This is a genomic window from Embleya scabrispora DSM 41855 (genome assembly GCF_000372745.1).
Classification (GTDB): domain Bacteria; phylum Actinomycetota; class Actinomycetes; order Streptomycetales; family Streptomycetaceae; genus Embleya; species Embleya scabrispora.
The window spans coordinates 341,452-430,801 of the sequence record NZ_KB889664.1 but is presented as its reverse complement, the minus strand read 5'-3'; the positions used below and the strand labels follow the sequence as shown (position 1 = coordinate 430,801).

The window sequence follows — 89,350 nt, the reverse complement described above, 5'->3', positions numbered from 1 at the left end:
GATCTCGGCTCGGCGTTCCTGTTGCCGCTGGGCACCCACGAGCGCATCCGGGGTGTGCTCCAGGTCGCCAACCGGGCGGGGCGCCCGCAGTTGTCGGACGCGGTGGTGCGCATGGTCACCGGCTTCGCCGACCACGCGGCGCTGGCCCTGGAGATCGCGGAGCGCCGCCGCGACGCCGAACTGTTGACCGTGTTGCAGGACCGCGACCGGATCGCCCGGGACCTGCACGACCTGGCCATCCAACGCCTGTTCGCCACGGGTATGACGCTGCAGAGCGCGACGCGCTTCATCGAGCACCCCGAGGCCCTGGAGCGGGTCGAATCCGCGGTGGACGCGTTGGACGACACGATCAAGGTGATCCGGTCGACGATCTTCTCCCTCAAGGCCCGGGGGCGCGACGCCGGTACGGGACTTCGTTCGCGTTGTCTGCGCGAGGTGGACGCGGTCACCGAAATGCTGGGCTTCGCCCCGACGTTGCGCGTGGACGGCCTGTTGGACACCCGGGTGTCCGAGCCGATCGCCGCCCAGGTGATCGCGGTGCTGCGCGAAGCACTGGCGAACGCCGCCCGGCACGCCCACGCGAGCCGCGTGGAGGTGCATGTCGAGGCGGACGACAAGTACGTGCGGATACAGGTGCGCGACGACGGCGTGGGCCCGCCCACCTCCCCGACCCGTGACAGCGGCCTGGGGAACATCCGAGAGCGGGCCGAATCCCTCGGTGGCACCTGCTCGTTCGGACCAGCTCCCGAGGCCGGCGCACTCCTGGAATGGCGCGTGCCGCTGGGTTGACGGCGGCAACCGGCCGCCGGTCCCTCTCGACCTTCGCGACGCGGGGCCGACGTGTGGCTCGGATCTGCGCCGGCCTCCGGGTTCAGCGCAGTCGCCGCAGGTACGGATCCTGTCCGTGTCGCGGGGCGAGGCGGATCCTGGCGTCGACGACGGTGACCCCGTCGGGGCGGGCGACCAGCGGGTTCAGGTCGGCTTCCGCGAGTTGCGGCACGTCGTCCGCGAGCCTGGACAGTCGGTGCAGGACGTTCTCGATCCCGGCCGTGTCGGTGGGTGCCCCGCCCCGGTGGCCGTAGAGCAGCGGTGCCCCGCGCGAACCGGCCAGCAGCGAGTGTGCGTCCAGGTCGGTCAGCGGGGTCAGCCGCGCGCCGTGGTCGCCGAGCACGTCGGTGGTCACGCCGCCGAGTCCGAACACCACCAGCGGGCCCAGTACCTCGTCCTGGGTCACCCCGGCGATCAGTTCGACGCCGGAGGCGGCCATGGGTTGCACGACCACGCTCTCCATCAGGGCCCCGATCCGATGGGCGAGGTCGGTGAACGCCGCACGCACCGCGTCGTCACCGACCAGCCGCAACCTGACCCCACCCACATCGCTCTTGTGCACGATGTGCGGGCCGTACGCCTTGAGCACGACCGCGCCGTCGACGCCCAGCGGCGCGAGTTCGCGGGCCATCGCCACGGCCTCCTCGGCGTCGAAGGCCTGCCGCCAGGGGCTCACCTCGATGCCGTACGCGCCCAGCATGCGTGCGCACTCGCGCGGCGGCAGCCAGCCGCCGTCGGGCTCGCGCAGCAGGAACTCGGCGGCGAGCGAGCGGGCCGCCCCGCGATCGACGTCGGTCAACGCCGGCACCGTTCCGCGCGGTCGGGTCAGCCACATCGCGCGCTCGTAGGCGTGCGCGAGCGCGACGGCCGCGGTGCGCGCGTCGCCGTACACCGGGACCTTCCCGCCCACGGCGGGCAACAGTTCGACCGCGGCGGCGCGTTCGGGGGCAATCACCAGGACGGGCCGCCCACGGTCCGCGGGGCCCGCGAGGATCTCGCCGAGCGGGTCACCGAGCGCGGTCGGGGCCAGGGCCAAAACGACGGCGTCCACGTGGCCGGCCGCCAACACCCGGTCCACGCACCGTCGTAGGGTCTCGCCGTCGACGGTGGCGGTGGTGTCCACCGGGTTGGCGCACGCGGCGCCGGCGGGCAGCAGGGCGCGGAGGTCGGCTTCGAGGTCGGGGCCGAAGCGCGGAACGGCCAAGCCCGCGTCCACGCAGGCGTCCGCGGCGAGCACCCCGGCGCCGCCCGCGTTGCCGATCACCGCCACCGCGGCACCGTCGGGCAGCGGCTGGGCGTGCAACAGCGCGGCGACCGCGACCAGGTCGCCGAGGGTCTGTGCGGCGGTCACTCCGGCCTGGCGAAACAGCGCCCCGCGCGCCACGGTCGGGGTGACCGCGGCGGCGGTGTGCGATCCGGCGGCGCGGCGTCCGGCGGCGGAGCGTCCGGCGTCGACGGTCAGCACCGGCTTGGTGCGGCCGACGGTGCGTGCGATCCGGGAGAACTTGCGCGGATTGCCGAAGGACTCCAGGTGCAGGATCGCCATCGAGGTCCGGGTGTCGGCCTGCCACCACTGAAGCATGTCGTTGCCGCTGACGTCGTACTTGTCACCGAGCGACGCGAAGGTCGACACCCCGATCCCGAGCCGGTTCAACTGCTCCGTCAACGCGATCCCGACACCGCCCGACTGCACCGCCACCCCGGCGCTGCCGGGCCCGGGCACGACCCAGCCGAAGGTCGCGTTCAACGCCGTGGTGGGATCGGTCTGCGCGATGCCCAGGCAGTTGGGGCCGACCATCCGCATGCCGTGTCGGCGGACGGAGTCGTGCACGCGCGCGGCCTGCTCCGGCGTACCCCCCGAGGTGACCACGACCAGGGCGCGCACGCCGGCGCGTCCGCAGTCCTCGACCAGCGCGGGGACCGCCTCGGCGGGGACGGCCACCACCACCAGATCGGGCACCTCCGGGAGCTGATCCGGCGTCGGAAACGCCGGCACTCCGTCCACCTCGGTCGCGGTGGGGTGCAGCACGGCCAGAGTCCCGGTGTAGTGCGCCGCCTTGACGTTGCGCAGCAGGGCTCGGCCGACGGAGTCCGCCCGACGCCCGGCGCCCGCCACCGCGACCGATCGGGGTGCGAACAGCGGCACCAGACTGGCCACGTCCGCGAGAGCCTCCCGCCGCGCCAGGGCGGTCAGGTATCGCTCGGTGGAGGGAATGTCGCCGTCCAACGGGATCACACAGCTCATCACACCCGCCACGAGCCGGTTGCGCACCGGCAGCCCCATGTCCTCCAGGACCCGCAGCATCGGCCGATTCCACGGCAGCGTGTCCGCGACCAGCGTGTGCACCTTGTCCACGCGGGCCATCGTGACCGCGTGCTCGATCAGCAGGGTGCCGATTCCCCGGCCGTGCCATGTGTCCGTCACGGCCAAGGCGAGTTCGGCCTCGCCGGTGCCGGCGTCGCCGTTGTACTCGACCACCCCGATGACCTCGCCCCCGTCGTGGGTGAGCGCGATCAGCGCGCCGTACCCGGCCCGACCCGGCCTGCACACCCGCTCGGCGGTCTCGCGCACCGACGACGGCGAGGCGCCGAAGAACCGCAGGTACAGGTTCTCCGCCGACATGGCGTGGTGCATCGCCAGCACCCGATCCCGATCCTCGGGCCCCGGCGGCCGCAGCAGTACCGTCTCGCCGTCCGCAGCCAATGCCCAGACCTCGTGCGGTGTGCCGAACTCGTTCATGGACCGTTCCCTTCGGCCGTGGCGCACCCGCGCCGCTCACCGCCAGCCTCGCGCCGATCACCGGCGCCAGGCAGGGCCGACCGGTCCCCACGCCCGGGTCCAACGGCCCTGTCCGGACCCGTCGGCACCGAGCAGTGTTCACCACAGGGGCCGACAGGCAATCGGCCCCGGGAAAGGAGTCGACCGTGACCACGCACGAGAAGACGACGCCGATCGTCGTGGGAGTCGAACACACCGACGCGGGTCGGCTCGCGATGGTGTGGGCAGCCGACGAGGCGGCCCGGCGCGCCCTGCCGCTGCGCCTGGTGCACGCGCTCGACTGGCCGGCCGACGCCGACCGCAACCCCGAGCTGAACCCGCACCGGCAGACCTGGAGCGAACGCTTCCGCGACGCCGGCCTCCGCGCGCTCGACGAGGCCCGGGACCTCGTGGTGACCCGCCACCCCGGGCTGAGCGTGAACGCGGTCCTGGCCGACGGGACGCCGGTGGCCGCCCTGCGCGAGCAGAGCCGGGACGCGGCGATGATCGTGCTCGGCTCCCGCCGACTGTCCACGGCGACCGAGCTGCTGACCACCGGCGGTATCGCGGTACCCGTCACCGCGCACGCGAGGTGCCCGGTGGTCGTCGTCCGCGAACCCGAACACACCGGCGCCGAGCCCCCGACCATCGTGGTCGCGGTGGACGGCGCACGGCGCTCCGAACCCGCGGTGGCGTACGCCTTCGACGAGGCCGCCCGCCGCGGCGCCACGATCGTGGCGGTCAATGTCCGGCAACTGTCCGGCGGGCTCGTGGCCGGGCTGCGGATGCGCGAGGAGATGCAGGAGGGCCGACTCGCGCTCGCCGAGACCCTCGCCGGTTGGACCGAGAAGTACCCGAGCGTGCCGGTACACCGCGAAGTCGCCGTCGGACACCCCGTCGAGGTTCTGCGCGAGGCCGCCGAGCACGCCCTGTGCCTGGTCGTCGGCACCCGCGGTCGAGGCGGCTTCGCGGGCCTGCTGCTGGGCTCGGTCAGCCAAGGGCTGATCCGCCACGCCCGCTGCCCCCTCGTGGTCGTGCCGACCCCGTACGACGAGACCTCGGGCGACCACGACTGAGGTGTGCCGGCCCCGGGCACCCGAAGCACGGGCAGGCGACCGGCCCCCGATCATCGCCCGAAAGGAACGCGCCATGAGCCAGCCGTCGACCTCCGCGACCGGATCGCCCTCCCCTCCGACTCCGGTCCTCGGCCACGTCGTCGTCGGATTCGACGGCTCGCCCGGTGCCGAACGCGCCGTGGACCTGGCCGCCGACGAGGCGGTGCTCCGACACAGCACCCTCGAAGTGCTGCACGCGCTGGAATGGGTCGAAGTCGCCGGCGCCGACGACCGCTTCGGTCGACAACTGCGCGAGAACGCCCGCACCATCGTCGACCGCGGCGCCGCCCGTGCCCGTGCCCGCCATGGCGACCTGTCGGTGCTCGCCACGGTCGAACTCGCCAACGCCATCGACGCGCTGGAGGCCGCGAGCGATCGCGCCGCGCTTCTGGTCGTCGGCAGCCGAGGGATGGGCGGCTTCGCCGGCCTCCTGATGGGCTCGGTCAGCCTCCCCGCAGCCGCGGCGGCCAGGTGCCCGCTCCTGGTCGTCCATCCCGACCACGCGACCGCCGCCGATCGCACCCCGAAGTCGATCGTGGTCGGCGTCTCCGAAGACGACTGCACCCCCGCCCTGGAAGCCGCGTTCGCCCAGGCCCAGGCCCGACACCTGCCCCTGCGCGCCATCCATGCCTGGCGTTACCCCGCCGCGACGATGGCCGGCCGCGTCGGGTTTGCCCCGGCCGTGTCGGTCATGGACGACCGGCGGGCGGCTGCACGGGCCACCCTGGCCGCCGCACTCGAGCCCCTCGGCGAGAAGTACCCATACGTCACCGTCACCGAGGACGTCGTCCTGGACACTCCCGCACACGCCCTGATCACCGCGAGCGCCGACGCCGAGCTGATCGTGCTCACCGCCCACCGCGACACCGGCCGCTTCGGCCCCAACCTCGGCCGCATCACCCACACCGTCCTCCACCACGCCAAGTCCCCGACCCTCCTCGTCCCGATCCACGCCCGACCCGACCAGGGTCGAGCCGGCCGCTGACGGCTGCGTCCATCGGCCGCTCACGCGCCCGTATGGAGACGGGCGGCTCGCTGCCGGAGTACGATCGCGGCTTTCGCGTGGCTGCTCCCGGCGGGATCGCGCTCGGACCGGGCTCGGACACCGACATGGGCTCGGAGCCCGACCCGGACGGGATTGTCGAAGTCGGCATGAGCCGGGCCGGGGCGAAAACCCGTCACGCATTGACGGGGCGAGCAGGCCGGGGCGTTCGGTGTGTGGGCCGCGATCTCCTCGCTCGCGCTGCCGACGGGCCCGTACTCGCCGCTCATGACGAGGACCCCGGTGCCGTGGCACCGGGGTCCGGGATTTCGGGTTGTCTCACCATCCACCGGCTACGAAGCCCGGTGTCGTATCCGCAGCACTGCCGCACGCGGCAGTGGGGTGTGCGGGGATCGCTTGTGCGTGACCGAAGACCACCTTCCGTTCGGATGGACCGCGGTGCCCGCTCGGCCATGTCGCCGATGGCGGGCTATCCGATGGCGTCTGGAACCCTTCCCTTCTTCCTCTGGCCTGCGAATGCTGGGTGGATCTGTTGCCGCTGTTGCACTCTGTGTTCTGTGCTGTGTGCTGTGTGCTGTGTGCTGTGCGATGTACTTCGCTTGCCTTGCTCCTTGCCTCGCCGTCGGCCGAAACCCTCTTCTTCCTGGTCTCGACCTGTCCGACGATCCTGTGTACATCCGCCGCCGGAGCCCTTCGCACACACCGGCCCCGACGAACTCTCGACATTCTCCGCCGCGCTGGCAAGCCATCCGGCACGCCCGCTCGACGTTTCCTTCGGTTCCTACACTTGGAACGTTAGCCACGTTGAACGCGAATGTCTATCTCCGACATGACAGATTTTCGCTCGTGTCGATGTCTCGCCACCGGGGCGTCACCACATGCCCGGTCGGTACCCACGCCGGCGACGCGGATCGCGCGACAGGGGCGTGGAATGACCGTTGTCGCGCGTTCGGCGGTCCGGTCCGGCCGCCCGAGCCCTGAGGGCGCGCGCCTGTCGGGAACGCCGCGCCCGAGCATCCTCGGTGGGTCGGCGCTCGTTCGGTGGGTCAGCTCTCGTCCGGCTGGGTCTGGGTCGCCTTGCGCAATTCGGCGTTCAGGCGCAGGGCTTCTTCCAGTTGGTCCTCGAGGATGACGATGCGGCAGGCGGCGTCGACGGCGGTGCCCTGGTCGACGAGTTCGCGGGCGCGCTGGGCGATACGCAACTGATAGCGGGAGTAACGGCGGTGGCCGCCCTCGGAGCGCAATGGGGTGATCAAACCGTAGTCGCCGATGGCGCGCAGGAAACCCTGCGAGGCGCCGATCAATGCGGCCGCGCGGCCCATCGTGTAGGCGGGGTAGTCGTCGTCGTCGAGCCTGTCGGCCTTGGGCGGGGTCGAACCGGATTCGGGAGCCATCGGCGCCTTTCTTGAGTTCACATCCATCGAGTTCACATTCGTCACAGCTGTTCGTAAACGCGTCGAGGGTCCCTGGTGCCGTGCGGCACCAGGGACCCGAAAGAAATCCACACCATCCACCGACACCGACGTGTCGGCCTACTTGTTCCGCGTCCACCCCAGATGGCGGGGGCGCGGGGATCGCAATTGCGTGACCGTGGACCACCTTTCGTACCGGCGTCTCTACGGATCCCACTCGGCCGAGCAACCTCTACCGCGCCGAGCGGGCGATCCGGATGGCGTTCACTCCTTCCTCTCCTGCCTTCGTGGTGCAACGAGTACTGCCACTGCGGATACAACCGAAGTGCAGGTACTGCCGGTTGCTGCCCGTCCTGCACGGCGACCCCGTGGACCGCCCTCGGTTCTCCTCGACTCCCCTCGGCCCGACAACCAGCCTCCGGAACCCTTGCCGAACAATTCACGGCCCCGGGACTCCGCCGTCGAACCCTGGACAACGCGCGCCGCTTCGTCTCCGCCGCGCCTCACTGACTTGCTTGGCTACGACAGAAAACATACTCATCGAATCTGGCGATGTCTACTGCGCCCGCACTAGATTTTCGAGCTCCGTCACATGCGGAAACGGCCCCGGTCCGCTCAGTACTTGCTCGAAGCCACCTGGTGCCCGGCAGCACGGGCCGACCGCTTCGCAGTCCGCTCCGTCGGGAAGTCGGCGAGCCAACGGGGCAACGAGCCGACAGCGCAACGGACACCCCGCCCGGCGAAGGCGCGTGGAATCATCGTCGAATGAAAACAGGTCGGCGTATGCGGTGGGCGTGGACCGGCGGGCTGCTTGTGGCCGCGGTCGTGGTGGGTGGGAGCGGGTGCGCGGACGAGTCGACCGCGCGCAACGCCGGCGGCGGGGGCGGGTCGACGTCCGTACCGACGTCCCGCGGGGAGCACGGAGCGTCGTCCCTACCGAACGACCGCGACGTCGTGACGACGCCGAACGCCTCGGCTCGGCCCGTCGGTTGCCCGGAGTCCGGGCTTCGGATCACGGCAGAGGAACCCGACGCGGCGATGGGGCTGCGGGCGACAAGCCTGACGATGGTCAACTGCGGCGATACGACCCGCACCGTGACCGGATATCCCGGTATCCGGGTCCTGGACGCCGAGCAGGCCGCACTCGACGTCGAAATCGAGCCGGGGGCGGCCTCGATCCTCACCATGGAGAACTTCCAGGCCGAGCCGCGACCGGTGACCCTGCGTCCCGGCGAGCGGGCGATCTCCGCGGTCGCGTGGCGCAACACCGTCACGGACGGGGCGGGGGCCGCTCGGAACGGGCGCTACCTCGATGTCGCGCCGCTTCCGGGACAGTCCCGGCAACAGATAGCGATCCCGGGCGGGATCGACCTCGGCAACACGCGGCGCCTGGGCATGGGCCCCTGGCACACGGCCGGTTGACCGGTCGGGGCCCTGACGTCGCCGATCCTCGCCTGAACGATCCGCGCGATCAAAACGCCCAAAGTCTCCGGACCGCCTTCCGCTCCTTGCCCAACCCGTCGGCGAGGCAGCGCAGTTCGGATCGATCGCGGTGCTGCCGGGCCGGTCCGTCTGCCGCAGCGCGGCGAAGACGCGCAGATGAGGCGCAGCCGGGACGCCAGGCGGGCGGCGAACAGCCGGGGCCCGGTGATCGCCCCTCGACCGTGCGGAGGCCGAGGAGCGCATCGCGTCCGCGGGCGCGAGTCCGGCCGGCTACGAAGCCACGTCGACACGCAGCCGGACGACCGTTCCCGTTTCGGTCGATCGGATCTGGACCAGGTCGCAGATCTGGTTGGCGATCCACAATCCGCGGCCGCCGTCCTGGTCCGGCGTGGGCCGATGGCGCCCGGCGAGCGGGTCGACCACCCGGCCCGCGTCCCGGATCTCGCAGACGAGGTACGAATCCTGCCGCCACAGGCTGATCGTGCCCGCGCCCCCGCCGTGCGCCACGCTGTTGCCGGCGATCTCGCTGATCGCCAGGAGGGCGTGGTTGGTCTGCGCACGGGCCACATCCGACAGGACCCTACGTACCAGCGCTCGCACACCGGCGAGTTCGCCCGAACGGAACGCCAGGTGCTCGGCGTGGTCGGGCGCGGGCGGTAGGGCGGGGCCGAGCAGGGTGGCCGCGAAGTGGTCGGGCTCCGGGTGTGGGTGATCGATGCGGGCCGCACCGTGCAAGACCTGAGGATGGGAATGGCGAACCGCGTCGATGGTGCCCGCATCGAGGGTGGTGGTGTCGTAGGGGCACAGGAGTTGCCAGGGCACGCCGTCGAAAGCCAGGTTGAGCAGGGTCTCGTGATGGCGACACTCGACGAGTTCGGCGTCGTCGCGGCCGGCCCAGATCGGCTCGCCGATACCGCGAAAGACGCGCGTGCCCTGCTCCTGGGTCCACTGCGCCCAGGCGGGAATGATGCGGGCCGGATTGCGACCGACCCGTTCCATGTCGATCCAGGTGACGTGAGCGGCGTCGGCGGCGAGTTCTTCGCGCAGGGCGCCCGCGCGAGGTTGGATCACCGCGACGGCCACAGCCTCGTCGGCGACCAGACCCTCGCGGACGAAGCCTGCGGTGCGCTTGACGAAGTCGTCCAAGCCCGCATAAAGGAGGGCGTCGTGGCGGAACGTCGTTGCCGTGTTCATCCGGTTGTCACCCTCTCCACTGTCAGGCCGGGCACCCGATCCCATCCTGCCATTTCCACCAGATCGCACAGGTCCTCGGAGGCCCGACGCAGGACCAGGCGTCGCCCCTGTTCCATTCCGCGAGCCGTCTCCACAAGAATCCGCACGCCGGCGACGTCGATGAACCCCAGCGACGACACGTCGACCAGGAGATCCCCCGGCCCGGCATCGGACTGCGAGTCCAACGCGGAACGCACGTGCGCGCAGTTGTCGAGATCGACCTCACCGGTCAGCCGGATCCCGGGCGGGGGCGAGATCCGTTCGACGCGGAGCACACCGTCGTCGTAGTCAACGCTCATCTCTGTGTCCTTCGTTCGTCGGACGCACCTGCCGAAAATATCGGATCCCGGGAGCAACGGTTGCCGGTGGGCGACATCAGTGCGCGTACGGGGGCGGCAGGGTCGACGAAGCGGTGTGCCTGGTGCGGTCGGGCCGAGGGGTGCGCCAGGGGTTCGGGCCACGGAATCGAGCCGGTTTTCTCTACCCCCCATCGGGCAGACGCACCCTACGGGGCAGTGCGCGGCGGCCATCGGTTGTCCGCCGCAGACAGGTCGGAGGTACCACTGATGTTCAAGGCAATAGCCGATGTCTTGCGGAGCGTGGGCAGCGCCATCGCCACCGTGGTCACCCTCCCCTTCCGCGCTGTTGCCCGACTCTTCGGCGGGGCATCGGACAGCGCCCACGGCCGCCACTGACCCGCTCGTACCGCCCGCCCGGAGGGGCAGCCTGCCGGGTCGCGGTCGGCGCGGTCGACCAGGTTCCGGAACGTCTCGGCAACCTCGTACGGAGTCTCCCCCAGGTGATGGGTGGCCGAGCGCTCGGCAGTCCACGCTGCCCACCGCTGGAACGCCGGCTCCGTCTCCGAGCCCCAGACCTGGATCATTCCGCGCCACATGCGCTTGGGATCGACCGCGCTGTCCAGCACGAACCGGTCGGCGCGGGTGGGGAACATCTGCGTGTAGACCGCGCCGAGTGCGGTTCCGTACGACAGGCCCAGATAGGAGATCTTGCGCTCGCCCAGGATCGTGCGCACCACGTCCATGTCCCGGGCGGTGTTGTGGGTGGTGATGTGCGGGAGCAGATCGCCCGTGTGCGCACGGCACTTGTCGGCGACCGTCCGGGCCCAGACGACGTTGGCGTCGAAGGTACGGGCGCGGGCCGGAACGCGCGCTGTTCCTCGCGGGTGAGGTCGCAGTTCACCGGGGTGCTGCGGCCGACGCCGCGCGGATCGAAGCCGATGCGGTCGTAGCGATCCTTCACGTCCTGCGGCAACTGGGCTTCCAGTTCCCACGGCAGGCCGAGCCCGGGACCGCCCGGACCGCCGGGGTTGAGCAGCAGGACGCCGTGCCGCTTGGCGGGGTTCGCCGCCTTGATCCGGGAGATCGCCACGTCGATGCCGCGACCGGCGGGATCGCGGTAGTCCAGCGGCACCTCGACGGTGGCGCACTCGAAGGAGGCCGGCGTGTCGGCGCCGCAGCGTTGCCAGTTCGGGTGCTGTCGCGCATAGGAGTCGAGGTCGGCCGGGGCGGGGCGGCGGTGCACGCAGGTCGTGGCCGAAGCCCGCAGGCGCCCGACAGTCCAGGCGGGCCGAGGGCGCCCGGCTGTCCGCGTCGGTACTCATCAGCCACAGGTCCTCGGGGGCGCCCCGATCCTCGGCCAACACCGCGGGCCGCCCGGGCCGCGCCCACGGCGCCCGCGTCCGATTCGACCACCCGGGCACCGAAGGCGCGGGCGATCTCGGCGGTACGGTCCTGACACCGATCGGCGGTGACCACGACGGTCGCGGCCACCCCCCGGGTCGCCAGGCGCACCCGCGCGACGCGCAACGCGGCCAGGCAGCCAAGGAGTTCAGCCTCCTCGTCGCGCGCCGGTACGACCACGGCCACCGCGCGCACCGGTCGACCCGTCCGGCGGGCGCTCAACGCAGTCCCTCGCGAGCCGCGGGCGACAGCGCGGCGGCGGGGCCGTCCGCGCGGATGAGGACGTCCAACAGAACTGCTCCACGGCGACCGACACCAGGTCGCAGGCGAGCAAGCGGTCGCAGCGCGGCGCCGGTGCCGCGGTCAACACCCCGACCGAGCAGGCGGGTTCGAATGCGCTGCGATAGCGCTCCTGGGACAGGGAGGCCGGCGTGAACGCGTACTTGCGGCGGTCGTAGGCGCGTTCGCCCAACTGCCAAGGGTCCGCGGAGTGCGCGTACATGTCCTCGAAGCGGCGGTGCGAGGGCAGTAAGCGACTCACCGGAACAGCACCTCGAAGGATCTTTGACCTCGGCGATGATCGCGAGCGCGTCCGCGTGCCCCTCGGCCAGTCGGCCGAGCGCGAGGTCCTCCTCGGCGAGCGCGGCCAGTGCCCGCCATCGCACGCCGGTGGCACCGGCGCCCGGCAGCGCGAGATCCCGTCCGGGGCCGACCGCGAACCGGGCGAATCGACGCTCCACCAAGGCCGTGTGCCCCTCCGAGGCACCGTCGACCGCTCCTGCCCCCCTGCGTGTCACCGGTGCGTCGGACGTCCCTTGGTTTCTCATCCACCTCGGCTGAACCCGCCCGGTGCGCCCCGTCCCGACCGGGTTTCAGCCTCGGTGGTGAATCATCGACATCAGCAGCGCGTGGGTTTCGGCGTCGGCGGCCACGACCAGTCCGCGGGCCGACCCTCCGATCGGGGCGCCGTCGATCCCGGTGAGCACACAACCGGCCGCCCGGCACAGGGCGATCCCGGCGGCGAAGTGCACGCTCCCCGAAAGGTCGCCGCCGTCGGTCACGTACGCGGCGCGCCTGCCGGCCGCGACCCAGGCCAACGCCAGCGTCGAGGACACCACCCGCGGCCGGAACCGCTCGACGAAACCGGGATGGGCCAGCAGGTCCACGGCCCGCACGCCCGGCGCGCTCGGGAACGGCGGATCCAGGTTGACATCCACCAGCCGTGTGGCGGACGTGGGTACCAGCGGCGCGTCCACGCCGTCGCGCCGCACCCACGCGGTCTCGCCGTCGGTGCAGAAGACCTCGCCGGCGAACGGGTCGGCCACCGCCGCCGCCCCCTCGCGCAACGCCACGTTCACGGCCACCACCATGTTGCCGACGGCGTAGTTCAGCGTCCCGCACAGGGGATCCACCAGCCACTGGCGCGCGGCCCCGGTGGCACCCCGCCGGCCGCCCTCCTCGCCGAGCACCGCGTCTTCGGGTCGGGCCGCGCCGATGACACCGAGGATCGTCTTCTCCGCCTCGACGTCGGCGGCGGTCGCGAAGTCCCCTCCGCCCTTGTCGATACGGGCCAATCGTCGCCCGTACATCTCGCGTACCACGTCCGCGCCGGCGCTCGCCGCGGCTATCGCGACTTCGGCATCGTCTCGTCCTGCAGGTGAGTTGATCATGTGACGCACGATATCGACGACGCTCGCCGGTGCTCACCGGCACTCGGTGGCGCGACGTCCGCACGGACCGCGGGGGTCTCACACCGCCATATCGCCGAGTTCATCGCCGGCTCTCGCCGTCGGACGACCGATGGGAGCCGGTGCGCACGTGCGCACGTATCCCCTGCAGGCCGAACAGAATGAGAAGTTCGACCGCGCCGCCGTCGGCGCTGCCCAGCCAGTGCGGCACGGACGTGTCGAACTCGGCCGCCTCACCGGGCGACAACGTCAGGTCGCGCTCGCCGAGCACCAGCCGCAGGCGGCCGTTGAGCACGTACAGCCATTCGAAGCCCTCGTGCGTCTGCGGGGTCGGTTCGAGCGGTTTCGGCCGAGCGGGGATGACCATCTTGAACGACTGGGTACCGCCCGGCCGCCGGGACAGCGGAACGAAGACCATCCCGAACCGCCGAATCGGCTTCAGGTGGATCCGGGGATCGCCGGTGCGCGGGGCACCGACGAGGTCGTCCAACGGAACGTCGTAGGTCCGGGCCAGCGGCAGCAACAACTCCAGGGTCGCCCGGCGCTGCCCGCTCTCCAGCCGGGACAGGGTGCTCTCCGACACCCCGGTCGTCGCCGCGAGATCGGCGAGGGTGATGCCGCGGTCGCGGCGCAGCGCACGCAGCCGCGGTCCCACCGCGTCGAGCACGTCTTCCGTTTCGATATCCACGAGCCGATCTTGCCAGAACCGCAAGTTTTCGTGCCAGGTCGTGGGGCGTCCGCGAAGACTGAGCGCATTCCCACGGAAGGAGTTTCGATGCATACCAACGATGCGTTCGCGTTCTGGGACGGCGTCTACGCGGCCCGACCGGCAGCCACCGACCCGCGGCCGAACGACCGCCTCACCGAGACGGTCGCGAGCCTGCCGCCCGGCGAGGTGCTCGACCTCGGATGCGGTGACGGCGGCGACGCGCTGTGGCTCGCCCGCCGGGGGTGGCACGTCACCGCCGTCGACGTCTCGGCCGTGGCGGTCGAGCGCCTCGCCGACCTTGCCCGTTCACGCGGCCTGGGCGACCGGGTCGGTGCCCGGCGGCACGACCTGTGGGAATCGTTCCCGCCGGGCCGGTTCGACCTGATCTGCGCCCACTACCTGCACACCCCCGTCGAGTCGGACAGGTCGACCATCCTGCGCGTCGCCGCGTACGCGCTGCGCCTGGGCGGGCGGCTGCTGGTCGTCGACCACGGCTCGACCGCGCCGTGGTCGTGGAACCAGGATCCGGGCGTCCGGTACCCGACCCCGCTGGAGGTCGCCGCGGAGATCGACCTGGATCCGGCGGCGTGGACGGTCGAGCGGGCCGACGCACCCCGCCGGATCGCGACCGGACCGGGCGGGCGCACCGCCGAGGTCACCGACCACGTCCTGCTCATCCGCCGCACCGCCTGACACGCGAGCGGATCGTCGGCGCGACCCGGCGCCGGCTCCCCCACCTTCTCCAGGAACAGGAACAGATGATCCCCGCACCACGGCCGTCGCCACGCCGCTCCCTGCGATCCGCACGGACGGTGGTGGCCGTCACGCTCACCCTCCTGCTGACCGTCTGCGCCGCCGCCTGCGGCACACCGGCCGCCGAGGACGCGCCCGCCTACACCGCCGCCACCCGGGACGACCCGAAGTTCAAGAACACCTTCCGGCACGAGTTCAAAAACGTCGACGGCGTGCGAATGCACTACGTGACCGGCGGAAGCGGGCCGCCGGTGGTGCTGATCCACGGCTGGCCGCAGACCTGGTTCGGCTGGTGGCCGATCATGCCGGCCCTGGCCGAGCACCACACCGTGTACGCGGTCGACCTCCCCGGGCTGGGCGACAGCTCCGGCTCCCCGACCGGTTACGACAAAGCCACCCTGGCGCGGTACGTGCACACCCTGATCGCCGATCGACTCGGGCTGCGCGACGCCCGCGTCGTCGGGCACGACTTCGGCGCCGCGGTGGCGTTCCAATACGCCACCCGGTTCCCCGCGGACACCGCGCGCCTGGGCTACCTCGACCTGCCGTTGCCCGGACCCGCGATCGACGCACCCACCTACCGCTCGCTCAGCTGGCACATCGCCTTCCACTCCCAGCGCCGGGTCCCCGAGACGGTGGTCGGTGACGACGTTCGCGACTACCTGGCACTGTTCTATCCGCAAGTCTCGTTCGGCGGCCCGGCGTTCGGCGGCACGTCGGAGCGATCCCCGTTCACCGACGCGGAGATCGACGAGTACACCCGGACCTACCGCCGGCCCGAGGTCCTGTCCGGCGGCTTCGAGCTCTACCGCGCCCTCGACAAGGACGTCCGCGACACCGTGGCGGCAGCGCCGACACGTGTCCCGACCCTGCTCCTGACCGCCCAGGGGCAGCTCGACCCGATCCGGGCCACCGCGGCCCCGCGGATGACCAACATCGTGCGCGCGGTGGACGTGCCGAACGCGGGGCACTGGCTGGTCGAGGAGAACCCCGGGTTCGTCACCGCGGAGTTGCTGCGCTTCCTCGACGGATGAACCTCCCCGGCATGGCGCGGGGTGCCGTTTCGGCACCCCGCGCCCGGTGCGTTTGGGTGGCATCGGACCGAACTCGGTGACCGATCGCACGCCGGCGCCACCACTCCCGGCAGCGTCCGCGCCCCGCGCGCCGGTCGCCATGCGGTGCCACGGGCCCTATCGTCGGCCGTGTCCGGCACCGGGCACGACGCGGCTCCCGCTTCCGTGCCTCGGCACGGGGGTAGGCCCCGGACACCCCCGCGGTCGGGCACGGCCCCGGACCGACACCGACCCGGACAAGGAACCCGCCGATGCCCACCACCCGTCACGAGGAACTGCGCGCGGCGGTCACGGCCGCCCGCCGGGCACTCGCCGACCATCCCGACGCCGCGACCTCACCGGCCCTGGCCGACCTGATCGCCGCCGCCGAACCCTTCGCCAACTTCGCTCCCGCCGTCCTGCCTCCCCCGCCGCGAGCGAACGCCGGACCGCAACAACCGACGGGGGCGCGTTCGGAAGAGGGGGACGCCGACGCCGCGGGGGCGGGCGCGGTGACCGACACGGTCGACGACGAAGCCGGCGATCCGGTCCCCCGCTCGCAGCCGGCGCACCCGGGCAGCGGTGACCCTCTCGAAGTCCGCGCCGGCACCGTCCGTCCATAGCCGTGCCCGCCGCAATGGTGTGCGCGGGGCGGCAGGGCGAGCGATCGGTGGCCGCCGTTGCGTACGCCGGGATCTGCGTACGAACCTGCCCCTTGGTGATTCGCCCGCTGCGGGTGACACGGGTTCACCCGTAGGCTTTCCGTTCGAAGTGCCGATACGGCGCCGTGTCGGCAGCGGTCGGTGGATCGGAGATGCGCAGGAATGACTTGTCAACTGTTCGCGGTCTGCTTCGATGCGATTCGGCCCCTGGATGTCGCGCGGTTCTGGTCCGGGCTCCTGGGTTGGGAATTGGTCGATGATCCAGACGACGGGGTCGCGCTCCTGCCCGGTGACGACACCGGGTTCCGCATCCGTTTTCTTCCGACCCGGGAGCGAAGGGTCGGCCGGAACCGGATGCACTTCGATCTAACGAGTACATCCCTGGAGGACCAACAGCAAACGGTGGCCAGGGCGTTGGAACTCGGTGCACGGCACATCGACGTCGGCCAACGCCCGGAGGAGAGTCATGTGGTGCTGGCCGACCCCGAGGGCAACGAGTTGTGCGTCATCGGGCCGGGCAACACCTTCCTCGCCGACTGCGGCTTCATCGGAGCGTTGGCGTGCGACGGCTCACAGGAAGTCGGCTACTTCTGGAGCAAGGCGATGGAGTGGCCGTTGGTTTGGGATCAGGACCAGGAGACCGCGATCCGCTCTCCGCGCGGCGGCCCGAAGTTCACCTGGGGTGGTCCACCGCTGATGCCGAGGACCGGGAAGGAGCGGCTGCATTTCGACCTCGCTCCGTCCGTCCCTGGTGATTGGCAGGCAGAGGTGGACCGTCTGCTTTCCCTTGGGGCGACTCGAATCGACACCGGCCGGGGTGAGGTCGGCCGGGTGCTGCTGGCCGATCCCGACGGCAACGAATTCTGTGTGTTGACGCCCCGATAGCGCGGCCGGGGCCCGGGCGAAAATCTCCCGGACCGCAGCCGTCGGACGAGTCGGGCCCGGCCCGGGCAGGGGGCCGCCTGCCCGGCGCGCCGGGTCCCCGTCGGTCACGGCCGGGCGGGCCGGTGGTGATCGGTGAACAAGCGGGCGACCAGGACGCCCCGGCTCGAGACGCCGGCCTTGGTGAAGATCGTCTTGAGATGGTCGCGGACCGTGTGCGGCGAGATGAACAGCTCCGAGGCGATCTCGGCGGTGGTCAGCCCACGTGCGACGAGCCGAGTGATCTGCAGTTCGCGCGAGGTCAGGCCGTACGTCTCCCCGACCAGCACCGCCATGTCGGCGGGTGTCGCGGGCTCGATGACCAGGGCCACCGGGCCGGGCCTGCCGCCGGGTCCGGTGAGGCACGAGGCGTGGCAGGTCAATTGGCCGCCGTCGGTGGTGCGGATGCGTACGCGGGCGCTGCCGCGGCACCGGCCGTCGGCGATGGCGCGTGCCTGAAGCGCCGTGCCGATCACCCAGATCGGCAGCTCCAGTCCCAGCGGTGTGGGGAACGACGGCCCGTTGGGCAGTCGCGCGAGGTGATGCCGCGCCTCGTCGTTGGCCGACATGGCTTCGCCGGATTCGTCGAAGAGGATCAGGCCGGGCGCCGGGGAATCCGTGCCGCGCGCGGACGCGGCCGGCCGGGCGAACGTCCGCAGCCGCTCGGCCAATGGACGCGACAGGTCGGCGAGCAGCGCGGTCTCCTGCGGGTGGAAGGCGTCGGTGGTGCGGAACAGGCTCACCAATCCCCACGGTCGGTCCCCGATCCGGAGCACCGCGCGCAGCTCGTCGTGCACGCCCTGGTCCAGCAGCAGGTGCCGGAACCGGGCGCTGCGGGCGGGCAGATCGCCGGTGGCCGCGCGCAGCCCGGCCGCCGGTACGAGCGCGCGGGCCAGGTCGCGGAACGGCAGGACGTTCTCCTCCAGCAGTTCGCTTTGCCAGTAGGCGGCGCAGCCCCCGCCGGAGCCCAGGTTCTCCACCAGCATCGGTGCGGTGATCAGGCCGGTCTCCGGGTCCGCGGCGGTCCACACGGCCGAGTGGAACGGCACCAGCCGCCGCAGCCGAGCCGAGACGCGGCTGAACAATTCCCGGGCGTCGGCGGCCTGTTCGGCGGCCGCGAGCACCGGTCGGCGTCGATCGCTCATGCACGTCCCCTCGACTGACCGGCCCGCCGGTCCCGCGCGCCTTCCGGTCCCCGCACCATCCGGTCCGGTCCCTCACCCTGCCCTGTCGCCCACACCGCACGAAACCCCTCGTTCGAGGGGGTCGTCGCCCGCCGATCTCCCGAACACGAGGGATGGGGGCACCCCGGCGAGGACCGGCAGGGTCGGTGCCACACACGGGCACCGGAGACAGATCAGGGGAATCATGGACATCGCGATCGTCGGGGGAGGCGCGGCAGCCGTCGGCCTGTTGGACGCGCTTGCCGCCACCGAGGCCGGCGCCGCAGGAGGCGACACCGGCACCATCACGGTCTTCGAGCCGTCACCGCACCTGTGGCGGGGGCGACCGTACGGTCCGGACCTGGACGCGGTGCTGGTCAACACGCCACCGGCCCTCATGTCGGTCCGGGGCGGCGACTTCGGCCACTTCGCCGCCTGGCTGGGCGAACGCGGCGTCGATCACATCGACCCGCTCCTCGGCCAACCACTGGTCCCGCGCGCGCTCTACGGCGGCTATCTGGTCCACACCGCGGAGAAGGCCGTGGCGGCACTGGGCGAACGGGGTTGGCCCGTGCGGGTCGTGGCCGCGCGGGTGACGCACGCCTGCCTCCGATCCGGCACGCGTCTCAGCCTGCGCACCGACGACGGGCAGGAGCACCGGGCCGACCGGGTGGCACTGTGCCTGGGTGGGGGAACTCTCCCTGATCTGTACGGACTTGCCGGTGAGACGGGCTTCACCGGCGATCCCTATCCGCTCGCCGCCACGCTCGACCGCATCGCCGCCGGCGACGACGTGGCGGTCATCGGCAGCGGCCTGACCGCCGTCGACGTCGTGGTGGCGCTCGCGGCGCACCGGTATTCGGGGCGAATCACCCTCCTGTCGCGCAGCGGGGTGCTCCCGTACGTCTGGCAACGCCCGGACGGCCGGCGGCCGACACACATGACCGTCGAGCGGGTGGCAGGGCTGCACAGCGCCCGGGGACACCTCACGCTCGACGACCTCGTCGGCCTGCTGCGCAAGGAACTGACCGATGCGGGTGAGGACTTCGACGAGTTCACCGACCAACTGCGCGGCGCCGGCGGCGACGGTCCGGTCCGACGCCTGCGGCGGCAGCTCGCCGCGGTCGACGATCCCCGGATCGGCCGCCGCGTGTTGCAGGAGACGTCACACACCGTCGGGCCCTACGCCTGGCGCCTGTTGCGCGAAACCGACCGGGCGTGGCTGCGCCGCCACGTCCGCACGGCCACGAGCGTCGCCTCGCCCATGGTCCCGGTGAACGCGTCCGTTCTGATGCGACTCCTGGACTCCGGTCAGCTCACCGTCTCTTCCGGCGTGCAGGCGATCGAGCCGACGAACGGGCGGTTCCGGATCCGCGATGCCGGCGGCCGACGCACCGCGCAGGTCGTCGTGAACGCCGTCAACGCGCCCGCGCAGGCGGTCCCGTACGCGGCCCGGGACCTGATCCGATCGTTGTCGGCCACCGGCCTGGCGGTCCGCCACCCGTCCGGTGGGGTGGTCCCCGCCGACCCGCGCGTACACGTGGTCGGCGACCTGGCCGGTGGCTCGTTCATCACGTCGAGCATCGCGGGCGTCGCCGCACAGGCGTCCCGCACCGCCGTGGCGCTGCGGACACACTGACCTTCGGAGGGCGGCGGCGCGCCAGGCGGCGTCTTCGTGACCCCCTTCGGCGCGGTGGTCCAGGATGCCTTCACCGCCAAGGCCGGTACCGACCACGGCACCCCCAATGGCGCGACGCGGCGTGCGTGGCGGCGTTGCGGGAGGCGGGCGCTGCTGGGCTTCCCCGCCCTCGCGGTCCCGACCGGCGTCGCCGACGGACTGCCCTCGGGCGTGCAGCTGATCGGCAGGCGCTTTCGCGAGGACCTCCTGCTCGACGCCGCGGCCGCGATCGAGGCCCGGACGCCGCGGGCGCGTCCGACGATCCTGTCCACCTGAAGCCGGAACTCGTCGGCCTCGTCCTGGTTCCTCCGGTCGAACGGGACTCGCCCGCGCGGGCCGGCCTCTCCGGGAGGCGCCGGGACCGGCTCCCGGGCTACTGTGCCGGACCGCCCGCGAGGGCGGTCCGGGCGCGGTTGAGGTAGTCGCGGAACGCCCGGCGCTCGGCGTCCGAGAGGCCGTCGAGCATGCGTTCCTCCAGCGCGCCGACCTCGTCCCGGGTCTGCGCGAGGAGCGCCTGCCCGGCCGGGGTGAGGGCGATGAGCAGGCGGCGCCGGTGCGCGGGGTCGTGGCGGCGGGCGATCAGATCGCGCTTCTCCAGGGCTGTCACCAGGTCCCGCATCGCCTGCGGCGTCACGAACGAGTTGCGCGCGAGTTCGGCGCTGGTCAGGCCGTCGCGGCGGTCGAGCACGGTGAGCGCGGTGTACTGCAGGGCGGTGATGCCCGCCGGGCGCAGCAGTTCGTCCAGGTGCGCGCGCACCGCGAGTTCGACCTGCTTGACCGCGTACAGGAGCAACGGAGCGGCCTCGCCCGGTGCGTCGTTCCCCGTGGCCCGCGCCGCCATACGCCCCACTCCTGACTCCTCGTCCGGTGATCCCGCCCGTGTGCGCCCCGAGTCTCGCATGCCGGGACGTGTGTCCCGGACGAGTGACCATTGAACGGAATCTTGATATAAGGAATCCTGTCATTGCCTCGACGCGGAGGACCCATCCATGAACACCGCAGCTGAGGGCACCCACGCGAACTTCGGGCTCGGTACGTGGCCGGCCCGCCGCGCCCGGATCTCCCCGGAGCGCACGGCACTCGTCGAGGGCGGCCTCGCCCTCACGTACGCCGCCCTCGCCGACCGCACCGCACGCCTGGCCGGACACCTGGCCGAGCGCGGAGTGCGCTCCGGGGACCGCGTGGCCTACCTCGGCGTCAACGCCGCGAGCACGTTCGAGACGTTCTTCGCGACGTGGCTGCTCGGCGCCATCGCCGTCCCGCTCAACTACCGGCTCTCCGGCGCGGAGATCCGCTACATGCTGGCGGATTCGGGGGCGGCGGTACTCGTGCACAGCCCGGACGCCGACCCGCTCCTGGCCGCGGCGGCGCCGTTGCCGGACACGTTGCGCATTCTCATCGCGGCGGGACCGGCAGGACCGGCGGACCGGGTGCACGCGGCAGACCCCGCGCGCCCGGCGACCTTTGATCGCGACCGGTCGACGGGCCCGGCCGGTGACGACCGTTCGCCGGCCCCGGGCGAGCGCCCGCCCTCCGGTGCCCCGGGCCCCGCCGGTTCGCCCGACCTCGCTGCGGCGATCGCCGCCGGGCCCGCGCTGGAGGTGCCGCCGGCCGTCGACCCCGACGACCCGGCCGTGCTGCTCTACACCTCCGGCACGACCGGCCGACCCAAGGCCGCCGTGCTCAGCCACGCCAACCTGACCTGGAACACCATCAACCAGCTCGCGCACATCGACATCGGACAGGACGAACGCGCCCTGTGCGTCTCGCCGCTGTTCCACGCCACCGGGCTCGGCCAGGTCACCTTGCCGACGTTCTTCAAGGGCGGCAGCGTGGAACCGGTCGCCCGGTTCGACGCGGGGGCGATCCTCGACCGCATCGAGCAGGCCCGGATCACCAGCTTCTCCGCGGTGCCCACGATGCTGAGCATGATGTGCGAACACCCGCGGTGGGCGGACGTCGAACTCGGATCGCTGACCAGCGTCGTGTACGGCGGCTCGCCCGTGCAGGAGCGCGTCGCCCGCGCGTGGCTCGACCGCGGCGTGCGCCTCCAGCAGGGCTACGGCATGACCGAAGCGTCGCCGGGCGTCTACATGGCACCCGCCTCCGGCGCCGCCGACCGCCCCGTTTCGGTCGGTGTCCCGCACTTCTTCACCGACGTCGCCATGCTCCGTGCCGGCCGCCCCGCCGCCGTCGCCGCCGCCCCCGGCGAGTTGCTCGTCCGCGGCCCGCACGTCTTCTCCGGCTACTGGAACCGGCCCGCGGACTCCGCCGATTCGTTCGTCGACGGATGGTTCCGCACCGGCGATCTGCTCAGCGTCGGCCCCGACGGCTGGGCATCGGTCACCGACCGGGTCAAGGACCTGATCATCTCCGGCGGCGAGAACGTGTACCCCGCCGAGGTCGAGGCCGTGCTGCTACGGCTCGACGCGGTCGCCACCGCCGCCGTCGTCGGCGTGCCCGACGCCCGCTGGGGCGAGGTCGGCGCCGCCTACATCCAGCCGCGCGAGGGTATCGCCCTCGACGAATCCGGCGTGCGCTCCCATCTGGAAGCGCACCTGGCCCGCTACAAGATCCCCAAGTACGTCGTCTTCGTGACCGCGCTCCCCGCCAACGCCACCGGCAAGATCCGCCGCGTCGAGCTGCGCGCCCGGGCGGCCACGGACTTCGCCGACGTGGAAGGAACCTCCGCATGACCCGCCCCGCCGCCCACCCGGCCCCCGCCCCCGAGAGTGTTTCGGCCGCGACCGTCCCCACATCCGCCGAGGCGTCGGGGGCCGCCGCGCCCCCGTCCCCGCTGCCCGCGCTGCCGCCGTCGCTGCGCGTCGAGCGGCACGGCGCCGTCGCGGTCCTGCGCCTGGCGCGCCCGAGCAAGCGCAACGCCCTCGACGATGCGACGGTCCTCGGCCTGGAGGCGTTCTTCGCGGCGCCCCCGCCGGACGTGCGCGCCGTCGTCCTCGACGCCGAGGGCGACCACTTCTGCGCCGGACTCGACCTGTCCGAACTCACCGAGAGCGACACCTTCGCAGGACTCCGGCATTCGCGCATGTGGCACCGGGCCTTCGCCCGCATCGAACGCGGCGACGTGCCGGTCGTCGCCGTCCTCAAGGGCGCGGTCGTCGGCGGCGGTCTCGAACTCGCGTGCGCCGCGCACATCCGGGTCGCCGAACCGAGTACCTTCTACGCACTGCCCGAAGGGCAACGCGGCCTGTTCGTCGGCGGCGGCGCCTCGGTCCGCGTGCCGCGTCTGATCGGCGTGCACCGCATGGCCGACATGATGCTCACCGGCCGCGTCGTCGACGCCGCCGACGGCCAGGCACTGGGACTGTCGCAATACCTGACCGGCGCCGGAGAGGGCCTCGCCCACGCACTCGAACTCGCCGGGCGCATCGCCGACAACGCGGCCATCACCAACTTCGCCGTCCTGCAGGCACTCCCTCGGATCGCGGAAGCCAACCCCGACGAGGGCTACCTGCTCGAATCGCTCATGGCCGCCGTCGCCTCCGGCAGCGACGAAGCCAAGACCCGCATGCGCGCCTTCCTCGACGGCCGCGCCGAAAGGGTCGGCCGCCCGTGACCACCCCCGCGCACCCACGCACCCCTGCCACCGCCACCGGGAACGACGCGCCCGAACTGCTGCGCGCTCCCGCCGCCGACGTGCTCGACACCACCGAACTGGGCCGCTTCGTCCGACACGTCGAGGCCGCCCGGGGCGAAGCGTTCGCCGACTACCGCGAACTGCACCAATGGTCGATCACCCGGCCCGAGCACTTCTGGACGTCGGTCCGGGACTTCTTCCAGGTCCGGTTCGCCACTCCCGAGGAGGCCGTGCTCCCCGAGCGCACCATGCCCGGCGCCCGCTGGTTCCCCGGCGCCACCCTCAACTACGCCGGGCACGCCCTGCACGGCGCCGGCGCCGCCGACTCCGCGCCCGCGCTCATCGCGTACTCGCAGACCCGTGACCGCGTCGACCTGACCTGGGCCGACCTGCGTGACCGGGTCGGCCGCGCCCGCGCCGGGCTGCGCCGCCTCGGCGTCGGCCGGGGCGACCGGGTCGCGGCATACCTGCCCAACATCCCCGAGACCGTCGTCGCGTTCCTCGCCACCGCGAGCCTGGGCGCCGTATGGGCGAGCTGCGCACCGGAGTTCGGGGCGCGCAGCGTCGTCGACCGGTTCGCCCAGATCGAGCCCGCGGTGCTGCTGGCGGTGCCCGGCTACCGGTACAGCGACAAGGACGTCGACCGCCGCGCGACCGTCGAGGAAATCCGCGCCGCACTGCCGACCCTGCGCGCGGTGGTATCCGTCCCCTACGGCCCGGGCGCCCTGACCGACGCCGTCGGGTGGGACGACCTGCTCGCCGAGCCCGGCAGCCCGGACACCGACCCCGTACCGTTCGACCATCCGCTGTACGTGCTCTTCTCGTCCGGCACCACCGGCCGGCCCAAGGCGATCGTCCACGGCCACGGCGGCATCCTGCTCGAACACCTCAAGAACCACGCGCTGAGCTGGGATCTGGCCCCGGGCGACCGGATGATGTGGTTCACCACCACCGCGTGGATGATGTGGAACGCGCTGGTGTCCGGCCTGCTGGTCGGCGCCTGCCCGGTGCTGCTCGACGGCAATCCGCTGTACCCCGACCTCGACGCGCAATGGCGTCTCGCCGCCGAGACGGGGGCGACGCTGATGGGTGCGAGCCCCGGCTACCTCATGGCCTGCCGCCGCGCCGGGCTGAACCCCGGACGCGATCACGACCTCGCCGCGCTGCGCCAGATCGGTGCCGCCGGAAGCCCGCTGCCGGCGGAGGGCTACCGCTGGGTCCAGGAGCAGTTCGGCGACCGGGTGCTGCTCAACGTGGGCAGCGGCGGCACGGACGTGTGCGGCGGCATCGTCCAGGGCGGCCCGTGGCAGCCGGTGTCGGCCGGCGAGATCGCCGGACCGGCCCTCGGTGTCGCGGCGGCCGCGTTCGACACCGACGGCAGGGAAGTCGTCGGCGAACTCGGCGAACTCGTCATCACCGTCCCGATGCCGTCGATGCCCGTCGGCTTCTGGGGCGACACCGACGGTTCCCGCTACCGCGCGGCCTACTTCGACACCTACCCGGGCGTGTGGCGACACGGGGACTGGGCGCGCTTCACCGAGACCGGGAGCTGCGTGATCGCCGGACGCTCGGACGCCACACTCAACCGCGGCGGAGTGCGCCTGGGGACCGCCGAGTTCTACCGCGTCGTCGAGGAGATCCCCGAGGTCACGGACAGCCTTGTCGTGCACCTGGAGGACGCGGCGGGCGGCAACGGGGAGTTGCTGCTGTTCGTCGTCCCCGCGGCGGAGGACGGGCTCACCGCCGAACTGCACGAGCGCATCGTCCGCGAACTGCGCGGCGCACTCTCGCCGCGGCACGTTCCGGACGCCGTCATCGCGGTCGCGGCCGTACCGCGCAACCGCACCGGCAAGAAGCTCGAACTGCCGGTCAAGCGCATCCTGCTCGGCGCGGAGGTCGCCGACGTCATCGGGCCGGACACCCTCGCCGACCCGACCTCGCTCGACGCCTTCCTCGCCCTCGCGGCAGAACGGAGGAACCCTTGAGCACGGACAACGCCGCGCATTCGGTCCCGGGTACGGGCGCGGACCCCGTCGCGGGCGCGGGCCCCGCCGCGAGCCCGGGCGGCGACGCCGTCGCGGGTGCCGTGCCGGCGCCCGCCGGTATCGCCCGCGTCGCGATCGTCGGCACCGGCGTCATCGGGGCGAGTTGGGCCGCGCACTTCTTGGCCCGCGGGCTCGACGTGGTCGCCGCCGACCCGGCCCCGGGCGCCGAGGAGCGGCTGCGCGCCGACGTCGCCGCGCTCTGGCCGACCCTGGCCGGCATCGGCTCGGTCCACGCCGGCTCGCCCGACCGGTTGACGTTCACGGCGGACGCCGCCGAGGCCGCCGCCGACGCCGACTTCGTCCAGGAGAACGGTCCCGAACGCGAGGACGTCAAGCGCGCGCTGTTCGCCCGCCTCGACGCGGCGGCACGCCCCGGTGTCGTCCTGGCCAGCAGTTCGTCCGGCATGGCGGCCACCGCGATCGCCCGCGACTGCACCGCCCATCCCGAACGCGTGCTCGTCGGCCATCCGTTCAACCCGCCGCACCTGATCCCGCTCGTCGAGGTCGTGCCCGGGAAACACACCAGCGAGCAGGCGGTCCGCACCGCGCTCGCCTTCTACACCGCGGTCGGCAAAAAACCGATCCGGGTCCGCCGCGAGCTGCCCGGCCACCTGGCCAACCGACTCCAGGCGGCACTGTGGCGGGAGGCGTACTCGCTGGTCGACCGGGGCGCGGCGACGGTAGCCGACATCGACACCGCGATCGCGTACGGTCCCGGCCTGCGCTGGGCGATCCTGGGGCCCTTCGCCAACCAGCACCTGTCCGGCGGATCGGGCGGCATCGCGCACGTCCTCGAACACCTCGGGCCGCCGACCGAGGCGTGGTGGCGCGACCTCGGAGACCCGTCGCTGACCCCCGAACTGGCCGCCAAGCTCGTGGCCGGCGTGGACGAAGCACTCGCCGGGATCGACCACACCGCGCTGGCCGCCCGCCGCGACGCGCTGGTGCGCCTACTGCTCGCCGCGAAGGCCGACACCGACCTGCCCTGATGCCCGATCGCCGCCGGCCGCGCCCGGCGGCGCATCCCGTGCCACATCCCGCCCGTCCGGAGAACCCACCATGGACCTGACCACCATCGACGCCGTCGACATGCACGTGCACGTCGAACAGGACGGCCACGGCTGCTTCGCCCTCGACCGCGAACTGCTCGACGCCTCCGCCGCCTACTTCAAGGCCGACCAGGACCGCACCCCCACCCTGGAGCGCATCGCCGCGCACTATCGCGCCCGCCGCACCGCCGCCGTCGTCTTCACCGTCGACGCGGGTGCCGCGACCGGCCACCCGGCGCTGTCCAGCGAGGAGATCGCCGACGCCGCCGCGGCGCACGCCGACATCCTCGTCCCGTTCGGCTCGGTCGACCCGCACGGCGGCAGGGTCGCCGTCGCCCGCGCCCGCCGCCTCGTCGCGCAACACGGCGTCCGGGGCTTCAAGTTCCACCCCAGCCTCCAGGGCTTCGACCCCAACGACACGCGCTTCTACCCGTTGTACGAGGCACTCGCCGAAGCCGGCGTGCCCGCGCTCTTCCACACCGGGCAAACCGGAATCGGCGCGGGTCTGCCGGGCGGCCGCGGCATCAAGCTGCGGCATTCGAACCCGATGCTGATCGACGACGTCGCGGCCGACTTCCCCGAGTTGACGATCATCCTCGCCCATCCCTCCGTGCCGTGGCAGGACGAGGCGATCTCGATCGCGACGCACAAGGCCAACGTGTACATCGACCTGTCCGGCTGGTCGCCGAAGTACTTCCCGCCGCAACTGGTGCGCGCGGCGAACTCGATGTTGCGCCACAAGGTGCTGTTCGGTTCCGACTATCCGGTGATCACGCCGGAACGCTGGCTCGCCGACTTCGCGCGGCTGGACATCAAGGACGAGGTTCGCCCGCTGATCCTCAAGGAGAACGCGGTCCGTGTCCTGGGCCTGGCCCCCGCCGCCGACGCCACGAACAGCAGTCGCGCATAGGGGTGTTCACCCCCGCCCGGCCGTGGTCCGTCCACCGATGCGGACCCGCGGGATCGGACCCCGTACGCGCTGCGTGTACGGGGTCGGCGCGTTCGCCGAACCGGTCGGTCCGTAGCAAGCCATCAATTCGCCAGGCGATCAATTCGCCAGGCGATCGATTCGCCCAAGACATCGAATCAGCAAGGAATCGTCATGACCTTCACGCCCGCCCTCGAATTCGCCTTCGAGATCCGCGCGCACGTCGCCGAGACGCTGCACATCGGCCACGGCGACGGTGAGAAGACCGAGTTCACTCCGATCGTCGGCGGCACGGTCGCCGGACCCTGGTTCAACGGCACCGTGTCGGCCGGTGGCGGCGACTGGAGCAATACACGCGGCGAAGTCTGCGAACTGGAGGCGCGCTACCTGATCCTCGCCGACGACGGCGCGGTCGTCGACATCGTCAACCGCGGCTACTACCGGCCCGCGCCGGACGGCCCCGACCAGTACGACGGCGATCTTCGAGTCACCGAAAAGGGTCACTACTACCGCACGTCGCCGATCTTCCGTACCGACGCCCCGGCCCACCGGCGCCTCGCCGAGACCACATTCGTCGGCCTGGCCAGGCCGGACGGCGACGATGTCGTGGTGATCAGGATGTACGCGGTTCGCTAGCGAATCCCCGACGGTCGAATTGCCGGCCGATGCCGGGCGGGCGCACGTCCCGTCCCGAACCCCTCGACAGAACAAGGGGGTTCGGTCGGTAGCGGGCCCGCCCGGTTCTCACCGGAGCCTGGTGGCGCGGTTCCTCAGGCGCGGGCACCGAGATGCCCGGCGATCCCACGAGGCGATGATCGCCGTCAGTAGGTCAGCCCGCCCTCTTCCTCGGCATGCCGACGGCCCCGAGAGGCGGCGGCTCGACGAGCCGACCGCTTTTTTCGGGCCCCGGTGTATGCCGCACGCGCGATGTACACCGGCATGGTCGTATGCCGGTGTACATCGCGCGGCGGCGCGTGTGCGGCGCGGACCGCTCAGTCGGTTCCGGACTCCATGGCCGCGTGATCGAGTACGTCCGATGCCACCGCCGCGGCTTCGGCCTCCTCGCTGCTCGCGGCGATGGCCGTCGCGCCGCCGGGGGTCAGCTCGCCGATGAGCCGGCTCCACGGGTTGAGTCCACCGTGGGCGGCGTACTGCTCGAGCTTGTTCCGGGAGTCGGCGATGTCCAGGTTGCGCATGGTGAGTTGCCCGATCCGGTCAGCCGGGACGAACGTCTGGTCGAGGCTGCGCTCCATGGACAACTTTTCCGGGTGGTAGCTGAGGTTCGGGCCCTGCGTGTCGAGCACCGAGTAGTCCTGGCCGCGCCGGAGCCGCACCGTGACACTGCCGGTGATCGGGTACCCGATCCAACGCTGCAAGCCGTCGCGGAGCATGAGTGCCTGCGGGTCGAACCAGCGACCCTCGTAGAGCAGTCGCCCGAGCCGGCGCCCCTCGACGTGGTACATCGAGATGGTGTCCTCGTTGTGGATGGCGTTCAGCAGCCGCTCGTAACACACGTGCAGCAGCGCCATGCCGGGAGCCTCGTACACGCCACGACTCTTGGCCTCGATGATGCGGTTCTCGATCTGGTCCGACATCCCGAGCCCGTGGCGGCCCCCGATGTCGTTGGCCTCCAGCACCAGTTCCGCCGCGTCGGCGAATTCGCGTCCGTTGATCCGCACCGGCCGGCCGTGCTCGAACTCCACGGTGACGTCCTCGGTCGGGATCGCCACCTCGGGGTCCCAGTAGGCGACGCCCATGATCGGATTCACCATCTCGAGCGAGGTGTCCAGGTATTCGAGGCGCTTGGCCTCGTGCGTGGCCCCCCAGATGTTCGCGTCGGTGGAGTACGCCTTCTCGGCCGAATCGCGGTAGGGCAGGTCGCGTTCCGCGAGCCAGGAGGACATCTCCTGTCGGCCGCCGAGCTCCGCCACGAACTCCCCGTCGAGCCAGGGCTTGTAGATCCGCAACTCGGGGTTGGCGAGCAGACCGTAGCGGTAGAACCGCTCGATGTCGTTGCCCTTGTAGGTCGACCCGTCGCCCCAGATGGAGACGCCGTCCTCGTGCATGGCTCGCACCAGGAGCGTGCCCACCACGGCACGACCGAGCGGGGTGGTGTTGAAGTAGGTCTGCGCACCCGAGCGAATGTGGAAGGCACCGCATGCCAGTGCGGCGAGGCCCTCCTCGACCAGGGCGGCCCGGCAGTCCACGAGTCGCGCCTGCTCCGCACCGTAGGCGCGGCCACGCTGCGGCACGTCGCCCAGATCCGGCTCGTCGTACTGACCGATGTCGGCCGTGTAGGCGTACGGGATCGCGCCGCGTCCACGCATCCACGCCACCGCGACCGAGGTGTCCAGCCCGCCGGAGAAGGCGATACCGATCCGTTCGCCGACCGGCAGCTTGCTCAAGACCTTCGACATGTGTGCACCCCCGGCGGCCCGATCGCGCGTGGCCCCGAATCGTAACGAGTGAGCGGCTCGGGAACACCCGAGACCGACAGCATGGCATACATTTGCGCCGCCAGGCAAAAGTATGCACTCGATCGCGACGTCGGCGCCCCCGCGACGGCCGGCGGCGAGCCGACCGAGGGCATGCGCCGACGGCCCGCGTGCGATGACGCGTGTCGTTCACGCTCCCGTCGCGGAACCCGGCACTCGTTCCGGGCGGTGGTAGCGCCCCGGGGACGCGCGACCCGGGCCCTCGGGCGGGCCCGGTTCGGCGCCCCCGGGCCCGTCGGCGTCCTTGGTCGGGCGCCCGGCCGCAACGGCCCGACCCTCACCCGGCCGGGCGTCGTGTCACGTAGGCAAGAGGTCGCGAGCGAGGGCGTAGGCGTAGGCGGCAAGGGTGTAGGCGTCGGTGATTTCGCCTTTCAGGATCATCGTCCGGAACTCGTCGGGGGTCACGATCCGAATCTGATCGATGCCTTCCTCGGTGCCGCCGGCCGGGAGGTCGGCCGGTAGGGCGCCCGCGGCGATTCGGGCCAGGTGGATGACGTCCTGACCGCCGGACATGCCGCTGTCGGGGTTGATCGCCCCGAGCCATAGCAGTTCCGCGGCGGAACAGCCCAGTTCCTCCTGGATCTCCCGTGCGGCGGTGACCTCGCCGGACGCGTCGTCGGGGTCGCCGAAGCCCCGCGGGATCTCCCAGTGCCGGCTACGGTCGGCGTGGCGGAAGTGGTTGATCAGTACGATCCGACCGTCGTCGAGGACCGGGAGGACGGCGGCCCCCGGAGCCACGCGATCGGGCAGGAGGCGGATGTACGTCCCGAGTTGGCCCGATCGAAAGCGCACGGCGTCGCGGACCACCATGAGATAGGGATCCCGGTAGACGACGCCGATGTCACCGCACGAGCCGGGGAGCCCGGCTGCGATCGAGTGTCGCGCGACCTCGTCCGCGATGGCGTCCTGGGTGGGGCGGTCGAGGACGATCTCGAAGGCGGCCCCGGGTGGGTTGGCGAAGAGCTCGGGTCGTTCCTCTCCCAGTTCTCCGTACGCCGCCAGTGCGGCCTCCCGGCGGATGCGAATGTCGTCCAAGACGGGCCCCTGAGTCTCGCGGCGGATCGGACGGAAGTGTCCGTGTGTCGAGTCTCGTCACAAATACAGAGCCAAGGGAAGATTGCCGACTCTTTCGGCGAACGATTCATACGGCCGGTTCATGACTTCGCGATAGTGGCTGTGCAGCGTGTCGACGACGTCGAAGACCCCACCCCCGGTTTCGACTGCCTCCCGGGACGCGCGCAGCAGCCGACCCACCGTGGCGACCATGGCGCTGTCCTGGACATTCCACAGCGGAACGGCGACCGCTCCGGCGCCCGACGCGATGAACGATCGCACGAACCCCAGGACGTCCCCGCCCGGACTCTGCATGCCTCGGCCCGCCACACACGCGGCCAGCGCCGTCAGCTTGTTCCGCGGCAGACGCAGGCGAAGAGCCACGTCGAACTGGGTGAGGAAATGGTCTCCGAACATCAGCCCCGGGCCCAGGTCCCGGGCCTTCGGGTCGTACACGCCGTGACCGACGAACAGGAAGAACTCCGGCTTGCAGTCGACCAGGGCGCGGACACCCAACCAGTCTCCCGGGTGGCGGGTGACCGCGTCGACGATCGCGTCGGGCGGTTCGCCGGCGACGACGAAGTGCTCCTTGGGCCACCGCAAACCGACCAACTCGCCCCCGGTGGCGCTCGGATCGATACCCATCAGGACGGCGAGATCGTCGTCGGCGGCCACCGCCTGGCGCTTGAGCAGGTGTCGTCCCCGTCCCACGAAGGTGGTCGCGCTCGCGGACAGGGACATCGGCAACAGGGCGCCGAGCGGAACGGCCCCGGGCTCGTCCGACAGGGCGACCTGGAGCGGGATCGCGAAGATCTCGTCCGTCGGGACGAACACGAGATGCGCCGGCGGGCCGTCCGCGGTGATGAGATCCCAGATCGGCGCGATCAACAGCCGCCAGATGTCCTTGGCGTCGGCTTCGGTGGGCACGAGATCGTCGTTCGATGCGATGGTCCGCGCCAGCTCGCGCACTTCGAGATAGGAGAGCCCGCGCCGCGACGTCAAGGCCGTGCCTCGACTCACGAAGGCTCCCAACCCGGTCGGGACACCGTCATCCTCGTCCCAGCCCTGGACGAAGTAGCGAACCAGGCATGTGTCGGGATGGTTGACCGCGAACGATGTCAGGCGATGGGCGATATCCGGATCGTGCGGGGCCAGTTGGAGCGGGTGTCGGGCGAACAGCTCCTCGAACTCGGTGGAACTGTCGTTCACGGCTCGCCGGAACGATCCCGCCTCCGATGCCCGGACCAGCCCGGTCCGCGTTCCCGTTGTCGGGGCCGGCAGCGGATCGGGTTCCTCCACCTGCGACGACACGATCTCGTGCCGGCCCTCCGGAGGCGGTAGCAGGGGCAACTCGGTGTTGGCCATCAGATCGAGGAGCTCACGAGCCGAAGCCTCCTCCACCAACCCGAACGCCTGCTCGTACCTGGGTGGTTCCCGATCCAGTTCGTACTGGATCCGCTTGAGGTACACCGGACGCACCGTCTTCGCGTAGATGCGTTTGTAGGCCGGGAGCGTGACCACCCGTCGCACGGAACTGGCCATCTCCAACGACCGTTCGCGCAGATCGTGCTCCAAGCGCTCGCTGAACTCGTCCGACGCGTCCGGCAGGAGGGCCTCGATCGTCCGGCTGTAGGCGCGAACGGTGTATGCGTAGTAGTCGACGTCCACACCGCTGATCAGCGCTTCGCCGAGACCGTCTCCTCGGATGTTCTCCAGGATCCTGTCCAGCATCCGCAGTCCGTCGCGATCGAGTCGAGCCGCCGCGAGGTTCTGTTCGGCGATCAACTTGCCCCGCTTCCAGGGCAGTTCGTGAACCCAGGCAAAGTGTTGGGGAGCGATGTCCCGCTGGATGAAGGCACGATTGAGCGTCGACTGAGCGATCCGGTACTGGTCCCCCAACGCTTCCGAGATGGCGATCGACTCGGCCGTGCGCTCCAGGGACTCCGACGGCTTGCCCACCTCACGGAGCACCGTCGCGAGGTTGTGCAGTACGTTCGAGTATCCGCGCAGGAATTCGCGCCCCCGGACGTCGGTGGCACTGCCCGGACGGGCGGGGTCGATCCCGTGCTCGTTCGCGACGAGGCGAAAATCCTTGTGCAGTTTCGTCAGGGCGTCCAGGAGCTTCCCTCGATCGTCGAATCCGATCACCTTGTTCGCGGTCTGGGTCTCGAGTTCGAACTGCGCGCGAGCGAAATTGCTGCTCAGGTCGGGCAGGCACCACCACAGGTTCGCCGCTTGCGCGAGTTCCTTGGCGGTCTTGAACGACTGGGCGGCGAGTCCGTGCGCTCCCAGGCGGTAGTGAATACGGCCCGCGCCGTCATGCCAACGTGCCGCAGCGTAGGACGCGAACGTGTCCCCGCCGTTCGGGCTCTTCCCACAGCTTTCGGTCAACTGCGCCGCCGACGCCGCCGATTCGGTGATCAGCCGCCGGCCGAGCAGCAGGTCGTACTCGACGTCGGCCTGCACGATCCGGCACCAGTACGCCCCCACCCGAATCGCGGTCTGCGCCATGCCCGCCGCCGCCGGCGGGTCGAACGCACCGAGCATCTGCAACAGACCGACGGGGAATGCATGATCGAGAGGAGTATCGTATTCCGTATCGAAGTTGAGCACCAGTAATCGAGGATCGACATTCGACAGCTCGCGTCGAATATAGCTGCCCACGGCACGCATCTCGTCGTCCATCGTGCACCTCCCAGCGTGGACATCAGGCTACCCGTCCGACACCCGGTACGGACGAAGCAACGCGTTTTCCTTTTCTCCCGGAGATTCGCACCGGATCCGCACCGCCTGGCTACAATCCACCTCCAGGGGGTGACGCACCATGGCGAAAGCGGCCATCATCATCGGCGTGGGTAGATACCAGGAACTCACTCACCTGGAAGGTGCCCTCAACAGCGCGCGCGAGATGGCTCGCTGGTTCGACGGCGAAGGCTACGAGGTTCATCGATTCATCGATCAGCCCGTGCCCGAGGCGCCGGTCGAATCCATCGAGGCCGAGGCGCTCAGGAAGTGCGTGCGGAGTCTGACCCTGCGTGGGGATGTCGAACAGCTCGTGATCTTCTTCGCGGGACACGGAGTGGTCCTCAATCCGCAGAAAGGGTCCGATCTCTGGCTGCTGTCGAATTGTGTCGACAATCCCAACGAGGCAGTCGAGGTGGATTACTACCAGGGATGGGCACAGTACTGCGGAATCCAACACGTCGTACTGATCTCCGATGCCTGCCGCGTCCTCCCGGACGGACGCTTTCGTAACGGCCTCAACGGCTTCAATATCTTCCCGAAGGGAACGGAAGGACAGGGCGGATCTGCTGCCGTGGACCGGTTCTACGCCGTCATGCTCGGCAAGGTCGCGTACGAAATACCGGCACGGGGCGGCGAACCGGCCTTCGGTATATTCTCCCGAGCCTTCCTGGACGCCCTGAACGGCAGACTCACCGACGCTCTCGAATTCGGCGAGAACGGCGAGGCAGACGATCTCTTCATCACCACGCACGGCGTGCGGCGCGCCATCGGGGAGCGGATGGAAAGCCTGTCCGCCGAGCTCCACATCAATTCCCAGACACCGTGGTGCGAGGTCACCTCCATCTTCCCGCCCTGCCGGCTCGCCCGCCTGCCCTCTCCTGCCCGGGTAAAGGTCACGATCAAAGTCGCCCGCATACCCTCGTCACCGGGAGCGTTTCTCGTCAGGAATGCCGGGGAGCAGGAGATCGCCCGCGTCGACGCCGAAACACCATCGCAGACCGTGCAATTGCCCCGGAAGGCCAGGTTCACTCTGGATGACGACGGTGAATGGAAACTACGCTCGGCGGACAAGGAAAAGGTGCACACCGCCAAGCTGGATACCGAGATCCGGGTGAACCACCTGAGCGGGATCCGCGGACCGCATCCGCTCGCCTCACGGAACGTCGTCACCCGATTCGCGCCACCGCACCGCGGTACACCCACCGCGCCCTACGACGGGGAGTTCGTGGTCGAGACCATGGACCTCGAGACCGGCCTGTCGGTAGCCGACCTGATCCGGCTGACCGCGGGTTCACCACCACCGCCGGTGAACAAGAAGATACCCGCGCGGCGCCGGGACGAGTGGGACATCCCCGCGATCCTGAATCCGGCTCGCGACGGACTCGCCGAGCGCACAGGTTTGTGCGTCAAGTACGGCCCAGGGAAACGACCCGCCGAGGTGGAGGCGTACCTGCCGGGCGGCGCCCGTCCTGCCAGGATCTCCGGCTCGGGACCGGCGCGATGGGAAACCCCGGCGGAGCCCACGGCGGCAATCATTCGAACCGGTTCGGGTCCCGAAGCCGCCTGGCTGTTGTCCGCGGTCTTCCCCGACTACGTGACGCTGCATCTCGTGAACGACCAGGGCTGCGACATGGTGCTCCACCTTCCCCTCGGCGACGAGTCCGCCAAACCCTGGGTCACGGAAGAAACCCGGATCCTCACGGAATACGCCGTGGGTGTCTTCAACGGATGGGAACAGGTGGCCACCGACCCGGATTCCCCGGTGGCGCGTTTCCTGCAGGACGAGGCGATACCACCGAACCCGACGCTGGCCGTCTCCGCCGCCTACGCACTGTCCCGCGCGCGCGAGCGGACCGCCATCCGCCGCCTGGTCGATCGTTGCGCCGAACAGGGCTGGGTTCCGTACGACTTGGTACTGCTCGCAGACCATCCGCCCCTCGCCGACCACGTGTCGGTCACCCCGGCGTACCCGCTGATGCGGGCCGGCTGGCTGAACCACGCAACGACGAGCGGTCCGCCCCCGGGGCCCGGTCTGCCGGAGGCACTGCGGTGGGTCACCTGGAGCTCCGCGTCCTGCGCGGCCACACCGCCCGACCTTCCCGAACTCCTGTGGGGGATCACGCCATGACCCGACTCGTCTTCGTGCACGGACGCGCCCAGCAGGGAAAGAACCGTGACGAACTGCTGCGACTGTGGGTGGACGCGCTGGCCGAGGGGCTGGGCGCACCGATCGTGCCGCCCTTCGTGGGGACGGCGACGATGCCCTACTACGGGGACGCCCTGGCGGACTGGGTCACCCGCGAGTCGCCCAAGCTCGTGACGTACGGCGGGGCCGCGGCTGACGGCGGAGCACCGGGCGAACGCGCTCGCGGCCAGGAATTCTCCGCGCTCGCCGAGGGGTTGATCCGCGAGATGGGGACCGACTACCCCCTCACCTACCAGGAGGTGGCCGCCGAACTCCCCGACGGGGAGGTTGTGCCCAAGGGCCCCGCCAACTGGGCCTGGGTACAGGCGACGCTGGCCGCGCTGGACCGGAAAGTACCTGCCGCCGGTCGGACGGCGCTGTGTTTCGTCGCCGACGTCGAGGCATACCTCAAGGCCCCCCATGTGGGCCGGGACATCCGGCAGATCGTCTCGGAGCCCCTGCGGCAAGCCGTGACGGACCGGGAACGGGTCGTCGTGGTCGCACATTCCCTCGGATCCGTGGTGGCCTACGAGGTGCTGCGCGATCTGGGCACGACCATCGAGGTGCCGCTGTTCGTCACGGTCGGCTCGGCCCTCGGTTTCGCAACCGTCCAACGCCACATACGACCACCCGCGCTCGCCCGGCCGGCCGGGGTCGCCCATTGGGTCAACGTGTACGACCCGCGGGATCCGGTGACGCTGCGTCCGCCGGATCGATCCACCGGGTTCCCCGGGGTCGACCGGCACGTGGGGATCGTGAATCCGGAGCGGGATCCACATGACATCGTCGGATACCTGGGACATCCCGGAGTCGCTTTGATCGTCGGCCGACACCTCGGGGAAGAGGCATGACGGCAGGGCCGCGCAATGGCGCCTGCGGATCCGGCGAGCATCGGCCCCCCGACCGCACCGTGGCGGGCCGGGAGGGGCCGCGTCGGGGCTACTTCGCCGGGTCGACCGCGAACGTGCGGGCCAGGTCGTCACCGTCACCGCGTCAGGCGAAGTCGGCGCGGTGGTCGGCGACCCACTCGGCGTACGTGCGGGCGGGGCGTCCGGTGAGTTGCTCGACCGTGTCGTTCACCTGGGCGGGCCTGCCGACGGTGGCTGCCATCAGGTCGAACAGGGCGTTGACGAACGGAGCGTCGAGGAATCGGCTCATCTGCTCGCGTACCGGGGCGTCGTCGAGTTCCTCGAAAACCAGCAGGCGGCCCAGCACCTCGCCGAGTATGCGCACCTGCTCGGCCTGAGTGAGGGATGCGGGGCCGGTGACGTCGTGGATCCGTCCGCTGTGACCGTCTCCGGTCAGCACGGCCGCGGCCGCGTCGGCGACGTCGCGCTCGTGGATCACGGAGGCGGCGGCACCGGCGTACGGGGCACGGACGACATCGGAATCCTTGAGCTGCATGGCGAAGCTCAGCGTGTTGACGGCCGGGAACAACAGGCGCAGGAACGTCCATTCGAGGCCGCTCGCGACGGCGGCCCGCTCGACGCCCGCGTGGTACGCGGCGATCACATCGGGTTGCGCATCCGCGCCGTCGACCACCGCCCCGGAGGACAGGAACACGACGCGCCCGACCCCGGCGTCGACCGCTTCGGCGAGCAGGGCACGTGGATCCATCCCGTACGGCAGGACGAGGAAGATCGTCGCCACCCCGTCGAGGGCCCGCCGCAGCGATGCGGCGTCGGTGAGGTCACCTCGCACGACATCGACCCCGGCCGGCAGGCCGGCGTTCTCCGGGGTCCGGGACAACGCCCGGACCTTGGCACCGGTGGCCGCGAGCGCCTCCACGGTTTCCCGCCCGAAATGCGCGGTTGCTCCAACGGTCAGGATCATGACGTCTCCTACTGAAACTCGCTTGCTCGGTCGAAACCACCGTAGGCACGCATGCGGAACGTGGCGTTCCTATATCGCATCCTTCAGGAAGCCTCGGTGGGCAACACGCCGGGGGCGCGTCCGGTGGGCAACATGCGCACCGCACGATCGAAAGCCGAATCCCGGTGGTTGGCGAACTCGTCCTCGGTGAAGACCGGTTCGAGCACGTTCGGCGGGATGCCGGTGCCGTCGAAGGTGCGGCCGTCACGGGTGCGGAACACCTCGTTGGGCACACCCGCCTGCCATCCGTTGGGCAGTCGGCGCTGCATGACGTCGGAGAAGACGCCCTGGGTGGCCTCACCGATGCGGATCGTCGAACCGGCCCGGCCCATCATCGCCTGCACGAAGGTCTCGCCCGCGCTGACCGTGGAGCCACCGGTCAGGATGGCGACGGGCCCGGTGTAGCGGGTGGTTTCGGGGTTGGGACGCACCTCGATCGGCTGCGGGCGAGTGAATCTGCTCGGGTCGCGCGGGTCGTTGCGGGCCTGTTTCACGTAGGCGAGGTACGGGCGGTCGCTCAGCCGGGCGGCCAGTCGCAGCCCGAGGTTGTCCATTCCACCGTCGTTGACCCGTACGTCGATGATCAACCCGCGCAGCCGGTCCAGTCGATCCGGCGTCAGGAAGGCGTCCAGGGCGCGGTCGAGTTCGGCGCTGTCGGTGAGGTAGCTCGGCGGGCGGTCGGGCAGATAGGCCATGAACGCGTTGATCCGCAGATAGCCCTGCCCGTCGGGCAGATCGGCGTAGGCGACACGGCCGTTCGCGTACTGGGTCAGCGGCCGCCCGCCGAGGTCGCGTTCGACGATGTAGGCCCGGACCCGCCGGTCGAAATCGGCGGTGGGTGCGGTGGTGCCGGGACGCGTCTCGGTGAAGTATCGGTCCGGTCCGGCCGTGAGATCCACGTGCGCGTCGTCGAGCGGATCGATCATGTCCCGCATGATCGCGAAGAGTTGGTCCTCCGTGGTGTTCGGCCCCACCCGTGGACGATACCGATCGCGCATCGCGTGCCAGTCGACACCCTTGGCCGCGAAGAACGGATAGTTCTCTTGGTACGACTGCCAGAAGGTGTCGAAGGCGGCCACGGGTCCGGATGCGGGTGGGCGGGTACAGGTCCGCGGCAGAGCGCTGATCCGGTGCAACTCCCGGTGTCCGGGAGCGTGCGTGAAACGGAGTTCGGCCCGGTTCGGACGCCGGGCCGGCCGAACACCGACGACCATGCCGTCCGTCGAGTCGTACATCGTCTCCCCCCGCTCGGTACCGGAGCGCCGCGCACTGGGTCCGGGCAGGCAACCGACCGAAGTGGTCTGATATTGGCGCAGCGTGCCGTCCCGGATCGCCACGATCATGCCGTATCCGTCGGCGCGCCACACGTCGTCCGGAGCGGACGATCGGGCCGCGCCGCTCTCGGCGGACGCGGTGGCCCCGGCGGTTGCCACCAGCAACGAGGCCACCGCCAACGTCGTACCCACACTGCGAAGCCTGCTCATCTCGGTCGGTCCCCTTTCACCGGCCGGCACTCGGCGCTCGGCCGAGCCGCCACCGGCAAGTCTCGCGTCGACAACGGACGCGACCACGATCGCGCCCGCGACCGGTCGCGGGGCATCCGGGCACCACCAGGATCGAGGGTGGGCTTATCCCCACGCTCGGGCGCCGAGTTCGACCGGGCTCATGGGAACTCGGCCGAGACATACGGACGGCAAGGACGCCTGTTCGTCTACCGCGCCACCGGATCCGGGGTCGCGTCGTGACGATTCAGGACGCCTTTCGTTTCCCCCGGGGGCGTGCGGTGTCGCCTGCGTCGCGGACGGCGTCCTCAAGTTGGTCGCGGGTCATCCGGGACCGGCCGGGAACGTCGAGATCGGCGGCTCTGCGGGCCAGTTCGGTCTTGGTGAGCGCGGACAGGTCCTCGGTCCGCCTCGCCGCCGAGCCGCCCTTCCGACTCTTCTCCCCCGTCCCGGGCCGGGACTTCCCGCCGGCCGGAGTGTCCTTCTTCCCGCGTGGCCGGATCGTCCCAGCGCGACGCCCGGAGGTGCTCGCGGCGTCGCTCTTGCGCTTCCCCGTTCCGGTGCGACCACCGCGTTTCCCGCCGGCGGAGTCGACGCTGCGGCGCAGGGCCTCCATGAGGTCGACCACGTTGGTCGGTTCGGGGGCCTCCTCGGCGGCGACCATCTCGCGGCCTTGGCGTTTGCTTTCCAGGAGTTCCTCGACGCGTTCGCGGTAGGTGTCGTGGTATTCGTCGGGGCGCCACGGCGCGGCCATCGCCTCGACGAGTTGTTCGGCCATCGCGAGTTCGCGGTCCTTGAACGCGGTCTTCTTCGGAAGGTGGTCGAGTTCGGTGGCGGGGTCGCGGATCTCGTCGGCGAAGTGGAGTGTCTCCAGGGTCAGGACCCGGCCCTGGGCGCGCAGCGCGGTCAGGTACTGGCGGCCGCGCATCACGAACAGGGCGATGCCGGCACGGTTCGTACGTTCGAGGGTTTGCAGGAGCAGGGCGTAGACGCGTTCGTACTCGGGTTTGGTGGGGGCGAGGTAGTAGGTCTTGTCGAAGTGGATGGGATCGATGTCGGCGAGGTCGACGAAGGCGGTGACGTCGATGGTGCGGGAGCGGCCCGGGGCGATGTCGGCGAGTTCGTCCGGCTCGACGGTGAGGTAGTGGCCGTCGCCGGTGTCGTAGCCCTTGACGATGTCGGCGTAGTCGACCTCCTTGCCGGTGCGCTCGTTCACCCGCTGGTTGCGGACCCGGTCGGCGGTGCCGCGCTGAAGCTGATGGAAATGGATCGTGTGGTCCTCGGTCGCGGAGAACAACCCGACCGGGACGGTGACCAACCCGAAGTTGATCACCCCCGTCCACATCGCACGCGCCATGTCCGTACCTCCTGTCGCCGAACGGGTCGGCGGACGCCGACCGGCCGAAACGGCGGGACCACCGGCCATCGGCACGGCCGACCGATCGCCCGACCGACCAGTCGCGTGACGACGCATGCCCCGATGCGATCGACCCGTCCGACCACCCGCACTGGCCCCACTTACCCCTTTTATTAGTTTTTGTCGCACTCAGGAGTCGACACTTCCGCCCTGGCGTCCGCTGCCGTCAAGGCCGCGCCGGGGTCGCGCGTGTCGCCGGGACTCGGGGACGTCGGGGCCGCCGGGCAGGCCGGAGGCAGATCGCACAGGCCGCGTTGTCCGCGCTCGCCGTGGAGATCCACCCGTGTCACGCGAGAGGACGAGGCCACGCCCGGCAAAAGCCGCGTGAACACCGGGACGGCAGCGCGTGTTCGGCTGGTACCCGTGTTCGGGGCGCTGCTCCACCGGTGCCACCGGCTCGGCCGCGCGGGCCTCGAACCGCCGGCGCGCGGCCATGATGCCGTGCACGTGCGCGATCGACCAGTCGGTGATCGCCGTGGTCAACACGCCTGCGGCGGCGCCGACTTCGGTCAGCGAGTACTCGACGCGGTCGCGGCGTACCGGATGGGATCGGCGTACGACTCGACGGGCCACGAGGCGCGGGCTCTGAGACCGCCGACCCGGGTCCCCAGGGGCGACGGGAGGCCCGTCGGATCGCCGCGAAGGTTCGCTCGGCGGGCGCAGAGGTCGGCAACACCCGCAAGGCCGTCACCGTCGCCTTCGCCGTCGCCGAGGACGCCGTCGTCGTTGCTCGGAGTGCTCGGGCGTACGGCAAGAGCCATGACGAGGCCGCACCCGGCCCCGGACCGGGACTGCTCCGGCACCCGGAGACCGATGGCGCGGTGGACGGGCCACCGGCGGCCGCGTCACCCTTCTCCCCCCGGGCTCCCGCATCGGGGTACGCCGCGTCTCGCATGGGCGACACCTCACGGGGTAGACGCTGGTCCCCTGGTTGTGAAGGAGTCACGATGCCCGACTTCGCTTCCCTGCGCGGACGGGTCGGGGCCCGCCCACCGTCCCCAACCCCCGTTCCGGCCCGGCCGGCGGGCGCGGGGCGCTCGCAGGTGATCACACTCGGGGTCGAAGAGGAATATCTGCTGCTGAACCCCGCCGACGGGGAGCCGGTCGCCCGGGCGGAGGCGGTTCGTGCGGCGAGCGATCTTCAGCCCGCGCTTCGCGACGGCGAGGTACAGCCGGAGATGCTTCAGGTCCAGGTGGAGGTCGCGACCCCGGTATGCGAGAGCCTGGACGAGGTCGGCGAGCACCTGCTGCGGATGCGTCGGGCGGTGTCCGCCGCCGCCGAGCAGAACGGGTGCATGCTCGCGGCCTGCGGCGCGGCGCCGTTCGCCTGCGACGGGCAGGTCTCGGTGACGGCACGGCCGCGATATCGATCCCTGTACGTCGATGCCCCGCAATTGGTCGACGAGCAGTTGATCAACGGCATGCACGTCCACGTGCGCATCCCCGACCGCGGTGCGGGGGTCGCCGTGATCAATCGGCTGCGGCCGTGGTTGCCGCTCCTGGTCGCGATGTCCGCGAACTCCCCCCTGTGGCACGGCGACGACACCGGCTTCGCCAGTTGGCGCACCGTCGTCTTCGGCCGCTGGTCCGTCAGCGGCATCCCACCGTTGTTCGCCGACGCCACCGACTACGACCACCGCGTGGATGACCTCCTGGACGTCGGGGCATTGCGGGATCGCGCCGCGATCTACTGGCAGGCCCGCCTCTCGGAGCGGTATCCCACCGTCGAGATCCGAGCGATGGACGTCCAGCTACGGGTGGACGACGCGGTGCTGCTCGCCGGGATCGTACGCGCGTTGATCACGACGGCCATCGCCGAGGACCGAGCCGGCGCCGCTCTGTCCTCCCCCGCCCCCGAATTGCTGGCCTCGGCCCAATGGCACGCGGCGCGATACGGCCTGGGCGACAGGCTCATCGATCCGCGGATCCCCCGTAGTGTGCGAGCCGCCGACCTGGTCGGCCGGCTGATGGACCATGTCGGGGCGGCTCTCGAGGCCGCCGGCGACGGACCGCGCGTAACCGCCTTGGTGGACCGACTGCTCACCGAGGGAACCGGCGCCGCACGACAACGCGCTGCCATGCACCGCGGCGGCCCCGAAGCCCTTCTGGGCATGCTCGCCACCGAAACGACCGCGGCCCCACGAAGCGAGCGACAGGGACAACCGCCCCGGCGAAACGCGCAGCCGCGCCTTGGACGAGGCGGCTCGGGCGGACGGTGAAGCGAATCCACGGCTCGCATCATTCGCTCAGGGCGCGTGTGCCGCAGCCGCCTTCGGGCGTCCGGGCAGCCGTCTCGCCCCGGTCCGGCGTTCGGGTCGCCACGTGGCCACCAGCGCGACGGCGAGCAGGAGTTCGGCGATGTCCCCGCCGTAGTACATGATCTCCGCGCCCTGCCGCACCCGGTCGATGGGCGCGTGGATGTCCACGAGGAATCCGCCGTACATGGCTTGTGCGATCGAGGCGTGCACCGCGATCGCTATGCCCAGGTACACCAGCCGGGCCCGCACTCCGGGCCGCGCGGGCGCGGGATCGGGGCCGGCGATGGCGTAGGCGAACAGGCATCCGGAGGCCAGAAAGTGGGCGTTCATCAGCCAGTGCCCCGCGGGGTGGCCCATGGCGGTGTTGTACAGCGGCGTGAAGTACAGCAGCCCCAGCGTGCCGGTGCTCAGCAGCAGGGCGACCGCCGGGTGGGCCGGCACCCGGGCGGGCCGGCTGTGCAGCAGGGCCGTCACCCGCCGGGCGTGGGTGGGTGGTAGGGCGCGCAGCGCGAGCGTGATCGGCGCGGCCAGTACCAGTGCGATCGGCGCGTACATACCGATGAGCATGTGCTGAGCCATGTGCCCGCGAAAATCGGTGTGCGCGGCGGGCCCCAGCGGTGGCAGCAGTGCGACGGCGACCAGGGCGATCCCGGCGAGGAACGAGACCGTCCGCCAGGGGTGCCGACCCTGGGCCGGGTTGCGGCGCCGGGCGCGGCGCGCGGCGAGCAGATAACCGCCCGCGACGGCGAGCAGGACCACGGCGATCGGCACCTCCGAGGGCAGGCCGCCGCCACCGCCGCCACCGTGATGATGCATGGGGTGTGTGCCGTCCATCAGGTGCGGCCTCCGGCCCGTTCGGCGCTGCGGGAAGCCTCGGGGTCGAACGGCCGGCCGCTGCGCCGGAGGAGGTGACCGCCGATCACCATGAGCCCGCCCAGGGCGAGAAACCCGGCGTCCCACCATGCCTGGTGGGGACCGCCGTGGACGTGGTGGATGCCCAGGATCTGGTGATCCAGGATGCCCTCGACCAGGTTGAACAGGCCCCAGCCGACGATGATCCAGCCCCACAGGACGCGCGAGGCCCACACCGCCCGCCGGTTGTGCGTGACTCGCGAGTAGAGGATGGCCAGCCCCAGCAGGACGGCGATCCAGCACACGGTGTGGAAGATCCCGTCCCACACCGTGTTCATCTCCAGCCCGGACACCGTTCTCGGGTTGTAGTACTTCACCCCGATGCGGTCGTGGTCGGTACTGGTGAGCATGTGATGCCACTGGAGGAGTTGATGGAGCGCGATGCCGTCGACGAACCCGCCGAGGCCGACCCCGAGGACGATTCCCGGCAACTGGAGACTGTTCGACGCCGTGTTGCTCGCCCGGGTGTTGCCCGCCGTGCCGGCCATCATCCGTTCTCCCCACCTGTCGACTGTGCGAACGGCCTGCCTCCCGCGTCGCCCCTTGCTCCCGCGACGCGGTTCCCGCCTGCTCCACCGCGAACACGTGTCCGCCGTATCCTCGGAGCGGACGCCGTGGGAGGCCATGTCGCAAGCGTCCGTCTCTCCCGTGGATTCGAGGAGTAGCGCCTCGGTGGCCGACCGTTCCCAGCGTTACCCGCCGAACCGCCCGGCAAGCATCAGCTATGGAATGGCACGCCGTCGGTAGGACGATCGCAGTTCGCGGCCGGCCGACCTGCCTTGGATATCGCGGATGCGGCGAATACCGCCTGGAAACCGAAGGCCCGCACCCCGTCGTCGGCCTGTGCACAACCTGACCGGACGCGAACAGTCGGCCTCGCGCCCCGCGAGGCGACGAGCCGACTGTTCGCGTCCCGCGCCCGTCGGCCCGACCGACGACCGGCCGCCATGGGCGTGGGCGTGAACGGGTTCAGGCCGGCGGCGGGCCCTGAATACGAATCAGCGAGACGAGCCGGGCGTCCTCGTCGACGTGGTAGGCGGCGATGCAGCCGGCGAGGAGCACGTGGCGGAAGTCGCCTCCGGTGATCGGGATCGAGTCCAGGCGGTACGGATCCTCGGCAAGCCGCCCCAGTTCCGCGTCGAAGCGTCTGCGTGTCTCGGACGGCAGGGCATGCAGGCTGGACTGTGCGTCCTCGGCGAACCACATCCGAAAGCTCATCCTCGGGCCTCCTTGCCGGGTTCGTGCAGCCCCACGAAGCCCGACCCGTTGCCGGTTTCGAGTCCTGCGAGCAACGCCTCGTCCTCCCGGACCGCCTCCGCCGGCAGACCCCATCGCGCCGCCACCAGCGGTACGTGCGCAAGCGGTACCGATCCCACGGCGCGGTCGAATTCCTCGCGCCGGTCCTCGGGCAATGCCTCCCGGATACCGTCGAGCGTCCCGGGAAGGTCCACGAACCGCCCGCCGACGCGTGTGTGCAACAGCCTCGCGTCCTCCGCCTGCATGTCCACTTCCTCGATCGATCGACGTGCTGTCGTCCACCCGATTCCCGGTCGGCCATCCGGCTCCCTCAGCCGCGTGATGGCGTGCTCACGGTGTCGGATTCGCCCGCTACCCGGCGCCCGCCGACGAGGGTGCAACCGCACACCTTTTCCCATCCTCAGCCCTGCCCAATCTGTGATCGTGGTCATATCCGACCTTCGCAATATCTACATAAATCGGACAATTTTTGCTCTCTGTGTTCGAAGAGGAGATTTGCGTCCGTGAGTGCTCTTCCCCCTTTTGCCAGACTGACCGGGCACCTCGGCGGAGTGGCTCGGCGTTCACCGTCCGGGCGGCGCCACCGCCGTCAGAAACCGAGGATCCCCGACCGACGCGGTCCGCCCCGGTCGGGCCACGCCCCGACCGGACCGGCCGCGTAGCCCCCGGCCACCACTTCCGCCGGATCGGAAGCCGCATTCCGACGTCGGCCCCTCGCACGATCGATCAGGGCTCCTCCTTTGCTCGTCCGCGACCCCGACATCACCCCACCCGCCACCCCCGCGACCGGGGCCACCGACACCGCCCAACCCCGGGTCGGTCGACGCGAATACCTCATCCGCCGCGTCCGCCCGACGCCGACCGGCAAAGCCCGGCCCGACCGCGGTGACCGCTCCCCGTGGCGCTGCCTCCGTCACGCCGGCATGCGCTGGTGGTCCCTGGGAAACCTGGTTTCCAACCTCGGGACCTGGATGCAGTTGACCGTGCAGAACCTGCTCGCGTGCCGGCCCTGCTGGTGCTCGCGGCGCTCACCGGTCTGATCGCCACGGTGGACGGACCCGCCTGCGCCCTGCTCGGCAACGACCTGGTGCCGCGCGAGGACGTCCCGTCCGCGATCGCCCTCGGCGCCGTCGTACACAGCGTGGGTCGTCTGGCCGGCACCGCGCTCGCGGGCATCGCCGTCGCCTTCTTCGGCATCGGCGCCGCCTACGCCGCCAACGGAGTGTCCTTCCTGTTCGTGGCCGCCATCGTCCCGTGCCTCAAGCCGATCAACGACCCGCCGAGGCCGTCCGGTCACCGGCCCGGTCCGGAGCCCGGCCGGCAATCCGCCCCGGATCCCATCTCGGATCCCGTCTCGGAGCCCATCTCGGAGCCCACCCGGCAGGCCGCCCGCGAGTCCGCCGAGCCGGAGGCGGGCCGAAAGCCCGCCGCCGGCTCGGCCCGCGAGGGACTGGCCTTCTTCGCCCGCCGTCCGCGCCTGGTCGCGCCGGCCGCGATCGCCGCGCTCAGCTCGACCTTCGGTCGCAACTACAGCCTGACGCCGGCGGTCCTGGTCACCGGCCCACTCGCGGGCGGGACCGGCGCCTTCGGCATGGTCTCCACCATGTTGGCCGTCGGCGGCATCCTCGGGGCGCTCGTGGCGGGTCGCCTGCGCCGACCCTCGGTGCGGACGATCGCGATCACCGCGGCGGCCGGCGGCGTGCTTCAGATCGCGGCCGGACTCACCCCGACGTTGTTCGTCCGGGGGTAGCGAAACTTGCCGGGGTAGCGAAACGCGGCCGCGGCCCCGTCGGGGGCGGATGACGGGAGGGTGGAATCACGGGTCGCGATCACGGAGGTATTGCGCACGCAGGCAATCCCGCGGGACCTGCCGGACGCGGGCCCGATCGTCGTGGTGGACACGTACGTCGGCCGGCCGCACCCGCCCGGCGCGCGTTCGGGTCGCCGGCGCCGCTACGCACCCGTTCCGGTCGCGCATGCGGACCGCGATTGCGGGGTAGCCGATTCCGGTTATCGAAGGGCGGGCCGCGTCGCACGATGCGCAAGCCGTCGAACCGGCCGAGTCGGTAACGAAAAAAGCGATGGCTCGACGTCAGGAATCAGTTCATGGGACTCACCATCCATCACAGCGCCGATCGACTCGTGGTCGAGTTGCCGGCGCGCGTGGATCGCCACAACGCGTCCGCCGTCCTGAACGGCCTGATGCGGATCCTCAACGTCCCGCTCGGCGAGGGTTGTTCCGAAGTGGTGTTGGACCTGAGGGACACCACGTTCACGGACGAGAGCGGTCCATCGGTTCTGGCCGCCGTGCGGCGCGGCGCGGAACTCCTGCACCTGCAGGTGCTCTACCGGACATCGGACCCCGACACCCGACGAATCGCGACCGGTGCGGGACTGACGCCGACTCCTGAGCCGAGCCGTTTCGACCGGACCATGGCCACCCGTTGACACCGGACCTGCCGACGAGCCCGAGCAGAACTCGCGCTCGTCCGGGCGCACGCGCGGCACCGGGTCACGCGCCCGCCGGGTCGCGACCCGGCGGGCCGGTCCCGCGCGCGATATGTCGGTACGGCGAATGCGGGCAGCGGTTTCTCGTCCTGTCGACCGACCGTTCACGACAGCGGCGCCTGGCGCGGCGGAGTGTGAACGCGAGCGGGTAGGACGATTCGCCGGGTCGGCCCGCGACGGTCACGAAGGGATTGCAGGAACGTCGAGAACACCGAAGGCGCCCAAGTCCTCGCAAGTGCCGAGACCATCGGCGCCGGGCAGCCGACCGACCGCGCCGAGCATCCTCGCGTCGCGATCGTGACCGGTTCCGAATCGGGCATCGGACGGGCCACCGCCGTCGCCCCGGCCCGGGCCGGCTTCGACATCGGCGGCCGCCCGTGAGCACCCGCCGGAAGTCGTCACACGGATCGGCTCGAACACGGGTTTGAGCGGTCCGGACACTGCGGTAGAGGTGATCTTGGGTGAGCCGAACGGCGTTGACAGGCCCACCCACCCACGGACGACGGATTCCGCCGTTTCGTGAAAGGCGCACCGGCGACCTGCGCTCAACGAGCGGTCGCGCACTTCGTCGGTGTGCCCTGCCGTACCCCGCCGGCACTCAGGTGCGATGGTCCTCGGTGCCCAGCCCCAAGGCCCTGGCGAGTTGCTGCACGCTCTCGTAGTCGAAGCCGTCCGTCGGCAGCCCGGCGACGAGGTCCACCAGGTGGTCGGGCGCCGCCTCCTCGCGCAACCGCGCCAAGAGTGCCTCACGATCGGCCGGATAGACGTCGCGCCCCAGATGCCGGGCCAGTTCGCTCCGGGTCCGCACGTCGCTCGCGCTCATTCCGGGTGGTGTTCCGCCCACGCTCGAGGCGCGTTCGACGAGGTCCTCGGTCCCGTTTTCGTTCTCGTTGGTGGTCACGGTGCGCACCCCATTCGTGTCGGGCCGGAGAGGATCAGGTGACCAGGATCTGAGTGCAGGATTCCTTGAGTTTCGCGTTGGCCCAGCGGACCTGCCGCAGGGTGTCGGGGTGGCAGCGTCGGGCGAGGGCCGGCAGTTCGGCGTCCTTGAGTCCCTGGGCGGCCTGGGCGATCATCACCCAGTCGACCGAGACCCCGGATGCCTTGACGTAGACCTCGCGCAGGTCGCGCAGCATCAGCAGGCTCGCGTCGGGACGGCGGCCGATCAGCTCGCCCGCCTTCTCGCGCAGGCGATGTGCGACGCCCGTCTCCTCGACCGGCTCGGCGTCGAGGTGGAGGTCGAAACGCTTGCCGAGGTCCGCGATGTCGCGTGCGTGACGTTGTGACCAGCGAGCCAGGTCGCCGCCGAGGTGGTGGATCTCGTGGTCGACCCGGTGGCGTTCGGCCACCCGCAGCAGTTCGCGGGCCAGGTCCAGCTCGTCGTGATGCAGTTCGTGGAGGGCGAGGGCGATCTTCACGGGAGCTTCCCTTCGCACGCCGGCCCGAGATCCTCGTCGGCTTCGGCCTCGCGTCCGCCCCGGGTGCCGTCGATGTCCGGGGCGACCGGGGCACTGGCGCCGATCGTGGGCGCGGGGGCGGGCCCGGGGCCGATCCGGTGCAGCGCGGCGGCGGCGGTCTTGAAGATCGGCTGTTTGGAGGCGGGGTCCCAGTCGGTCAGCGTCAGTTCGTTGGCCGCCCGGCCGCCGTCGAAGCCCGGCTCCGATCCGGTTTCGGTGTCCCAGTAGCCGTAGTGGAAGGGGAGCCCGGCTGGCCGTCGCAGCCGAAGGATTCCTTGAGCGCGGTGGCGGCCGTGGCCGTGCACAGCCGGGTGTTGCCGTCCAGGTGATTGGTGCCCAGGCCGGCGTGGGCGATCACGCTCAGCGTGTAGTACTCCTCGGCGAAGAGTTGGCCGGTGGTGTAGAAGCCCAGCGCGCTGGGGCCCTGTTCGTCCAGGAGTTCGCGGGTTCGCCGTACGATCCGGTCCATCGCGGTGTCCCAGTCGGTCTCCACCAACCGGCCGCCCTCACGTACCAACGGGCGGGTCAGCCGGTCGGCCGAGCCGTTGGCCTGCCGGCCGAAGAGGTCCTTGGGCCCCAGCCGACCGTGGTTGACCCGGTCGTCGGCCCGCCCGCGCACCCCCACCATGCGGCCGTCCTTGACGGCGATGTCCATCCCGTCACCACTGGAGTGCAGGATCGACGCGGTCGGCACCCAGCGGTCCACGTCCCCCGGAGTGACGCCCTGCGCCAGGTGGGTGTCCACCCTGACCGGCCACGGCTGTCCGGGTCCGTACGGCGTGCGTGTCCCCCACGGCTCGGCGATACGGTCCTTGCGTCTCACGTGCGGCCCTTCCTCCGGCGCCATGTCGGCGAGGGCTACCCGAACGGGCACGCCGCAAACTGCGTCGGGCCCCGGCCGGGGATCCACGGATCGAGCCGCAGGGCGATCCCGGCAGCGGGGCGCCGATGGTGTCAACGTGTGGTTCGCGCGGGCTTGAGCGTGGTCGAAGGCGCCGCCCGGAGGCGGCGCCTTCGCGCTTCCGTGATCGTCACCGTCGCGAAGGGTCCGGCCCGTCCGCGCCGGAGGGCATCCGGCGATCGCCGTCGGCGGGCGCGGAACGCCGATACGCGTCCGACAACCACAGCAGGGCCCGGGCCATCGCCTCACCTTCCGAGTCCGCCACCCCGCGCTCCGCCAAACGATCCGATGTGACCCTGTTCATCCCCATTGCCCACACTCCCTCCCGTGGCCGCCCATCCGGACGCCTCCACCAAGGCTGTCCACATCGGCCGCGGACATGCACGGCGAACCGCCCGAATTCGGGGCCCCACCGAACCCGCTCGACGGGGGGCGGCTTCACCCGGGACGCCGGCGGGCGAACGTACGCACCGGCCCACCTCCCGGCGGCTACGAGGCCCCGCCGGCCAGGAGCCTGCGGGTCACCGTCGCCAGGCGTGCGCCCTGGTAGCGGGCGGCCTCCAGGATGTTGTCGCCGGGCTCGCCACCGCCGGACGCGTGCGCGGTGCCGTACGGGTTGCCGTTGGCGCCGTAGACGACCGGGTCGGTGTAGCCCGGCGAGACGATCAGCGAACCCCAGTGATGCAGCGTGTTGTACAGCGCCAACAGCGTGGACTCGTTGCCGCCGTGCAGATTCGCGGCGCTGACGAAACCGGTCGCCGGCTTGTCGACGAACACGCCCTGCTGCCACAGCCCGCTGGTCGTGTCGATGAACTGCTTGAGCTGCGACGAGATGTTGCCGAACCGCGTCGGCGAGCCGAACGCGTAGGCGTCGGCCCACACCAGGTCGTCCAGCGTTGCGACCGCCATGTCCCGAGTGGCATCGAGATGCGCCCGCCAGGCCGGTACCGAGTCGACGACCTCGTCGGGCGCGAGCTCGGGCACCCGGCGCAGGCGCACCTCGGCCCCGGCCTTCTCGGCGCCTTCCGCGACGGCGCGGGCGAGTTGGTGCACGTTGCCCGTGGACGAGTAGTAGATGACGGCGATCTTGGCGGTCATGACGGAACCTCCGGCAGCGACTAATCGGATTGCTATCCGCTTCGCTCGAGAGTCAAGCGGATAGCCATCCGTTTGGCAAGCCGAAAGCGGATGGCTATCCGCTAAGCTGCGATCATGAACCCCCCGCCCCGTATCGATCTGCCGATGGCCGAAGGACCCCCGCCGGAACGGGCCGACGCGGCCCGCAACCGTCGCCGGATCCTCGATGCCGCAGGCAGGATCGTCGCCGAGCAGGGCCCCGAAGCACTCACCATGAACGCGGTCGCGCATGCCACCGGCATCGGCGTCGGCACGGTCTATCGCCGCTTCGGCGACGTCGCGAGCCTGCTGTTCGCCCTGCTCGACGAGCGCGAACAGACCTTCCAGGCGGCCTTCCTCACCGGCCCGCCTCCGCTGGGGCCGGGCGCGCCCGCCGCCGAGCGCCTGCGCGCGTTCCTGCACGCGCTCGTCGACCGGGTCGCGGAGCAGCACGCGATGCTGCTCGCGGCGGAGATCGCCGACCCGTGCGCGCGTTACACCAGCCCACCCCACCGCGCGCTGCGGATCCACACGGCGATGCTGATCGCCCAACTGCGACCGGACGCCGACGCCGCGACCGTCGCGGACTTCGTCCTCTCCCCACTCGCCCCGAGCCTGCTGCACCATCTGCGCACCGACCGAGGACTGACCATCTCCGGGATCAAACAGGCGCTCGACCAGACCTTGGAGCTGTACGGACTCGATTGACCCGCCCGTTCGACCCGCTCGCCCGGTCTGCTCGATCGACGGCTCGGCGCACGGGTACGTCTCGGGACGGGGAGCGCCCGCTGGGCCTTCAGGGCTATCCGCGTCCGGACGGGGCAAACGAGTCACGTGGGCAGCTCGGACCCCACCCGGCGCCGGCCCTCGCCACTCTCCGACGCCGCGTCGGCCCGCTCGACGGTGCCCCTGCACCGCGCCGCGGGCCACGCGCGGGGCAGCGCCTTGGCGCGCACGTTCCGGATCCGGCGGGCGACGAGCGCGGACGAGCCGACGACAGGGGTGACCATGGGAGACCACGACCGAAAGGACCGCGGCGAATCCGAGCGCGGCGACGCTCCAGTCGAGGCGGACCGGGAACACGGTTTCGACCGTCGGGAAAGCCCCGGGGAGCGAGCCGACCGCCAATGGGGCGAGATGCTCCAAGAGGTGCGGGTCACCCAGACCGGGGCGCAGATCCTCTTCGGCTTCCTGTTCTCCGTCGCCTTCGCTCCGCGCTTCGGGCAACTGTCCGCGTTCGACCGCGATCTGTATGTGGTGACGGTGATTCTCGGGGCACTGGCAACCGCGGCCCTGATCGCCCCCGTGTCCATCCATCGCTCTCTCGCCGGCCTGCGGCGCAAACCCCAACTCGTCCGCGCGACGGCTCGGCTGATCGCCATCGGGATGTCCCTGTTGGCGGCAGCCGTCATCTGCGCCGTGCTGCTCCTGCTGCGGGTCGCGCTCGGATCGGGATACGCGTGGCTGTGGGCCGCGGTCGTCCTGGTCGGATTCGTCGGCTGCTGGCTGGTACTGCCGCTTCTGCTCAGGCGGTCCCTGAAACACAACGACTGACACCCCCGTCCGCCCGCGCCGCCAGCGCCGACAACGAGGCCCGCGGCTGCGGGGTCGCCTGTCGAGTACACCCGGCTTCTCAAGGAACAAGGCGCCGGCTACGGCGAGATCACCACCAAGACCGGCATCCCCAATACCTCTCTGCTCCGCTGTCTCGCGCCCCTCCCCGATGCGCGCCCATCGTGAAGGACGCCCGCACTCCGGCCCATTCACGCCTGCCTCCCGCCGGGCAAAACCCGTTGTTCGGGGATCTGTGGCCCTGGCAGGATCGGTTGGTGCGGAGCGGCTCAGGTGCGCTGCCGTCCGTGCTCCCGCCGCTGCGCCGTTTACCGTGATGGAGATCTGTGGCCACAGTCCGCGTTCCCGGGTCGAAGTCCACCACTGCCCGCGCGCTGTTTCTCAGTGCCTGCGCGGACGGCTTGTCCACGCTCCGACACCCGCTGGTCTCCGACGACACGGAAGCATTCGCCGAAGGACTGGGCGCGCTGGGTTACCCGGTGCACCGGTCCGCGGAGGAATGGTCCGTCCTCGGGCGAGTGTCCGGGCCTTCCGCCCGCGAGGCCCGGGTCTTCTGCCGCGACGCGGGCACCGCCGCCCGCTTCCTCCCGGCATTGGCCGCCACCGGACACGGGACCTGCCACTTCGACGCGTCCGAGCAGATGCGCCGCCGCCCGGTCGCCCCGCTCGTGACGGCGCTGCGCGCACTGGGCGCCCGTGTCCGCCATCTCGGGGCGGACGGCCACCTGCCCATCGCCGTCACGTCGGACGGCATCGAGGGCGGCGGCATCACCATGGACGCGGGGCTCTCGTCCCAGTTCCTGACCGCGGTCCTGATGGTCGGGCCGCTGACGCGCGATGGACTGCGCGTGACCGTCACCGACCTGGTGTCCGAGCCGTACGTGGACATGACGATCGCGCTCATGCGGGAGTTCGGCGCCACCGTCCACCGCGAGGGCGCCCACTTCGACATCGCCCCCACCGGCTACACGGCACGCACCCACACCATCGAGCCCGACGCCTCCACCAGCAGCTACTTCTTCGCCGCGGCGGCGCTGACCGGCAACCGGGTCACCGTCCCCGGACTGGGGGCCGGATCGCGGCAAGGCGACACCGACTTCGTGCGCGTGCTCGGCCTGATGGGCGCCCACGCGGAGATCGGCGAGGACTCGATCACCGTGGCCGGCACCGGCCGACTGCGCGGGATCGAGGTGAACATGCGCGACATCTCCGACACCATGCCCACGCTGGCCGCCATCGCGCCGTTCGCCGAGGGGCCGGTACGCATCACCGACGTGTACAACACCCGGGTCAAGGAATCGGACCGACTGGACGCCTGCGCCGAGAACCTGCGCAGGCTTGGCGTCCCGGTCACCGAAGGCCGGGACTGGATCGAGGTCTCGCCCGCGCCACCGCGCCCGGTGGTCATCGACTGCCGCGACGACCACCGCATCGCCATGAGCTTCAGCATCACCGGACTGCTGACCCCGGGGCTGAAGTTGGACAACCCGGAGTGCGTACGCAAGACCTTCCCCGGCTTCCACCGCGCCCTGGCCACGCTGCGGTCGCAGTGGGCCCAAGGAGCGGCCGCAGCGCCCGGGAGATAGCAGCGCGCGGCGGAGAATCGAGGCGCGAGCCATTCAAGCCGGTCCGCTGCCGCCGACGATCGAGGGAAGTTGGCCGATTCCAGGATGGGGATTCCCCGGGGTCTTGCGCTCAAATGGGGGAATCAGCGCGCCTGACGAGTTCAACAACGTGCTGGAAATGGCCACGGAGATCTTCGAGGATCTCGAGCCGATCCTGATCCCGCTGGAGGCCTTTTCGACGCCGAGTCGAACGCGATCAAGGCGGTCGCCGACCAGAGCAACGGCCAGGTCCAGCTCGAAGGGTACTGGCCCAGCCCATTCGCCATCCGCATGCCCGACCCGGACTTCATCCGGGGCATCGGAAACCTCACCGACCGCTGGAAGCGCGAACCGGGCGAATGGACCGCGGCGCCCCGGCCCCTTCGCGCCGATGGCGGAGGGGCCGGGGCCGGGGACAGGTACCGGTGTTCACGCCCCCGCGCCCCTGCTGCCCCGCTCGACCGGAATCCACAGCTGAGAGTCGGTCACCGCGCCGATCTCCACCGGCTGCGTCCGCAGGAGCTCCGGACCTGTCCGGCTCGTGTACGGGTTCGAGGGGAACCACTGCGTGAACACGTCTCGCCACAGCTGCTGGAGGGCGCTCGGATAGGGCCCGTGGTTGTCGAAGACCGCCCAGGTCCCGGCCGGCACGTCGAGGACGTCGAACTCCTCCGCGGCCGCCTCCGGACCGGTCACCACGCCGATCCAGTAGTCCGCCTCGGCGCCATCTTCCCGGCTGTCGGTCAGGTACACCACCGCCGACAGGATCCCCGCCGGCTCCTGGCCGGCAGACTCTTTCATCCGTACGATCGCCTGCTCGTCCAGGCTTTCCAGGTGTGCCGCGGCGGACGCGTTGACCCCCTCGCGCACGAGCGGGACCCGGGCCCTCCTGCCGACGACCCGAAACGACTCCTTCTCCACGATCCGATACCGCATGGCCGCACTCCCTTCGACGACGAGACGGAAGGACATGCGCGGCTGTGCCGTGAGCACCGCACCCGTACGCCGGGCCTCGCCCGGCCCGATGCCGTGCACCGACCGGAATGCCCGGGCGAACGCCTCGCCCGAGCCGTACCCGTATCGCACCGCCACATCGAGCAGCGTCAGCTCCCCGGCCAGCACCTCGGCCCCGGCAAGTGTCATCCGCCGGCGCCGCACGTAGACCGGGAGCGGCACCCCGGCGAGCGCGGAGAACAGCCGCCGGAGGTGGTACTCCGACACCGCGGCGATCCGGGCTACCTCGGCCATGTCGACCTCCCGATCGAGACGCGCCTCCAAGTGGTCCAGCGCCTGATTCAGCCGCTCCAGCACGCGTATCCGTCCTTCCTTCGCGGGTCTCCACCGTAGGAACGCCCACCCTGCCAACCAGCCGCAGCCGCCGACACCCGCGCCCGAGTCGGAGTCGGAGTCGGAGTCGCTCGCCACGCGCGGTGCCCTGGCGGTCATCGGCGCTGCGGTCTCGGGCGCCGCCGGGCCATCGGCCGACCGCAGGGGAGACAGGAGCGGTCTGATGGGGCCGTCGGGCCGCCTTGCCCGAGTAGAAAAGATTTGATCGCGCCCCGCCCGACAAAACCAGTGCGGGAATTGTTGGGCAGGAAGCCCTGGCGTCACCTGAGACTTACGCCCATGACGGATGTCAAAGGATTTTGCCGGCCGGGGTTCGACGCAGTCCGTGCGGCCCTTGCAGCTTTGCTCGGCAATGACGACGTGGGTGCATCGGCGGCCGTCTACATCGGCGGCGAGCAGGTGGTCGATATCTGGGGCGGGTACGCCGATGCGGACCGCTCCGTCGGCTGGGAGCGCGACACCCTCACCGGCGTGAACTCGACGACCAAGAACATGACCGCCCTGTGCGCGCTGATTCTGGCCGACCGAGGCGAACTCGACCTGTCTGCGCCGGTCGCCGCCTACTGGCCCGAGTTCGCCGCGGCCGGTAAGGAGAACGTCCTGGTGCGGCACGTGCTGTCGCACACCGCGGGGCTGCCGGACCTGTCCGGGCTGACGGTGGTCGAGGAGCTGTACGACTGGGAGAGCGTGACGGCAGGGCTGACCGCGCAGGCGCCCGAATGGGAGCCGGGAACGGCCGCCGGCTACCACGCGCTCACCTTCGGCTTCCTCGTGGGTGAGATCGTCCGCCGCGTCACCGGCCGCAGTCTTGGTGAGTTCTTCGCCGAAGAGGTGGCCGGACCGCTGGGCGCGGACTTCCACATCGGGCTCGCCACCGAGCATGACCACCGCGTCGCACCGCTCATCCCGCCGCCGTCACTGACCGACGAGTACGCCGCCGGCGCACCGCCGGGACCGGATGGCACACGCCGGGAGAACACCGGTGCCGCGATCCGGGTCAAGGACACCAACTCCACGGCCTGGCGCCGTGCGCAGATCCCTGCGGTGAACGGTTTCGGCAACGCTCGCTCTGTCGCCCTTGTGCAGTCGGTACTGGCGAACCAGGGTTCGGTCGGCGGCATGCGACTGCTGTCCCCCCAGGGTTGCGAGCCCGCGTGGCAGGAAGTGTTCCGCGGCAACGACCGTGTTCTGGGGACGCCGATGTCCTGGACGGTGGGCTTCGGTAAGTTCGGCAACACCTTCGGCTGGGGCGGCTGGGGCGGCTCGCTGGTCGTGAGCGATCCCGGTTCACGCATGACGGTGGCCTACGTCATGAACCAGATGATCGACCGGGACCGGCAGGAGGACAACCGCGGCATGGAGATCGTGATGGCCGCCTACAGCGGCCTGCACTGACAGCGCAACGAGGGGGCGGCCTCGGCCCACACAGGCTGCCCCCTCCCGCCCCAGCCCGCACGTGAGCGGAACCGCCGCCAGTCGCGCGACCGGTGGTGTCCCGTCACGCGTAGTCGGTGGAATGTTGGGAGGTGTGAGGCATGGACGTCGCCGCGTGCGATTGGTGCGCCGGGCCGCCGACGCGGTCGCGTGCCCGGTACTGCTGCCCGGCCCACCATGAGGCGGCCTACCGGAGTCGTCGCGGAGCGTTACGATGCCGTTCGACGGCAAGGGCGGTCACGAGCCCCGGCTGCTTGATTCGAACACTCCGCTCGTAGCCTCCGCTCATGACTGATGATCCGTTCCGGTGCCGCTGCGTCCTCTGCCACGACTACGGTGACCGAGACCGGGCAGACCGGGTCGACCTGACGATCATCGAGAATGTGCGGCAGCACGGCTGGCACGTCGTGATGGTTCCCGAGGACGAGATCGGCCCGGGGTTCTCGTACACGATCGGCCTGTCCCACAGCCACGGTGTCCCTGAACTCACCATGTTCGGGCTCGATGTCCACGACATGCACACGATGCTCAACACCCTGGGTGCCAGGGCCTGTTCGGGTGCCGTCCTGGATGACGGCCGGGAGCATCAAGGCGTGGTCGACGGCTACGACGTTGTACTCAGGGACGTCGACCCGCGTTGGTACCGCACCTTCTTCGGGCGAGCCATCGGCTTCTACCGGCGGCCTCCCTTCACCGTTCTGCAAGTTGCGTGGCCGGATGCGGGAGGCCGCTTCCACTGGGAAGAACAGGTCGAGCAGAGGCATCAAGAGTCGCAGCCTCGACTGTGGCTGCCGCCGGATGATCATCCCGTTGGGGTCTGGACCACCGAACTCTGACTGTGGCCGTGGAGTCCGGACACGCCGCCCCGGCCGCCGGCCGGTGATCGGGGTTTGAATGGCTTGGAAACGCAGACGCAGCGCGTCGCAGAGTCCCGCCGGCGCGCCTCCCCCGGTCGACGAGATCCCCGACGCCCCGCCCTAGCCACTGCCCGCCAAGAGACGGGGACGGCGCCGCCCCGGTCGGGATCGGCGCCGTCGAAGGCCGGCGAGGGTGGCCGCCTCACGGCGGAAGGCACACCGTGGCTCCAGCCGAGCGGTATTCCACGGAGGCAATGGTTGGGCCCGGGGGCACACCCTCACCGACGACCTTCACAACGGGCATCACCGTCCCGACATTCCCGCCGACGGGATCGACTCTCGCCGGAGCGGCGCCGATCGACACGCGGGTGGCCCCTCGGCCCGGCACGGCACGGATCGCTCCGCTCGCCACCGGAAAGGGCCCGGCACACACTGGACCCATGGACATCATCGGCGCGAGGGCCACCGTGGTCATGCCGGACCACGACGAGGTCGAGGTGACAGTGGACGTCCACGACTGGCCGGTGGACGGTGATGCGTTCCCGCACACCTGGAACGCGGTGATCCCCCAGGCCCTGAGCCTGGACGTGGGCGAGGAGATCACCCTGTTCGTCCGCGACGAGAACACCGCTCTGGGACATACGTGCGTGGTCGTGTCGAACAACGGACGAATGATCCGACTGTGCGCCCACGAGTAGAGCGCGCCCTCCGGGCTCGACGAACAGCCGGCCCGATCCGCCGTGGAGCGGAAGGTCCGACAAAGGGCCGTGGCGCGCCGAGGCCCGTCACCGACGGGCGGCGTGGCGGGGCCTGCGCACGCGACGTTCGTGTTCGCTCATGCCTCCCAGACACCGTCCTGTCCGGTCTCCATCGCCCAATCGAGGCATTCCCTCTTGACCGGACAGCGTCGGCAGACGGTCTTCGCTCGTTCTATCCGAGGGATCGACGGGCCGGAGGCACCCACCGGGAAGAACAGATCCGGGTCCTCGCTCCCACATGCGGCTGAACAGCGCCGGTCCATGACTTCCTTTCCGGCCGCAACGCGGCTCTCGGAGGCGGTCGTTGTGCCCGCTGCCCGCGATATGCCTTCTCAAGCACGGGAGTTGGCGAACCGTCCGAGGAACGCATCCGGTCGGCGGAGCCGGGGACGGCAATACGGCGGGGACGGTTCGCCACGCCGACGTTGCGGAGTGCGTTCAGGAAGCACCGGGTTCGTTCCAGCGGCGAGCCGCGCGTTCACCCGGAACCGCGACGCGGTCCGTCCAGGGGGTGCCCTTCGCGTGCTCGCTCGCACCCGACGCTTCTCCGGATTTCGCCGGGGAACCGGCCGAGGGCAACAACCGGGCGGCGAGGGAGAGTGCCCGGGTGGTGGTCGCCGGGGCCAGTCCGTGGGCCCGGACGGCCACCTTGGCCACCGCCGTCAGCACGAGTTCCGGCCTGCGCCGGATCCCGGCACGCACGATCAGGCGGGCTGCTCGCTCGGCGTCCATGGACACCAGGGGCAGCGACGCGGCGGCCGCGAACCAGGCGTACTCGCGCGAACGCCGCCCGGTGAAGCGCGCGGCCCGGTGCGAGCCGGTGCGCATGAGCCCGGGCACGGCCGTGGTCACGCTCACGCCCGAACCGGCGAGTTCGGCCCGCAGTCCCTCGGAGAATCCGGTCGCGGCGAACTTCGCGCAGTCGTAGGGCAGCAGGTGCGGTGCGGGGATCCGGCCGCCGATCGAGGTCACGTTGATCACCCTGCCGTCACCGAGTTCGCGCATGCCCGGCAGCACCCCGAGGGTCAGGCGCATCGGCGCCATGAACATGGTCTCGATCGCCCGGCGGAACGCGTCGACGTCCAGCGATTCGACGGGGCCCACCGTGATGATCCCGGCATTGTTGACCAGAATCTCCACCGGCCCGTGCCGCTTCGTCACCTCCGCGACCAGCGCGTCGATGGCTTGCGCGTCGCCCAGATCGCACTGCTCCCAGGACACCGGGCGGCCGGTGTCGCGGCGGATGAGCGCCGCGGCGCGGGCAAGTTCCTCCTCGTCCCGGGCGCAGATCGTCACGCGTGCCCCCAACCCGGCCAGCTCTCGTGCGATCAGCAGACCCAGACCGCGCGAGCCGCCCGTGACGAGTGCGACCCGACCTTTCACGTCCGCCCTCGAACGCGACCGAAGGCGTCCTCGGGTACCGGCATGCGTGGTGTCGGTCACGGCGTTTCCCTTCTCCGGCGGCAACCGCGGCATGCGGGCTTCGTACGGTTTCGTCCCCGAGACCACTGCGGAAGCGCATGCCCCCGCAGGCGCGGGGCAAATCACAGCGGCTCTTCTGCCGCCTGCCGCCGCTCGGACCCGGACGTCGATCGGGCCCAGGACGTCGTCGATGCGATCCGCGGCGGCCTCCACCCGCGTGCCGGCTCAGGCGGGCGTCGCGGACGGTCCAGCCGACCCGGGTCGCGGGCCCGTCGCCCTCCGGTGAGTCCCCGGCCCGGCCGGGCATGTCGAGGCGGTTGTCGGGAAGTGGGTCCCCTGAGGATCACGACTACGGTAGCCGCCTGGAGCGAGCGCTGGTGGGTCGGCTGCCGCAAGGAAAGGTCCGGGACACGTTGCACGGCGTGCCCTTGGGACACGCGGTGCACCCGATGCTGGTGCAGGTGCCCATCGGCGCCCGGTTCTCCGCCTCGATGCTCGACCTCGTACCGCGTACCGCGTACCGGGCCCGCGTCCACGGTGTTGATCGCGGTGGGCATCGGCGCCGCCGCGGCCGCGGGGCTGGTGGATGGGTCCCGGACGCACGAGCAACAGCAGCGGGTGGGACTCGTGCATGCCGCGTGCAACACGGTGGCGGTCGGCCTGTACTCGGCCTCCTTGACGGCCCGGCTCGGCAACCGGCCGCTGCGCGGTCGGATGTCGGCGCCGGCCGGGCTTGCGGCAGTCGGGGCGGGCGGGCTGCTCGGCGGGCACCTCGCCTACCGTCAGGCGGCCGCGTTCGACGCGGCGGCGATCGCCGCGTTCAACACGCTGACCCTGCTCGCCGCGCACCCCGGACTCGCCGACCGGGCCCGCGACGAACAGGTCTACCGGGACGCCGAAGACCCGCGCGGGATCGCCGAGGCGGACCACCTGCGCGCCTGCGTCCAGGAGTCCCTGCGCCTGTGGCCGACCGCACCGGCGATCCTGCGCGACAGCACGCGCGACGACCCACTGGCTCCCGAGGGCGCCGCCGTGGCCGTGATCAGCTCCTTCTTCCACCGCGACGCCCAGACGCTGGACTTCGCCGATCGCTCCACCCCGGACGCGTGGCCCGACGGGCGCGCGGAACCGGCCCGAGGCATCGTGCCCTTCAGCGCCGGACCGGCCGCCTGCCCGGGACGCAACCTGGTGTTGTTCACGGTGACCGCGCTGCTGGACACCGTGCTGCGCCGAACGACGGACCTCGACCTCGCCGACCCCGTGCTCCCGGATCCGAGCCGGCCCCTGCCGCATACGTGGAACCACACGGCCGTGCGACTGCTCACGGCGTGAGGGCCGATCCCCCACTCGGCCCAGTGCGCCCCTCGCCCCGGTGTTTGATCGGGCGCCGACCGGTCAGCCGGTTCGGTACGGGATGTTCCCGGCCGCCGGTCGCCGCCTCCCGTGTACGGCGGATCCCCCGAGGGTCGCCGACCCACCGAACACCCGTCCGAGGAGATGATCGTGATGAAGGCACTCACCTGGCACGGCAGGCGCGACGTACGCGTGGACAACGTGCCGGACCCGGCGCTGAAGGACCCGGACGATGTGATCATCAAGGTCACCTCGTCCGGGATCTGCGGCTCGGATCTGCACCTGTACGAGGTCCTCGGCCCGTTCCTGAGCGAGGGCGACATCCTGGGTCACGAGCCGATGGGCATCGTCGAGGAGGTCGGCGCCGAGGTCACCCACGTACGGCCGGGTGATCGCGTGGTGATCCCGTTCAACGTCTCGTGCGGGGTGTGTCACACCTGTACGCGGGGACTGCACTCGCAGTGCGAGACCTCCCGGGTGCGCGAACAGGGCATGGGCGGCGCGCTCTTCGGTTACACCAAGCTCTACGGTCAGGTCCCGGGCGGACAGGCCGAATACCTGCGGGTGCCGTTCGGCAACAAGCTCCCGATCAAGGTGGCCGAGGGGCCCCCGGACGATCGCTACGTCTACCTCTCGGACGTGCTGCCGACCGCATGGCAGGCGGTCGAGTACGCCGCCGTCCCGCCCGGCGGCACCGTCGCCGTGCTCGGGCTGGGCCCCATCGGCGACATGGCGTGTCGCATCGCGCTGCACCGGGGTGCCGAGCGCGTGTTCGGCGTCGACCTGGTGCCCGAGCGGCTCGCCCGGGCTCGGCAGCGCGGTGTCGAGGTGTTCGACCTCACCGCTCATCACGACATCGCCGACACGATCCGCGCGCTCACCGACGGCCGCGGGCCGGACGCGGTGATCGACGCGGTCGGCATGGAGGCGCACGGCGCGCCGGTGGGCAAACTGGCCCAGCAGATCGCGAGCCTGCTGCCCGACGTGGTCGCCGAGAAGATGATGCGCAAGGCCGGCGTCGATCGACTCAGTGCCCTGTACACCGCGATCGACCTGGTCCGCCGCGGCGGCACCGTCTCACTCTCCGGGGTGTACGGCGGGATGGCCGACCCGCTCCCGATGTTGACCATGTTCGACAAGCAGATCCAACTGCGCATGGGTCAGGCGAACGTACATCGGTGGGTGGACGACATCCTGCCGCTCCTGGAGGACGACGACCCGCTGGGCACCGAGGACTTCGCCACCCATCGCATCCCGCTCGCCGAGGCGCCGCAGGCGTACGAACGGTTCCAGAAGAAGCAGGACGGCACCGTCAAGGTCCTGCTGCGCCCGTGACCCGCCGGCCCGCGCCCCGGTCGCGGACGCTGTCGCCATGTCCCCGCGCTCGGAGTGATCATGTGTGCGGCCCGATTCGCCGGGTAGCGGAGATGGGCGCGGGTCCAGGTGCTCGCCGTACCGAGAAGAGGCGGGTTACATGGGACTGGGACACGGCGGCAACGTCATCGAGGAACTCACCGTCGACCATCGCGAGGTCGACGCGCTGTTCGCGCGGATCGAAATCCTGCCGGTCGGAGACGCGCGGCGGCGCGTCGCGGCCGACGAGTTGACCATGGAGTTGGTCCGTCACTCCGTCGCGGAGGAGATGCACCTGTACCCGGCGGTGCGCGAGCACATCGAGGACGGCGACACGATCGCCGACAAGGAGATCGCCGATCACGCCGCAGTGGAGGAACTCCTCAAGGACCTCGAAGGCCGCGACGCGGACGATCCGCGCTTCGACGACCTGGTCGCGCGCCTTCGGCTCGCCGTGGGCGAACACGTCCGTGACGAGGAGGGCCGCATGTTCCCCCTCCTGGCCGCCGCCTGCACGACCGAAGAGCTGAACGCGTTGGGCGACAAGGTCCGCGCCGCGAAGGAGACGGCGCCGACCCGCCCGCACCCCTCCGCACCCGACACGCCACCCGCCAACAGGATCCTCGCCCCGGGCGCCGGACTGGTCGACCGGGCCCGCGACCTGCTCTCCGGCCGCGGCGGACACTGAACCGTCCGCTGCCACGCGCGTGACCCGCCTGCCTGGCACCCGGCGGGTCAGGGCTGCTCGCGGCGGGGGCCGGGTGGCGCTACCAGCGGTACCAGCGGCCGCGGCCTCCGCCGGCGCCTGCCGACCGGAAGAAGAAGCCGAGGATCCAGAGCACCAGAACCACGACTGCCACCCACCACAGGATTTTGACCGCGAACCCGAGGCCGAACAGGACCAGTGCGAGGAGCAGGACGAGAAGCAGGGGAATCATCGTTTTCACCTCCGCCGACCTTGTGCCCCGTCCTTGGGTCCGCACGCCACGGCCGAGTGCCTTTTCCTGCCGATTTGTCGCCCATCCCGCCCGGCATCGCATTCGCCCGCCGGCGCCCGGCGGCACGGCGTTCCCGCCGGGCGCGTACCCGAAGGGCAGGGCACATGCCGCCCGCGCCGGGCGCTTGAACCGCCCGGTCGCTCCGCCGCCCTCCCTCAACCGTGGCGTCACGGCTCGGGAAGGGCGGGGATGCGCGACCGGCTCGGGCACGTCCTCGTCTCGGTGCGCCCGGGACCACGCGGACGACGGTGCCGAGAGGTCAGATGGCGTCGCTCTCCGCCGTGGGGAAGCGCTCCCAGACCCGATGTGTGCCGAGGAGTTCGATGATTCGGGCCAGTACGGCGGACGCGTCCCGGGCGACGACCACTCCCGGCGCGTCGGTCGGGATGCCTGCCGCCACCAGGCTTTCCGCGCTGTTCGCCCAGCCGCCGATCGCCTTGGCATGGCGGTACGCCTCCGCGAGCATGAGCACGATCCGCGGGTCGGTGGTGGACACGGTGGTGGCGTTGCCCGCCTTGGCGTCCCGCGCGCCGTACGCGTCCTTGCCCGGCGCCGGTGAACCGGCGAGCAGGATCGCGTCGAACTCGATCGAACGGGCCGTGGCGAAGGTGCGCTGTACGGCGATGGACGCGCCGTCGCCTCCGAGTGGGCCGCCGGTGGGTGCGATGACCAGCGGCACCATGCCCGCGTCGAACACCGCCCGCCGCACCTCACGAACGCCGTCCAGGTCGGCGGCCGGGTCGGCGACGATGCCGATCACGCGGCCGGTGATCGGCCACGTCCCGCCGATCTGCGACAGCGCGGGACTCGGTTCCACCGAGGGCAACGGCCCCGAGGGCGAGGGAGCCGGCAGCCCCAGGCCCTCCGCGACGCGGGCGCACAGTAGCGGGTCGATGTCGGCCAGGACCCGCAGGTTGCGTTCCCTGATCGCCGGCTCGCGGCACTTGCCGAGCTCGAAGCTGTAGGCGGCGATCACGTGTTCGCGCTCGACCGGGGTCAGGCTGAGCCAGAACAGTCGAGGCTGGCTCGTGTGGTCGGCGAAGGATGCCGGGGCCTCGCGGACCTTGGTTGCGGGCGCCGGCGGGACCGGCACCTCGACGTACCCGCCGAGGTCGGCTCCGGCGGTGAACGGGCAGCCGCCGTCGAGCGAGTTCGGCCGATACGGCGCCACCCCGCGGTGCACGGCGTCCTGGTGCAGGCCGTCCCGGAGCATGTCGTTGATCGGGGCGTGCGGGCGGTTGATCGGAATCTGGGCGAAGTTGGGCCCGCCCAGTCGGCTGATCTGCGTGTCGAGGTAGGAGAACAGCCGGCCGGCCAGCAGCGGGTCGTCGGTGACGTCGATGCCGGGAACCAGATGGCCGGGGTGGAAGGCCACCTGTTCGGTCTCGGCGAAGAAGTTGCCGGGATTGGCGTTGAGCGTGAGCAGGCCGATCGGCTGGACCGGCGCGAGCTCCTCGGGGACGATCTTGGTGGGGTCGAGGAGGTCGATGCCCTGGAACGTCTGATCGGCGGTGTCCGGGAAGGTCTGAATGCCCAGCTCCCACTGCGGGAACGTGCCGGCCTCGATCGCGTCGGCGAGGTCGCGACGGTGGAAGTCGGGATCCATGCCGCTGATGATCTGCGCTTCCTCCCACACCAGGGAGTGCACGCCCGCCTTCGGCTTCCAATGGAACTTCACCAGCGTGGTGCCGCCGTCGGCGGCCACGAGACGGAAGGTGTGGACCCCGAAGCCCTCCATCGTGCGGAACGAGCGCGGGATGGCGCGGTCCGACATGTTCCAGATGGTGTGGTGGGTGGCTTCGGTGTGCAGCGAGACGAAGTCCCAGAAGGTGTCGTGCGCGCTCTGCGCCTGCGGGATCTCGCGGTCGGGATGCGGCTTGCCGGCGTGGATGACGTCCGGGAACTTGATCGCGTCCTGGATGAAGAACACCGGGATGTTGTTGCCGACCAGGTCGAAGACGCCTTCGGTGGTGTAGAACTTGGTGGCGAACCCGCGGGTGTCCCGCACCGTGTCGGCCGAGCCCCGCGAACCCAGCACCGTCGAGAAGCGCACGAACACCGGCGTCTCGACGTCCTTGCCGAGGAACGCCGCCTTGCTCACGCTGCCCGCGCTGCCGTATCCGACGAAGACGCCGTGCGCCGCCGCGCCGCGCGCGTGCACGACGCGCTCGGGGATGCGCTCGTGGTCGAAATGAGTGATCTTCTCGCGCAGATGGTGGTCCTGCAGCAGAACCGGCCCGCGCGGTCCGGCCTTGAGCGAGTGATCGGTGTCCGGCAGGCGCAGTCCCTGGGCCGTGGTCAGGTACGCGCCGCCCTGCGCCACGGCGGCCTGGTCGGTCCCGGTGGGCTGCCCGGTGGGGCTCACCGCATCGGGACCACTCTGGTCCGGCTTCGGCGGCAGCGGCTCGCGTGGTTGCGTCGGCTCGTCCAGTGGGACCTGCTCGCTGCCGGGGCGACCGGGGATCACACCCGCGGGGTCGGGCTTGCGGCTCGCGGGCTCGGGCTTGGCCATGCTTCCTCCGTGTACCAGGAGTCTCGGGCGGTGAACGAGCTCGGACCGGTGGCAGCTCTCGCGGCCGGGTGGCATCGACTCGGGTGGGTCCGAACGGGTCGCGACAGTCACGGCTACCCGTACCGACCGGATCAAACCGAAATGCCCGGTGGCCGCAGGGGCGAGCCGGCGACCCCGGCCGGTTCGATGCCCGACCGATCGCACGGTCGATCCGCGCCGCGCCGGCCGACCCGGCTCTCCCAACCGTCCCGCGCCGGCCCGAAGGCGCGCAGGCGCACGCGCCGGGTGTCAGCATCCGGGATGCGGGCAATCGAGGGGCATGGATCAGTCGGAGACATCGCCGAGCGCCACAGACAAGGACCCGTCACCATGTCCGACACCGACCTGACCGGGCGCCGCATCCTGGCGATCGTCACCAATTACGGCGTGGAGCAGGACGAACTGATCGTCCCGGCTCGCCACTTGCGTGATCGCGGCGCCGAGGTGGACATCGCGGCGGTGTCCTCGGATCCGATCGGAACACTCGTCGGCGACAAGGACCCGGGCGAGAGCGTGCAGCCCACCCTCACACTGGCCGAGGCCGATCCGGACCGCTACGACCTCCTGCTGGTACCGGGCGGCACGCTCAACGCCGACTCGCTGCGCCTGAACGACACCGCGATCGGCATCGTCCACTCGTTCACCTCCTCGGGACGGCCCGTCGCCGCGATCTGCCACGGCCCGTGGGCCCTGGTCGAGGCCGACGTGGTCCGGGGCCGAACCCTGACCTCCTACGCCTCCCTGGAGACGGACATCCGCAACGCCGGCGGCCATTGGCTGGACGAACCGGTGGTCCAGGACGACACCGGCACCTGGGTGATGATCACCTCGCGCACCCCGGACGACCTGAAGGACTTCCTCGGTCGGATCGACATCACCCTGGCCTCGGCCTGAGCGACACCCCCGCCGCCGGGGGCACACGCGGAACGCGAGAGGAAGCGGTACCCCATGGTCGCCTCACGCGAGGACGGTCACCCGCTCGTCGTCCTCGCCAACTTCGTGTCGCCGCTGACGGTCGACCTTCGTGCGGCGTCGGTTCCGCGCCGGTGGTCGGAACAGGCCCCTCGCACGATCTGGCTCACCCGCCCCGGTGACGTCCTCTTGGTCCCGGTTCCGCCGTCCGAGTCCTTTTGCCGCTACGCCTTCACCCGACTCGGGATGCCCCGGGACCGCGTCACCGTCGTCACCGTGCCGGACATCCCCCACGTGCCGACGGCGGACGCCGTCTCCGCACACGGCCTGCTGGAGCCACTGCGCGCACTCCTGCGCGAACGCCCGCGGGCCCGTCTGCTCCCGACCGCCCTGGACGAAGCCTGCGTCGCGCTCGCCGCCGACCTCGGCATCGGGATCGAACCCTATGAGGCGGGCGCCCCCTCGCCGCGGACCGTGCGCACCGTGGCGGACCTGAACACGAAATCCGGCTTCCGTGCGGTGGCTCCCGGGCTCGGCATGCGCCTGCCCGACGGGGCCGTGTGCACGGGCGCGAACCTCCCCCACGTGATCGACGAACTCCTCGCCGTGTGGGAGCGGGTGGTCGTCAAACCCGACCGCTCCGCAGGCGGGCACGGTCTGCACTTCGTCACCCGAGACGATCCACCCGACGAGACACCCCGACCCGCGGGCGGCCACTGGGTCGTCGAGCGATACGTGGAACACACCCACGCGGTCAGCGCGCAAGGAAACTGCGCACCGGAGCGGGTATCGGTGCCGTTCGACGGGGAGATGCGGATGACCGGCGGCTCGTTCGCCGGATACCGGTCTCCGCTGTACGACGTCCCGGACCTCGCCCGCGCCGAATTGACCGAGTGGACCCTCGCGTTGGGCCGACATCTGGTGGCCGAGGGATACCGCGGTCCGTTCAGTCTGGACGCGGTCTGCACCCGGGACGGAACGCTGCACGCCCTGGAGTGCAACGTGCGGCGCACCGCGACCACCACCCCGCACGCCCTGGTCGCCCGCCTCACCGGCGATGCCGCTCCCGCCTGGTCCACCGGCATCATCCGGGTCGATCCGCCGCGTCCCTTCGACACGATGGTGGAGCACCTGATCGAGGCGGGATTGGACTTTCGGCCCGAGGCCGGCGAAGGCGTGATCCTCTACACGGACCGCCCGGTCGACGGCGCCGGTTGGCGGTACGCGGCCATGGCGGCCGGTCGCACCGGTCTCATCGAACTGGAGACGCGGCTCGCGGCCGCCTTCGGGCACGACGACGCCTGACCCGGACGGTGCGCGTGTCGTCGGCGTGGCGTCGCCCGTCCCGGCCCGAAGTCCGGGTCGGGCGACGCCGCGTCCGCAGCGGCGGGAGCGGCCCGACCGCGACACCCGGTCTTCGAGAGGGCCGGCCCCGGCCGATCACTCGAACGGGCTCAGAACGGTCGGTCGCCGAGGATGGTCACCCGTTCCATGATCCGCTTGTGCGGGTAGTAGTCCGCGCTCGCGTAGTGCTGCGTGGCGCGGTTGTCCCAGAACGCGACCGTGCCGGGGCGCCGGCGCAGCCGGCACTGATACTCCGGGTGTCGGGCCTGGATCGTACCGGAACGCCGGCAGTTCGCGGCTCTCGTCGTCCGGCAGGCCCTCGATGTGGTGGGTGAAGATGCGGTTGACGAGATGAGCCGGCGGCCGGTCTCCGGGTGGGTGCGGACGACGGGGTGCGAGACGGCCGGGTATTCGGCCTGCTGCCGGGCCGGTTCCTCGGGTTCGAGGGCGTTGCCGAACGTCTGGGTGAAATCGTGGACGGCCATCAGCCCGTCGAGCCGCGTCCTCGTCGCCTCCGGCAAGCCGTCGAGGCGGCTGCCATGTCCGACCACAGCGTGTCCCCGCCGACCGCGGGGACGTGCACGGCGCGCAGGATCGTGCCCATCGGTGGCGTGGTCTCGAACGACGCGTCCGAGTGCCACACGTTCTCGACCGCGGGCGAGTCGGCGCCTCGGGACAGGCGGACGACCTCGGCGACGTCGTCCGCCTCGGGAAGGAAGGGATGGACCTCCGGGGTGCCCCACAGCCGCGCGAGGTCGCGGTGGCGGGGTGCGGTGAGGTCCTGGTCGCGGAAGAACAGGACCTTGCATTCGAGCAGGGCCCGGTGCATCTCGGCGTGCAGCTTCGGGTCGAGCGGCCGGGCCAGGTCGACACCGGTGATCTCCGCGCCGATCGTCGGGCTGCACGGCGCCGGTTCGAACAGTTCGTACGGCGCGGTGTGCCGGTAGTCGCCGGTGGGGCGGAGTTCGCGCACCGGCACGGCGGACAGGCCGTTGTCGAACACCGGCTCGGTGGTGTCGGGAGTAGCGGTCACGGTGGAAACCTCCAGGGGTGAGCGGGAAACAGGGAGTGCCGGGAAGCGGTCGCGCGCTCATGTGGCGGACGCGGCGCCTCCGCCGGCGGGGGCGCGTCCGTGGCGCATGAGCACGGCCACCAGGACGCCTGCGAGGCCGACGACCGCCGAGATCGCGAAGGCGTGCTCGAAGGCGGCGTCCGCGTAGACGATCCGGCCGGTGCGCGCGTCGGAGTGGGCGATGTCGCGCGCCATCACGGCGCCGAGAATGGTCGCCGCCGCGGCCGCTCCGAGCTGGTTGGCGACCGGCAGCATGCTCGTGCCGACGGCGCTCTGGCGCAGCGGTACGGCGTCGACGACCAGGTTGGGGCCGGCCGCGTGGTACGGGCCCATGCCGGCGCCGAACACCCCGGCGATCAGCAGGACTTGCCCGCGTTGACCGGGCAGCCACGCGGCGGCCGTCAGCGCCGCGACGAGCAGGCAACCGGCGGCGATCAGGACCGGGCGGGCTCCGCGTGCCCGGTCCGCGACGCCGCCCAGCGAACCACAGGCCATGGTGAGAAGTCCCTGCGGGAACGTCCACAGCGCCACGCCGGTCGCGGTGAGGCCGGCTCCGTAGCCGATACCGGGCAGGTCCGGGGTCTGGAGCAACTGCGGCATCAGCAGGCCGTAGCCACCGATCAGGAATCCGACCGACAGTGACGCGAGCAGCGTCATGCGCATCGCCGGGCGCACGATCAGGCGTACGTCGATGTCGGGGTGCGACACGCGCGACTCCCATCCGGCGAACGCCCCCAGCAGCAGCACGCCGCCACCGAACGAGGCCACCGTGCCCGGAGTCCACCAGCCCCAGTCCCGGCCCTGGCTGAGCCCCGGCAGGACCAGTCCGGCGCCGCCGCCGAGCAACAGCACGCCGAGCACGTCCAGGCGGTGGCGCTGCCGCAGCGGGAACTCGGGGACGAGCCACTCCACCGGTGGGGTCAGCACCAGGGCGTAGATGAACATGATTCAAGAGCCCGGTTCCGTGACGCCGGCGGCCGCACACCCGTCGCGAAGCCACGGAAGGCGTGCCCCCGCGCCCGCTCCGTGCGGCGCGGCGTCCACCCGGTGTCGGGCAGCGTCTCAGCGGTAGCGCAGTGCCCCCGCCGCCGTGTGGCTCGCTCCCTGCCGGAAACGAAACGATGCCTGCCGGCCGCTGTGCAGGAAGCACTCGACTCGTGCCGGCGGATCGAACTCGGTGAAGTGCGGGGTGCGCAGTCGAAACGCGGTCGGCCGCAACAACTCGCCGTCGCTCAAGACCGCGATCGCCTGCCGGGCGGCCTCGACGAGCACCATTCCGGGCACGTGGTCGCCGGTGTGGTCGAAGAAGAACGGATGCAGGTGATCGGCCGGATCCAGTTCCAGGGTCCCGCTGTCGCTGTGCGCGAGCAGCACGTCGCGGGGCAGGACCGCGTCCACCGCCTCCGGCGTCGGTCTGCGGCGCGGTCGAGGCGCTTGCGGCCCCAGTGGCGCGCCGCGCAGAGCCGCGTACGTGCGCGCGTCCAGGAATCGCGCGTTGCCTCCCGCGCGGGCGAAGGTCGTGACGCCGGCCGAGAGGCGAATGCGCAGTCGCAATCCCCTCAGCCCGTGGCCGTCGTGCGTGGGGCGCAGGTCGTCGACTTCCGCCAAACAGGTGATATCGGTGGCGCCGCTCTGCAAACGCGGCTCCATGGCGATGTCGACACCGTAGAAAAGGTCCTTGATCAGAAAGTGCGCTTCCAGGGGCACCGAGAAGAACTGCGACGGGATGAAGATCCCCAGTTGGCGAAGGGTTTCCACGATCATCAGCCGACTGTGTCCGCCGTCACCGGCCGGCGGGAACGTGGGATGCGAGCGAGGCCATTGGGCCGCCGTCAAAAAGGACGCCTCCGCGAGGCGCACCACATCGGTCAGCAACACCTCGGCCACCGAGGTCCGGTGTACCGACTCTCGTGCCACGGTGCGCGACCAGCTCAGCGGTCTCACCGAGAGACCCGAGAACGCCGCGCCGCCGCCAAAGGTAGTCATGAACACAAGCAGAACCCAGAGGTCGGGAAGGTGCACGTCGTCTTCTCGCCGTGCGTCGCGCGGCACCGAACGCGCCTGGAAAAGCCGGCGATCGACGTGCTGTCGCGTGGCGTCGGGCACCCGCGGACACGAGCCGCGACAGCAACCAGTTTCCACGCAGACATCCGAGCTGGAGGTGGCACGTGCAGGCACGGGCAGGAACGACTCGCCAATCCCTTCTGGAGACGGCGGCACGCCTGTTCCACGAGCGGGGCTTCGCCGGGACGAGCATCAGTGACATCGGCAACGCGTCGGGACTCACCAGCGGTGCCATCTATTTCCACTTCTCCAACAAGGATGCCCTGGCCCGTGCGGTCGTCGAGGCGCACTTCGCCACCTGGCCGGAGCTGATCGAACGGCAAAGCCCGGCGGACGCACCCGCGTTGGAGGGCCTGGTGCGGTTGAGCTTCGCGGTGGCCCGGGCCTATCGCGACGATCCGGTGGTTCGTGGCGGAGCGCGGCTGTGGGGCGAGCGCTATGCCATCGACGCGATACTGCCGACTCCCTTCGTGGGCTGGATCGCCACCGCCCGCGCGCTGTTGGATCGGGCGCGGGAGAAGGGCGAGTTGGCGAAGCGCGTCGATCCGGCGGCGGCCGCACGCTCGATCATCCACGCCTTCTTCGGCATGCACACCGTCTCCGACGCGCTCTCCGGACGCGCCGACATCGAGGACGACCTGACCGATCTGTGGCACCTGCTCCTGCCCGCCCTGCTCGCCGACCCGGAGCTCACCGAGGACACCCTGGCCCGGGCCGCGGCCGGTGCGACGGGCGACATCGACGGCGAAGCCGTACCGAGGGTTCGCGTGGACGCCGAATAGCCCGGAATCACGGGCCCCGGGGGCCGGTGCCTCGTTCAGCCGGGCAGCGTCCGTCGCGGGCCGCGCGCACCGGCCCGTCGGCGGCGTCCGGCCCGGTTCGGCGCCCGGTGACGGGTGGGCGCTGCCGGCGACCCGTCACGGCGTGCCGGCGGGGCCGGGCCCGAGCGGGTCCACCAGCGCGTCGATACGGGCGACCAGGTCCGGGTGGTCGGCGCTCAGGTGGGAGCGGGTCGCGGCGAGGGGGGCGATCAGGGCGGCGGGGTCGTCGTCGCCCAGTGCCCGGTCCAGTCGGCCGAGGGGCGCACGGGAGCCGGCCGGCAGGTCGGTGAGCGCGGTGATCTGGCTCGCGAGGCGGCGCAGGTCGGCGGCATTGTCGCGGGCTCGGACGCCGGCCGCGCGGTCGGCGGCACGGCGTTCGCGCGTGGCGGTGACGCGTTCTTCGCCGGTGGAACCGGCCGGACCCGGACGCGACCGGAGGTAACGGCGCTCGGCGGCCTGGCGGCTGGCCACGCCCAGGGGTTGGGCCAGGTCCGCCCAACTGGCTCCCGCGTCGCGAGCGGTCTCGATCAGCCCGCTCTCCCATCCGGCGAGGCGCTCGCGGATCTCGCGCAGCAGCAGCAGCGAGGCCAATGCCTGCTCGGGGCCCTCGCTCGCTCTCGCGGGCTCGACATCGCCGTCTTGTGCCGTGCGGACGGCCCGGTCGATGGCTTCCAGGGCTGCTGCCGCGGCGAGGAAGGAGGCGGGCCCCAGCGGGCGGGCGGCCGGTCGATCGTTCGCGGTCATCGGATCTCCTCTCGACTCGTCATCGTGTGGATGACACCAGAATTTGTCATCCTTCCGATGACATGCTACAACAGTTCCAGGCAGCCCGACCGGGCGCTACCGATTGAATCTTTCGGAGGTGTTTTCGCGATGTTGATGCGTACCGACCCCTTCCGCGAGCTCGACCGGCTCGCGCAGCAGCTCCTCGCTCCCGGCACCGCCTCGCGGCCGACGGCGATGCCGATGGACGCCTACCGCGATGGCGAGGTGTACGTGGTCGCATTCGACCTGCCGGGTGTGACCCCCGAGGCGATCGACATCGATGTCGAGCGCAACATGCTCACCGTCAAGGCCCGGCGCGAGCCCGCGGCCAAGGCGGACGAGGTTCAGATGGAGCTGTCCGAGCGTCCCGTGGGCGTCTTCTCCCGCCAGATCGTGCTGGCCGACACCCTCGACACCGAGCGCATCGACGCCGCCTACGAAGCCGGTGTGCTGACGCTGCGGATCCCGATCGCGGAGCGGGCCAAGCCCCGCAAGATCTCCATCGGCACCAGGTCCGACCGCAAGGTGATCACCGCCTGAGGCAGCACGACCGCCACCGCCCCGCCCGGCCATCGACGAACGGCCCCACCGCCCGCGCGCTCGGTACGGGCGGTGAGGGCCGTCCGGGCGCCTCGATCGCGACCCCACCGTGACGCGCCGCCGTCCGACCCGTGCCCTGCCCCGCCCCGCCCCGCACACCCCCATCCGTCCACGTGCGAAACCCACGACGCCGCCCGCGTCACAGCCGCGTACGCACGCTCCTGGGGCCACATCCGCCCACGCGGTGCGCATGAACCCGACGGAGCCGGGCAAGCGATCTTTGCGCGCGCCGAACGCCCAACGCCGAAACCCCGGTGTCCGCACGTCGATGTGCACGGCAATCGACGATCGTGCCCGACCCTCCCCGCCGGGTTGGCCCGCACGTGGCGGCAAGCCCGGTGTCACGGCGCCGCAACCAACGCTCGCTCTGATGGATTCGGTGATCCACCGTGCCATCGCATTGCCGGAGGTCCCCATGTCAGCAATCGGTGTCACGGTTTCCCCCCTGGGCCGGATACTCACCGCCCCGGGCGTGTACGTCCCCCAGTCCGACAGTTTTCTGCTGGCCGAGGCGATACGCCGGGAGGGCATCCGCGAAGGCACCCGGGTCCTGGACATGTGCACCGGCAGTGGAGCCCTGGCCGTGTACGCGGCTCGACTCGGAGCACGAGTGACCGCCGTCGACAGCACCAGACGCGCCGTGCTGACCACCCGCGCGAACGCACTGCTCGCCCGCCGGTGGATCACCGTGCGTCGCGGCGACCTGCTGTCGGCCGTGACCGGTCACTCCTTCGACCTCGTCGTGTGCAATCCGCCGTACGTGCCCGCGCCCCGGCCCGGGGTCCCGCATTTCGGCGCCGCCCGCGCGTGGGACGCCGGACTCGGCGGCCGGGCGGTGGTGGACCGGATCTGCGCGGCGGTCCCCGACGTGCTGCGGCCCGACGGCGTCCTGCTGATGGTGCACTCCGGACTGTGCGACGCCGAGGCCACCCTTGGCGCGCTGGAGCGATCCGGCATGCGCGCCACGATCGCCGATCGCACGACCATTCCGTTCGGTCCGGTCCTGCGCGAGCGGCTGGACTGGCTGCGCCGCGCCGGCCTGGTGGGCACCCACGACAATCGCGAGGAATTGGTGGTCGTCCGTGCCGAGAAACGCTGATCGTCCCCGCCGGATCACCGCCGAGCGCGACGGCCCCCTCCTGATCGAAGGCCCCGTGGAGGTGGCCCTGCCGAACGGCGAGGTCGTCATATCGAAACGCTTCGTCGTCGCCGTCTGCACATGTCGGCGCAGCCGCACCTACCCGTGGTGCGACACCAGCCACCGCGCGCGCACCGCATCGGCGGGCGCCGAACCGTCACCGGGCGAGCCGGAGGCGGCGACGACCGACGAAGGAAGCCACCCGTGACCGTGTCGACACACGCCTCCCAGGCCGCCCCGGCCTTGCCGCGACCGCGCGGCGAACTCTCCGCGGGCGTGATCACGGCGTTGCGGACCGGCGGAGGCGAACTCCCGGGGGCCCACCGGGTCGCCCGGGCCGATCCCTTCGGCGAGGATCTGCATCTGGCCCTGTACACGCTGTACGAGTTGCACTACCGGGGCTTCGCCCGGGTGGCCGACGACCGCGAGTGGGACCCGAACCTCCTGGGCCTGCGCGCCGCCCTCGAGGAACGCTTCCTCACCGCCCTGCGTGCGCACGCCCACGACGGCCGGAGCGTGGACGACGCGCTGGCCGCGCTCTTGGTCGAGCCGACCGGGGACGACGGCAACAGCGTCAGCCACTTCCTCCGGACCCGGGGAGAGCTGTGGCAGTTGCGCGAATACGCCGCGATGCGCTCGCTGTATCACCTCAAGGAGGCCGATCCGCACGCCTGGGTCATCCCCCGCCTGCGCGGTCGGGCGAAAGCGGCGATGGTGGCCGTCGAGTTCGACGAATTCGGTGCCGGCCGCGCCGAGGACATCCACGCCCGACTGTTCGCGGACCTCATGGTCGACCTCGATGTGGACCCGTCGTACGGCCATTACCTGGACGCGGCGCCCGCCACGGTGCTGCCGACCGTGAACCTGATGTCCCTGCTCGGGTTGCACCGCGGGCTGCGCGGCGCGCTGGTGGGCCACTTCGCCTGTGTGGAGGTGACCTCCTCCCCCGGTTCACGCCGACTGGCCCAGGCGATACGCCGGACCGGCGCCGGACCCGCCGCCGAGCGCTTCTACGACGAGCACGTGGAGGCCGACGCCGTCCACGAGCAGGTCGTGCGCCGCGAAGTGGTCGCCGGCCTGCTCGCCGACGAACCGAACCTGGAAGCCGACGTCGTCTTCGGCATCGCCGCCACCGTGTTCCTGGAGGGCCGCCTCGGCGACCACCTCCTGACCGCGTGGCGCGCTGGACGCAGCGCCATGCGCGTTGCGCTCGACACGACCTCGACCCGAGCTCACCCCGGAAGACACGACCGCTCTTGGCGGACGCGGGCCGGAATGGATCGGGGCGCGGGCGGATATCCGCCGCGGTGAGCCGCACGAACGCGGCGTCACCGTCGCAGCGTGACTTCCCGACTCGGCGACGGCCCGGCATTCGGCGACCCGGCCACCTGCGGTGTTGCGCATGCTCGACGACGCGCGCCGGTCGCGATAGGCCGACTCCGGGCCCACACCGGCGCGCGACACGCTGACATAACGTGGTTATTTGAATACAATGCGTTATCAACTTAGCGTAATGATCGTTATGTTTCGGGCCGGCGCCGTACGCGGAAGCCCCTTCTGAGGGACGTGCCCGCACCGCCGCCTCGAGACTTCGCGCGGGCGCCTTCGGGCCCGCTCCTCTCGATCGGACGGCTTATCGATGACAGGCAACTCCCTTCTCTCCTGGACTCCGGCGGCCATCGTCTTCGACTGCGACGGAACCTTGATGGACAGCGAATGCCACTGGGAGGAGGCGCGTGAACTCGTCCTTCGCGGGTACGGCGTCACGACTCCGAGCGACTTCGGCGAACGCACCAAAGGTTTGCATTTCACCGAATGCGGACGGGTCATGTCCGAAGTGGCGGGCCTGTCGGCCGACCGTGCCGACCAGGTGACGGGCCAACTCCTCGACCACTTCCGAAAATTGGTCGCGGCAGATCCCGTGACTATTCCCGGAGCGACCGAATTCGTGAGCCTGGTCTCGCACTTCGCACCCCTTGCCGTGGCGAGCAACTGTCCCCGTGACGTGGTGGAGTCGGGACTGTCACACGCCGGACTGCTCCCCCGCTTCGTCGACATCGTGGTCCCGGACGCGGACCTTCGCCCCAAGCCCGACCCGGACCTCTACCTCGCGGCCACCCGAGCCTGCGGCGCCACTCCCGCCGTGACCCTGGCGGTGGAGGACTCGTACTGCGGCATTCTCTCCGCGACGCGCGCGGGCCTGCGCGTCCTGGGTGTGGGTCCCAACCCCCGCGACGAGGAACTGGCGCTCGTCGACATGTGGGTGCCCACGCTGGCCGACGCCGACCTCCTCCACTGGGCCATGACCCGCGAGAGCCTGCCGGAGTCGTACGTACCGGCGGCCGGCGGGGCGATCCGGGCAACGGCAGCCGCTGTGGCGCGGTGACCGCGCGGCGGTAGCTGTCGGACGCGCCCGATGGTGCCGTCGGGCGCGGCGGCACGGAGCACTTTCGAACGCCGTGGCGAAGCTCCGTTCGGGGCAACGGAGTTCACCGGGCGGTCGGCACGGCTTCAGGGTCTCCCTCAAGCCGTGCCGAGTCGCGGCTCGTTCCGGAGGTCACACCTGGTGCGTGGATCGCACCTCGTCGCGGGGGCCGCGTCCTGCGGGGCCCTGCCTCAGTGGGCGACGGGTTCAGTGCGGGCCGGCACCGTGGACTCGACGCTCGTGGCGGGCGGAACGCCGGCGGTGTTCGCCGTCCGGTCACTGCCGACGCCGTACGTCACGGGGTCGCCCCGGACGACGGCGGGGACGCGGGAGCGCTGCCGGTGCCCTGCGGCAGCCTTCCGGTGAACGTGGCGTCCGGCAGGGCCGAGGGAATCGGGGTCATGGCGACGATGACGCGGAAACCCGGACGCAGCGCGTCGGGGACGTCGAAGAGTTGTTGGGCGACGACGGTCCGCCCCGGTGCCACGGTGCCGGTGAAGTCCTGCTGCGGGAGGCTGCCGTGGGTGATGCGCTCGGCGCTGGGCCCACCCACACGGCCCATTTCGCTGATCCGCACACCGGACACGTCGTAGGGGGTCTGCGAGCGGTTGGTCACGGTGAGCGTGACGAGAGCGGGAAAGGAACCCGGCCCGGCACTCTCCACAACCGGAGCGGGTTCGACGCGTGCCACCGACACGACGATTCCATTGGGCAACGCCACCCATCCCCCGACGGGAGCAGTGTTCGCCGGCCCGGTGTCGCGACCGGATCCGGGCCCGCAGGAACGCAGCCATTCGTCCTGCGCCAGAGCGGGCGGATCACAGCCCACCGAGGGCGAGGCCGAGGCGGTGGGCGAAGAACTCTTCCCGTCGTCTCCGCAACCGGTCACGGCGAGCAAGGCGGCGACCACAATTTTGACGGACATATTCCCACGCGACACGACATCCCCTTGAAGCCGACTGGATATCGGGGACAGTGGTCCGTCGAACATCCCCTCAAACGGATCGCCGGGCTCGGCTGGGCCATCCGATGCACGCCGCATCACGGCGGAGCACACTCGGTCGAATCCGGTCAACGGGCACTGGACCCTGTCCAATGCCCCCGGCATCCCGGGCCGGGTCCGCGCCGTGGTTCGCGACACGCTCGACACCCGGGGCCGGCCCCGGGACCGCGCGGACGACGACGTCCAGGTCGTCTCGGAACTGGTGGGCAACGTTCTTCGACATACGTGCGGCGAGGCCGAGTTGACCCTGGCCCCCTCCCCCGACGGAGTCGAGATCGGGGTGGGTGACCACGCCCGCGATCTCCTGGTTCTCCAACGTCCCGCGAACGCGGACGGCGGCTACGGATTGCTTCTGCTCGACATGCTCACCACAGGCTGGACCGTCGAACGACACGGCACGGGCAAGCAGGGCCGCGCCCACATCCGGCGCTGAATCGGCGAACTCCCCTGCGGCCTGGGGCTCATCGGCGAAACCGGGCCCGGTGCGGGCGGTCCGGCGCGATCGACATCTCGCGGCCCGCGCCTTCGGACGCTGTGCCGGCGGGTGCTGCGGGGGCGCCTGGACGGGCTTGAGCGCTCCGACATATTGTGTCGTCGTTACGACGACACGATATGGCGTCGCCGAGAGGATGACTTCCAGTGGGGCACAGGGAGCGCGGTCCGAGGCCGTTGCCCGGCGCGGTGACCGACCTGCCCGCCGACGCCGAGCCGGACCCGGCCGCGCCGTGCCTGGCCCTGGGCCGGGACGACGCCGCAGACCGTGCGGGCACCACCGCGTGAGCCGTGCGGATGCGATGGTCGTCCGGCGGGAGACGTTCACGGCGCGGTTGCCCGATCGCCGCGAAGACGCCGGTGCCGGGGTGAGCCGCCCGGGCCCGATCCGTTCCATCATGTTTCTTTCCGAAAGGGGACCCCAGGGTGGGTAGCAGCGTCGAAACGCTGGAATTCCAGGCCGAGACCCGTCAGTTGCTCCAGTTGGTGATCCACTCGATCTACTCGAACAAGGACATCTTCCTGCGCGAGCTGATCTCCAACGCCTCCGACGCACTGGACAAGCTGCGGCTGGAGTCCCTGATCGACTCCGACCTCGAGGTCGACACCTCCGACCTGCACATCGCCTTGGACATCGACAAGGACGCCCGCACGCTGACCGTCCGCGACACGGGTATCGGCATGAGCCGGGACGACCTCGTGGAGCTGATCGGCACCATCGCCAAGTCCGGCACCGCCGGTCTGCTGGAGAAGATCAAGGAAGCCAAGGAAGCCAAGGACACCGCCGCGGCGCAGAACCTGATCGGGCAGTTCGGCGTCGGCTTCTACTCCGCGTTCATGGTCGCCGACAAGGTCACCCTGCGCACCCGGCGGGCGGGCACCGACTCCGGCACCCTGTGGGAGTCCGACGGCGAGGGAACCTACGACATCCAGGCCGTCGACGGTCTGCCCGTCGGCACCTCGGTCACCCTGCACCTCAAGGCCGCCGACAGCGAGGACGGGCTGGCCGACTATCTGGCCGAGTGGAAGATCCGCCAGATCGTGAAGCAGTACTCGGACTTCATCCGCTGGCCGATCCGGATGGCCACGGTGCGCACCGACGCGGACGGCGTCACCACGCACGGGGTCGACACGCTCAACTCGATGAAGGCGTTGTGGGCCCGGCCGCGCAGTGAGGTGACCGAGGCCGAGTACAGCGAGTTCTACAAGCAGATCAGCCACGACGGGCTCGACCCGGCCGAAACGATCCACATGCGCGCCGAGGGTAACTTCGAGTACGAGGCGCTGCTGTTCATTCCGTCGCAGGCACCGTTCGACCTGTTCTCCCGCGAGTCCAAGAGCGGCGTGCAGCTGTACGTCAAGCGCGTGTTCATCATGGACGACTGCGAAGCGCTGATGCCGAACTACCTGCGCTTCGTCAAGGGTGTCGTGGATGCCCACGACCTGTCGCTGAACATCTCCCGCGAGATCCTGCAGCAGGATCGCCAGATCCGCGGCGTACGCCGGCGCTTGGTCAAGAAGGTCCTCGGCGCGATCAAGGACATGCAGGCCAAGGACGGCGAGCGCTACGCGAGGTTGTGGGCCCAGTTCGGTCGAGCGTTGAAGGAGGGCCTGCTCGAGGACACCGACAACATCGAGGCCCTGCTGGAGCTGGTGTCGGCCGCCTCCACGCACGACCCGGAAAAGCCCACCACCCTGCGCGAGTACGTCGAGCGCATGAAGGACGGCCAGGACGCGATCTACTACCTGACCGGCGAGACCCGCGCGATGGTGGAGAACTCGCCGCACATGGAGGCCTTCACCGCCAAGGGATACGAGGTTTTGATCCTGACCGACCCGGTCGACGAGGTCTGGGTCGACCAGGTCCCGGCCTTCGACGGCCACCGTCTGCAGTCGATCGCCAAGGGCCAGGTCGACCTGGACGAGCCGACCGACGACGGCGACGAGGAGGCCGGAGCGGAGAAGGCCAAGCGTGAGCAGGACTTCGCCGCCCTGCTGCCGTGGTTGACGACGACCCTGTCCGAGCAGGTGAAGCAGGTTCGGCTGTCGTCGCGGCTGACCACGTCGGCGGCGTGCATCGTGGGCGACGCGCACGACATGACCCCGACGCTGGAGAAGATGTACCGGGCGATGGGGCAGGAGATGCCCTCGGTCAAGCGGATCCTGGAGCTCAACCCGACGCACCCGCTGATCACCGCGCTGCGTTCGGCGCACGAGGCGAATGCCGACGCCCCCGCGCTGGCCGAGATCGTCGAGTTGGTCTACGGCGGCGCGCTGCTCGCCGAAGGCGGCGACCTGCCCGACCCGGCCCGCTTCACCCGGCTGCTCACCGACCACCTGGCTCGCGGTCTGTAACCGGTGGGGTGCGACCGGCCGGGCCCGAACGGCCGGGCCGGTCGCACCCCCGGCATCAGCAGGCGCCGAGGTCCTGCCAGACGCCCCACTGGCCGGTGGTGCCCGGCGTCTCGCCGAGCGTCCACCACTTGGCCTTCCAGGTGTGACCCTGGTGCGAGACCTGCTGTCCGCCGGTGTAGACCGTGCCCGACGCCCACGGGGGTGCCGTGCACTGGTGACCGTTCCCGCCGGTGACGGTCAAGGCGTAGGTCGCGATGTGGCTGCCGGAGGCGGCGGTCCCGGTCACGGTGATGTTGTACGTGCCCGAGACGGCCGCCGCCGTGGTGGCGACGGTGAGTGTCGAAGATCCGCCCGCCGTCACCGAGGTGGGACTGAGCGAGGCGGTGACGCCCGCCGGGGCACCGCTGACGGTCAGGTTCACCGTCTGCGCGGCACCGGCCGTCACCGCGGTCGAGATCGTGGAAGTGGTCGAGGAGCCCGCGCCGACGGCCCCGGAGGCGGGGGTCGCCTTGACCGAGAAGTCGTTGGTCGGGTTCGTGGTGCCGCCGGTGAAGGGCGCGAAGATGTGGCTGAAGTCCCAGGTGTTCTGGGCGATGCCGGAGCAGTTGTCCGCGGCCGGCTGGTTCGGGCAGTTGCCGTTGTCGCGCTGGAGGGCCCAGAACGAGAGGGTGTTGATGCCCTTGGCGACGGCCCAGTTGTAGACCTGGCGGGCGTTGGCGAGGCTGAACGTCTCGGCCGGCCCGAAGTCGTCGACGCCGATCATCTCGGTGACGCCGACCATGCCCCACAACTGCGCGGGGGTCTTGCTCGGGTAGAGCTGCGCGAGCGTGTTGTACAGGCCCTGCGCCGCGGTCTCGGTGTCGTTGGCCATGTTGTGCGTGGCGTTGTCGTAGTAGTCGAACGTCATGATGTTGACGACGTCGACCTTGGTGCCGTTGGCGACCGCGTTCCTGAGCAGGGCCACGCCGTTGGCCGCCAGGCCGCTGGTCGTGGTGGGCAGCGTGTAGGAGATCTCGATCTTGCGCCCGTTGGCCGCGGCCCAGTCCTGGACCTGCTTGATGGCCTTGTTCCGCCGGTCGATGCCCGCGGTGTTGTCGAGCGCGTCGATCTCGATGTCCATGTCCAGCCGCGTGACGTCGTAGGTCGTGATCACCTTCTGGTAGGCGGCGGCGATCTGGTTGACGTCGGTACAACTGTCGGCGATCTCGGTGCCGGTGGTGTCGGCCGTGTAGCCGCCGAACGAGGGGATGACGTCCCCGCCGCTGGCCTGAATGGTCTTGATGTCGGCACCGAACGTCGAGGAGGCGATCGGCATGCCGGTGTCGCCGTTCCAGTACGGCGTGCAGGATCCCTTGGTCGCGGTCTGGAGGAACGCCATGGTCAGGTGCTTGGCACCGGATTGGGCGGCCAGCGCGGCGGGGCTGTCACCGGTCCACGCCTCGAAGTAGGGGGCGAAGACGTGGCTCGGGAGCGGAGTTGCGGCCTGGGCCGGCCCGCCACCCATCATGGTCAGGCTCACCGCCGCTGCGGTGGTGACGGTCGCGGCCACGGCCGCGCGGAATGTGCGCATGAGTCGCATGTGCGTCCAGTCTGTATACGTGGGGACGTACCGCCGATTCGCGTCGCACGGCGGCATGGGGTATGAGACAGCCCGGCACACACAGAAGTCAATGGTCTGGACCAAAGTGGACTAGACCATTAACTTTCAGCGAAATCGTTTACCACGCAAGGAAGTTGCCCGGTGCGGCGAATGTCGTCCTTCCATGTTGTCGAGGGCCGGCCGGAAACCGCCGACCCGGCGGCACACGGTCCCCTCACCGGCGAGGAGGGTGGCGAACAGCGCGGAGCCGACCCGCATCGCGGTGACCCACGCCTCCCGGGTCCCCGGTTTCGCCGCGTCGGCGTCGTCGGCGCAGCGTGCCTGGGCCGGGTCCACGGCCGCCTGGCAGCCGCCGCCGAAGCCGCTCGCATCGTGCTCCGACCGCGCGGTGAACTCGGCCCCCGTGCGGGCGAGTTGCTCGCCATCGACAGTGGCGCCGCCGACCTCGCGCGCCGGACTGCCGCCGCCGCTCCCGTCGCGCGGGCTCTTCATCGGCTCCATCAGTTCCCGCGGCGGCACCACGGAGAACGTGCGCCGTGTCATGCGCGATGCGGGCTTTCCCGGGCCGATCGGCGGAGCCGGTCGGCGAGTTCCACGACCAGGTCGCGGAGTTCGTCCGGCCGCTCGATGACGAACGGCCGGTCCAGCGACGCGAGTACGGCGGGCAGCCAGTCGAGTCGTTCCACCCGCAGCTCGACCCGGCACCAGGGCGTCGTATCCCCCTTCCGGTCGCTCGCCGACGGCGACTCGGCCACGATGGCGATGCCGGCGGGAAGCCGGGAGCGGATCTCCGCGGCCGTCCCCCGCACGAGCACGGTCACCTCGTGCCGGTACGGAACGGTGGCGAGCCCGGTCAGGACGCGCTCCGCCGGGTCGAACCCGGCGGGGGGCTCGAACGCGCCGGGCAGGGCCCTGGCGTCGGCGATGCGATCCAGCCGCAACGTCCGCTCCTCGCCCACCGCGGGGTCCGCGCCCGTCACGTACCACCTGCCCGAGTGGGCGACGAGCCCATACGGGTGCAGCGTGCGTTCGCTGCGCCGGCCGTCGGCGGCGGTGTAGCGGATCCAGATCGGCCGGTGATGGCGCACCGCGTCCGCGATCGCGAGCAGGACCGCGCTCTCCGGGGCGGTCGGCTCGCCGGGCGGCGCGGTGAAGGCCACCGAGCCGAGCACGGCGTCGAGCCTGCGGCCGAGCCGCTCGGGCAGGACGCGCCGGATCTTGGCCGCCGCCGTCTCGCTCGCCGTACCGGTGGCCGTCATCAGACCGGCGCGCCGACCCGCGACCAGGCCGAGCAGCACGGCGAGCGCTTCGTCGTCGCTCAGCATGAGCGGTGGCATGCGGTAGCCGGAAGCCAGCCGGTATCCGCCGTAACGACCGCGCACGGACTCGACGGGTACGTCGAGGTCGATCAGGTGGTCGACGTACCGGCGCACCGTGCGCTCGTCGACGTCGAGCCGGTCGGCGAGTTCGGCCACGGTCCGGATGCCTCCCGCCTGCAGGAGCTCCAGCAGGGTGAGCACGCGCGCGATGGGTCGGGACATGGCGGAAAGTCTCCTGCGAATACCGGGCGGATTCTGTCCGGTATCGATCGTAGCGTGTGATCCGAGCACCGACCGATCAGGAGAAAACCATGAACTTCGTCTCGATTCGCATCATCACCGGCGATGTGGCCCGCCTCGTCGACTTCTACGAGCGCGCCACCGGCGTACGGGCGAACTGGGCAACCGAGGACTTCGCCGAGGTCAGGACCGATTCGGCGACACTCGCGATCGCCGGCACCCGTACCGTCCCCCTGTTCGCGCCCGGCTCCGCCCGCCCGGCCGACAACCACAGCGTCATCATCGAGTTTCTCGTCGACGACGTGGACGGCGTGTACCGAAACCTGACCGGCTTCGTGGAGGACTTCGTCACCGAGCCCACCACGATGCCCTGGGGCAACCGCGCGCTCCTGTTCCGCGACCCGGACGGCAACCTCGTCAACTTCTTCACCCCCGTCACCCCGGCCGCCATCGCGAAGTTCGCCCGCTGACGTCGATCCGGGGCTCTCGGGGGCCGCCCTCGGCCCGGCCGGCACCCTGCCGGAGGCCGGATGGACCGAGCATGATCGCGGCGTGACACGCCCTGGCGGCTCGTCGCGCGACGAGGACTACCGGGCGGGTTCGGCGGGCGACTCGTCCGCGGTGACCGGCGGGCCGGGAGTCGCCGGAGCGCTCTCGGGGCGTCGCGCCGCCGGATCGTTCATCGTGTGTGCCTCGTAGCACCGGAACGGGCGCACGGCCAGACCGCCGACGATCACCAGGACGATGCAGAGCATGGCGCTGCCCGACCAGGCGATGCCCAGGGTCGTGGCCGTCGCCATGGCTCCCGCGCGAAGATCGCCGAGCCGGGGGCCGCCGGCGACGACGACGGTGAAGACACCCTGGATGCGTCCTTGCATCTCGTCCGGGGCCCGGGTCTGCAGGATCGTCTGGCGGTAGACGGCACTCACCAGATCGGCGGCACCGGCGAGCATGAGGAAGACGACGGCCAGCCAGAGTGTGCGCGTGAAGCCGGCCAGCATGATGGCGGTTGCCCAGCCGACCACCGCGAGGATGAGCGCGACTCCCTGACGGCGCACCCCCGCGATCCACCCGCTGCACAGACCGGCCAGCAGGGATCCGACGGCGACCGCCGAGTAGAGCAACCCGATTCCCCCGTGGAAGCGAGTGGCGGCGGCCTCGGGGAACAGGGCGTTCGGCATGGCCAGCACCATGGCGGCGATGTCCACGGCGAACGACATCAAAAGCACCGGACTGCCGCCGATGAAGCGCAGGCCCTCCAGTACGGCGAGCATCCCCGTCCCGGCCGCGACTCCCGCCGGTTTGATGGGAGGCAGTCGCAGTGTCGAATAGAGGGACACGGTGAACAGGAGCGCGTCGGCGCCGTAGGCGTAGGCGAACCCGTGGGGGAACGCGAGGAGAACGCCCGCGACGAGCGGCCCCAGGATCTGTCCGATGTTGCTCACCGTGAAGCTCAGCGTGTTGGCGGCGGGGATCATCTCGTGCGGCACGATGCGCGGGATGATGGCGCCGCGCGCCGACGAGGCCGTGGCGAAGCCGGCTCCCTGGACGGCGACCAGGACGAGCAGGAGTACCTCCGATCGAGCGTTCAACAGCGTCTGGGCCAGCAGGGCGAGCGTCACCGACCAGGTCACGAGCGAGGACCACAGGCACAGAAGGCGGCGATCGACCACATCGGCGATGGCGCCGCCGTACAGGCCGAATACCAGGATGGGCACGAATCCGGCGAGCCCGGCCAGGCCCACGTACAACGACGAGTGCGCCATGGAGTAGATCTGGACCGGGACGGTGACCTCGGTGACCATCGTTCCCACCAACGAGGCGCCCTGGCCGATCAGAACGCGCCGATAGGCCGGAACGGCGAGCGGACGCGTGTCCACGGCTGCGCGACGCATGCGGGCGACCACGCCGTTGGCGGTCTTCGGCTCGTTCGTCGCTGTCATCGGGCGGCCGTCCCCGACTCGGTCCCGTGGTGGGCGGGTGACCCGGGCCACGGGCAGGGCCGATGCCGTCGTCGACGCGAAACTCCCGGTGTTGTGCTCATGACGCTACGTTGCCATGAGACCCGATGGCTTTCTTCCATTAATCTGCCTACTTGTGTCGCAGAACAGCCATCAGCCGTCGGTCACGCCCTCGACGGCCCATGCCCACGCCGCCGGCGAGGTGATCGACCGCCACCGGCACGACTACCACCAGCTCATCTACGTCAGCGCCGGAGTTCTCGCCATCCGGACCGAGTGGGGAGCCTGGGTGGCCTGCCCGGACCGTGCCGTCTGGATCCCGGCGAGGATGTGGCACGAGCACCGGGTCTACGGACACAGCTCCGTGCACACCCTCGGCTTCGCGTCGGACGACACTCCCCTGCCCGTCGACGCGCCGACGGTTGTGGCCGTCGACGTTCTGCTTCGAGAACTTTTCATCGCCTGTACCGAACCGGACCTGCCGGCAGCCGAGTCGCGGCGACTCCGGGCGGTGTTGAACGATCGGCTGCGCCGAGCCCACGTCCGGCCTCTGACCCTGCCGACGGCGCGGGACGCACGACTGGCCCACGCCTGCCGGGTGGTCGAGGAGGACCTGAGCCGTCCTCGAACCATGGCTTGGCTGGCCCGTCACGTCGGCGTCGGCGAGCGAACCCTCACCCGGCTCTTCCGCACGGAGTTCGGCACGACCTATCCCCGGTGGCGAACCAATACGCGGGTCTTCCACGCCATGATCCAACTGGCCGAGGGGGCCACCGTCACCGGGACGGCACGCCGCTGCGGCTGGGCCACGACCAGCGCGTTCATCGACACGTTCGCCCAGACCATGGGCCACACGCCCGGCGCCTACCGAAGCGCGGCGCACCGGACCGCCACGACCGGCGCATCCACCGAGGAGCCGGCCTCCGGCCCATCCGACCCCGACTCCCCCGGACCACGAGCCGCGCGGCCTTGACCCCATCGGACGATCACCCGTCGATGGCGACGAATGTTTTGCCGAAACAGCATGAATGTTTGCCGTCCGGCCGGGCGTGATCGCAGGCTGGACGACATGAGCGAGAACACGTTGGTGCAGGCGAATGGTCGGGCGTGGGACGTCGTGGTGGTCGGGGGCGGTGTCGCGGGGCTGTCGGCCGCGCTGACCCTGGCGCGGGTGCGCCGGTCGGTGCTGGTGATCGACGCGGGTGAGCCGCGCAACGCTCCGGCGGCAGCGGCGCACGGTCTCCTGTCGCGGGACGGGACCGCGCCCTTGGAACTGCTGCGGCTGGGGCGGGAGGAAGTCGCCTCCTACGGCGGGCGCGTCGAGTCCGGCCGGGTCTCGGGGGTGCGTCGCGAGGGCGCGCGTCTGGTGGTGACGACCGAGGACGGCGGCCGTGCGGTGGCGCGGCGCGTTCTGGTGACCACGGGGCTGATGGACGAGCTGCCCGATGTCGCCGGGCTCGCGGAGCGGTGGGGGCGCGACGTGTTGCACTGCCCGTACTGCCACGGCTGGGAGGTGCGCGATGCGGCCGTGGGCGTGCTGGCCACCGGTCCGATGGCGGTCCATCAGGCGCTGCTGTTCCGGCAGTTGACGTCGGACGTGACGCTTTTCGCGCACACCGGCGGCGATCCGACCGAGGAGCAGTGGGAGCAACTGGCCGCACTCGGCGTCCATGTGGTCGACGGTGAGGTCAGCGGTCTGGAGGTCGACGACCGGGACCGGCTGTCGGGCGTGCGCCTGGCATCGGGCCGGTCGGTCCCGGTGGAGGCCCTGGTGGTGGCGCCGCGGCTCGTGGCGCGCGCCGGGTTCCTCACCGAGCTGGGCCTCGCGGTCACCGAACATGCGATGGGGGTGGGCGTGCAACTGGTCTGCGAACCGGGCGGGTTCACCGGCGTCGAGGGAGTGTGGGCGGCGGGCAACGTCACGGACCTGGCGGCCGGCGTCCCGGTCGCTGCGGCGTCGGGTGTGCAGGTCGCGGCGGCGATCAACATGGACCTGATCGGCGCCGACACGAAGGCTGCGGTCACCGCCCGCGCCGGCGGCGTCTTCGGCGCGGCGATGGAGGCGGAGGTGTCCCGGCGGACGCTGGGCGAGCGCCGCCATGGTCTGGAGATCCCGCGTCGCCAGGGTGTTTGACCCGGGCGGCAGTTGCCATGGGTTCGGTGGGTCCTCCACGGTTCGCGTGCCGCGAGCCCGGGGGTGGGCTCGTTCCTCCGGTGGCCGAACGGGACGAGGAGTTCGACCGGGAGGCCGGCGGTGAGCATCGGCACCGGGCCGCCCGTCGTCGGCACCGCGTGCGGCGTCCCGGGCCCGGTGGCCGGGCCCGGGACGCCGGTGGTGCCGGCCTTGCGAACCCCGCTACCTCGCGCCTGCCGGGGGCGAGGTGAGGTCGGGCAGGTGCTCGCGGGCGATCAGCCGCCCCATGGTTCGCAGCAGCGGCGCTGCTGCGGCGATGGAGCGCTCCCGGTCGGGTTCGAGGCTGCCCAGGGTGTAGGCGGCTCGGAAACCGGCTGCGGCGACCTGCTCGCGGGTCAGGGTCAGGCGTCCGCACACGGCGATGACGGGAACACCGTGGA

The 89,350-nt window shown here is 70.9% G+C and carries 82 protein-coding genes and 4 pseudogenes (1 of these 86 cut by a window edge); 45 read left to right on the top strand and 41 right to left on the bottom strand.

Annotated elements, in window-relative coordinates; all coding sequences use genetic code 11:
- On the top strand, positions 1-789 hold a 789-nt coding region (locus A3IC_RS0119360), incomplete at its 5' end, for a GAF domain-containing sensor histidine kinase (RefSeq protein ID WP_020551705.1).
- A gap of 82 nt (positions 790-871) precedes the next feature.
- Here A3IC_RS0119360 and A3IC_RS67505 read toward each other — a convergent pair.
- Positions 872-3,568 (bottom strand): bifunctional acetate--CoA ligase family protein/GNAT family N-acetyltransferase, encoded by a 2,697-nt coding sequence (locus A3IC_RS67505; RefSeq protein WP_020551704.1) that lies wholly within the window; start codon positions 3,566-3,568, stop codon positions 872-874.
- A 185-nt stretch (positions 3,569-3,753) separates the two neighbouring features.
- Here A3IC_RS67505 and A3IC_RS55325 point away from each other — a divergent pair, with 185 nt between their 5' ends.
- On the top strand, positions 3,754-4,662 hold the full coding sequence (locus A3IC_RS55325) for a universal stress protein (protein ID WP_020551703.1): 909 nt from the start codon (positions 3,754-3,756) through the stop codon (positions 4,660-4,662).
- Positions 4,663-4,735: 73 nt separating this feature from the next.
- A complete protein-coding gene (locus tag A3IC_RS55320; RefSeq protein WP_020551702.1) occupies positions 4,736-5,686 on the top strand; it encodes a universal stress protein in 951 nt (316 codons plus the stop codon).
- A gap of 1,064 nt (positions 5,687-6,750) precedes the next feature.
- Here the strand turns inward: A3IC_RS55320 and A3IC_RS0119340 are convergent.
- Positions 6,751-7,098 (bottom strand): MerR family transcriptional regulator, encoded by a 348-nt coding sequence (locus A3IC_RS0119340; RefSeq protein WP_020551701.1) that lies wholly within the window; start codon positions 7,096-7,098, stop codon positions 6,751-6,753.
- Positions 7,099-8,070: 972 nt separating this feature from the next.
- Here A3IC_RS0119340 and A3IC_RS68765 point away from each other — a divergent pair.
- Positions 8,071-8,538 (top strand): DUF4232 domain-containing protein, encoded by a 468-nt coding sequence (locus A3IC_RS68765; RefSeq protein WP_158696007.1) that lies wholly within the window; start codon positions 8,071-8,073, stop codon positions 8,536-8,538.
- A 291-nt stretch (positions 8,539-8,829) separates the two neighbouring features.
- On the opposite strand, the gene A3IC_RS0119330 is transcribed toward A3IC_RS68765, so the two are convergent.
- Both A3IC_RS0119330 and A3IC_RS68760 read right to left on the bottom strand, forming a co-directional pair.
- The gene (locus A3IC_RS0119330) at positions 8,830-9,753 is read right to left on the bottom strand and encodes an anti-sigma factor RsbA family regulatory protein (protein WP_026218461.1); all 924 of its coding nucleotides are present in this window, start codon (positions 9,751-9,753) and stop codon (positions 8,830-8,832) included.
- Entirely contained in the window at positions 9,750-10,091 is a 342-nt protein-coding gene (locus A3IC_RS68760) for an STAS domain-containing protein (RefSeq protein WP_020551698.1), read from the bottom strand. The genes A3IC_RS0119330 and A3IC_RS68760 overlap by 4 nt, the downstream gene beginning before the upstream one ends.
- 267 nt (positions 10,092-10,358) lie before the next feature.
- Between A3IC_RS68760 and A3IC_RS72570 the strand changes: the two genes are divergently transcribed.
- Positions 10,359-10,487, top strand: a complete 129-nt coding sequence (locus A3IC_RS72570) for an LPFR motif small protein (RefSeq protein WP_281174496.1) — start codon at positions 10,359-10,361, stop codon at positions 10,485-10,487.
- On the opposite strand, the pseudogene A3IC_RS64990 reads toward A3IC_RS72570, so the two are convergent.
- The 4 genes and pseudogenes from A3IC_RS64990 to A3IC_RS0119305 all read right to left on the bottom strand — a co-directional run.
- A pseudogene (locus A3IC_RS64990) lies at positions 10,457-11,334 on the bottom strand (alpha/beta fold hydrolase); the annotation flags it as partial. The gene A3IC_RS72570 and the pseudogene A3IC_RS64990 sit on opposite strands and share 31 nt — an antisense overlap.
- 306 nt (positions 11,335-11,640) lie before the next feature.
- The gene (locus A3IC_RS55300; RefSeq protein WP_245599348.1) at positions 11,641-12,033 is read right to left on the bottom strand and encodes a class I SAM-dependent methyltransferase; all 393 of its coding nucleotides are present in this window, start codon (positions 12,031-12,033) and stop codon (positions 11,641-11,643) included.
- 331 nt (positions 12,034-12,364) lie between these two features.
- A complete protein-coding gene (locus A3IC_RS0119310) occupies positions 12,365-13,162 on the bottom strand; it encodes an inositol monophosphatase family protein (protein WP_020551696.1) in 798 nt (265 codons plus the stop codon).
- 100 nt (positions 13,163-13,262) lie between these two features.
- Positions 13,263-13,868: a helix-turn-helix domain-containing protein gene (locus A3IC_RS0119305; RefSeq protein ID WP_026218459.1), complete on the bottom strand. Its 606-nt coding sequence runs from the start codon at positions 13,866-13,868 to the stop codon at positions 13,263-13,265.
- 87 nt (positions 13,869-13,955) lie between these two features.
- Here A3IC_RS0119305 and A3IC_RS0119300 point away from each other — a divergent pair, with 87 nt between their 5' ends.
- The 4 genes from A3IC_RS0119300 to A3IC_RS0119285 all read left to right on the top strand — a co-directional run bounded on the left by A3IC_RS0119300 (position 13,956) and on the right by A3IC_RS0119285 (position 17,241).
- Positions 13,956-14,582 (top strand): class I SAM-dependent methyltransferase, encoded by a 627-nt coding sequence (locus A3IC_RS0119300; protein WP_020551694.1) that lies wholly within the window; start codon positions 13,956-13,958, stop codon positions 14,580-14,582.
- A gap of 119 nt (positions 14,583-14,701) precedes the next feature.
- The gene (locus A3IC_RS0119295; RefSeq protein ID WP_020551693.1) at positions 14,702-15,676 is read left to right on the top strand and encodes an alpha/beta fold hydrolase; all 975 of its coding nucleotides are present in this window, start codon (positions 14,702-14,704) and stop codon (positions 15,674-15,676) included.
- A 290-nt stretch (positions 15,677-15,966) separates the two neighbouring features.
- Positions 15,967-16,317 carry a hypothetical protein gene (locus tag A3IC_RS0119290; protein WP_020551692.1) on the top strand — a complete coding sequence of 117 codons (351 nt, stop codon included), beginning with the start codon at positions 15,967-15,969 and terminating at the stop codon, positions 16,315-16,317.
- Between the two features lie 201 nt (positions 16,318-16,518).
- Complete coding sequence (locus A3IC_RS0119285; RefSeq protein WP_020551691.1) at positions 16,519-17,241, top strand: VOC family protein; 723 nt, start codon at positions 16,519-16,521, stop codon at positions 17,239-17,241.
- Between the two features lie 104 nt (positions 17,242-17,345).
- Here the strand turns inward: A3IC_RS0119285 and A3IC_RS72565 are convergent, their stop codons facing one another.
- Complete coding sequence (locus A3IC_RS72565; RefSeq protein WP_026218457.1) at positions 17,346-18,422, bottom strand: helix-turn-helix transcriptional regulator; 1,077 nt, start codon at positions 18,420-18,422, stop codon at positions 17,346-17,348.
- Between the two features lie 223 nt (positions 18,423-18,645).
- Here A3IC_RS72565 and A3IC_RS0119275 point away from each other — a divergent pair, with 223 nt between their 5' ends.
- Positions 18,646-20,079, top strand: coding sequence for an FAD/NAD(P)-binding protein (locus A3IC_RS0119275; protein WP_020551689.1), 1,434 nt, complete (start codon positions 18,646-18,648; stop codon positions 20,077-20,079).
- A gap of 36 nt (positions 20,080-20,115) precedes the next feature.
- A complete protein-coding gene (locus tag A3IC_RS73550; RefSeq protein ID WP_020551688.1) occupies positions 20,116-20,394 on the top strand; it encodes a hypothetical protein in 279 nt (92 codons plus the stop codon).
- Between the two features lie 97 nt (positions 20,395-20,491).
- Here A3IC_RS73550 and A3IC_RS0119265 read toward each other — a convergent pair whose 3' ends face one another.
- The gene (locus A3IC_RS0119265; RefSeq protein WP_020551687.1) at positions 20,492-20,959 is read right to left on the bottom strand and encodes a MarR family winged helix-turn-helix transcriptional regulator; all 468 of its coding nucleotides are present in this window, start codon (positions 20,957-20,959) and stop codon (positions 20,492-20,494) included.
- Positions 20,960-21,107: 148 nt separating this feature from the next.
- Between A3IC_RS0119265 and A3IC_RS0119260 the strand changes: the two genes are divergently transcribed.
- The 6 genes from A3IC_RS0119260 (at position 21,108) to A3IC_RS0119235 (ending at position 28,374) form a co-directional block, all read left to right on the top strand.
- A complete protein-coding gene (locus tag A3IC_RS0119260; RefSeq protein WP_020551686.1) occupies positions 21,108-22,814 on the top strand; it encodes an acyl-CoA synthetase in 1,707 nt (568 codons plus the stop codon).
- Positions 22,811-23,695, top strand: a complete 885-nt coding sequence (locus A3IC_RS0119255) for a crotonase/enoyl-CoA hydratase family protein (RefSeq protein WP_020551685.1) — start codon at positions 22,811-22,813, stop codon at positions 23,693-23,695. Before A3IC_RS0119260 ends, A3IC_RS0119255 begins: the two co-directional genes overlap by 4 nt.
- Positions 23,692-25,701, top strand: a complete 2,010-nt coding sequence (locus A3IC_RS0119250; RefSeq protein WP_020551684.1) for an acetoacetate--CoA ligase — start codon at positions 23,692-23,694, stop codon at positions 25,699-25,701. Before A3IC_RS0119255 ends, A3IC_RS0119250 begins: the two co-directional genes overlap by 4 nt.
- Positions 25,698-26,750, top strand: a complete 1,053-nt coding sequence (locus A3IC_RS0119245; protein ID WP_020551683.1) for a 3-hydroxyacyl-CoA dehydrogenase NAD-binding domain-containing protein — start codon at positions 25,698-25,700, stop codon at positions 26,748-26,750. Before A3IC_RS0119250 ends, A3IC_RS0119245 begins: the two co-directional genes overlap by 4 nt.
- Before the next feature lie 70 nt (positions 26,751-26,820).
- Entirely contained in the window at positions 26,821-27,720 is a 900-nt protein-coding gene (gene couO / locus A3IC_RS0119240; protein WP_020551682.1) for a 4-hydroxyphenyl-beta-ketoacyl-CoA hydrolase, read from the top strand.
- A gap of 192 nt (positions 27,721-27,912) precedes the next feature.
- Positions 27,913-28,374, top strand: coding sequence for a DUF3237 domain-containing protein (locus A3IC_RS0119235; protein ID WP_020551681.1), 462 nt, complete (start codon positions 27,913-27,915; stop codon positions 28,372-28,374).
- A 356-nt stretch (positions 28,375-28,730) separates the two neighbouring features.
- Here the strand turns inward: A3IC_RS0119235 and argG are convergent, their stop codons facing one another.
- From argG to A3IC_RS0119220, 3 genes are all read right to left on the bottom strand, one after another.
- A complete protein-coding gene (argG, locus tag A3IC_RS0119230; RefSeq protein ID WP_020551680.1) occupies positions 28,731-30,155 on the bottom strand; it encodes an argininosuccinate synthase in 1,425 nt (474 codons plus the stop codon).
- A gap of 375 nt (positions 30,156-30,530) precedes the next feature.
- A complete protein-coding gene (locus A3IC_RS0119225; RefSeq protein WP_020551679.1) occupies positions 30,531-31,268 on the bottom strand; it encodes an NUDIX hydrolase in 738 nt (245 codons plus the stop codon).
- A gap of 57 nt (positions 31,269-31,325) precedes the next feature.
- Entirely contained in the window at positions 31,326-33,971 is a 2,646-nt protein-coding gene (locus tag A3IC_RS0119220; protein ID WP_063744845.1) for a CHAT domain-containing protein, read from the bottom strand.
- A gap of 139 nt (positions 33,972-34,110) precedes the next feature.
- Here A3IC_RS0119220 and A3IC_RS0119215 point away from each other — a divergent pair, with 139 nt between their 5' ends.
- Together A3IC_RS0119215 and A3IC_RS0119210 are read left to right on the top strand one after the other, a co-directional pair.
- Positions 34,111-36,159 (top strand): caspase family protein, encoded by a 2,049-nt coding sequence (locus A3IC_RS0119215; RefSeq protein WP_020551677.1) that lies wholly within the window; start codon positions 34,111-34,113, stop codon positions 36,157-36,159.
- Positions 36,156-37,067: a hypothetical protein gene (locus tag A3IC_RS0119210; protein ID WP_020551676.1), complete on the top strand. Its 912-nt coding sequence runs from the start codon at positions 36,156-36,158 to the stop codon at positions 37,065-37,067. Before A3IC_RS0119215 ends, A3IC_RS0119210 begins: the two co-directional genes overlap by 4 nt.
- A 142-nt stretch (positions 37,068-37,209) precedes the next feature.
- Here the strand turns inward: A3IC_RS0119210 and A3IC_RS0119205 are convergent, their stop codons facing one another.
- The 3 genes from A3IC_RS0119205 to ku form a co-directional block, all read right to left on the bottom strand.
- Positions 37,210-38,049: an NmrA family NAD(P)-binding protein gene (locus A3IC_RS0119205; RefSeq protein ID WP_020551675.1), complete on the bottom strand. Its 840-nt coding sequence runs from the start codon at positions 38,047-38,049 to the stop codon at positions 37,210-37,212.
- Between the two features lie 83 nt (positions 38,050-38,132).
- Entirely contained in the window at positions 38,133-39,572 is a 1,440-nt protein-coding gene (locus tag A3IC_RS55295) for a S41 family peptidase (protein WP_052173596.1), read from the bottom strand.
- Between the two features lie 265 nt (positions 39,573-39,837).
- A complete protein-coding gene (gene ku / locus A3IC_RS0119195; protein WP_020551673.1) occupies positions 39,838-40,947 on the bottom strand; it encodes a non-homologous end joining protein Ku in 1,110 nt (369 codons plus the stop codon).
- A 1,103-nt stretch (positions 40,948-42,050) separates the two neighbouring features.
- Between ku and A3IC_RS0119185 the strand changes: the two genes are divergently transcribed.
- Complete coding sequence (locus A3IC_RS0119185) at positions 42,051-43,226, top strand: carboxylate-amine ligase (protein WP_020551671.1); 1,176 nt, start codon at positions 42,051-42,053, stop codon at positions 43,224-43,226.
- Between the two features lie 27 nt (positions 43,227-43,253).
- Here A3IC_RS0119185 and A3IC_RS55290 read toward each other — a convergent pair whose 3' ends face one another.
- The 4 genes from A3IC_RS55290 to A3IC_RS0119165 form a co-directional block, all read right to left on the bottom strand.
- Positions 43,254-44,099 carry a cytochrome c oxidase assembly protein gene (locus A3IC_RS55290; RefSeq protein ID WP_020551670.1) on the bottom strand — a complete coding sequence of 282 codons (846 nt, stop codon included), beginning with the start codon at positions 44,097-44,099 and terminating at the stop codon, positions 43,254-43,256.
- Positions 44,099-44,665, bottom strand: coding sequence for a DUF2243 domain-containing protein (locus A3IC_RS0119175; protein ID WP_026218451.1), 567 nt, complete (start codon positions 44,663-44,665; stop codon positions 44,099-44,101). Before A3IC_RS0119175 ends, A3IC_RS55290 begins: the two co-directional genes overlap by 1 nt.
- Positions 44,666-45,146: 481 nt before the next feature.
- Positions 45,147-45,395: a type II toxin-antitoxin system RelE family toxin gene (locus tag A3IC_RS55285; RefSeq protein WP_158696006.1), complete on the bottom strand. Its 249-nt coding sequence runs from the start codon at positions 45,393-45,395 to the stop codon at positions 45,147-45,149.
- Positions 45,392-45,679, bottom strand: coding sequence for a hypothetical protein (locus A3IC_RS0119165; RefSeq protein WP_040876858.1), 288 nt, complete (start codon positions 45,677-45,679; stop codon positions 45,392-45,394). Before A3IC_RS0119165 ends, A3IC_RS55285 begins: the two co-directional genes overlap by 4 nt.
- Positions 45,680-46,357: 678 nt before the next feature.
- On the opposite strand from A3IC_RS0119165, the pseudogene A3IC_RS55280 reads away from it, so the two are divergent.
- A pseudogene (locus tag A3IC_RS55280) lies at positions 46,358-47,175 on the top strand (MFS transporter); the annotation flags it as partial.
- A gap of 365 nt (positions 47,176-47,540) precedes the next feature.
- Complete coding sequence (locus A3IC_RS0119155) at positions 47,541-47,882, top strand: STAS domain-containing protein (protein WP_020551666.1); 342 nt, start codon at positions 47,541-47,543, stop codon at positions 47,880-47,882.
- 658 nt (positions 47,883-48,540) lie between these two features.
- On the opposite strand, the gene A3IC_RS55275 is transcribed toward A3IC_RS0119155, so the two are convergent.
- The 5 genes and pseudogenes from A3IC_RS55275 to wrbA all read right to left on the bottom strand — a co-directional run bounded on the left by A3IC_RS55275 (position 48,541) and on the right by wrbA (position 51,398).
- The gene (locus A3IC_RS55275) at positions 48,541-48,843 is read right to left on the bottom strand and encodes a DUF2795 domain-containing protein (RefSeq protein ID WP_158696005.1); all 303 of its coding nucleotides are present in this window, start codon (positions 48,841-48,843) and stop codon (positions 48,541-48,543) included.
- Between the two features lie 34 nt (positions 48,844-48,877).
- On the bottom strand, positions 48,878-49,360 hold the full coding sequence (locus A3IC_RS0119140) for a hypothetical protein (protein ID WP_020551664.1): 483 nt from the start codon (positions 49,358-49,360) through the stop codon (positions 48,878-48,880).
- A gap of 280 nt (positions 49,361-49,640) precedes the next feature.
- Positions 49,641-50,246: pseudogene (locus A3IC_RS0119135) on the bottom strand (molybdopterin-dependent oxidoreductase); the annotation flags it as partial.
- 184 nt (positions 50,247-50,430) lie between these two features.
- Positions 50,431-50,565: a hypothetical protein gene (locus A3IC_RS72560; protein WP_020551662.1), complete on the bottom strand. Its 135-nt coding sequence runs from the start codon at positions 50,563-50,565 to the stop codon at positions 50,431-50,433.
- 224 nt (positions 50,566-50,789) lie between these two features.
- The gene (gene wrbA, locus A3IC_RS0119125) at positions 50,790-51,398 is read right to left on the bottom strand and encodes an NAD(P)H:quinone oxidoreductase (protein ID WP_020551661.1); all 609 of its coding nucleotides are present in this window, start codon (positions 51,396-51,398) and stop codon (positions 50,790-50,792) included.
- Positions 51,399-51,512: 114 nt separating this feature from the next.
- Between wrbA and A3IC_RS0119120 the strand changes: the two genes are divergently transcribed.
- Complete coding sequence (locus A3IC_RS0119120; protein WP_040876788.1) at positions 51,513-52,124, top strand: TetR/AcrR family transcriptional regulator; 612 nt, start codon at positions 51,513-51,515, stop codon at positions 52,122-52,124.
- Between the two features lie 122 nt (positions 52,125-52,246).
- On the opposite strand, the gene A3IC_RS0119115 is transcribed toward A3IC_RS0119120, so the two are convergent.
- Positions 52,247-52,426, bottom strand: a complete 180-nt coding sequence (locus tag A3IC_RS0119115; RefSeq protein ID WP_020551659.1) for a hypothetical protein — start codon at positions 52,424-52,426, stop codon at positions 52,247-52,249.
- Here A3IC_RS0119115 and A3IC_RS0119110 point away from each other — a divergent pair.
- Both A3IC_RS0119110 and aroA read left to right on the top strand, forming a co-directional pair.
- The gene (locus A3IC_RS0119110) at positions 52,425-52,970 is read left to right on the top strand and encodes a DUF6328 family protein (RefSeq protein ID WP_020551658.1); all 546 of its coding nucleotides are present in this window, start codon (positions 52,425-52,427) and stop codon (positions 52,968-52,970) included. The two genes, A3IC_RS0119115 and A3IC_RS0119110, sit on opposite strands and share 2 nt — an antisense overlap.
- A 344-nt stretch (positions 52,971-53,314) precedes the next feature.
- Entirely contained in the window at positions 53,315-54,574 is a 1,260-nt protein-coding gene (gene aroA / locus A3IC_RS0119105; RefSeq protein ID WP_026218450.1) for a 3-phosphoshikimate 1-carboxyvinyltransferase, read from the top strand.
- A 447-nt stretch (positions 54,575-55,021) separates the two neighbouring features.
- Here the strand turns inward: aroA and A3IC_RS0119100 are convergent, their stop codons facing one another.
- On the bottom strand, positions 55,022-55,903 hold the full coding sequence (locus tag A3IC_RS0119100; RefSeq protein ID WP_026218449.1) for an AraC family transcriptional regulator: 882 nt from the start codon (positions 55,901-55,903) through the stop codon (positions 55,022-55,024).
- A 315-nt stretch (positions 55,904-56,218) separates the two neighbouring features.
- Between A3IC_RS0119100 and A3IC_RS0119095 the strand changes: the two genes are divergently transcribed.
- The 3 genes from A3IC_RS0119095 to A3IC_RS0119085 all read left to right on the top strand — a co-directional run bounded on the left by A3IC_RS0119095 (position 56,219) and on the right by A3IC_RS0119085 (position 58,928).
- Positions 56,219-57,334 (top strand): EstA family serine hydrolase, encoded by a 1,116-nt coding sequence (locus tag A3IC_RS0119095; RefSeq protein WP_026218448.1) that lies wholly within the window; start codon positions 56,219-56,221, stop codon positions 57,332-57,334.
- 326 nt (positions 57,335-57,660) lie between these two features.
- Positions 57,661-58,209, top strand: coding sequence for a DUF4262 domain-containing protein (locus A3IC_RS0119090; protein WP_020551654.1), 549 nt, complete (start codon positions 57,661-57,663; stop codon positions 58,207-58,209).
- A 461-nt stretch (positions 58,210-58,670) separates the two neighbouring features.
- A complete protein-coding gene (locus A3IC_RS0119085) occupies positions 58,671-58,928 on the top strand; it encodes a hypothetical protein (protein WP_020551653.1) in 258 nt (85 codons plus the stop codon).
- Between the two features lie 137 nt (positions 58,929-59,065).
- On the opposite strand, the gene A3IC_RS64985 is transcribed toward A3IC_RS0119085, so the two are convergent.
- On the bottom strand, positions 59,066-59,251 hold the full coding sequence (locus A3IC_RS64985) for a WhiB family transcriptional regulator (protein WP_425387341.1): 186 nt from the start codon (positions 59,249-59,251) through the stop codon (positions 59,066-59,068).
- A 175-nt stretch (positions 59,252-59,426) separates the two neighbouring features.
- The gene (locus A3IC_RS0119075) at positions 59,427-60,371 is read right to left on the bottom strand and encodes an SDR family NAD(P)-dependent oxidoreductase (protein WP_026218447.1); all 945 of its coding nucleotides are present in this window, start codon (positions 60,369-60,371) and stop codon (positions 59,427-59,429) included.
- Positions 60,372-60,947: 576 nt separating this feature from the next.
- On the opposite strand from A3IC_RS0119075, the gene A3IC_RS68755 reads away from it, so the two are divergent.
- The 3 genes from A3IC_RS68755 (at position 60,948) to A3IC_RS0119060 (ending at position 63,804) form a co-directional block, all read left to right on the top strand.
- Complete coding sequence (locus tag A3IC_RS68755) at positions 60,948-61,742, top strand: cytochrome P450 (protein ID WP_020551651.1); 795 nt, start codon at positions 60,948-60,950, stop codon at positions 61,740-61,742.
- A 174-nt stretch (positions 61,743-61,916) separates the two neighbouring features.
- The gene (locus A3IC_RS0119065) at positions 61,917-63,098 is read left to right on the top strand and encodes a zinc-dependent alcohol dehydrogenase (protein WP_026218446.1); all 1,182 of its coding nucleotides are present in this window, start codon (positions 61,917-61,919) and stop codon (positions 63,096-63,098) included.
- 145 nt (positions 63,099-63,243) lie between these two features.
- Complete coding sequence (locus A3IC_RS0119060; RefSeq protein ID WP_026218445.1) at positions 63,244-63,804, top strand: hemerythrin domain-containing protein; 561 nt, start codon at positions 63,244-63,246, stop codon at positions 63,802-63,804.
- A gap of 79 nt (positions 63,805-63,883) precedes the next feature.
- Here the strand turns inward: A3IC_RS0119060 and A3IC_RS0119055 are convergent, their stop codons facing one another.
- Entirely contained in the window at positions 63,884-64,054 is a 171-nt protein-coding gene (locus tag A3IC_RS0119055; RefSeq protein WP_020551648.1) for a DUF5670 family protein, read from the bottom strand.
- A 319-nt stretch (positions 64,055-64,373) separates the two neighbouring features.
- Positions 64,374-66,626 carry a catalase gene (locus A3IC_RS0119050; protein WP_020551647.1) on the bottom strand — a complete coding sequence of 751 codons (2,253 nt, stop codon included), beginning with the start codon at positions 66,624-66,626 and terminating at the stop codon, positions 64,374-64,376.
- Positions 66,627-66,995: 369 nt separating this feature from the next.
- Between A3IC_RS0119050 and A3IC_RS0119040 the strand changes: the two genes are divergently transcribed.
- Both A3IC_RS0119040 and A3IC_RS0119035 read left to right on the top strand, forming a co-directional pair.
- Entirely contained in the window at positions 66,996-67,559 is a 564-nt protein-coding gene (locus A3IC_RS0119040) for a type 1 glutamine amidotransferase domain-containing protein (protein WP_020551645.1), read from the top strand.
- 54 nt (positions 67,560-67,613) lie between these two features.
- Positions 67,614-68,882 carry a preATP grasp domain-containing protein gene (locus tag A3IC_RS0119035; RefSeq protein WP_020551644.1) on the top strand — a complete coding sequence of 423 codons (1,269 nt, stop codon included), beginning with the start codon at positions 67,614-67,616 and terminating at the stop codon, positions 68,880-68,882.
- 149 nt (positions 68,883-69,031) lie between these two features.
- Here the strand turns inward: A3IC_RS0119035 and A3IC_RS71120 are convergent.
- The 3 genes and pseudogenes from A3IC_RS71120 to A3IC_RS0119020 all read right to left on the bottom strand — a co-directional run bounded on the left by A3IC_RS71120 (position 69,032) and on the right by A3IC_RS0119020 (position 71,979).
- Positions 69,032-69,894, bottom strand: a pseudogene (locus A3IC_RS71120) (TauD/TfdA dioxygenase family protein).
- Positions 69,895-70,011: 117 nt separating this feature from the next.
- Entirely contained in the window at positions 70,012-70,938 is a 927-nt protein-coding gene (locus tag A3IC_RS55250) for an MFS transporter (RefSeq protein WP_020551643.1), read from the bottom strand.
- Positions 70,939-71,055: 117 nt separating this feature from the next.
- A complete protein-coding gene (locus A3IC_RS0119020; protein WP_026218444.1) occupies positions 71,056-71,979 on the bottom strand; it encodes a ScbA/BarX family gamma-butyrolactone biosynthesis protein in 924 nt (307 codons plus the stop codon).
- Between the two features lie 182 nt (positions 71,980-72,161).
- Between A3IC_RS0119020 and A3IC_RS0119015 the strand changes: the two genes are divergently transcribed.
- Positions 72,162-72,839 (top strand): ScbR family autoregulator-binding transcription factor, encoded by a 678-nt coding sequence (locus tag A3IC_RS0119015; protein WP_020551641.1) that lies wholly within the window; start codon positions 72,162-72,164, stop codon positions 72,837-72,839.
- Positions 72,840-72,974: 135 nt separating this feature from the next.
- Here the strand turns inward: A3IC_RS0119015 and A3IC_RS0119010 are convergent, their stop codons facing one another.
- Positions 72,975-73,622 (bottom strand): hypothetical protein, encoded by a 648-nt coding sequence (locus A3IC_RS0119010; RefSeq protein WP_020551640.1) that lies wholly within the window; start codon positions 73,620-73,622, stop codon positions 72,975-72,977.
- A 129-nt stretch (positions 73,623-73,751) separates the two neighbouring features.
- Here A3IC_RS0119010 and A3IC_RS0119005 point away from each other — a divergent pair, with 129 nt between their 5' ends.
- From A3IC_RS0119005 to A3IC_RS0118985, 5 genes are all read left to right on the top strand, one after another.
- Positions 73,752-74,183, top strand: a complete 432-nt coding sequence (locus A3IC_RS0119005) for an Hsp20/alpha crystallin family protein (protein WP_020551639.1) — start codon at positions 73,752-73,754, stop codon at positions 74,181-74,183.
- A gap of 475 nt (positions 74,184-74,658) precedes the next feature.
- Positions 74,659-75,342 (top strand): HemK2/MTQ2 family protein methyltransferase, encoded by a 684-nt coding sequence (locus A3IC_RS0119000; RefSeq protein ID WP_040876852.1) that lies wholly within the window; start codon positions 74,659-74,661, stop codon positions 75,340-75,342.
- Positions 75,326-75,589 (top strand): CDGSH iron-sulfur domain-containing protein, encoded by a 264-nt coding sequence (locus A3IC_RS55245; protein WP_052173591.1) that lies wholly within the window; start codon positions 75,326-75,328, stop codon positions 75,587-75,589. Before A3IC_RS0119000 ends, A3IC_RS55245 begins: the two co-directional genes overlap by 17 nt.
- Positions 75,586-76,692, top strand: a complete 1,107-nt coding sequence (locus A3IC_RS0118990; RefSeq protein ID WP_020551636.1) for an iron-containing redox enzyme family protein — start codon at positions 75,586-75,588, stop codon at positions 76,690-76,692. Before A3IC_RS55245 ends, A3IC_RS0118990 begins: the two co-directional genes overlap by 4 nt.
- A 328-nt stretch (positions 76,693-77,020) precedes the next feature.
- A complete protein-coding gene (locus tag A3IC_RS0118985; protein WP_020551635.1) occupies positions 77,021-77,767 on the top strand; it encodes an HAD family hydrolase in 747 nt (248 codons plus the stop codon).
- A 334-nt stretch (positions 77,768-78,101) separates the two neighbouring features.
- On the opposite strand, the gene A3IC_RS68750 is transcribed toward A3IC_RS0118985, so the two are convergent.
- On the bottom strand, positions 78,102-78,731 hold the full coding sequence (locus A3IC_RS68750) for a hypothetical protein (RefSeq protein WP_158696004.1): 630 nt from the start codon (positions 78,729-78,731) through the stop codon (positions 78,102-78,104).
- Between the two features lie 202 nt (positions 78,732-78,933).
- On the opposite strand from A3IC_RS68750, the gene A3IC_RS55240 reads away from it, so the two are divergent.
- From A3IC_RS55240 to htpG, 3 genes are all read left to right on the top strand, one after another.
- Positions 78,934-79,242, top strand: a complete 309-nt coding sequence (locus A3IC_RS55240; RefSeq protein WP_020551632.1) for an ATP-binding protein — start codon at positions 78,934-78,936, stop codon at positions 79,240-79,242.
- Between the two features lie 206 nt (positions 79,243-79,448).
- On the top strand, positions 79,449-79,589 hold the full coding sequence (locus A3IC_RS68745; protein WP_158696003.1) for a hypothetical protein: 141 nt from the start codon (positions 79,449-79,451) through the stop codon (positions 79,587-79,589).
- A gap of 138 nt (positions 79,590-79,727) precedes the next feature.
- Complete coding sequence (gene htpG / locus A3IC_RS0118960) at positions 79,728-81,656, top strand: molecular chaperone HtpG (protein WP_020551630.1); 1,929 nt, start codon at positions 79,728-79,730, stop codon at positions 81,654-81,656.
- Positions 81,657-81,711: 55 nt separating this feature from the next.
- On the opposite strand, the gene A3IC_RS0118955 is transcribed toward htpG, so the two are convergent.
- From A3IC_RS0118955 to A3IC_RS0118945, 3 genes are all read right to left on the bottom strand, one after another.
- Positions 81,712-83,235, bottom strand: coding sequence for a chitinase (locus A3IC_RS0118955; RefSeq protein ID WP_020551629.1), 1,524 nt, complete (start codon positions 83,233-83,235; stop codon positions 81,712-81,714).
- 126 nt (positions 83,236-83,361) lie between these two features.
- Positions 83,362-83,799, bottom strand: coding sequence for a hypothetical protein (locus A3IC_RS0118950; RefSeq protein ID WP_020551628.1), 438 nt, complete (start codon positions 83,797-83,799; stop codon positions 83,362-83,364).
- Complete coding sequence (locus A3IC_RS0118945) at positions 83,796-84,797, bottom strand: helix-turn-helix transcriptional regulator (RefSeq protein ID WP_020551627.1); 1,002 nt, start codon at positions 84,795-84,797, stop codon at positions 83,796-83,798. The genes A3IC_RS0118950 and A3IC_RS0118945 overlap by 4 nt, the downstream gene beginning before the upstream one ends.
- An 89-nt stretch (positions 84,798-84,886) precedes the next feature.
- On the opposite strand from A3IC_RS0118945, the gene A3IC_RS0118940 reads away from it, so the two are divergent.
- Positions 84,887-85,285: a VOC family protein gene (locus tag A3IC_RS0118940; protein ID WP_026218441.1), complete on the top strand. Its 399-nt coding sequence runs from the start codon at positions 84,887-84,889 to the stop codon at positions 85,283-85,285.
- Between the two features lie 117 nt (positions 85,286-85,402).
- Here A3IC_RS0118940 and A3IC_RS0118935 read toward each other — a convergent pair whose 3' ends face one another.
- A complete protein-coding gene (locus A3IC_RS0118935) occupies positions 85,403-86,758 on the bottom strand; it encodes an MFS transporter (RefSeq protein ID WP_020551625.1) in 1,356 nt (451 codons plus the stop codon).
- Positions 86,759-86,912: 154 nt separating this feature from the next.
- Between A3IC_RS0118935 and A3IC_RS0118930 the strand changes: the two genes are divergently transcribed.
- Together A3IC_RS0118930 and A3IC_RS0118925 are read left to right on the top strand one after the other, a co-directional pair.
- Positions 86,913-87,749 carry an AraC family transcriptional regulator gene (locus tag A3IC_RS0118930; protein ID WP_020551624.1) on the top strand — a complete coding sequence of 279 codons (837 nt, stop codon included), beginning with the start codon at positions 86,913-86,915 and terminating at the stop codon, positions 87,747-87,749.
- A gap of 96 nt (positions 87,750-87,845) precedes the next feature.
- Positions 87,846-88,910, top strand: a complete 1,065-nt coding sequence (locus A3IC_RS0118925) for an NAD(P)/FAD-dependent oxidoreductase (RefSeq protein ID WP_020551623.1) — start codon at positions 87,846-87,848, stop codon at positions 88,908-88,910.
- Between the two features lie 222 nt (positions 88,911-89,132).
- On the opposite strand, the gene A3IC_RS0118920 is transcribed toward A3IC_RS0118925, so the two are convergent.
- On the bottom strand, positions 89,133-89,350 hold the final stretch of the coding sequence (locus tag A3IC_RS0118920) for a glycerate kinase (protein WP_020551622.1). 1,033 nt of this gene lie beyond the right edge of the window; 218 of the gene's 1,251 nt are visible here — the last part of the coding sequence; its start codon lies off the right edge, out of view; it ends in the stop codon at positions 89,133-89,135.

Excerpts from the sequence above, each read along its gene's own strand:
- A3IC_RS0118955 (WP_020551629.1), bottom strand. The coding sequence starts at position 83,235 with ATGCGACTCATGCGCACATTCCGCGCGGCCGTGGCCGCGACCGTCACC.
- A3IC_RS0119055 (WP_020551648.1), bottom strand. The coding sequence starts at position 64,054 with ATGATTCCCCTGCTTCTCGTCCTGCTCCTCGCACTGGTCCTGTTCGGC.
- A3IC_RS0119000 (WP_040876852.1), top strand. The coding sequence starts at position 74,659 with ATGTCAGCAATCGGTGTCACGGTTTCCCCCCTGGGCCGGATACTCACC.
- A3IC_RS0119300 (WP_020551694.1), top strand. The coding sequence starts at position 13,956 with ATGCATACCAACGATGCGTTCGCGTTCTGGGACGGCGTCTACGCGGCC.
- A3IC_RS0119120 (WP_040876788.1), top strand. The coding sequence starts at position 51,513 with ATGAACCCCCCGCCCCGTATCGATCTGCCGATGGCCGAAGGACCCCCG.
- A3IC_RS0118985 (WP_020551635.1), top strand. The coding sequence starts at position 77,021 with ATGACAGGCAACTCCCTTCTCTCCTGGACTCCGGCGGCCATCGTCTTC.
- A3IC_RS55250 (WP_020551643.1), bottom strand. The coding sequence starts at position 70,938 with ATGTTCATCTACGCCCTGGTGCTGACCCCACCGGTGGAGTGGCTCGTC.
- A3IC_RS0119115 (WP_020551659.1), bottom strand. The coding sequence starts at position 52,426 with ATGGTCACCCCTGTCGTCGGCTCGTCCGCGCTCGTCGCCCGCCGGATC.
- A3IC_RS0119155 (WP_020551666.1), top strand. The coding sequence starts at position 47,541 with ATGGGACTCACCATCCATCACAGCGCCGATCGACTCGTGGTCGAGTTG.
- A3IC_RS0119310 (WP_020551696.1), bottom strand. The coding sequence starts at position 13,162 with ATGATCAACTCACCTGCAGGACGAGACGATGCCGAAGTCGCGATAGCC.
- A3IC_RS67505 (WP_020551704.1), bottom strand. The coding sequence starts at position 3,568 with ATGAACGAGTTCGGCACACCGCACGAGGTCTGGGCATTGGCTGCGGAC.
- A3IC_RS0119175 (WP_026218451.1), bottom strand. The coding sequence starts at position 44,665 with ATGGCCGGCACGGCGGGCAACACCCGGGCGAGCAACACGGCGTCGAAC.
- ku (WP_020551673.1), bottom strand. The coding sequence starts at position 40,947 with ATGGCGCGTGCGATGTGGACGGGGGTGATCAACTTCGGGTTGGTCACC.
- A3IC_RS68760 (WP_020551698.1), bottom strand. The coding sequence starts at position 10,091 with ATGAGCGTTGACTACGACGACGGTGTGCTCCGCGTCGAACGGATCTCG.
- A3IC_RS0119340 (WP_020551701.1), bottom strand. The coding sequence starts at position 7,098 with ATGGCTCCCGAATCCGGTTCGACCCCGCCCAAGGCCGACAGGCTCGAC.
- A3IC_RS0119260 (WP_020551686.1), top strand. The coding sequence starts at position 21,108 with ATGAACACCGCAGCTGAGGGCACCCACGCGAACTTCGGGCTCGGTACG.
- A3IC_RS0119285 (WP_020551691.1), top strand. The coding sequence starts at position 16,519 with ATGACTTGTCAACTGTTCGCGGTCTGCTTCGATGCGATTCGGCCCCTG.
- A3IC_RS0119040 (WP_020551645.1), top strand. The coding sequence starts at position 66,996 with ATGTCCGACACCGACCTGACCGGGCGCCGCATCCTGGCGATCGTCACC.
- couO (WP_020551682.1), top strand. The coding sequence starts at position 26,821 with ATGGACCTGACCACCATCGACGCCGTCGACATGCACGTGCACGTCGAA.
- A3IC_RS0119035 (WP_020551644.1), top strand. The coding sequence starts at position 67,614 with ATGGTCGCCTCACGCGAGGACGGTCACCCGCTCGTCGTCCTCGCCAAC.
- A3IC_RS0119110 (WP_020551658.1), top strand. The coding sequence starts at position 52,425 with ATGGGAGACCACGACCGAAAGGACCGCGGCGAATCCGAGCGCGGCGAC.
- A3IC_RS55320 (WP_020551702.1), top strand. The coding sequence starts at position 4,736 with ATGAGCCAGCCGTCGACCTCCGCGACCGGATCGCCCTCCCCTCCGACT.
- A3IC_RS0118935 (WP_020551625.1), bottom strand. The coding sequence starts at position 86,758 with ATGACAGCGACGAACGAGCCGAAGACCGCCAACGGCGTGGTCGCCCGC.
- A3IC_RS0119275 (WP_020551689.1), top strand. The coding sequence starts at position 18,646 with ATGGACATCGCGATCGTCGGGGGAGGCGCGGCAGCCGTCGGCCTGTTG.
- A3IC_RS55285 (WP_158696006.1), bottom strand. The coding sequence starts at position 45,395 with ATGAGCTTTCGGATGTGGTTCGCCGAGGACGCACAGTCCAGCCTGCAT.
- A3IC_RS0119330 (WP_026218461.1), bottom strand. The coding sequence starts at position 9,753 with ATGAACACGGCAACGACGTTCCGCCACGACGCCCTCCTTTATGCGGGC.
- A3IC_RS0118925 (WP_020551623.1), top strand. The coding sequence starts at position 87,846 with ATGAGCGAGAACACGTTGGTGCAGGCGAATGGTCGGGCGTGGGACGTC.
- A3IC_RS0119095 (WP_026218448.1), top strand. The coding sequence starts at position 56,219 with ATGACGGATGTCAAAGGATTTTGCCGGCCGGGGTTCGACGCAGTCCGT.
- A3IC_RS68750 (WP_158696004.1), bottom strand. The coding sequence starts at position 78,731 with ATGTCCGTCAAAATTGTGGTCGCCGCCTTGCTCGCCGTGACCGGTTGC.
- A3IC_RS0119010 (WP_020551640.1), bottom strand. The coding sequence starts at position 73,622 with ATGACCGCGAACGATCGACCGGCCGCCCGCCCGCTGGGGCCCGCCTCC.
- A3IC_RS0119220 (WP_063744845.1), bottom strand. The coding sequence starts at position 33,971 with ATGGACGACGAGATGCGTGCCGTGGGCAGCTATATTCGACGCGAGCTG.
- A3IC_RS0119290 (WP_020551692.1), top strand. The coding sequence starts at position 15,967 with ATGCCCACCACCCGTCACGAGGAACTGCGCGCGGCGGTCACGGCCGCC.
- A3IC_RS0119085 (WP_020551653.1), top strand. The coding sequence starts at position 58,671 with ATGGACATCATCGGCGCGAGGGCCACCGTGGTCATGCCGGACCACGAC.
- A3IC_RS0119215 (WP_020551677.1), top strand. The coding sequence starts at position 34,111 with ATGGCGAAAGCGGCCATCATCATCGGCGTGGGTAGATACCAGGAACTC.
- A3IC_RS72570 (WP_281174496.1), top strand. The coding sequence starts at position 10,359 with ATGTTCAAGGCAATAGCCGATGTCTTGCGGAGCGTGGGCAGCGCCATC.
- A3IC_RS0119050 (WP_020551647.1), bottom strand. The coding sequence starts at position 66,626 with ATGGCCAAGCCCGAGCCCGCGAGCCGCAAGCCCGACCCCGCGGGTGTG.
- A3IC_RS0119090 (WP_020551654.1), top strand. The coding sequence starts at position 57,661 with ATGACTGATGATCCGTTCCGGTGCCGCTGCGTCCTCTGCCACGACTAC.
- A3IC_RS0118950 (WP_020551628.1), bottom strand. The coding sequence starts at position 83,799 with ATGACACGGCGCACGTTCTCCGTGGTGCCGCCGCGGGAACTGATGGAG.
- A3IC_RS0119255 (WP_020551685.1), top strand. The coding sequence starts at position 22,811 with ATGACCCGCCCCGCCGCCCACCCGGCCCCCGCCCCCGAGAGTGTTTCG.
- A3IC_RS0119165 (WP_040876858.1), bottom strand. The coding sequence starts at position 45,679 with ATGCAGGCGGAGGACGCGAGGCTGTTGCACACACGCGTCGGCGGGCGG.
- A3IC_RS0119205 (WP_020551675.1), bottom strand. The coding sequence starts at position 38,049 with ATGATCCTGACCGTTGGAGCAACCGCGCATTTCGGGCGGGAAACCGTG.
- A3IC_RS0119005 (WP_020551639.1), top strand. The coding sequence starts at position 73,752 with ATGTTGATGCGTACCGACCCCTTCCGCGAGCTCGACCGGCTCGCGCAG.
- wrbA (WP_020551661.1), bottom strand. The coding sequence starts at position 51,398 with ATGACCGCCAAGATCGCCGTCATCTACTACTCGTCCACGGGCAACGTG.
- A3IC_RS0119210 (WP_020551676.1), top strand. The coding sequence starts at position 36,156 with ATGACCCGACTCGTCTTCGTGCACGGACGCGCCCAGCAGGGAAAGAAC.
- A3IC_RS0119020 (WP_026218444.1), bottom strand. The coding sequence starts at position 71,979 with ATGACTACCTTTGGCGGCGGCGCGGCGTTCTCGGGTCTCTCGGTGAGA.
- A3IC_RS0119065 (WP_026218446.1), top strand. The coding sequence starts at position 61,917 with ATGAAGGCACTCACCTGGCACGGCAGGCGCGACGTACGCGTGGACAAC.
- A3IC_RS0118940 (WP_026218441.1), top strand. The coding sequence starts at position 84,887 with ATGAACTTCGTCTCGATTCGCATCATCACCGGCGATGTGGCCCGCCTC.
- A3IC_RS72565 (WP_026218457.1), bottom strand. The coding sequence starts at position 18,422 with ATGAGCGATCGACGCCGACCGGTGCTCGCGGCCGCCGAACAGGCCGCC.
- A3IC_RS0119235 (WP_020551681.1), top strand. The coding sequence starts at position 27,913 with ATGACCTTCACGCCCGCCCTCGAATTCGCCTTCGAGATCCGCGCGCAC.
- A3IC_RS0119265 (WP_020551687.1), bottom strand. The coding sequence starts at position 20,959 with ATGGCGGCGCGGGCCACGGGGAACGACGCACCGGGCGAGGCCGCTCCG.
- A3IC_RS55290 (WP_020551670.1), bottom strand. The coding sequence starts at position 44,099 with ATGGACGGCACACACCCCATGCATCATCACGGTGGCGGCGGTGGCGGC.
- argG (WP_020551680.1), bottom strand. The coding sequence starts at position 30,155 with ATGTCGAAGGTCTTGAGCAAGCTGCCGGTCGGCGAACGGATCGGTATC.
- A3IC_RS0118945 (WP_020551627.1), bottom strand. The coding sequence starts at position 84,797 with ATGTCCCGACCCATCGCGCGCGTGCTCACCCTGCTGGAGCTCCTGCAG.
- A3IC_RS64985 (WP_425387341.1), bottom strand. The coding sequence starts at position 59,251 with ATGGACCGGCGCTGTTCAGCCGCATGTGGGAGCGAGGACCCGGATCTG.
- A3IC_RS55295 (WP_052173596.1), bottom strand. The coding sequence starts at position 39,572 with ATGAGCAGGCTTCGCAGTGTGGGTACGACGTTGGCGGTGGCCTCGTTG.